Raw genomic sequence first — 112,636 nt, 5'->3', positions numbered from 1 at the left:
TTGGCCCTCAGGCCGCGGCGCTGCGACCCTTCGCGGCGGGGTCTGACTTGAAGATGCGGAACGTGTTGCGCCCTGCCGCCTTGGCGGCATAGAGCGCGGTATCGGCCTGCATGAACAGGTCGCACGGTGCGCCAGCCTGGGCGAAGGCGATGCCGACCGAGGCCCCGAGCCTGAGCGACTGGCCGCAAGCGCTGACCGGCTTGCCCATCGCCTCGATGATGCCGCGCGCCAGGCCGGAGACCGCGCCGCGGTCGAGATGCGGGCCGAGCAAGACCGCGAACTCGTCGCCGCCGACGCGCGCCACCAGATCCGCCTCGCCGCAGCTGCCGGCAAGCCGCTCAGCCGCCGCCTTCAGGCATTCGTCGCCGACGACATGGCCGAACGTGTCGTTGACGGCCTTGAAGCCGTCGAGATCGATCAGCAGCAGCGCGCCGAGCGGGCGGCCCTCGTCCGTATGCGCAAGCCGCGCCTGGAACCGGCCGCGATTAGCCAGCCCCGTCATGACGTCATATTCGGCCAGATAGCGCATCCGGTCAGACAGGATCTTTTCCTCGGTGATGTCCTGCTTCATGCCGAAGATCCGCACCGGAACGCCGTCCTCACACTCGACCGTCGCAGTGATGCGGATCCAGCGGCTGCGGCCGGCAAGGGTGGTGATCTCGGCATCTAGGGTGAAGCCGTTGCGCTCGGCGATCGCCCGGCCGCGCAGGCTGTCCAACGCCTTGCGCGACTCCGCCGGGTAGCACTTGATGATCTCCGAGCGATCGAGCGCTGAGCCGCGCGGCAGGTCGAACAGGTCATAGACCACGTCGGTCCAGGTAAGCCGCTCGTCGGGCAGGCTGCATTCCCACACGCCGAGGCGCGCGGCTGCCGAGGCGCGGTCAAAGATTTTGCGGCTGTGGGCCAGTGAAAGCTGTTGCTTGGCAATCAGTTCGGCCTGCGCCGCGATTTCCGCCTTGAGCCGGGCGATCGTGGCGGCTTCTCGGCGGCGTTCGTCCGAGCGGCTGTCGTGCCTTGCCCCCCTGCTGGGCTGCGAGACATCGGTTCGCGCCAGGCCTTTCGGGGTGTAGGGCGTATCGGGCATGGCGGAGCTCTGCTGTCCTGGCGAGCGACCACCATGACGCGCAAGCGATTAACACTTCACTGACGGGTGGCCGGACTTCGCCGGAATTTTGCCGCGAAAATCCCACCCACGGGCGCCGGCAATTTTTCCCTTGAACAAGCTCTGGATGTAGCCTAGCCTTACTTGAGAAAAGGTTTTTCCAAAAGTTTTGACCGAGTTGGCCGCAAGGTTGGCTCTTTCTCTGGACTGTAAGGGAAAACCTTTTCCCAACTAAGGATTTTGGCGCGATGGCATCGGAGCCTGTCCCGGTCTTTTCCAAGCCAGTCACCTTGCGTGACGTGGCGGCGCAGGCCGGCGTCAGCGTCGCCACCGCTTCCAAGGCGCTCAACGACCAGGGGCGCATGACCGCCGAGACGCGCGAGCGCATTCGCGAGACGGCGAGGCGTCTCGGCTTCCGGCCCAACAGCCTGGCGCAGAGCCTGCTCAGGCGGCGCAGCTTCACCGTCGGCCTGCTCACCAACGATACCTATGGCCGCTTTTCGCTGCCGCTGATGTCGGGCATTTCGGACGCGCTGGTCGACAATGGCGTCTCGGTGTTCCTGTGCAATGTCGAGGAGGATCCGCGCCTCGGCCAGATGCATGTCGACGCCATGCTCGACAAGCGCGTCGACGGCATCATCGCCACCGGCAAGCGCATCGACCGCCATCTGCCGGTCGACCTCAGCAATCTGCGCGTCCCGGTGATCTATGCCTTCACGCAGCCCGATCCCGACGCCATCGCCTTCGTCTCGGATGATGCCGGCGGCGCGCGGCTGGCCGTCGAGCATCTGTGCCGGCTCGGCCGCCAGCGCATCGCCCACGTGACGGGGCCGGCGAGCTTCGCCGTGGTGCATGCGCGGGCGCAGGCTTACCGCGACGTGCTGGCCGAGAACGGCTTGCCGGTCACCGAGCCGCTGCTCGGCGCCTGGTCAGAAGGCTGGGGTCACGAGGCGGTGGCGCAGCTGTTCGACAGCAGGAATGAAAGGCCGGACGCCGTCTTTTGCGGCAACGACCAGATCGCACGCGGTGTCATCGATGCCTTGCGCGAACGCGGCCTCAACGTTCCCGGCGATGTCGGCGTCATCGGCTTCGACAATTGGGAGATCGTGGCCGAAGCGACGCGCCCGCCGCTGACCTCCGTCGACATGAACCTGGTCGCCCTCGGGCGCGAGGCGGGGCTGACCCTGCTGTCGCTGGTCGGCGGCCAGCCCGCCGCGCCGGGCATTCGAAAACTGCCGTGCCGGCTGGTGGTGCGGCAGTCATGCGGCCATCCGCTGGATGGCTGAAAACCACGCGCCGCGCGATCGGCGCCAAGCCGCGGACCGCGGCGAACCCTGGAGGAGGAGAACATGAGGAACCTGATTGCCAAACTGGCCCTGGCCGCTGCCGTACTGGGTGGCGGCATCAGTGCCGCGGCCGCCGAGACGGCCAACATCTGGGTGCGTGCCGACGGCTCGAATTTCATGCCGAGGATCGTCGACGCCTATAACAAGGCGCACACCAACCAGATCAAGCTGGACATCATCCCCAATGCCGAGATTATCCCGAAATATGGTGCGGCGGCCGCCGGCGGCACGGCGCCCGACGCGCTGTCGCTCGACCTGATCTACACCCCGTCCTTCGCCGCCGCCGGCCAGCTCGAGGACATCACCGACTGGGCGAAGTCGCTGCCCTACTTCTCCAGCCTGTCGCCCGCGCATGTGAAGACCGGCACCTACAAGGACCACATCTACGGCCTGCCCTTCTCGGCCGACGCCTCGGTGCTGATCTGGAACAAGAAGCTGTTCAAGCAGGCCGGCCTCGACCCTGAAAAAGGTCCGACCAACTGGGCCGAGATCGCCGCCGACGCCGAGAAGGTCAACGCGCTCGGCGGCAACATCAAGGGCTTCTACTTCTCCGGCAATTGCGGCGGCTGCAACATCTTCACCTTCACGCCGCTGATCTGGGCGTCGGGCGGCGACATCCTGAGCGAGGACGGCTCGAAGGCGACGCTGGACAGCCCGCAGCTGCGCGGCGCCATCGATCTCTACCGCTCGATGGTCAAGAAGGATCTGGTGCCGGCAGGCGCGCAGACCGATACCGGTGCCAACTTCTTTGCCGCGTTCGCCGCCGGCAATATCGGCATCTCGCCGTCCGGCGCCTTCGCCATCGGCGCGCTCAACACCCAGTATCCCGATGTCGACTACGGCGTCACCTTCCTGCCGGGCAAGGACAGCGGCTGGTCGTCCTTTGCCGGCGGTGACAATTTCGTCGTCACCAAGAGCACCCCGAAACTCGCCGTGGTGAAGGAGTTCCTCGATTTCGCCTATTCGCTCGAGGGCCAGACCATCCTGGCCAAATACGGCAGCCTGCCGGTGCGCGGCGACATCGCCAAGGAAGCGCTGAAGGATCTCGATCCGCGCTACCAGATTGCCGCCGAGGCCATGGCCAAGGGCCGCACCCCCTATTCCGTGGTGTTCAACGATTTGATCAACTCCGCCAACGGTCCGTGGACGCAGATGATCAACGAGGTCTTCTTCGGCGACGATGTCGACGGCGCCATCGCGAATGCACAGGAGACCATGCAGTCGATCATCGACCAGGCGCCGCAGAAGTAGCGGACGCCTCCCGGCCGCCCGCCTGTCTCCCTAGGCGGGTGGCCGGCGCGCCGCTCCTTACCCTCCCCTTTTGTGGGAAGGGTCTCTGCGAAGCAGCGGGGTGGGGGGCGGCGCCGGCCCACAACCCGGACCTGCGGTCCAACCTCCCACAAGGGGGAGGTAGGGCGGCGCGCCGGATGCAACGGAAGAGCAAGCATGACCTCCATCACAGCAGCAACCCCTGCCCCACCACGCGCCCGAAAGCTCACCGGCGCCGGCCGCCGGCAGTGGATCGGCCTGCTCTATGTCGCGCCGGCCGTCGCGCTGGTCGTCGTCTTCTTCCTCATCCCGCTCGGCATGACGGCGTGGATGTCGCTGCACAACTGGCCGCTGATGGGCGAGCGCAGCTATATCGGCCTCGGCAACTATGTCGCGATCCTGCACGACACCAGGTTCTGGAATGCGCTGCGCTTCACTGGCTGGTACACACTGGTCGTCACAGTCGCGATCTTCGCGGTGGCGTTTCCGCTGGCGCTGTTCGTCGAACGGCCGCGTCCGCTGACCAATCTCTATCGCACAATGTTCTTCATGCCGGCGGTCGTCGGCTTTGCTTCGGCCAGCCTGCTCTGGTCATGGCTCTTGAACGTCGATTCCGGCCTGTTCAGTCCCGCCGCCTATGATCTCGGCCTGATCGACAGGAAGTTCAACCTCTTGGCCACCTTCCAGCCGGCCTTCTGGTCGATCATCGCCATGGTCGTCTGGAAGGTCGCCGGCTTCACCATGATCATCCTGATGGCTGGCCTGCAATCGATCCCGCAGGACCTGCAGGAGGCGGCGGTCATCGACGGCGCCGGGCCGTTCGCCAGGTTCAGGGCGATCACCTTGCCGCTGATGCGCCGCACTTTGGCACTGGCGCTGATCCTGTCGGTCGCCGGCTCGATCCTCGCCTTCGACCAGTTCTACATCATCCTGCGCGGCGGCCCGCGCAACCAGACGCTGACCGCAGTCTACTGGATCTTCAACCAGTCCTTCGTGTCGTTCAAGCTCGGCTATGGCGCCGCGCTGTCCATGGTCCTGCTGGTCATCCTGGTGGCGCTCAGCCTCGTCCAGCTGTGGCTGCTGCGCAAGCCGGAGGGTCTCGACTGATGGCGCAGGCCACCTCCCATAACCGCAGGCTCGCCGCCCGCATCGCCGAGCATTCGACCGGCATCATCGCCTCGGTGCTGTTTGCGGCGCCGATCGTGTGGGCGGTGCTGTCGGCCTTCAAGCCGGCGCAGGAAGCGCGCCTGCCGCCCCTGCCGCCGTGGCCGACGTCGGGCGTCTCGCTGGAGAACTATGTCACGCTCAACAGCTTCGGTGACGGGCTCTGGACCTCGGCGCAGAACAGCATCTATGTCTCGGTGATGACCGTCGTGCTGTCGGTCGCCGTCAGCGTGCTGGCCGGCTATGGCTTTTCGCGGTTCCGGTTTCCGTTCAAGGACCTGTTCTTCGTCCTCATCCTGTCGACGATCATGATCCCGTTCCAGTCGATCCTGACGCCGATCTTCCTGGTGCTGACCAAGCTTGGCCTGCACAACACGCTGACCGGCCTGGTCGGCGTCTATGTGACGCTGCAGCTGCCGTTCTCGATCTTCATGATGCGCAACGCCTTCGACGCGGTGCCGCGCGAGATCGAGGAAGCCGCCCGCATGGACGGCGCCGGCAATCTCACCATGCTTGTAAAGGTGATGCTCCCGCTGGTCTGGCCGGGTGTCGTCACCATCGCGCTGTTTGCCTTCCTCGGCGCCTGGAACGAGTTCCTCGCCGCGCTGGTGCTGATGACCGACCAGTCCAAATTCACGCTGCCGGTGATGATGACAGCACTTCAGTCGGGCCGTTTCGGCGCCATCGACTGGGGCGCGGTGCAGGCGGGCGTCACCGTGATGATGGTGCCGTGCCTCATCCTGTTCCTGGTTCTGCAGCGCTTCTACATCCGCGGCCTGATGGCCGGAGCCGTCAAGTAATTCGACCGAATGGAGTAAGTTCATGACCGCATCGCCATCCACCCAAACCGTCGGAGCGGGCAAGACGGGCAAGCCCAAGCTCGCCTTCCGCCCGCTGCCGGTGCCGCAGGTCGACGTGCAGGGTTTCTGGGGCGACCGCGCCGACGCCGTCGCCAGCGCCACCGCCGGCATCCTTTACGACCGCTGTGTCGAGGCCCGCATGCTCGAGCAGATCGACCCGGACCGGCCCTCGCCCGGTGTCGTCATCCCCTTCCATGTCAGCGACGGCTTCACCGCCAGCACGGTGACGACGCAGATGTTCTGGGATTCCGACTGGGGGAAGACCATCGAGACCGCGGCCTATTCGCTCTACCGGCGCAAGAACCCCGATCTGGAGAAGAAGATCGATGCCGTCATCGACATGTATGAGAAGCTGCAGCAGCCGGACGGCTACCTCTCGAGCTGGTATCAGCGCATCCAGCCCGGCCTGCGCTGGACCAATCTGCGCGACTGCCATGAACTCTATTGTGCCGGCCACCTGATCGAAGGCGCGGTCGCCTATTACCAGGCCACCGGAAAACGCAAACTGCTCGATGTGATGTGCCGTTTCGCCGACCATATCGCCACTGTGCTGGGGCCGCGGTCCGGCCAGAAACACGGCTATTGCGGCCACGAGGAGATCGAGTTGGCGCTGGTCAAGCTGGCGCGGGTGACCGGCGAGCAGAAATACATGGAGCTGGCGAAATACTTCATCGACCAGCGCGGCCAGCAGCCACATTACTTCGACGAGGAGGCGCGCGCCCGCGGTGCCGATCCGAAGGATTTCCACTTCAAGACCTATGAGTACAACCAGTCGCACATTCCGGTGCGCGAGCAGGACAAGGTCGTCGGCCATGCGGTCAGGGCAATGTACCTCTATTCCGGCATGGCCGACATCGCCACCGAATATGGCGACGACACGCTGCGGGCGGCACTCGACCGGCTGTGGGACGATGTCACCACCAAGAGCCTCTACATCACCGGCGGACTGGGGCCGTCGGCGGACAATGAGGGTTTCACCAGCGATTACGACCTGCCCAACGAGAGCGCCTATGCCGAGACCTGCGCCGCGGTCGGGCTGGTGTTCTGGGCCAGTCGCATGCTCGGCATGGGGCCGAACGCCCGCTACGCCGACATCATGGAGCGCGCCCTCTACAATGGCTCGATCTCGGGCCTGTCGCTCGACGGCTCGCTGTTCTTCTACGAGAACCCGCTCGAAAGCCGGGGCAAGCATAACCGCTGGAAATGGCACCGTTGCCCCTGCTGCCCGCCCAATATCGGGCGCATGGTCGCCTCGATCGGCAGCTATTTCTACAGCCTGGCCGACGATGCTGTTGCCGTGCATCTCTATGGCGACTCGACCGCCCGCTTCGACATATCAGGCACCCCGGTGAGCCTGACGCAGGCGAGCCGTTATCCCTGGGACGGCGCCGTCGAGATCACGCTCGAACCGCAGGCACCGGTGGAGTTCACACTTCACCTGCGCATCCCGGCATGGAGCACCGTCGCCGAAATGACGGTGAACGGCGACCCGGTCGGCCTGGAGGATGTCACCAGCGACGGCTATGCCGCGATCCGGCGCACATGGAAAAAGGGCGACCGCGTCCTTCTCGGTCTCGAAATGCCGATCGAGCGACTCTATGCCAACCCGCAGGTGCGGCAGGATGCCGGCCTCGTCGCGCTGTCGCGCGGTCCGCTGATCTACTGCGTCGAGGCGACCGACAATGAAAGCCAGCTGCATCGCCTGACGCTGCCGAGGACGGCAAGCGTCGAGGCGCACCAGCGGCCGGAGCTTCTCGGCGGCGTGGTGACGCTTTCGGCCACCGCGCAAGCCGATGCCGGCGGCGGCTGGCAAAGCGGGCTCTACCGGCCCGCGCCGCCGGCCACCACTCAAACCCGCCTGACCGCCATTCCTTATTTCGCCTGGGACAACCGCGAGCCCGGCGAAATGCTGGTCTGGCTCAGGGACGGGTGAGACAGGCTGTGGAGTTTCCAGCCAGGCTCTGAGCGCTCAGCCGATCTTGTAGACCATGCTCAGCCGCCCGCCTGGCAATTGCTCGACCTTGGTCAGTTCCAGGTCGCGCCGCCGAGTCGTCGTCGAAAACAGCACCTTGCCCTCGCCGGCAATCAGCGGATAGAGGACGAGGCGCAGCTCATCGACCAGCCCAGCCTCGGTAAGACTGTCGACGATGGTCGAGCCGCCCATCAAGTAAATGTCCTTGCCGGGCTGGCGCTTCAGTGCCGCGACATCGTCGTTCGACCTGAGAAAACGCGTCATCGGCCAGTTGGCTGAATTCAGCGTGTTCGACAGCACATAGTGCGGCGTTTTGGCGGCAAAGCGTGCCCAGGGCAGCTCTTCCCGCGCCGCTGGCTTGCCGGTCATCGGCAGCGGCTCGTTGGGCGCGTTCTGGATCGCGGTCCAGTACTGCTCGTAGCCAGGATACATGCGGCCACCAAGCAGGCAGGCATCGACCTGATCCGTCAACCCATAATCCTCCGACCAGGCATGCACCCAGTCGGCGATGCCGGTCGGTCCCTCAGCCTTGCCGTCGACGGAAATCTTCATGGCGGCGATCAATTTACGCATGGCATTCTCCTTGGCGCACAAAGGCGCGGTTGTGCGGCCCGCGGGCCGGCGGTTCAAAAATTTCGGGAAATGTTGGGAAATGCCGCTGCGGGGCAGCGGTCGTCATGCGGGCAATCGCCCGCTCGTCAAGCATTGGTCAGGCAAGTCTCGAAGTGTCCGGCGCTATCGTCTCCTTTCCATTGGGTTTCGCGTTCTCCTGTTCAGGCCGGCAGGCGTCGGTCGTAGTCCAGCCTCAATCTCGCCCAGCCGTCCCAGAACGGCTCCGGCTGTTCTCCGCGCAGCCTCGCGGCGAGAATGTCGAGATGCATGTGCCAGCCGGGGGCGATGTTGAGCATCAGCGAGCGGTCACCCAGGCGGCGATGGACGATGGTAAGCAGCACATCCTTCCCTTGCGGGGTCAGTGCGAAAGTGACGCCGCCGGTGCTGCCCCAGGTGATGCCGAGCCGGCGCGGCGGATCGATCTCGGTGATCTCACCCGGCATGGTGTGCACAGCCGGAAATCCTGGCGGGCGCTCGCCGGCCGGCTCGGTCAGTTCGTCGTTGCGCCAGGTGAGTTCGAAGGGCGAGCCGGCCTCGCTTCCCATGGGGCCGGCGGCCAGCCATTGGCGGCGCAGTTCTGGGTCGGTGATGTAGCCCCAGATGCGCTCGGCCGGGCCGGGCAGCAGCCGTTCGATCGTCAACGTGGCCGGCTCGGTCAGCACGCCATAGCCATTCTCGGCATGTCGATCGGTCATATCTCGTCTCCCTTCTTCCCAGTCGAGGATTTGCGCGCGTCGTCTTCGCGCAGCAATCGTTCCAAAATGTCGAGCCGCCCCGTCCAGAAGCGCGAGTAGGCTCCAAGCCACTCATGCGCGCTGGCCAGCGGACCAGCCTCGAGGTGGCAGATATGCGTGCGGCCGAGCACTTCGCGACGGATCAGCCCGGCATTTTCCAGCACCTTGATGTGCTTGGAAGCAGCCGCCAGCGACATCGCGAACGGTTCGGCCAGCTGGCTCACCGTGCGCCCGCCACCGGCGAGTTCGCGCAGCATCTGCCGGCGCGTCGCGTCGCCAAGGGCGTGAAAGACCTGATCCATCTCGTATGTAAGTAATTCAACCATGTGGTTGAATATGCGCGTGAGGCTTTTGATTGTCAACCGTTTGGTTGAATATTATTTGGCGGCGCTGAAAATGGCTGGCCTTCGTGCCTTAGCCGGCGTCGGTGCGACCGATCTCCTCGGCCACCAGTTCCTGCAACTGCCACAGATTGCGGTCGCGGATGCCGCAAGCTTCGAGATGGCGGATCGTCTCGAACAGATATTCCGCACCCGAACCCCAGTGGCCGACGGCCCTGGCCAGGGTTGCCGCGATCGCCTGCTTGTCGAGTTTGCCGGCATAGCGCGGATTGGCGGGATCGACGACGAAACCGAGCGCGCGGCTCATGCCGCCTTCTGTCCTGACCTGCAGCCAGCGCGGCACGTTGACAGCCGGCAGGACGGTCATCTCGCGGCGCAGCAGCGCTTCCAGATTGGCTGCCACCGGCTCGGCGATCTCGAACACCATGCCTTGGCACTGGCCGCCGCGGTCGAGCGCCATCATCAGGCCTGGCTGCTCGACTGTGCCACGGAAGCGCTTGACCGTAAAACAGAACGAACGATGCCAGCCGGTCGCAACCGCACGCTCGCCGCCCCTCACCTCGCCGACCGGCTTCCACAGCAGCGAGCCATAGGCGAACAGTTTTACGGGTCCAGGCGGCGCGCCGGCCAGCACCTCATCGCGGATGCGCGCATAGTCGGCGTCGGTCATGTAGACCATGCCCGGCGTCGGCCCGGCATCTTCGACCGCACGCATCGTGCGGGCAACGAGCGCCTCGGTCAGCGTCATCGTCGCCTTGCGCGGCGATGCGGCAGAAATCGGCTTGTTCATTCTCGCGTCTCAGGCATGGCCGCCATGTTGCCCAAGGGCGAGCAGATTCTCAAGGCGCGGACTCAAAATCTGAACCGGCGCGCACAACCGTTTGAAAGGATTCGCAAGTATCGACTGCCCTAACGCGCCGGACGCGACGGCCCTGCCTGTATGCGTGCATGCACAAGCTCGCGACCGCACCCAGAAGCTCCTCGGCGTCGTCGCATGCAACGACCTAGTGCGGCGGATGATCCGGCCGGTCGTTGCAGCCGTCGACATAGGGATGGACCGACCATTTGGAGCCGGGTCGTGCCTGCTCACTTTTGGTGAGCGGATCCTGGGATTGCGCGTAGCCATCCTGGTAGCCGCGAATGATCCCGTCGATATCGGGGGGCCAGTCACCGTCCCACGGCCCTCCCAGGATCTGCGCCTGTTGGACCGGATGCAGTTCGTTGTGGCCTTCATGAAAGCTGTCGTGGATATGTCCGGCGTCATAGACCCATCGGCCGGTCACACCCAGGATTGTCGCTCCGGTTCCATCGCCCTTGTTGACCTCGATGCTGGGCAGGCCGGCATCGCTCGGGCTGGCCGTGTCCGAACTGCTGAAGGCCGCGCCAAGCAGCGCGGCAAGCAAGGCGAGAAGCGCCAGGATGTAGGCAACGACCACGCCGACGCCCGACATGCAGAGTGCTAGCGCCGTCAGGGCTGCGATCAGCGCGAGGATGTTGACGGTCTGCAGGTCGTGGATCGACGCGCCCTCGAACTCCACGTGCAGTGCCTCTGATTTTACCCCGGTCGCCTTGTCCTCCGCCGGATTCCCGGTGAACAGCAAGCCGTGCGAGGAGGTGGTGGCGGTTTCAGCCATCAGATAGCCGAACGGAACGCTGGCGCCGGCAACAGCCTGGCTGACGCCCACCGGGTTGTTCGGCAGCAAAAGGTTGAGGCTGTAGTCGGAGTCCAGGCTTCCGGGCCATGTCTTCTCCGACGGCGGCTCGATGCTGATGACCATGCCGACGACGCTGACCGGGCTCTTGTCGCCGAGACAAACCAGCCGGTTGTTGAGCCACCAGTCGCAATAGGCGAGAATCCAGACAATCCCGGTCACCACAAGCGCAATCGGCAAGCACCACGGTTCGCCCATCGCAATCAGCACCACAGCCATGACGGCCGCGAATATGCCGCTGGTGATCGCCGCGCTGATGTACTGGTTGACCGAGATCACCTTGTCCGCGGTCGTGCACGTGGTCCAGGATTTGTCGTCGGTGGCCATCACGGCTCCAGGCTGCTGAGGACGGTCAAGGTGACGCCGCCACTGGCGTGCTCACCCTCGTCGAACGCATTCAAATTGAGGGCTTGCCGGCCGGTCCAGCCGTTCGGCGGGGTGGCGACCGCTGTGATCGTCACCTGTTCGCCCGGCGCCAGCGACGGCTGGTCAGGCGAAATCTCGACTTTCCATCCAGGCGGCAGCGGATGAACCGCCGGCAAATGTGCTGCCAGCCGGCGCTTTTGCTCGGCCTTGACGGACTCCTCGGTCGGTTGCCGGTCGTCACGACAGGGGTTGAGCGGCGGAATGGTGTAGGCATCGACGGTGAAGCGATACCGGTGCGGCCGGCGGGTGGCGTTGCGCAGCTCGAATTGAAATGTCGCCGGCGACTGCGCCAGCCCGACATCGGTGTTTTTCTGCCCGAGATTGTTGGCGAAGTTGGCATCGTCGGCCGGGTCGAGCAAGGCCTGCAGGCAATAGTGACCTGCTTCCCGGGGCGTATGCCAGTCGAAGGAGACGAACCCGGGCTGGCCGGCGGATCCGATCACCCCCACCGAGACCGGCCTGGTGTCTATCGGGTTCGACACGGTTCCGATGCCGAACGACATATAGGACAGGTGAACCGGCATCTTGACGACAACGGCATCCTTGGAGGCGTTCCAGACGCGGACGCGCACCTCGTAGTCGGTGTCAGCCTGCAACTTGCCGGCGGGAACGGGCACCCCACCCTGGCGCACCTCGATATCGGGATTGTCCCAGGTCACCGCGAGGCCAAGGCCGATCAGATAGTACTGATCGTAGATCAGCGGATCGGGCCGGCAGAATGCGGGATGGTCGATCGGCACGCAATGTGCCCGGGACCCCTTCTGGTCGACCCGACGGTCACCCCCCAGCCGCCACCGGCGACAGAAGCGGTGAGCCATCTCGATCAGCGCCGGAATCCAGGCGGAGAACAGTGCTCGCAGGATTGCCGCTATTCCACGCATCGACTCCCTTTCTGAAGCTAACGCAGGGCAACGCCTGATTAGCGACGGGATTCGCGCGGCAACAGCGCTTTGGACTGGTTGGACGACTGGTGCCGCTTGTAACTCTGGTCAGACGAATAAAGCGGAACTTGAACGGTACGCTGGCTATTTGCGCGCGAAGAAGCCGCGCGCGAACTGCACGATGCGCTTGTGGAAGACAAGCGCCAATATTGCGACAACGGCAAGTATGTAGAGAGCTTCGGTCGATCCGTCGCCGCCGTCAGGTGAAATACCTAACCACCTCTCGATGAAATCCATGTACAGATTCCCCCGTGCGAACTTTTGAGTGTGATCCAGCATAGCTCTTCATCTTGGCCCAGTGTCAAGCCATGAATCATTGCCGTCCCGGATGAATCCGACAAAGAACCATTTGCCAGCATGAACTGCGGCAATCGACAATCTTGTCTAAAGATTGCCTAAAAACTGCGCCGGCTTATTGATGTACGCCTGAAGGAAATCTTTGTATCTCAATCATTTCAGGGTCGTTTTTCCAAATTGTGGACCACCCGCACGACGAGACCGGGCATCAGTACCTCAAGCCCTTAGATCAGCGCGTCGCGAAACAGCGCGCGATGGGTCGGCCTGGCTCGTTGTCCTTCTGGTCGACTGGATCGGCGGGCCAAAATGAGCGCCTGGGAACCATGTTGCCGGCAAAGTGTTCTAGTCCTTGCCGGAGGATGTCATGAACGATGCGTCGGCAAAACCCACGGGCCTGGTCCTTTCATCGACGGAGCGCGTGAACACGCTGTCGCATTTTCACCGCGCCGAGATCGCCCGCATGGCGGGATGGCGCGACCGGCTCGACCGGACAACGAACTGGGCGATCACGGTGGTGGCGGCGCTGCTTTCGGTGTCGCTGTCCACGGCCAGTGCGCACCACGGCGTGCTGCTGTTCGCCATGCTGCTGATCCTGCTTTTGCTGTGGATCGAGGCGCGCCGCTATCGGTTCTTCGACTTCTACCGGGCTCGCGTGCGGCAGTTCGAGCGTCATTATTTCGCGCAGATCTTCTCCCCGCAGCCCGACTTTGCCTCTGATTGGCTGCTCATCGTAGGCGAAGGCCTGCGCGCGCCGAAGTTCCTGCTGTCGCAGCGCGCTGCACTGGCGCGCCGCTTGCGGCGAAACTACATCTACCTGTTCCTGATCCTGCTGTTGGCCTGGGTGGTCAAGATATCGACCCCCAGCCTTCAGACGGTGGGCCTCAAGACCGGGTTTGTCGGTTCGCTTCGTGAGGCCGTCGAAAGCGCCGCCCTTGGCCCCATTCCCGGTGTGGTGATCGTGGTCGTCGTGGCGGCATTCTATGCCTGGCTGCTTGCTATCGTCTTTTTCGCGGCCGGCGACGACGGCGAACTTTCCTTCGGCGACGTCCACGTCTGACGTCGAACTCTGGCGACCGGCGGCTGCAGAACAAATGCCGGTCCGCGCGCTGTTCTGGTCAGTTCGCTGAGGCGTTTGAGGGCGCCAAGCCGGGCAGCGGCAAGCCCGCTAGATGCCGAAGAACTGCCTGCCGATCATGTAGCCCAGCGCCGCCGCGACCAGCGGAAACAGCGTCGGCGCGACCTTGCCAAGAAGGGAAACCTGCTGGGCCTTCGCCGGGGTGTGGCGTGCATTGCCGAGATTCTTGGTCATTGCTTGCCCTAGGTTTGAATAATTCATTAGCAAACGCTGATTAACAGCATGGCCGCGTTAACGGCTTGCAAAGAAATTAGATCAAATAGCCGACCATTCCTGCCCCCGATCCTGCCGGCGGCGGGCACATCGGCGCCGCCGAGACGGCGGTGGCGTCACCGCTGCGTTTGCCCCCGGATTTAGTTCAAGCGCGCATTTCTCAATCGCGAGCCGTCGCACGCGGTCGAGGGCGGGCGTTCCGCTCTCGACCCATGATTACAATGTTCGCGACGAAAAGAAGCCGCTCGTCGAGATTGCCGACAGAGACGTGATGCACTGCTGATTACGCCACATCTTCTGCGGTGAACCAATCGTTGACCTCCCGCAATTCCGCACGGGCCTCTTCGAACCGACCCTGTGACCGCAACAGCTTCGCCAGACTGTTGGTCGCCTGCAACTCCCAACTCCTGGCGTTCTGCTGCCTGGCAAAGCCAATCGCCTCGCGGAAAGAAGCCTCCGCCGCTCTGTCTCCTGCTCCATTTGCAAGTTCGATCTCACCGCGAATGCGAAGCAAGGCGGCTGTAAAGTAATGCTCGCCAATCTTTTCGGCTTCGCGCAGACCTTTCTCAACGGTCACTGCCGCTATACTGAATTGCCCGGAGCTCATGAAAGCTTTGGCCAGTAAGCCTAAATAACACGATTTGTCGACCTCCTCATCTTCAAGATCACTCTCGGTCAATGCCATCATGTGGCTACCCACCAGACTGTCATCGAGGCTCGACGCAGCCAGGCCGCCAAAAAAGCGCGCCACCCTTGCCCAGAGATTGAAACCGTTTTCCTGCGCCAGTGGCAGGAGTTCATCCGCCAGTCGAGCGATCGAACTGCTCTCCTCGCGGAAGGCGAACAACACGCACCCGTTTCCCAGGCAGGCGGCCAGACGATAGGCGGACTGCTGCCGAACGGTCGCCTCCGCCTCGAGGTAGAGTTTCAGCGCTTGGCTGCGATATCCCAGAATATGCAAGGTCCAGGAAAGGTAGATCATGGCCATGCTCGGAAAGTCGCTGCCGACCTTGTCTGCGCTGTCCTTGTGGCTGAGAGCGCGCTCAAGATATTGCCGGGCCGCCACCAACTCGCCCTGAGAGAACAGACTCATCCCCTTGAACTGCAGACCTATGACGAGCGCGTTTAGGTAACCGCCCTCCTCGCCGACCCGAATTAACTCATCACTGGCCGCGAGGGCCTTACCGAACTGACCTGAGTTGAAATGGGTGCCGAAAAGCCCGTCGAGCGCCCTGATCGTCGATTCCGGCTCGCCAAGCTTCCCGCTCAGTTCTATGGCCCTCTGATATGCGGCACTGCCCTCGCCCGTCACGTAGCCTAGCGCAGCGTAGAGCACGTCGCCCAGCTCCAGCTCGAAGCGAAGCAGCCTGCGGCTACGATCGTCGGATTCGGGCAAGAGTTTCGCGGCTTCAAGCCCCTTCCTGAAGGTACGCACCGCGTCGACTTTTGCCCAAGTCTTGGCCGCCTTCAGCCCTGCCAGCAGCCAGTAGTCAGCGGCGCGGTCGAACAGACCTGCGTCTGCGAAATGCTCAGCGAGCACTTCGGGATAGGCAAAAGCCGCGTTGTGGTCGCGCAGTTCGATACATTCGGCAATCAATCGGTGAATCTGCTGCGCGCGCTCGTGCAGCATCGTGCCTCTGGCGGCCTGCTGCAGGAGCACGTGGGTGAACGAAAAGCCCGCGCCGGCTGTCCCCCGTTCGGCGACGATCAGCCCCGTGCGCATCAGGTCGCCAACTGCGGCGCGCAACTCCGCTTCGGGCCAATCGCAGATCTCGCGCAATATGTCGAAATCGAATTCGCGGCCGATCGCCGCTGCGATCTGCGCAATTTCCTTAGCGGGCCCCAGCCTGTCGAGGCGGGCAAGCAGCGAGAACTGCAGGGAGTTCGGAATGTTGGTCGTAGGTGACAGACGTTTCGGCTGCGATACGTCCAGCCGCAATCCTGTTTCGACCACGCTCCGCGTAAGCTCCTCGATATAGAGAGGGACGCCTTCACTGCGGTCGAGCACCACCGAAACATCAGCAGCGAGCGCATTCGGACTGATGTCATGGACAATCGCTTCGGCATCCTCGCGGCCGAGCGCTTCAAGCCTTATGTGATGCACGTCCGGCCCGTCGACCCACGGAACGCTTGAGTGGTTCCTGCTCGACACAAGCAACAGCGCAGGAGTCGAAGCCAGGCTGGCGACGATCTTGTGGAGAAGGTCGCGCGAGGTCGCGTCGGCCCATTGTTCATCTTCGAACAAGATCAGGATCGGGGTAGCACGCGCCAGATAACTGACCAAATCGATGAACGCTTGCTCGGCAATGTTGCGCTGTCGTTCGGCGCTTATCCCTTCAAGCCTGTCCGGCATAGTCGTCGGTAAGCCGAGCAGGCTTGAGAAGATCGCCAGCGCGACGTCGCTGGACACAGAACCTATGGACAATCCGTTGCTGAGCTTTCGCAGCTTTTCTTCCGTCGAGTCACCGTCCTCGATCGTTGCGATCCTCTGCAACTCCGCGAGGAATGGATAAAGGGTGCTGTTCTCAAAGGTCGGAGAACATTGCATGGTCAGCTGCGGAAAGCTGCGTAGGCGCTGCTGGATCTCGTTGAGCAACCGGGATTTACCGATTCCCGACTCCCCCGAGACCAACACCGCATTGCCGCGCCTGTCGCGCACGACGGTCTCCCAGCGCTCCATCAGCAGTCGCAATTCGGTATTGCGGCCGCACAGCTTGGTCATGCGCGCACGCTTTGCAAAGCGAGTCGGCACCATGCGCGCCMGTTGCACCTGCCAAACCTGGACTGGCTCGGCGAATCCCTTCAGCTCATGTTTGCCGAACGTGGTGAAATCAATCGCGCCGCTCGCGGCCTCGAAGGTCGCCGCGTCGACAAGGATCGTGTTCGGCTTGGTCAGGACCTGCAGCCGTGCCGCTAGATGCGCGACGTGGCCGAAGGCGACGGTGGACACGCCGCTCGGCGCACCGACGAACTCACCCACCACGACCTGGCCGCTCGCGATACCCACCCTCACTTGCAACGGATATCCCAGACTTGCCGAGATAGTGCCAACAGCATCGACGATCTCGAGTGCCGCGAGCACGGCGAACTCGCTGTCGTCCTCGCCAGCTATTGGATAACCGAAATAGGCCTGGACGGCGTCGCCGATATAGCTGGCCGTCACACCCTTGCGGCGGCGGATGACGCTGCTGCAGGTCTGCAGAAAGCTCTCGATCAGGCGTTGGAAGTCCTCGGGATCCAGGCGGTCGGCATATTCGGTTGACCCCACCATGTCGCAAAACAGAATGGTGAGATAACGCCGCTCTGCAACAGACTTCCCTGGGCTGCCGGGCAAAATCGGGCTAGCCAATGGAACCGGTGTGGTCACGGCTCTGGGACCCTCCTTGGTGCGGCGACCATGTAGCACCAGTCATGTTATCGCAAATCCCGGCGCTCATCAGCCGCTTTCGATCGCGTCAAGTGGATCATCGCAGCTCGTCACACTGAACGTCAGCGTAGATCAAATGGTCTGCCGCGCTAAATGCCGCTTCGCTCTGGTCGAAGCAGAACCGTTTGGGCACCAAGCGTATCAAGGTGCGTCGGTTGCACTCACCAGGCAGATCGACTTGGAAAGTGCGCGGCGACATCGACGGCGTCGGATCGCTCCACTTCGTGTGACCGGCAAACGAAACGTTCTCAACCAACAAGCTGGAACCGGCTGCGCTGACCGAACCGGAGATGGCCTCGGCGTTGGTACCCTTTGCCTGTTCGATGCTCGGATAGTCGCCACTTTGTGGCGGTTCCCCATTTGCCGGAATCGCGTCCGTCCTGACGGCCACATTGATCCTGATATCGTCGCGCTCCGGAACACCACCGTAGCTGTTGCGAAAGGTCCAGCTTACGCGAAGGACACGCGTCTTCGCCTCCTCTCCGGGCGGCCGAGGCAACAGCTGAAGCGTGGCATCGGCGAGCGAAGAGCCTTCATCCTCCGCCTCTGGCGCCGGGCAGCTAGTGTAGAGTGGGCGGTAGCCACATTCGGAGCCACCGGCTCCCCATAGACAGTCGCTCAGCTTCCGCCAGTCCTCTGAGCTCAGGCTCGGCGCACGGGAGGACAGGTCATTGCCGGACCCCGGCAACATCCAGGGATGGATGCCACCGCTGCCGGCCGCCCAGTCCGTCCGGTGTGCGGCGATCCCTGCGTAGATGATCTCTTCCTCGCGCAGCTCGAGCAATTGGACCCAGGTTGGCGACGTGACCGTCGGCTCATGCCCCACTGCGTCCGCGGCAAAACGGCGGCCCGTGATTTGTGTGGTAAGCGTGTGGCAGCTTGTGCAGTTGCCCGTTGGATCGTCGACCGTCCTGGCATGGCGAAGTTCATTGGGGTAGATGCTGGTGTAGCCGGAGCCGACCACGCGGAACGGCGCGCCCGGCAACCGCGGCCGATGCGGTAGAAAATCTCCCAGGCTGAAGGCGGTCGATTTGGGATCGTCGGCTGAACGGAACCCTACCCTGCTCTGTGCAATGTGCGGATCGATCACATAGGGGCTTTTGTTGTCATGGCATGCATGGCACGAGATCTTGAACGTCGAATCATAGATTTTCTCCGCCGCAGCCCTTTCGACGTTATCGGAATAGTTGCGCCCGCCTGGCGGAACGAAGGGCTTTGACCAGTCGAACACGCTCTGGTCCTTGCGGCCGTCGAAGAAGATAATTTCTCCGGATTTCCGATTGAACCCGATGGTGCCGAAGACGGAAAATCTCGGATCCGACCGCGTCCAGTAGGGATCGGTGCTGACCTCCTGGCTGATATTGGATTTTCTGCAGAGGAACAGCCATTCAACGTTGCCGCGCACGACCCTTACGACACGTGAGTTCAGCCCACAGTAGGTCGTGCTGCCAGTCAGCGAAGGCTTGTCGCATTTGGGCAATGTCGCCGTCCATTTCACCACCTCTCCGTTTTCGTTCCTGTGCTCGAATTCCAGCGGAGAACCTGGTTTTGTCGGATTGGGCTTGAGGTCGACGACATTGCCATCAACTTCCAGTGGGATGACCTTCATTTGTGGGCTGTCGCAATCGCCGTCGGGAATAGGACCGAACACCGCCCGCGCTTCATCGCCAGACCTGGTTATGACGTCGGTGCTCTTTGAGGCTGGCGCCCAAAAGATGTCAGGGTTCCATCGCGTAACGGCTTCGGCAAACGACTTCCCATCGAGTTCAGCCGGAGCGAAATCGACGCCGCGAGGTCGCAGCAGCTTGACAGCGGAACCGCGCGGCAATTGTGACACCGCGCAGCCGCTCCCCTTGCTGCAAACCACGTCGGCCTGATCGGAGCCTTGCCTCTCGCCGGCTCGCGGCGTCGATACAAAAGCTGCATGTCGAAACTCGATAGTCCCGGACAGGAAGAGAAACGCAATGCCGAGGACAGCAGCAATCAGCGTTGCGGCACGCATCTCAGCTCACTAGAGCGTGCCAGTGAACCCGCAGCCGATCTTCGGGCTTCATCGCTTCTTGGCAGCGACATCAGGATAGTCGGCGTGGATGGTGAGCGATTGAAATCGCCATATGTTGTCGTCGCCCTTTACGAAAGTCGCGCGAGCATCCGCCGAATAGTCAAGGCTCGGTGTCGAAGAGTGGGCATCCTGCACAGTGACCAGGACTATCGATTTGGTGTTCACCGTCTTGCCTTTGTCGTCAACCATATCGAACAAGGTGTTGGTCACAAGATGTCGGGTCTGGAGTTTTTCTTCCTTCAGTTGCCGAGCTATTATTGCCATCTGCGTAAGAAGATCGTATGGCGACTCCGGTTTCAAGCCGAGCGTCAGCTTGAAGATTGAACCACCGGTATTGCACATCTCATAGTAAGACGATCCCGGTTGGGCGAAGAGTTCAGCAAATATTTCTGGTTTTTTTTCGTCGATATCTCTTTCATCGATCATCCAGAGATAGCGAAATAAAAGATCCTGAATTGCTTGACGATCTTCGGCCGGAGGATTCTTGATCCTCCAACCGTTGGTAGCAACTGTTCCGCAGTCATCAGCTAAAGCAATGCCACTGAAAGCAAAGCAGAATCCGCTAACGAGTGCAAAATACCTCAAAATAGCGCGGTTAGTTGTCATGCCTTTCCAACGTTCGCTCATGATGGCCCCCTCGGATGGAGCTTGATGGGAAAGTACCCGTGCATCTTATACCACCCCAAAAAAGGCGCCAGTCGAAATCTATGTCAATCGAAGCCCCGGACATATTTCGTGTTCCTGGATTTTTGAATTTGCGGTAAGTTACAATCCTCGCCCTGCAGCAATTTCATCCCTGATTGCCAGGTAGGCAGCGGGCGAACCTGGCGCGTTACGGCAAACTAAAACTCACGCATACACAATAATCAAGTTTAACTCGTGGTTATATGGGAGCGTAGGATGCCACACATTGTTCGAATTTCTGTACTTTCACTTCTATCTTTTTTGAGTATTATTCCATTCGCATTTGCCCAACAGGGACGAGAAATTGAGATCGTCCTTCAATCGCGCCTATCTTCTTATGGAAATGATACTCCCATCATTATTGACTTTACGCTCACGAACCGATCCGGCGGCTCGATCCGAGTGCTCAGGTGGAGCACGCCACTCAAGGGCGTCTCCGGCGACATATTTTTGGTGACGAGAGGGTCGCAGCCAATTCAGTATGTAGGCCGTTTGGTGAAGCGAGGAGAGCCCACTGAAGCTGACTTCATCACTATCGAACCCGGACAATCGATTACGGTGCCGGTCGATCTGTCATTGTACTACGCCATCTATGAAGCGGGGAACTACACCGTAACCTATGAGACAGAGGAAATGGGTCTGCTGATTGGCGGTCCGGATGCCGTGACACGCGCGCCAGTTGTGAGCAACGCTGCCACGTTTAGGCTTCTATCTGGTCGAATTCCTCCGGAACGCGTACCGCTGTCGGCGCCCAAATTCGACCAGTGTGACAGCTCTCAGCAGGATGATCTTGGCCCTGCACTGGCAGAAGCAAGCAACATAGCGTCGAATGCCCTGCAGGCGCTGCAGAACACGCCCTCGGCCCAGCAACCCAATTCCCAAAGATATCTGACGTGGTTTGGGGTACATACCACAGGGTTTTACGCAAATGTCAGTGGAAACTTCTCGAAAATCTCGGATGCTCTTGCAAACAAGGCAATATCATTTGGATGCAACGGCAACGATTGCGAGCCAATCGATTATGCGTATGTATACGCGAACCACCCTTACAAAATTTTTGTCTGTAGCAAGTTCTGGTCTGCCCCTCTGAAGGGAACAGACTCGAGATCCGGAACGATCATACACGAAGTGAGTCACTTTGGCGTCGTTGCCGCGACAAAGGACTTTGCATATGGTCAAACTAACGCCAAGAAACTCGCAATTGTCAACCGACCTCAAGCTACATTCAATGCTGATAATCACGAATACTTTGCTGAGAATAACCCGGACCTTCCGATGTGAGGAACACCAGACGCTACTGATCTAGGCCGTGAACCCATAAACCGGGAAATGATCGAGATTGGTGGATTTGTGGATTGTCGGCTATCGGCCCGCGGGTTGGACGAAAGCGATTTCGCCGCCACGCGTTGATGATCGCCGCGTGCTGAATGGAATTTTCTGGGTGCTGCGCTACGGCGCGCCGCGGCGCGACCTGCCGCTCTGGTCTTGATCAATGCGCCACGCCGTCGGATGCGTGCAGGAGTCTCCAGGTCAAGCCGATGCGGCCGTCGAACTGGGATGCAAAATGTTCGGCGGCGTCGCCTTCCAGGCCGTCATCGACAAGAGCTTCGATGCTTCGTCGCAGCAGCGCGAGTTGCATCTCGCGGGCGTGTGCCAGGTCTGCCTCTCTCATGATTTCCGTGACGTGGTAGGCGACAACGGGCTGGCCGAGGCAGGACGTGAGCGCGCTCGCTTCCGACGTCACTGCCGTAACTGCATCTTCGATTTTCATTCTGGCGCTCCTCATCAAACAAGATGCTGGCGCCTCCCTATGAGACGACGGTGTTCCGTCGTTCCTTTTCAATTTCGACTGTCGCGAGTGGCAGGTGTGCGCGAAAGGAGAATTACCTCTTGTTTCAGTCTCCCTGAGTAGCCTCGCTACCCAAATCAGTATGCTGCAAAATTGAATTAAAGGCGACCGGATAGTTAATCGATGGTTAATGGCGGCGCTCGCATCTCAGGCGTTCGCGCATGAAACATCGGGCAGGTCCGCCTTGCGCCTCTTTTCGGACATTGAGACCAGCGTCGCTGTGCGCTCAGAAACGGACTCTCGCGATCCAGAACCGCAGCTGGATGGCCAGCAAGCGCGCCGACGAGCAGCCGAGCCGAGCAGCAGACGCGCTCGGCGGAAGAGTCTAACACCTGGGTCCCAAGCCAATTTCCGCTTGCTGCGCTCCACGTTATTGCAAGACGTTCAAATTTGAGCTTTCGCACTCATGCTTTGTCGAGAGTATCTCCTGTAGTCATTTAAACCTTCTGCGCCGTAAGGAGAACGCAATGACTCGCAATCACGTTGAACGTCTTGGAGAGTTCAGGGAAATCCTGGTCGCGACTCGACGCGAAGGAGTCCGTAACGTGCACCATACCCGCGACGCAATGCGGGCAAGTGGCTTTCAGATCGGGGACAGCGACGGCTCCAGCTACGGAGCCGAGTTGAAGGCGCTCCAAGAGGAAATTGAGGCAGTCGACCGCGCCATCGAAGACGAGAAGCGGTTGGCCTCGGCCCTCGAGAGCGCGGCTCAATCCCGCCGACCGACTAAACCGAGAATCGTGAAGGCAACATAGAGTCGGGTACGGCCCTCGGCGCCCGTCGCGTCGATCGCCTGCGGCATGGTGTCGGGCTCGTTGCTAAGCGACAGCAGCGAGACGCTTGTCCAATTATCCCCCCGCCAGCCTCGGCAGCAGGAAAATCTCCGATCCCTTTGGCAATTCCTTCGACCAGGTGTCGCGATAGATCGTCCCGTCGATGGCGACGGCGATGCCGCGGTCGATCAAGGGCTCGATGCCGGGATACTGTTCAGCCAGTTTCCTGAACAGCTCCCTTATGTCCTTGGCCTCGATCTCGACCTTGTTCTTGCCTCCGGCGGCCGCGCCAAGCGATCCCCAGAGCGTCACTTCGACCATCAGCCTGCCCGTTCCGCCTCGATCGCCGCCAGGATGCGCGGTGGCGACATCGGAATATGTGCCATCCGCACGCCGGCTGCATTCGACACCGCATTGGCGATCGCCGCCAGCGGCGGCACGATCGAGGTTTCGCCGACGCCGCGCACCCCGTAGGGGTGGTTGGGGTTGGGGATCTCGAGGATCTGCGTGTCGATCATCGGCAGGTCAGAGCAGACCGGGATGCGGTAGTCGAGGAAGCCGGGGTTCTGCAGCCGCCCGTCCTTGCCGTAGATATACTCCTCGTTGAGCGCCCAGCCGATGCCTTGCGCGGCACCGCCCTGATACTGTCCCTCCACATAGGTCGGGTGCACCGCCTTGCCGGCATCTTGCACCACCGTGTAGCGCAACACTCTCGTGGCGCCGGTCTCGGGGTCGACCTCGATATCGCAGATGTGGGTGGCGAAGGAGACGCCGGCGCCGTCGGCGACGAGTTCGCTGTGGCCGGCGATCGGTCCGCCGGTCGTGCCCGACGCGGCGGCAATCTCCTTCAGCGACAGCTTGCCGAGATTGCCGTGCTTCTCGCCCTTGGCAACCGCGTGGCCCTGTTCCCAGACCACGTCGTCGACGGCAATGTCCCACATCTGCGCGGCGCGTTCGCGCAGGATCTTGATCGCATTGCGGGCGGCCGAGATGGTCGCCATGGAGGACGAGAACGTGCCCCGGCTGCCGTCGGTCATGTCGTTGTAGCCGAGGCTGGACGTGTCGGCGACGATCGCCTTGACTTGGGTGTAGTCGATGCCGAGCTCCTCCGCCGCCACCAGCGACAGCGACGCGCGGGAACCACCCACATCGACCGTTCCGACGGCAAGCGAGACCGAGCCGTCCATGCCGATGTTGAGGTCGGTGCAGGTCTGGCCGCCGAAGTTGAACCAGAAGCCGCAGGCCATGCCCCTGCCCTGGTTCTTTCCGAGCGGCGCCTTCATGTGCGGATGGTTCTTCACCGCCTCCAGCGTCGGGCCGATGCCGATCGGGCCATAGACCGGGCCGTAGGACGACCTGGTGCCTTCCTGCGCGGCGTTCTTTATGCGGAAGTCGACCGGGTCCATGCCGATCTCTTTGGCCAGTTCGTCGACCGCGCTTTCCACCGCGAACGCCGCCATGGGTGCGGAGGGCGCGCGATAGGCCGCCGTCTTCGGCCGGTTGACCAGCACTTCGTAGCCGACCGTCTTGACGTTCTCGAGCCTGTAGCAGGCGAACGCCGTCATGGCGCCGATCTCGGCCCAGGAGCCCGGATACGGGCCACAGGAATAGCGCAGCGTCGCTTCGGCGGCGGTGATGGTGCCGTCCTTGCGGGCGCCGATCTTCACGTCGATCGAGGTGGCGCTGGTCGGGCCCGAGGCGCGGAACACCTCGTCGCGGGTCATCACCAGCTTGACCGGGCGCCCCGCCTTGCGCGACAGCGCCAGCGCCACCGGCTCGGCCCAGACATGGGTCTTGCCGCCGAAGCCGCCGCCGATCTCCGAGGAGGTGACGCGCAGCTTCGAGGCTTCCATGCCAAGCAGTTGGGCGCAGTGTTGGCGATAGACGAAATGCCCCTGCGTGCAGACCCAGAGGTCGGCGGTGCCGTCGGAGCTGACGCTCGCCACGCAGGCATGCGGCTCGATATAGCCCTGGTGCGTCTGCTCGGTCTTGAACGAGCGCTCGACGATGAAATCGGCGTGCCCGAAACCCTGATGGACATCGCCATGGCCAAACTGGCTGCGCTTGGTGACGTTGGACGGCTTTACCGGCTTTTCCTCGAGGCCCTCGGTGAAGATGGCATCGTTGATGAGCGGTGCGGAGTGCTTCATCGCCTCGTCGACATCGGTGACATGCGGCAATAGCTCGTAGTCGACCTCGATCAGCTTGAGCGCCTGCCTCGCCGTGCGGGCGTCGACGGCTGCCACCGCGGCCACCGCATGGCCGTCATAGAGCGCCTTGGTGCGCGCCATGCAATTGTCGAGGATGTCGTACATGGCGGCATCGCCATCGGTGAGGTCTGGCAGGTCGGCCGCGGTGATCACCGCCTTCACGCCAGGGAGCTTCTCCGCCTTCGACGTGTCGATCTTCCTGATCGTGGCGTGGGCGTGGGGGCTTCTGAGGACGCGCCCGACCAACTGGCCGGCCATGTTGAAATCCGCGCCGTAGCGCGCGCGGCCCGTCACCTTGTCGACGCCGTCGGGGCGGATAGGACGTGTGCCGACGGAGGCGAAGTTGCGATTGGAGTAACGCGGATCGAAATTCATCGTCATGCTCCCTTCATCACGTTTGCCGCGTCCTGAACGGCACGCACGATCTTGTCGTAGCCGGTGCAGCGGCAGAGGTTCCCGGCGAGGCCGAAGCGGATTTCCTCCTCGGTCGGATCGGGGTTCTTGGCCAGCAGGTCCTTGGCCGCGATCAGGAAGCCAGGCGTGCAGATGCCGCATTGAAGTGCTGCATGCTCCAGGAATTTTTGCTGCAGCGGGTGCAGGCTGTCGCCATGCGCCATACCCTCGACGGTCTCGACGCGGCGGCCCTCGGCTTCCGCGCCGAGCACCAGGCACGAACACACCAGCCGGTCATCGAGGATGATGCTGCAGGCGCCGCAGTCGCCGGTGCCGCAGCCTTCCTTGACGCCCGTCAGGCCCAGGCGATCGCGCAAGACGTCGAGCAGCGTCTCGTCCGGCTGGCAAAGGTACTCGACGCTGTCGCCGTTGATTGTGGTTGAGACTGCTACACCAGCCATCATTTGCCTCCTGCACGAGCATAGGCGGTCGTGGCGGCCCGCTTGGCCAGCACACCCGCAACTTTCCTTCTGAATTCGATGGTGCCCCGCTTGTCGTCGATGGGGCGGCAGGCGCCAAAGCAGACCTTGGCGAGCCTTTCAAGCGCGGCTTCGTCCAGCGTCCTGCCGATAATGGCCTCGGCCGCCTCGTCCACCAGCAGCACCGTGGGTGCCGCGGCGCCCAGCGCCACACGGGCCGCTGTGACGACGCCCCGTTCGTCGAGCGTCAGGTTCACGCCGGCGCTGACCACCGCAATATCCATCTCCGTGCGGGGAATGAAGCGCAGATAGGCATCGCCCGAGCGCGCTGCGCGCTTGTCGAGCAGGATCGCCTCGATGATCTCGCCTTTGGCCAGCGACGTCTTGCCCGGCGCGGTCGGCACGCTCCCCACGGGAATCGTTCGCCTGCCCCCCGGGCCGACTACCGATGCCCTGGCGCCGGCCGCGACCAGCGCCGGCACGCTGTCTGCAGCCGGCGAGGCGTTGCAGAGATTGCCGACGATCGTGCAGCGTCCCTGCACTTGCTTCGAGCCGATCAGCTTGGCCGCTTCGACGACGCCGGGCCATGCCTTCTTCAGGGCAGAGCTCTCGCCGAGGACGGCGCAGGGAACAGCGGCACCGATGCTGAAGCCGTCGGCCGTTTCCCTGATTTCACTCAAAGCCTCAATCGCCTTGATGTCGACGATCAGGTCGGGTTCGACAAAGCCGCCCTTCATCCTCACCAGTAGGTCGCTGCCCCCGGCAAGAATTGCGGCCGTACCTGTCGACCCGGCCAGCAGGCCAACGGCATCTTCGATTGAAAGCGGACGTATGTAGCGCATCGTCTCCCCTTGGTCTTCGCGATCTCAGCGAACCGTTATAAACAGTCTCCTCATAATGGCTATCCGGTTCCGCATTTGCGTCGATTAGGCCAGGCGCCGCAAAATCGAGTCCCACATCAACCTGAACCGGGGTACGCCAGGCCGTGCGCAGCCGGACAGGCTTGCGGCCAGGCCCTCAAAAATCCGAGAGCGTGTGTCGGACTGGCCAAGTCTCGTTCGTCCTAGGAACATCGAACAGCCATCGTGAAAGGATAATAGGATATGCCCGGCACCGTACGTTTGCATCGAGTTCTGACGACCAGCCCGGAGAAGGTCTATCGCGCCTTCGTTGAAGCGGACGCGCTGGCGAAGTGGCTTCCGCCGAACGGCTTCACCTGCACTGTCCATCACTTCGAGGCAAAGGTCGGCGGCACGTTCAAGATGTCCTTCCGCAACTTCACGACCGGCAACAGCCATTCCTTCGGCGGCGAGTATCTCGAACTCGTTCCGGCCGAACGCCTGCGCTACACTGACAGGTTCGACGATCCCAACCTGCCCGGCGAGATCCAGGTGACCGTAATCTTGAAAAAAGTGTCGGTCGGCACCGAAGTTGACATCACCCAGGCAGGCATTCCGGACGTCATTCCGGTCGAGGCCTGCTATCTCGGCTGGCAGGAGTCGCTCAGGAACCTGGCAAGGCTCGTCGAACCCGAGATCAATCAATGAAGCAATTCCAGGACAACTGCACTGCGCAATTGCGTAAGAAATAAATAGCTGCTGCGGTAGATGCGGCGGCCGGAGACCGGCCGTCGATCAACGTCAACGCCAGCTCTCCTCTCGTTCTTGTCTTCGGCGCTAATCCGCTCGAATGTCGCGCACGCCGTGTCCCAGGCGTTGGCCGAGCACCGGAACCGCAGGAACGATGTAGCGCTATCTCACCTTGATGACGACCTTGCCCTTCGCACGCCCGCTTTCGACGTAAGCCAGAGCCTCATTGGTCGCTTCGAATGGAAAGACCCGATCGACAACCGGGCGGATGGTTCCGGATTCGATGAGGGCGGTGATCTTGCCCAGATGATCGCCCTGCGCCCACATGAAAAGGAACGAAAACGTCACCCCACGGCGCCTGGCCTTGGTCCGAATACCGCGACTCAACAGGCGCAGTATCAATCTCAGCATCAAGTTCAGACCCTTTTCCCTGGCAAATTCGGGATCCGGTGGGCCGGAGATGGAGATGAGCTTCCCACCCGGTTTCAGCACATTCAGGGATTTTTCAAGCGTATTGGCGTCCTGGCTGTTCAAGACGACGTCGTAGCCCGACAGGGCTTTCTCAAAATCGTCTTTCCTGTAATCGACGACGACATCGGCGCCGAGACCCCTGACCAGATCGGCACTCGCCGCACCAGCGGTTGTGGCAATCGTCGCGCTGAGATGCTTCGCCAGCTGTATGGCGAATGTTCCTACGCCGCCGGAGCCAGCTTGAATGAAGACCTTTTGCCCCTTCTTCAAACCAGCCCTTTCAACAAGCACCTGCCAGGCGGTCAGACCGACCAGGGGGATCGAGGCCGCCTCTTCCATGCTGAGATTCTCGGGCTTCAAGGCCACGTCGGCTTGGTTGATGGCGATGAACTCGGCGAATGTCCCGATCCGGCCATCGCGCGGCCGCGCGTAGATCTCGTCGCCGGGTTTGAACTTGCGGATCTTTGATCCCACACGGTTCACCTTCCCGGCCACGTCGTGGCCCAGGATGAACGGAGGGCGGTACGGCAGGATGGGTTTGAACTCCCCAGTTTTGATCTTGGCATCCAGGAGGTTCACCCCTGCGGCGTGGACCTCGACCAGGACATCGTTGTCCCCGAGCTCCGGCTCGGGCATCTCGGCCAGCCGTAGAATGCCCTTCTTGTTATATTTATCGACGACGAATGCCTTCATGGCAGTGACTTTCTGAAAGGGATTTTGGTGTTTCTCATGGGCGTGAAATCTCTTGCCCCGCTGATGTTCAGACCGGCAGGCGGAACTGCTTGCGCAAGCTCTTGTCGAATATCGCCGCGGGCGCAAAACGGCGCAGGATGCTGACCTGCCGCGCAGCCCTGCCGGCGGTGTAGCGGCGTCGCGGGCGAGCATCGGTCGCGGCCCTGACGACCACCTCCGCCACCACTTCCGGCCGATCGGCCCTTGGCATCACATCACGAAGCAGAGCGTCGACCCCGGCCCGAGCCAGATCGTATTCTTTCAACAAGGAATCCGGCTCAATTCCGTTCTGGTCAAAGACGGTGCGCACGAATGCCGGCTCGATGAYCGAGACGCGAATATTGAAGGCACGAACCTCGTGATCTAGCGATTCCGAATAGCCTTCGAGCGCGTGCTTGGCCGCCGAATAGTGCGCGGCATACGGTGCCGGTACGAGGCCCAGCACCGAGCCGATGTTGATGATGCGGCCCTCGCCGCGCCCCCGCATCGACGGCAACACCGCATTGGTCGCGCGCATGACGCCGAACAGATTGACGTCGAACAGGGATTGCACCTGTGCGACCGAGGATTCCTCCGCGCCGCCAAGCAGGCCGACACCGGCATTGTTGACCAGGAGATCGATCCGGCCGGTCTGTGACAGCACAGTCGAAACGAGCGCAGCGATGGCCTCACCGTCGGTCACGTCGCAAACCAGCATGGTCACGCCGTCCGGGCCGTTGCTGGCTTTGCGGCGGCTCGTGCCGAAGACGGTGAACCCTGCCCGCGCCAAGGCCTTGGCGGTGGCGCGGCCAATGCCCGAGGAGGCTCCCGTCACGACAGCGGTTTTTCCGGAGTTCATATTCATTTCGTGCTCCAAACTCATGAGGGCTAGCTTTGTCGCGCCAGTTGAATTACACTCATAATATCAAATTATAGTCATAATGCAATAGCAGAAAGGAATCGCAGCCATGCGCTACGAAAAGGGCCGAAAGGACGCGTCACGGGGCCGGATCATGGAGGTTGCCGCCGACCGTTTTCGCGGTGACGGCATAGCCGCGTCCGGGCTGGCAACCATCATGAGCGACGCCGGGCTGACCAACGGCGCCTTCTATCCGCACTTTCAATCAAAGGCGGAGCTTGTGCGCGAAAGCGTGGCGGCAGCTATGGAGATCCAGTCGCAGCAGCTGGCGGAAGCACTGGCCTCCGGCGGCCCGGAGATGGGCATAGAGGCATATCTGTCCGCCGAGCACCGGGACAATCCGGGAAAGGGCTGCGCGTCCGCCGCGCTGCTGCCGGAACTCGGGCGTCAGCCACCTGAAACGCGCAAAGTCTATACCGACCACTTACTGACCTTGGTGCGCCAGTTGGCTGCAGCACTGCCGCAGGCCAAGGACCCGGAAGGCACCGCACTGGGTGTCTTTGCAACGCTCATCGGCGCGCTGCAACTGGCCCGCGCGGTGGAAGGAACCGAATTGTCGGATCGCATTCTTGCGGCGGGCAAAGATGTGGCGCGGACGCTGACCCAACAGAGCTAGGGCGGCGCGCCAAGTCCTCGGCTGCCACACCTTGACGATCTCGCCGAAGCCCGGCGCCTTGGGTTGCTCTAAACATCGAGAGTGACGATCATGCCGCGGACTTCGGCCATCTCCAGGAGCAGGTCCTGCAGGTTTTCGTCCAGCACGGCACCGGTCAGCACCAAAAGCTCGGCAATGCACTCTCTCATCGATATGACGGCGGCGCCGGTTTTCTCGGAAAGCAGCCGCCCGATGGCCGTGCGGATCAGGTCGTCCCGATCAGACATCGTGTCATCTCGCAATGCAGCCTCCCTCATGCTCCCCATGCCTCACCCGCGCTTTCAACGACAGGGCGTGGTTTCTCTTACGGTATGATTTTTTGACGCCACATCCGCGGCTGTGCTCACGCGGACGGCAGCAACGGCTCGTTGCCGGGCTGGATGGCTTCGACGGCGGTGGCGCACGGGGTGGGTTTGTATCCCGCAAGCCCAGGAATGCGCTGTAGGGAAGCGCAGAAAACGCCTTCAGATGACCGCCGGAATAGAGTTTCCAAACAGGCGCTGAGCGGCTTATTTGCCGCAATGATGATCGTTGATCTTGTTCAGCGCATTCGCGTCGGGCCCAACGCGGTCGTAGGAGCACGGTCCGGCCGCCGTGGTGACCAACAGCTGGTCATAATAACGCGGGCCGCCGAAAAGGAAGTTGATGAGGTTGTCATCGGCGGGGACGTAGCGTTCGGATTGGGCCTGGTGGTGATGCCGGTCACCGGCGAACGCCGAACCGCAAAGGCCTGAGCCTATCGCGATAGCGAGAGCCAAGATCGCAAAGCATTTCGTGGTCATCGGCAACACCCTCCTGGCTATTCTGAATCACACCATACATCCAAAATCGCCAGCCGGACAAAAGTTCCAAACGGCGCGGTTGGGCAAGCCCAGCCGGACGCCGAGCCGCAGGAATACCAAATGCCGACGAAGACCCATCGCGATTGGCTCTTGCCGAAGCCGGCGGCCTCGCTCATCCATGGGATTGCAACGACAGCTTGGAACCAGTGATGACCGATGCCAGCCTTTATCTAGTCGAAGCGACGATCGAGCAATTGCGCCGCGCGCTCGATGGCGGCGCTGTCACCAGCGTCGAACTGGTCGGGGCATATCTCAGGCGCATCGCGCATTTCGACCGCCACGGCATTACCCTCAACGCGGTCCCGGTGCTCAATCCAGCGATGTTCGAGGAGGCCGCCGCCTCCGACCAGCGCCGCCGCAACAGTGCCACGCTCGGACCGCTCGACGGCATCCCCTACACCGCCAAGGACAGCTACAAGGTCGCCGGTCTGACCGTGGCCGCCGGCTCGCCGGCCTTCGAGCATCTCATCGCCAACGAGGATGCTTTCACCATCGCCCGGCTGCGCGCCGGCGGCGCCGTGCTGATCGGCCTCACCAACATGCCGCCGATGGCCAATGGCGGCATGCAGCGCGGCGTCTATGGCCGCGCGGAAAGCCCGTACAATGCCGACTTCCTGACCGCCGCCTTCGCGTCGGGGTCGTCCAACGGCTCCGGCACGGCGACATCAGCCAGCTTCTGCGCCTTCGGGCTGGGCGAGGAAACCTGGTCGTCCGGGCGGGCGCCGGCCACCAACAACGCGCTGGTCGCCTACACGCCGTCGCGCGGCATCATTTCGGTGCGCGGCAACTGGCCGCTGGTGCCAACCATGGATGTCGTGGTGCCGCATACGCGCAGCCTGCCAGACATGCTCGAACTGCTCGAAATCATCGTTGCCGACGATCCCGAGACGCGAGGGGATTTCTGGCGCGCGCAGCCTTGGGTCAAGTTGCCGAAGAGCTCCGATGTGCGGCCGCGACGCTATACTGATCTGGCGCTTGCGGGGTCGCTGAAAGGCATGCGCCTCGGCGTGCCCAAAATGTATATCGGCCGCGACAGCGGGGCGGATCGGCCGATCGAGACCCGCGCCTCGGTGCTTGCGCTGTGGGAACAGGCGGCGGCGGATCTCACGCGGCTAGGCGCCGAGGTGATTGAGGTCGATTTTCCCGTCGTCTCCAACTATGAGCGCGACCGCCCCGGCGCGCGCACCATGGCCGAGCGCGGCCTGGTGCCAGAAGAATTCGCCAACCGCGAAATCTGGGATCTCTGCATCTGGGGCTGGGACGATTTTCTGCGCGCCAATGCCGACCCGGCACTGCCCGATCTCGTCTCGGTCGACGGCGCAAAGATCTTTCCACAGCCGCCGGGCACACTGCCCGACCGCTATGAGGGCGGCTTTGACTTGGCGGAGTACGTTGAGCGGGCGCGATCCGGTGTCACGCCCGCAGTGGACATTCCGACACTCGAGGACGGTCTGAAGGGACTAGAAACGACAAGGCGGATCGATTTCGAGGACTGGCTGGACCTCCACGGCATCGATGCCGTGGTGCTGCCCGCCGCCGCCGATGTCGGGTCGGCCGATGCCGATGTCAACGAGGCGTCGGCCGCGCTTGCCTGGCGCAATGGCACCTGGGTCGCCAACGGCAATCTGGTCTGGCGCCATTTCGGCATTCCGACCGTCACCGTACCGATGGGAACGATGGCCGACATCGGCATGCCGGTCGGCATCACTTTTGCCGGCAAGGCCTATGATGACGAAAAGCTGCTGCGCATGGCCGGCGATTTCGAGCGCTCCAGTCAGCGCCGCACCCGTCCTCCGCGCACGCCCGAATTGGCCGACGATGTCTTTCCAAGCCGTCCCGGCCAAGCCCCGAACAGCAAGGCGCCCCCGCTCGCCATCACGCTTGCCGCCGAGACGCGGGCTTCGGGTGATCGCGACGAGATTGTCATCACGCTCGACCTGCCTGGCGAAGCGACCGATACGGCCAGCATCCAGCTGCACGTCAACGGAAAGGCCGTCGCGCTGCAGCGAAGCGGCGCGCGCTTCAGCGGGAGTGCGCTTGTCCCGGCCGCCGAGCATCACCGCTTCCACAGTGTCTGGCGCGGCTCGTATGGCTCGATCGTGACAGCGGTGGTGCGGCTGGAGGATGGCCGCACCGCCGGCGCCTACGCGGTCACGGGTGGTATCGAGTGACTGCGGCCTTTCGGATCGCGCGGCGTCCAGTTTCGAAACTCGCTCCCGCGAGTCATATGCTGGCGTTTTCGAGAACCGGAGCGAAGGGTACTTTGAGTACGTCAGCACCGGAAGCGCAGAAAGTGCCGCCAGATGACTCGCGGGAGTAGAGTTTCCAGACGGTCTCTCAGTCCGTCCTGATCCAGACGCCCTTGGTATTGAGATATTCGTCGAGATGCTCGGCCCCGCCCTCGCGCCCGTAGCCGCTCATCTTGTAGCCGCCGAAGGGCACCGCGGGGTCGATGGCGTGATAGGTGTTGACCCAGACGGAGCCGGCGCGCAGGCGGTTTGCCAGCTGGTGCGCCTTGCCGATGTCGCGGGTGAACACGCCGGCACCCAGCCCATAAGGCGTGTCGTTGCCGCGCCGCACCACCTCGTCCAGCGTGTCGAAGGGCAGCGCCGAGATGACCGGGCCGAAGATCTCTTCGCGGGCAATGCGCATGTCATCGGTAACGCCTGAGAACACACTGGGCGCCATGAAATTGCCAGCACCGAGCCCGCCTTCAGTGATGCGGTTGCCGCCGGTGACCAGCCGGGCACCTTGCCTCGTGCCGTCCTCGATGAAGCCGGCGACGCGTTCGAGCTGCTTGGGCGAAATCAGCGGCCCGATCTCGGTTTCAGGGTCGGCGCCGTCGCCGATCCTGAGTTTTGCCGCATAGGCCGAGACCCGCTCGACGAATTCCTCGTAGATCGGCCGTTCGACGAACAGCCGCGACCCGGCGATGCAGATCTGGCCGGAATTGGCGAACACAGACATTGCCGCTACAGGCACGGCGCGCTCGAGATCGGCATCGGCGCAGACGATGACCGGCGACTTGCCGCCGAGTTCCAGCGAGACGCGCTTCATGTTGCCGGCCGAGGCGCGCAGGATGCTCTGGCCGGTCACTGTGGAGCCGGTGAAGACGATCTTGTCGACGTCCATATGGGCGGCGAGCGGCGCGCCGGCTTCCGCGCCGGTGCCGGTGACGACGTTGACAACGCCGGGAGGCGCGCCGGCCTCCATCATCAGCGCGCCAATCAGCAGCGGCGTCAGCGGCGCTTCCTCGGAAGGCTTCAGCACGATGGTGCAGCCGGCCGCCAGCGCTGGGCCGATCTTCCAGATCGACGCTGCGGTCGGCGCATTCCAGGGAATGATCGCGCCGACCACGCCAACCGGCTCCTTGCGCGTGTAGGAGACGATCTCGCCCGGCAGCGAATTACCGATCGTGTGGCCATGGATCGACGTCGCCATGCCGGCGTAGAAGCGCAGCATGCCGAGCACGCGGTTCTTGTTGGCGAGCGTGCGCACGATGGGCATGCCCATGTCCGTCGTGTCGGAAAGCGCGATCTCCTCCCAATGCCGCTCCATCAGGTCGGCAATCCTGAGCAGCAGCAGCTGGCGCTCATAGGGCTTGAACCGGCTCCATGGTCCGTCGAAGGCGCGCCGCGCCGCCGCCACCGCGAGGTCGATATCGCCTGAATCGGAGAGCGGCACGGTGCCGATCACGGCGCCGGTGGCGGGATTGCGCGTCTCGAAGCTGCGGCCACCGAGCGCGTCGCACCAGAGGCCATCGATCAGCATCTTGCGGTGCCGGCCATCGATAGGCGTGTGCAGGGGCAGGTCTTTAACCGATACCGTCAAGATCCCGTCCTCCCTTCCGAAACCAACCTAGCGGGCGGCCCAGACAAGGCCGCGCTCGACGATCAAGGCCATTTCCGGGACCGCGAACTCGCCGGCATTGTGTCCCAGCGCGCTGTAGAAGACCTTCCCAGCCCCATAGCGACGCTTCCAGACCACCGGCATCACGATGCCGCCTATTCCCGGAAAATGCTGGTCAGTGAAGGTGGTTGTGGCCAGCACTTCGTTGCCCGGATCGACATGCATGTAATACTGCTCCGATCGGTAGGCGAAATCACTGACGCCGGTTGTGATCGGATCATCCGGCTTGGTGACGGCGACCGTATAGTCGATGATGTCGCCGGGATGCGCGACCCACTGGCCGCCGGTCATGAACTGATAATCGGTTTCGCTGCGGAAGCTGTCGCACATCGTGCCGTGAAAGCCGCCAAGGCCACTGCCCTGGCGAACCGCGAGAACCAGGTTCTGAAGTTCGGCCTTTTCGATTGTCGACATGGTGATCACGGGCACGATGAGATCGAATGCGCTGAGCTTCGGATCGGCGAACATCGCGGTGCCCTCGCCAAGCGTAACGTCGAAACCGTTGCGTTCGAGCAGATCGCGCACGATTTTCGCACTCTGCTCCGGCGTATGCCCTTGCCAACCTCCCCAGGCGATCAAGGCTTTCTTCGGCATGTTGTCCTCCTTGTAGCAATCCGCCTTGATCGATCGGTGTCAGCGCCAGCCCAGCGCCGGAGCGACATGGGTCAGGATCGCCTCGATGACATGGGCATTGTAGTCGACGCCGAGCTGGTTGGGCACGGTGAGCAGCAGTGTGTCGGCCTCGGCGATCGCCTCGTCCTGCGCCAATTCCTTGATGAGCACATCCGGTTCGGCGGCGTAGCTGCGCCCGAAGATCGCCTTGGTGTTCTCCTCGATGAAGCCGATCTGGTCGCTGCTCTGGTTGCCGCGCCCGAAATAGGCGCGGTCGCGATCGTCGACCAGCGCGAAGATGCTGCGGCTGACCGACACGCGCGGCTCGCGCTGATGGCCGGCCGCCTTCCAGGCCTCGCGGTAGACCCGGATCTGCTCGGCCTGCTGGATGTGGAACGACTTGCCACTCTCGTCGAATTTGAGCGTCGAACTCTGTAGGTTCATGCCCAGTTTCGCCGCCCATTCCGAAGTGGCGTTGGTGGCCGCACCCCACCAGATCCGCTCGCGCAAGCCTTCAGAATGCGGCTCGAGCCGCAGCAGGCCGGGCGGGTTGGGGAACATCGGCCGTGGATTGGGCTGGGCGAACCCCTCGCCCCGCAGCGTATCGAGGAAGACCTCGGCGTGATGCCGCGCCATCTCGGCGTCGCTCTGTCCCTCCGCCGGGGCGTAGCCGAAGTAGCGCCAGCCGTCGATCACCTGCTCCGGCGAGCCGCGGCTGATGCCAAGCTGCAGGCGGCCGCCGGCGATGATGTCGGCAGCACCGGCGTCCTCGGCCATGTAGAGCGGATTTTCGTAGCGCATGTCGATGACCGCGGTGCCGATCTCGATGCGGCTGGTCTTCGCGCCGACGGCTGCCAGCAGCGGGAACGGCGACGCAAGCTGACGAGCGAAATGATGGACGCGGAAATAGGCGCCGTCGGCGCCCAGTTGCTCGGCGGCGACGGCGAGGTCGATGGACTGCAGCAGCGCGTCCGATGCCGACCGCGTCTGTGATTGCGATGAGGACGTCCAGTGCCCGAATGACAGGAAACCGATTTTTTTCATGCCTTGCGATATATGGAAGTGGCGGATGGAATGCAAAGCCGTTGCTCGCCGATCTCGGCGTCGGCCGGCTGCCCTGATGGCATCAAATAATGCTGATCCGCGCGTGGCACGATGGCGCTGCCATTGCGAAACCCGCTAGAAGTGGTAGCTACCATTGCGTATAATTAAATCAACTTGATTTGTTTTCTGCGGAAGGTTCGTTGGTAACGCGCACATGCCCCCTAGAAAAGCCATCGCTGGCACCAATCTCGAACAGGCCAAGTCACACAATCGCCGCGTGGTGATCGAAGCGATCAGGACCAACGGTGCCTTGTCGCGGGCGGCAATCGCGCGCCTGACGGCACTGAGCACGCAGACTATCTCCAACATCGTCGAGGAACTCGAGCGGGAACAGCTGCTTCGCGCGCAAGCCACGCTGAAGGGCGCACGCGGCCAGCCGGCGGTCCCCTACTCGATCAATCCCGACGGCGGCTATTCGATCGGTCTGCAGCTCGACCACCAGCTGGCGGTCGGCGTCATCACCGATCTGTCCGGCACGGTTCGCGCCCGCATCGAGCGCCCGGTCGACCGGCCGACACCGGCGCAGGCGATGCCTTTGCTGGCCGCGATAGCCGGCGACCTGATGCGCAAGTTTCGTTTCGACCGCGCCCGCCTGCTTGGCATCGGCATGGCGATGCCGGGTCCGTTCGACGTCGAGGGCATGACCTCGGTCGGGCCGACCGCGCTGCCCGGCTGGCAGGATTTCCCCGTCGCCGAAGAGCTGCAGCGGCTGACCGGCATTCCGGTAACGGTCGAGAACGATGCCACCGCCGCCGCCATCGGCGAGCGGCTCTATGGCGTTGCCCGCAACCTCGGCAGCTTCGTCTATTTGTTCATTGGTACCGGACTTGGCGCCGGCCTGTTCCTGGACGGCCATCTCTACAAGGGCAGCCGCCACAATGCCGGCGAGATCGGCCACATGATCGTCAAGCCCGGCGGCCTCGAATGCGGCTGCGGCAAGCGCGGCTGTCTCGAACGCTATGTCTCGTTGCGCGCCGCCTATGAGTGCCTTGAAATCCCCGACCCCGATCATGCCTCGCCGGAATTGCTCCAGGCATTGCTGGCCAATGGCGACAGTCTGGAAGCGTGGGTAGTCCAGGCAATCGATCCGCTGCGCCAGGCGATCAACATGCTCGAACTCGCGCTCGATCCCGAAACCGTGGTCCTCGGCGGTTTCATGCCGGTCGGCGTCATCGAGCTCCTGGCCAGTCGGCTCGACCCCTTGTACCTGTCGGTCAGCTCGACCAGCGCCCGCACCGTGCCGCGTGTCCTTGTCGGCGCCGCCGGCAAGGACACTTCGGTTCTTGGTGCCGCCGCGCTGCCGATCTTCTCCGAGACCAACCCGCAGTTCGACGTCCTGCAAAAGCCGCACGCCGGCTAGGCGAACGGGAGGTTCCTAGGTCGCCCCGTAGAGCACCGGCATCAGCCCGGCGAGCGCCTTGAACCGTTCCCAGGACTTTCTCTCCGGCTGCGTCCAGCCTGTTTCCGCCAGCGCCGAGATGCGGGGAAACACCAGCCGGTCGAAGACGGCGCGGTCGGTCATCGGCTCCGACCAGATGCAGGCCTGCACGCCGAGCAGTTTCGTCTTTTGCGCGTCCGTCCAGCCCTCGACAGGATCGAAGCCATACAGCTTTTCCGGATCGGACCAGCCGGCCCAGGCCGCACCCGGTTCCGACCACGCCGGGCTGTTGGCCATGTCGAGGTAGTAGACCTGGCCGGGGCACACCACCATCGCGTAGCTCTCGCCGGCAAGTGCGGCTGAGGCTTCGACCGTTCGCCAGCCGCAGAGGTAGCTTTTCTGCTTGTCGATGACATTGCCGTGCGCCGCCTCTTGCCAGCCGCCGGTGACGCAGCCGCGAGACGCAAGGAACGATTGTATCCGCTTGAGAAACTCGGCCTGCAGTACCGCCGCGCCCGAGCCGTCGATCTCATCGGCGCCGTGCGTGTTGGTGACCACGTTGAGGCGCTTGGCATGCGCGGCCGCCAGCCCCTCGCCGCCAACCTCGGTGAGCCGCGCCAGCGCTTGCGGCGAACCGGACCAGGCGCCCAGCGGCACCTCGTCGGCGCCGACATGGATGGTCTTGAACGGAAACAGCTCGATCAGTTCATCGAGGATTTTCTCCAGCACAACGTAGGTCTCAGGCCGCGCCGGATTGATGCAATTGTTGGGAAACCCCTGCACCGAGAAATACTCGCCGCTCTCGCCGGGATCGCGCAGCTCCGGGATCGCCTGCAGCATCGCATAGCAATGCCCCGGTACGTCGATCTCCGGCACGACCTCGATGCCGAATTGGCCGGCCAGTTGAACGACCTCGCGCACGGCAGCCTTGGTGTAGTAGCCACCGCTCGGCTCGGGGCCCGAGCCCAGCAAGGGCGGCACCGGCAACCCATGGCCGCGCCACGCGCCGACCTTCGTCAGCTCCGGATAGGCCGATATCTCGACCCGCCACGCCTCGTCGTCGGACAGATGCCAGTGGAACCGGTTCAGCTTGTTCCAGGCAAGGATACGCAGGAAGGTCTTGATCTCGGCCGTTGCGTAGAACTGCCGGGCGACGTCGAGATGCGTGCCGCGCCAGCCCAGCGCCGGCTCATCGCGGATTTCGCCTTCGGCCGGGAAGAGAAACGTCTCGGGGTGCGATCGCGCCCCGCGCAGGATCTGGCCGAGCGTGACCAGCCCATAGAACAATCCGGTTCGCGTTCCCGCCGAAATCGCGACCCCATCGGCTGAAAACCGGATCGCATAGGCTTCCGGGCCAAATCCGTCCGCGATGCCGAGATCGACCGGCAAGCCGCCTTCGGCCTCGTTGCGCACAATGCCCTCGACAGCAAACAGGCCGTCGACAAGGTCACCGAACGCGCCGGCGGCATCGGCAGCTGCCGTTCCCTTCGGCCGAAGTGCCAGACCTTGCGGAACAGCGCGTCGGCCGGAGACCGCAACGGTGCGCGGCCACGGTATGATCGAAACCGGCACGGGCGCCTGCGCGGGCACCGGATAGATTTCGGCACCGCGCTTCAGCACCGCATTGTCGCCGATCGCCTTGGTCGGACCCAACGCGACAGGAGTCACGGTGCCATCGGCAAGCACGAGGTAGGCAGCGGTGGCGCCGTCGGTCCAGTGCCGCAGCGGATAGCTCAGCCCATGCGCGGTGACGGTCCATGTCTCACGCGGTTGCAGCACCAAACCGTCCGGCGGCGCGAATTCGGAATGGTTGGACAGCCGTTCCGAAAGCCTGCCGCCTTCGACGGTGACGGCCGGATCGATGCGGGCCGGGCCGCTGACGCACAGCCGAAAACCTTCGATGGCCTTCGACGACAAATTGGTGACCGTCAGCGAATAGGCGAGCTTGTCGGTGGCGGTGGCCGGTGCCCAGGTCGTTTCCAGACGGAATGCGGATTTGGATTGAAGCGTCATGACAAGCTTTCGAACGAGAGATCAGGGATGGGTGTTGAGCAGGCCGGCATAGACCCCGGGTTCGGAGTCCGGGATCTGCGTCGCGCCGACGGTGCGCTCGTAGAATTCGGACGGACCGACATCGCCGATGATGGCGTAGCCATAGCCCATGACGCGCATGTCGAGCAGCGTTGCCAGCAGCAGCGCGTGGCCGATGCCGGCGCCGCGCGCGGCCTCGCCGACGCCGGTCGGGCCGAAGAAGCCACGCGCGATCGAATCATAGACGGCAAAGCCGACCAGCTCGGCGTCGCGTGTCGCCAGGAAGCACGAGGCCGGCTGGCGCGAAAATGCCACCGTCGCCTCGCTCGACCAGCCGGCGTTGAAGGTTTGCCGCACCCAGCCAGTCACCAGTTCGAGTTCCGGCGCCAACGCCCGGCGAATGGTGACGGCGGCACGGCGGACACGCGCATCGAGTTCAGGATCGGGCGAAAGCAGCGAAAGATTGACCAGATAATCCATGGAGACCCTATGGTGTTGATTTCAGGACACCGCGCCCAGCGCGCGCACGAAATGGTTGGGACCGACCTGATTGACCACAGTCGAGGGCGGCCGGCTCAGGCGTCGCACCTCCTCGGCGTGACCGAGAAAGCGGGCGCTGTCACCAGCCACGAACGGCCGATCGGGATCCGGCACCGCCGAAAGCAGCAACTGCGTGTAGGGATGTCGGGCATCGCCGATCACCGAGAGTGTATCACCCCACTCGACCATCTGGCCGGCGAACATCACGATCACCTCTTCGGCGACATGGGCGGCGGTGGCGATGTCATGCGTGATGTAGAGCAGCGCCAGTTGCCGTTCCTGTTTGATCCGCGCCAGGAGTTCGAGGATGCCGAGGCGGATCGAGACATCGAGCATCGAGGTCGGCTCGTCGGCGACCAGCACGTCGGGCTGCACGGCGAGCGCTCGCGCGATGTTGACGCGCTGGCGCTGGCCTCCCGACAGTTCATGCGGAAACTTGTGGGCGGTCAACGCCGGCTCCAGCCCGACCCAATTGAGGAGATCGGCGACGCCCTTCACCTGCTCCGCTTTGCTCCTGGCGTGGCCGTGCAGCGCCAGCGGGCGGGCCAGATGATGCTGTACCGAAAACACCGGGTTGAGCGAGGCGAACGGATCCTGGAACACCATCTGCACGGCGCGGCGGTAGGCCCTTTCCTCGGCGGCCGTGCCGGTCCGCGTGATGTTGCGGCCGCGGTAGAGCATCTCGCCGCCGGTCGGGGTGTCCATGCGCGCGATGATGCGAGCACAGGTGGTCTTGCCGCAGCCGGATTCGCCAACCAGCGCCAGCGCGCGACCGCCCTTCAGCGACAGCGAGACACCGCGCAACGCCTGCACCAGGCCGAAGCTGCGCTCGATGCCGTCCAGCCTGACGATCGGCTCGGCCGCGATGGCTGCTGGGGGAACAGTCATCACGGCGTTCATGCGATCGCGTCCTTCACGGGGGGATGGCCGGGCAGTTGCGGGATCGCGCCCCAGAGTTTTCTCGTGTAGTCGTGCGCCGGCGCGCGGCTGACCTGCCTGACGTCGCCGACCTCGACCAGTTCGCCCTTCAGCATGACCCCGATACGGTGGCAGAGCTGCGCCATGAGGTGTAGATCGTGGGTGATGAACAGCACCGAGAAACCGTAGCCGCGTTGCAGGTCGATGACCTGTTCGAGGATCTCGCGCTGCACGACCACGTCGAGCGCGGTCGTCGGTTCGTCCATGATGATCAGTTCCGGCTTCAGCGCCAGGCAGATGGCGATGACGATGCGCTGGCGCATGCCACCTGAGAACTGGTGCGGATAGTCGGTCAGCCGGCTGGCCGGGATGCCGACCAGCTTGAACATCTCTTCGGCGCGCGCCCGCGATCTTTCGCGCGACGAGCCGGTATGCCGGCGCAGCACGTCGTGGAACTGCGCCTCGACCCGCATAAGCGGATTGAGCGAATTCATCGCGCTCTGGAACACCATGCCGATCCGTCGCCAGCGCACCTCCTGCAGGCGGCTTTCCGGCAACTTCAGAAGATCCTGGCCGTCGAGCAGGATCTCGCCACCCGCCACCCAGGCCGGCGCCTTGGCCAGCCGGGTGATGGCGTAGGCGATCGTGCTCTTGCCGCAGCCGGATTCGCCGGCGAGCCCAAACAGTTCGCCGCGGCCGATGTCGAAGGACACGTTCTTGACCGCGCGGAAGGCACCCTTGTCCAAGAGATAGTCGACACTGAGATCGTGGATTTGCAGCAGCGCCTCGTTCACCGTGCCGCCTCCAGGTCGCGCTTGCGCAGCCGGCTGAGGCGCAGCCAGCGGCTGAGCGCCGGACCGGAGCGCAGCTGCGGATTGGCGATCTCGTCGAAGGTGAAGTTCAACAGCGCCAGGCCCAGCCCGACCAGCGCGATGCCGGCGGCCGGCGCGCTGATGTCCCACCAGGCACCGACGATGATGGCGGAGGAATTCTGCGCATTGTAGAGCATCGTGCCCCAGGTGACGTTGAGCGGATCGCCGAAGCCGAGATATTCGAGCGTTGTCTGCGCGACGATGGCGTAGATGATCGAGCCGACGATGTTGATGCCGATCAGCGGCACCAGATTGGGCAGGATCTCGACGAAGATGATGCGCCAGGAAGGCTCGCCGACCATGCGCGCCGCGGTCACGAACTCGCGGTTGCGAAGCGCCATCGTCTGCGACCGCGTCATGCGCGCCCCCCACGGCCATGAGGTCAGCGCGATGATCATCATGATGGCGACCGGCCCGACCGTGCCGGCGAAGGAAGCAAGCAGGATCAAGAGCGGGATGTTTGGGATGACCAGCACCGCATTGGTGATCAGATCCAGAGTCGCATCGGTGCGGCCGCCGAAATAACCAGCGACCAGCCCGATGATGGTGCCAAGTGCGGTGATGAACAACCCGGTGGCAAAACCGACCGCCAACGATGGGCGCGCGCCCCAAACGAATTGCGCATAGACGTCGCGGCCCATCTTGGTGGTGCCGAAATAATGCTCGACAGTCGGCGGCTGGTGCGAGCGGCCGACCCGCTCGCCCGGATCGGTCGGCGCCAGGATGGGTGCGAAGAGCGCCATCAGGCAGAGCGAGGCGACGATGATCAGGCCGGCGACGGCCTTCTTCTGCCGCCACAGAAGTTGCCAACCGAAATTCATGCCCGTTCCTCCCGGATGCGCGGATCGACGACACCGTAGAGGATGTCGACCAGCAGATTGGCGCCGAGCGTCGCCATCGTCATCAGCAGCAGCTGGCCCTGGATGACCGGATAGTCGCGCGCGACACTGGCGGTGAACAGCGTCAGCCCGAGACCGGGATAGTTGAAGACGATCTCGGTGACGATCGAGCCGCCGAACACCGCGCCCAGCATCAACGCCAGATTGGTCAGCACCGGCAGCATCGCGTTTCGCGCCGCATAGGAAAACATCACCGCGGTCTCGCCGAGCCCCTTGGCGCGGCCCATGGTGACATAGTCCTCGCCGAGCACCGATATCATCGAGGAGCGCATCGTCGTCTGGAATTCACCGATCAGATAGGGCGACAGCGTCAGCACCGGCATCACCGCGTGCCAGAAGACGCTGCCGAAAAAAGTGAAGTTCAGGCCCGGATCGAGGTCGGGATTGTAGGCATAGCCGACCGGGAACCAGCGCAGCGTCACGCCAAAGGTGAACAGGGTCGCCAGTCCGATGATGACCGGCGGGATTGCGATCAGCACGACAGAAAACGGCGAGACGAACGCATCGAAGCGTCCGCCTCGCCGCCAGGCTGCCACTGCGCCGAGGGAGACTCCGACGCAGAGGGAAAAGATGATCGCCGTGGTGACCAGGAACGCGGTCCAGCCGGCCGAACGGGCGAGGACCTGGGTGACGGTCTGCGGGTAGTATTTGACCGACACGCCGAGATCGAGCCGGGCGAGGCCGGTGATGTAGTCGACGAATTGTCCCAGGATCGGCTGTTCGACGGCACCGAAGCGGGCCTTGATCGCCTCGATCGCCGCCGGTGTCGCGCGCGGTCCGAGCTGCGCGATCATGCCGTCGACCGGGCTTCCCGGCATCAGACGGGGAACGGTGAAATTCATCACGATGGCAAACAGGAAGGCGACGAAATAGACCCCAAGCCGTCGAAGAGGAATCCGCATCGGCTGTTCCTTGTGCTCGATTGCCTTCTCCGTTTGGCGGAGAAGCTGTCGCTGGAAGCGACGGACGAAGAAGCGGCTGCAGGCATCTTACCATGTCCGGCATCCGGCCTCGCGGCGACCGCCGCCGAAGCCAGGATTTTGCGACACGGACCCCTCTCCCCTCATGAGGGGAGAAGGGCGTTACTTCAGACCTATTGTACCGGCTTCAGGCGCAGCAGATGCATCAACCGCATGCGGTTGTTGTCGTGGTTCTCCGGGTTCATCACCGGTTCGTCCTTGGTCACCCAGCCGGTGAAGCGCTTGGTCGAATACTGATACCAGGTCGGTCCGTTGAACACCGGCACCACCGGGAAATTGTCGGCGATGATCACCTGCACCTGGTCGAACAGCTTCTTGCGGTCTTCGTCGGTGGTCGCCTTGCGGTAGGCGTCGAATACCTTGTCCAGTTCCGGATCGGAGTAGCGCGACGGCGCACTGGTGATGCGCCCGGCAAAGGCCGTCGACAGCGACTGGTAGTAGCCGCGGAACGGCGTCGGTCCGTCGGCGCGGGAGTTCATGACCGCATCGAACGAGCCGTCGAGAATCTGCTTTTGCCACTGTTCGTATTCCGGTGTCGCCACCGAGGCGTTGATGCCCGCCTTGCGCAGGCCTTCTGTGGCGATCTGCACAGCGTCGATCCAGTCGGTCCAGCCATTGGGAACGATGATCGCGAAGGCGATCGGCTGGCCCTTCGGCGTGGTGCGCATGCCGTCGGCGCCCTTCTTGTAGCCGGCGTCGTCAAGCACTTTGTTGGCCTTGTCGACGTCGTAGGTCATCCACACATCCTTGTCGCCTTCGGCCGCCTTGTTGCGCCAGGCGTCGAAGCGCGGCGGCAGGCCGCTGGCGTGCAGGTTGACCACCGGATAGCCAAAGCCGGCAATGTCCACCATCGCCGTGCGGTCCATGACCAGGCTGAAAGCGTGACGGAAATTGATGTCGTTGAAGGCCTCGGCCAGCGCCGGATTGGCGGTCTTGAAGTTCACCTGGAAGGCGATGGTTTCCGCCGGCGGCTGCCAGTAGCCATTGTGGTCCTTGTCGAGCGCGACATAGGTCTTGTCGATCTCGGGCAGGAACGAGCCGATCCAGTCCATCGATCCTTCCGGCAGCAATGCCAGCATCTGGTCGTTGCCGGAGATCTGCGGCAGCTTCAGGCAGTCGACATGCAGCGAGGCGGCGTCCCAGTAATTCGGGTTGCGGCACTGCTCGTAGACCTGCGGCGTGAAGCGGCGGATCTCGGTCATCGGGCCGGAGCCGATCGGCTTCTCGTTCTTGAAGGCGAGCGGATCGGCGACATCCTTCCAGATGTGCTCGGGCACGACAGGGAAATCGGCCATCGATTCCGGGAAATGCGTGTCGACGTCCTTCAGCGTGATCTTCACTTCGGTCGGCGAAGGCGCTTCGACCAAGGCGACGCTGCCGCCGACGCCGACAATGTCGACCGCCGGGTTCTTCAGCATCAGCTCGAGCGTGAATTTCATGTCGGCCGAGGTCAATGGCTGACCATCCGACCATTTGACGCCGTCGCGCAGCGTGTAGGTGATCGATTTCAGATCGTCGGAGAATTTGTAGCCCGTTGCCAGCCGGAAGATCGGCTTGCCGCTGTCATAGTCGTTGAAGATGACGAGCGGCTCGTAGACGAAATCCATCGTGCTCTGGCGGCGCCCGCCAAGGTCGAAGGGGTTGAAGTTCTGCACCCAGCTCGTCTGCTCCTCGATGTGCATGGCGAGCACCGATTCGGCGGACGCCGGTCGCGCGCCGAAGGAGAAAGTCGTGGCGATGGTCGCGGCGACGAAGGCCGTGCCGATCAACAACCGCCGGCGTGAAACAGCCGTCGACGGGTCTTGCAGGGAACGCATATGCGGGTCTGGCAGCCTGTCAGTCATACTTCATCTCCCATTGTTGATCGGCATTTCCGCCTCTTCGGGCGAGTAACGTAAATCAATTTGATTTAATCCTAGGAGGTAAAGGGGGCCAGCGTCAACGGCTCTGTTCGGCCATCCCCATGAAGCCTGTCGAAACGTGCGGCAACGATGGAAGGGGTTCGTCGGCGGAAAGACCTGGATCGCGATGCTGACGGATCGCGTCGAGCCCTATCCCGGGCTCCACGCATAGGTGTCACAGGGCGATCATTGTGACGGGATGGTTTCCCTCTCCGCCGCCGGCGGAGAAGCATCAAAGCTCACACATCGCTATTTTCGAAGGCACCGATGCCTTGTGCGATGAGGTTGGTCGCCATGACCAGCGAGACGATTGCCGCAGAATTGAAGACGACGACCCACCATTTGCCGCCGGTCAGGAAGCCGTAGCCGTCGGCAACAGCCAGTCCCCAATCGGCGGACGGCGGCTGGATGCCGAGGCCGAGAAAGCTCAGCGTGGCGATCGAGAAGAACGCGTATCCGAGCCTGGTGACGAGCTCGATGAGGATCGTTTCCCGAACATTGGGCAGTATCTCCAGGAACATGATGGCGAGAGCACCCTCCCCGCCAAGCCGGGCGGCGCTGACATAATCGCGCTGCTTCTGCTCGCGCACGGCGGCCCGAACGGTCCGCGCCACCAGCGGCGCGTAGGCAATGGCGATCACCAGAACAACGGTCAGGTTCGATGGGCCGATCGCGACAAGCGTCATGGTGACGAGAACGATGAACGGAAATGCCATCAGCGTGTCGAGCAGCCGCGCCCCGATGGCATCGACCAAGCCATCGAAATAGCCGAGCACCAACCCGATGATGCTGCCGGCGGTGACACCGGCAAGCGTGGCCAGCGGCGCAACCAGCAGGATATCGCGCGATCCGACGACGATGCGGGACAGCACGTCGCGGCCGAGCTGGTCGGTGCCGAACCAATGCGCGGCATCGGGCGGCGTCAGCATCGCCAGAAAATCCTCGGCATAGGGATCGTAGGGAACGAAGAGATTGCCGAACAGCGCGCACGCGATCCAGAACAGCAACACCAGCGAACCGGCCACGACCGACGGAGGCAGTCCGGCAAAAGCGCTGCGGATCCTGCGCGTCGCCGCCAAGCCGACCACCGCGCCCCGCGGTGCTGGAAACTCCGCCAGGTCCGTCATGATGATACCCGGCGGCGTTGTCGCGGATCGAGCAAGGCCAGCACGAGGTCGCCTGCCGCCGCCGACAGCACGAATATTGCCGCCATCACCAGCACGCCGGCTTCAAGCATCGGGAAATCGCGTGCCTTGGCCGCGTTCAGAACCAGATTTCCAAGGCCCTGGATACCGAACAGCGCTTCGATCACCACCAGCCCGCCAAGCATGTAGCCGGTCTGGGTCGCAAGCACCGCGATGGTCGGCGTCAGCGCATTGCGCAGCACATGTCGAAAAATGATCTCGCGCCGCTCGAGCCCTTTCAGGACGGCGGTTCGTGTATAGTCAGCGGCCATAGCCTCGATCACGCCGGCCCGCGTCATCCGGGCGATATAGCCGGCAAGGTTCAGCGCCAGCGGCAGCGCCGGCAGGATCAAATAATAGCCATTCGTCCAGAAGCCTGCGCCATCGGGTGCGACGCCCGAGATCGGGAACCAGTTCAGCCACAGGCCGAAAACGATAAGCAGCATCAGACCGGACACAAAGTCTGGGACAATGCCGAAGGAAACGCCCGCCATCACGATCAGCCGGTCGATGAAGCGGCCCGCATTGAGACCGGCGATGACGCCGCCGCCGACCCCTAGCGGAACAAGGAAAATCAGGATGATGCCGGCAAGCGCCGCCGAGCGCTTGAGGCTTTCCAGCACGAACGGCGCCACCGGTCCGCCCATCGACAGCGAGGTGCCGAAATCGCCTGTGAGCGCGTTGCTGAACCAGCGCCAGTACTGGACGAGAACCGGCTGGTCGGCGCCAAGCCGCTTGTTCAGTTCCGCCACCGCTTGCGCATCGGCAAACGGTCCGAGCATGACGCGGCCGACATCGCCGGGCAAAACCTGCCCGGCAAAGAAGACCAGTATGCTGACCAGCCACAGCGTGAGCAGAAGCGTGCCCGCGCGCGCCGACACAGTGCGGCCACTCAGCATCGCGTCCTGCTGCCTCGCCTTGAACCAGTCCCATCCCGATGGAATCGGAATGGGACGCTATCTCCCCGCTCGAGCATCATGCCTGGACGAAGGTAACGCGGTCGAGCAGCAGGTGCGAAATCGCCGTGAAGCGCACGCCCTCGACCTTGGTGCTGGTGATCCGGCTGTACTGCGAGAAGTAGCTGATGATCGCCGGCGTTTCGTCAAGCAGGAGGGTCTGGATCTTGCCGGCGGCAAGGCGCTGGGCGTTGAGGTCGCGTGCCTTGGAGTAGTCGAGCAGCAGAGCATCGTAGGCCGGGTTGTTGAAATGCGCCGCGTTCCAGGCCCCAGAACTCTTCAGGGTCGCGTTGAGGAAGATGTCGGGCGTGCCGCGATGGCCGTAATCGGTGATGCCGAGAACCGAATCCAGCCAGGGCGAGCTGCCGAAGGTCGCCGAGCCGTAATAGGCGTCCTGCGGCAGGACATTGAGCTTGACGTCGATGCCAGCCTTCTTGGCGAAATTCTGGATGATCACCGCATAGTCGGGAATGTCATAAGCGCGCTCGGTGGTCAGCGTCACCTCGAAGCCATTCGGCACACCCGCCTCGCCCAGCAGCCGCTTGGCCTCGGCGATGTCTTGCTTGCGCTGCGGCACCGACGCGTCGGCGGAGGGGAAGATCGGCGCGAACGGGGTGTCGTTGCCGACGATGGCGCGGCCTTTCAGCAGCCCCTTCACGATCGCCTCGCGGTCGAGCGTCAGCGCCAACGCGCGACGGATGCGCTTGTCGGTGAACGGCGCCTGGTCGGTCCGCAGGTGCACCTGGTCATGCGAGCTTGCCTGCACGCTCAGCAGCTTGAAGTTGGGACTGCCCTCGATCGCCAGTTCCAGCCGCGTCGTGCTCGGGATGAGGTCGAGCTGGCCGGCCTGCAGCGCCAGAACCTGGGCCTGCTCATCGTCGAAGAACTTGATCTCGACGCGGTCGGGCAGCGCCTTGTCGCCCCAATAGTCTGGATTGCGCACGAAGCTCGCTCCCTGCTTGGGACGGAAGGATTCGAGCTTGAACGGGCCGGTGCCGTTGAAGGTCTTCTCGAAATCGCCGGCATAGTCGGCCGGCAGGATGACGGCATTGTAGACGTCGGAGGAGACATAGAAGGGGAAGTTGCTGTTGGGACCGTCGAGGTCGAAGGCGACGGTTTCGTCGTCCACCAGTTTGGCGCCGCCCTTGGACAGGATGCCCTTGTAGGCCGACAGCGCCGATGAGCCGCTGGCCGGATCGACAAGCCGCTCGAAGCTCGCCACCACGTCCTTGGCGGTGACCGCACGGCCGTCGTGGAATTTCACCCCTGGCCGCAATTTGAACGTCCAGCGGCTGGCGGTCTCGTCGGCCTCCCAGGACAAAGCGAGCTTCGGCTGCAGCCCATCCTTGGGATCGTCGAGGATCAAATATTCGCCGACCTGGCTGATCACCCCGATGCTGGCCGGATCGGTGACCGAGACGGGATCGATGGCCTTGGTCGGCTGGCCGAGGCCGACGCGGACAATGCCGCCGGCAGCGGCTGCGGCGCGCGCGCCTCCAAGTCCCTGCGAGCCGGCAAAACCGGTGAGGCCGAGCAGTGCGGCGTATTTCAGCAGATCGCGGCGCTTGAGAAAGCCGCCCTGATATTCGTCGACGGCGACATTCCAGATGTCCCCCGACAGATTGCGAAGTGCGTCGATATCTCTGTGTTTGGTCATGTTCTAAACCCCTGTCTGAAATGAAGATTGAAAAGCTGCTCTATGCGACGGGTTCGCCGTCGAGATGGATGCGATCCACGGCCTGCGGATAGAAGGCGACGAGGCCCTTGATCTTGGGCATCTCGGCGATCGGGTCGCGGTAGCTCCAGGCGATGTCCGGGCGCACCGAACCGTCGCTCAAGAGCCCGGACCAATAGGAAGCGATGCCCTTGTAAGGACATCGCGTCGTCGTGGCGGACGCCGTCAGCCGCTCCAGATTGATGTCATCCGGATGCAGGTAGAAGCGCGTCGGCAGATGCGTCTCGAACAGCAGCACCGGGCGGTGGCTGTCGGCGATCGGCTCACCGTCGAACCAGACCTGCACATGGCTCGTGCTTTGCAGCACATCGATGCGCGCATAGGGGTCGCGGGCATGGACGAAGACCTCTTCGTCCTCCTCGAACCACTGGTCGACGAGCTTCCAGCTGAAGGCGATGCGACCGGCGAGCGGCGACAGGTTTTCACCCGGCGGCGACACGAACGACCAGGCCGCGTTGGCGCTTCGTCTGTCGCCGGTGTCGATATCCCAGTAGGCCGTCTCGCCACCGACCGTGTGCGGCTCGCGATGCAGCGAGGGCTTCAGCACCGACGCGTCGACCGACGCCACCGGGAAGAGATAGATCGGCAGGAAGTGGTTGGAGCGCAGCACCAGCACGTTGCGGCTGTCGGCGATGGTGCGGCCGCCGAATTTGACGCGCACGCGCTTGGGGCTGTGCAGGACATTGACGAGATGCGGCGCGGTCGCTTCGCGCGGCTGAAGTCTGGGTGCGGCGGTCATCTTCGGTCTCTGGGGTCAGGACACGGCGCGCGCATTGTCGCGCTGCTCGGCGAAGCGGTTGGCTGGCCGCGCCAGGCCGAAACGGTCGCGCAGCGTTCCCGGCGCGTATTCGGTCGGGAACACGCCGCGGCGCTGCAGCTCCGGCACCACCTGCTCGGCGAAATTCACCCAGTCCTCGGGCAGCAGCGGGAACATCAGGTTGAAGCCGTCGGCGGCACCCGAGACGTACCAATCCTGCAGCTGGTCGGCGATCTGCGCCGGCGTGCCGGCCACGGTCGGCACCGAGCCGCTGTTGGCGAGCTTGCGGGCAATCTCGCGCAGGCTGAGATTCTGCTTCGACCACTGCCGGACCCGGTTGAGCGATGTGCGTCCACCATTGAAGGTGCTCTCGTCCGGCAGCGGCGGCAGCGGCCCGTCCGGCGGATAGGCGGAGAGATCGATACCGCTCCAGCTCGACAGAAGGTCGATGCCGACCTGGTCGGGAAGCAAGGTCTGCAGATACTCCTGCTTTTCCCGGCCTTCCGCCTTGGAGGCGGCAACGATCGGCAGGATGCCCGGCAGGATCTTGAAGCTCTCCGGCCGCCTGCCGTGACGGGCAAGACGCTCGTTGATGTCCCGGCGATAATTGATGCCGTCTTCCCTGGTGCTGAAGATGGCGAAATGCACATCGGCCTGGGCGGTGGCAAAGTTCTTGCCGTCCTCGGACGAGCCGGCCTGGACGATCAGCGGATGGCCCTGCGGTGGCCGCGAGACGTTGAGCGGTCCGCGCACCTTGAAGTGCTTTCCCTTGTGATCGATCGGGTGGACCTTGTCGGGGTCGGCGAAATAGCCCGACGCCTTGTCGATCAGTAATGCTTCGTCTTCCCAGCTGTCCCACAGCGCCTTGACGATATCGAGGAATTCGGCTGCGCGCTCATAGCGGAATGCATGTTCGATATTGCCGTCGCGGCCGAAATTGCGTGCCTCCTCGTCCATGGCCGAGGTGACGACGTTCCAGGACGCCCTGCCCTTGCTGATATGGTCGAGCGAGGYGAACATGCGCGCCACATTGTAGGGCTCGCTGTAGGAGCTCGAAGCCGTGGTGATCAGGCCGATATGCCTGGTCACGCCGGCCAGCGCCGACAGCAGCGTCAGCGGCTCGAGGCGGGCATTGGCATAGTGGGCGACGCCGCTCTTGACCGAATCCCAGATCGACACGTGGTCGGCGACGAAGATGGTGTCGATCTTTGCCCGCTCGGCCGCCTGCACGAGATCGCGGTAGAAGTCGAAGTCCAGCACCTCCCGGCCCGGTGCGCGCGGATGGCGCCAGGACATCCGGTGATCGCCCTGCGGGTTGAAGAAAAATGCGCTGAGGATCATGTGATCTCGAGCCATGCCGGCCTCCTTCCAAATCTGCTCTCCGGAGACCGTCGCGCTGCTTTGGCAGACGGCAACAATCTCTCGTGAGCGATGAAAGGTAGATTGCGCTCCGGCTTAATTCGAGTAATTTTATAGAGATTATGTATTGCCAAAGCGGAAGCGATTGCCCTCGATCGCCGCGCTGGAAGAAAGTGGTTTCAAGCTCCCAATGTCCTCCTCGGTTCTCAACGTCGACCAGCTTTCCATCGCCTATGACGGACGCAACGGATCGCATCCCGCCGTCAGCGGCATGTCGCTGCACATAGGCCAAGGCGAAGCACTTGGCCTGGTCGGCGAGTCGGGATCGGGCAAAAGCTCGGTGGCGCTCGCCATCCTGCGCTATCTGCCAAAAAATGCCCGCATCGCGGCATCGGCGCTTGAATTCCAGGGCCGAGAAATCCGCGACCTCTCCGCCGAGCAGCTTCGCCAGTTGCGGGGCAACCACATCGCGGCCGTCTATCAACACCCGGGCGCCGCCCTCAATCCAAGCATGACGATCGGCCGCCAGATCACCGAGACGATCATGCGGCATCGCCCAGTTCGCCACGACGAGGCCCGCGCGCGCGCTGCCGAACTGTTAGACCGCGTTCGGGTGAGCCGCCCGGACCGGGTGCTGGATCTCTATCCGCACGAATTGTCCGGCGGCATGCAGCAGCGCGCCAACATCGCCATCGCGATCGCGCTCGACCCGTCGCTGCTGGTGCTGGACGAGCCGACGACGGCGCTCGACGCCAGCGTGCAGTCGGAGATCATCGCCATCCTGCACGACCTGCGCAAGGATCACAAAACCAGCGTGCTCCTGATCAGCCACGACATCAACATGATCCGCCGCTCCTGCGACCGGGTGGCGGTGATGCAGTCGGGAACGGTGGTCGAAAGCGGCGTCGCCACTGATGTCTTCGACAACCCTCGCCACGCCTACACAAAGGCGCTCATCGCCTCGATCCCGGCCCTCAACTACACCAAGCGGGACGGCAGACTGGCGGAGACGGACGGACCCGGTCTGGCAGCGCACCCGACAGCCAACGATGAAGACGCCGGCGCGCGGAAAGAACGCCAGATCGCGATCGCCTGCAAAGGCATCAGCCATGCCTTCGGCAGCCAGCCAGTACTCAGCGATATCGACCTCGACATAGGCCAGGGCGAGACGTTCGGGCTGATCGGCGAGTCCGGCTCTGGCAAGTCGACCTTGGCAAGGATCGTCACCGGCCTGCAGACGCCCGACGCCGGATCGGTCGAGCTGTTCGGCAGGACGGTCGCGCCACGCGTTGAGAAGAGAAAACTGGGCGACCGGCGCGATGTGCAGATGGTCTTCCAGTCGCCGGATCGCACACTGAACCCACGCCAGCGGATCGGCAGGATCCTCGGCCGTCCGCTGCGGCGGCTCGCCGGCCTGCGCCGCGGCGAGGTCAAAGCGCGCGTCAGCGAACTCTTGCAGTCGGTCCGCCTTGCCGGCGCGACGGCCGAGCAGAAATTGCGATCGCTGTCTGGCGGCCAGCGGCAACGGGCGGCCATCGCGCGGGCCTTCGCCGGCGTACCGAAGGTCGTCGTGCTCGACGAACCCACCTCGGCGCTCGACGTCTCCGTCCAGGCGACCGTTCTCAATCTGCTCAACGACCTGCAGCGCGACAAGGACACGACCTATCTGTTCATCAGCCACGACCTCAGGGTCGTGCGCTACATGGCCGACAGGATCGGCGTGCTCTATCGCGGCCGCCTGGTCGAAACCGGTTCATCCGACCAGATCTTCCAGGGCCCCAATCACCCCTACACGCAACTGCTCCTGGCCGCGTCCTCCGATGAGGCCGCGCAAAAGCTGTCCGCTCCGGTGGAGATCGAGGCAGCCGGCACGCAGACCAAGGGATGTTCCTTCGCCGACCGCTGCCCCCTGGTCGTGCCCGACTGCAGAAAGGCCGAACCGCCCGCCAGGCAGGTCGCACCCGGCCATCTGATCGCCTGCTGGCGGCAGGGTTCGTGAATGGATCCCCTGCAGCCCAACGGCTCGCAACGGCATCTTTCCGTTCAGGCTCAGTGCGCTGCCATCATTGTCGCAGGATTGGAATCCCGCTTGCAAATGCAGTCTGTTGAGGCCAGCCTAAAGGGATGATGGCACGCAGGTCGCCAAAACATGTCCTTGTCATGCTGCTCGCGGTGTTCTTGACCGCCGGGTTCAGCCTGTCTGCCGTCCAGGCGAGCGCCATGTCGGCGAAGATGATGACGACTGGCAGCGGCATGACCATGCCTGCCGATACCGGCATGGCCAAGATGGCCGACACCGCCATGAATGGCGACTGCAACGCGTGCATCAAAAGCGCCGGCGACACCGGCAAACCGATGCATTGTCCGCCGACCTGCATCGCACCGGTGCTTGCGGTGTTGCCTCCCGAGTTCGCGGCGATGACCCTGATCAGGGTACGGTTGCCGTCGGCGCTGCCGACACCGTTCCTTCATGGGCGAAGTTCCCTGCCTGACCCATTCCCTCCCAAATCCACCGATCTCGTCTGACGCCGTTTCAGCCATCTCGCGGCTGATTTCTGGCGTTTGATTGCCGCTGGCGCTTTGCGCCGGCGAGCACACTGCAATTCGACGTCGAGACTCGGCGTCGATCGAGATCACAAAGGGCTTGAGAGTGAGCATCCATTTCAATCATTCCATTTCACGCCGCAGGTTTGTCCTTGCAGCGGCTGCGGCCACCCTGGTGCGACCCGCATCGTCAATGGCATCCGCCGTCGATGAGCGCCGCATCAGGGTCTCGCCGGGCCAGGCCAGGTTCACCGGCTCCAGGGGCCCGCTTACGCCTGTCTGGGCCTATGACGGGATGGTCCCCGGCCCGATGCTGCGCTTACGCCAGGGCCAGCCCGCCCGCATCATCGTCGAGAACGGGCTGAGCGAGGACACCACGGTGCACTGGCATGGCATCCGCCTGCAAAACGCCATGGACGGCGTGCCCGGGCTGACACAGCCACCGATCAAGCCGGGGACAAGCTTCGTCTATGAATTCACGCCGCCGGACGCCGGAACCTTCTGGTATCACCCGCATGCCAACAGTCTCGTGCAGCTCGGCCGTGGCCTTGCCGGCGCCATCATCGTCGAGGAGGCCGAGCCCGTCGCCGTCGACCGCGACCTCATGTGGCTGCTTCAGGACTGGCGGCTTACAGCGGATGGGCAGATGGCGCCCGGCTTCGGCAGCGCGATGGATGCGGCGATGTCCGGCCGTGTCGGCAACGTCATCACCGTCAACGGCACGGTGCCGGCCGACCAGAGCGTAACGGCGGGCGAACGCGTCAGGCTACGGCTCGCCAATGCCTCGCTTGCCCGCATCATGGCGCTGCGCTTCGAGGGTCACCGCCCGGTCATCGTCGCAATAGACGGCCAACCCTGCGATCCGCATGAACCGGAAGATGGCCGTCTTGTGCTTGCCCCGGCCATGCGCATCGACGTCGTGGTCGACATGCAGGGCGACCCGGGCAAGCGCTACGCGGTGGTCGACGAGTTCTATGACGGTCTCGCCTACACGCTGACCACTCTAGCCTATGACACTGCAACACCGCTGCGTGCCCATCCGCTCGATGCGCTTGTCGGCCTGCCCCGCAATCCTTTGCCCGAACCCGATCTCGCGAGAGCCGAGCGCCAGGAGATCGTCCTGCAAGGCGGCATGATGGGTGGCGGCAAGCTCGCCGGCGTCGGCGGCATGATGGGCATGGCGACACCCGGCATGAACGGTGGCGCTGCCTGGGCGATCAACGGCATGTCGATGACCGGCGATGGCCATGCCGGCATGGCGCCACAATTCACCTTGCCGCGCGGCGCAACCTGTCATCTCACCATGCGCAATGAAACCGCCTGGCGGCATCCCATGCATATCCATGGCTTCAGCATGCTGGTGCTCGCGCGCAACGGTTCGCCGGTGCCGCACCCACAGTGGCAGGACACGGTGCTGCTCGCCCCCAAAGACACGATCGAATGCGCCTTCGTCGCCGACAATCCCGGCGACTGGATGCTGCACTGCCATGTCGCCGACCATCAGATGGCCGGCCTCATGACGGTGTTTCGAGTTGGCTGAAATTGAACGCTACCAAAAGGAGACTGCAATGAAACTGACCTACCGCCTCGCCGCCCTTGCCGTCCTGACCGCAACGCCGCTGCCCGCATTCGCGGCGACAATCAATGCTGTGATGTACAAGAACCCAAGCTGCAGCTGCTGCGAGACCTATGCCGCCTATCTCGAAAAGAACGGCTTCAAGGTCGAGCTCAAGCCGTCCAACGACCTGGACCAGATAAGCGCCGGCCTTGGCGTTCCCGAGAAATTGCAGGGCTGCCATTCCGTGGTGATCGGCGATTACGTGGTCGATGGCTTCGTGCCGGTCGACCTTATCAAGAAGATGCTGGCGGAACGTCCTGAAATCACAGGCATCGCTATGCCGGGCATGCCGATGGGTTCGCCGGGAATGGGCGGCGAGAAGACCGAGACCTGGACGATTTACGCCTTCACCAAGGATGGTAAGGCGCCAACCGTCTACGCGACCGAGTGACAGCGACATCGATCTGATTTTTCACTCAAGGAGAACTCAAATGAAACGGACTTATTCCCTCGCCGCCTTCGCAGTCGCGATCGCTATGCCGCTACCTGCCGTCGCAGCGACCATCACCGCTGTGATGTACAAGAACCCGCAATGCAGCTGCTGTGAATCCTACGCCAGGTATCTGGAGCACAACGGCTTCAAGGTCGACATCAAGCCGGTCAACAACCTGTCCCAGATCAGCAGCGATGCGGGTGTGCCGGCCGACCTCGAAGGCTGCCACACGCTGATGGTCGACGGCTATGTCGTCGACGGGCTGGTGCCGGTCGATATCGTCAAGAAACTGTTGACCGAACGGCCCGCCATCACCGGCATCACCTTGGCCGGCATGCCAACCGGCGCTCCCGGCATGGGTGGCGAGAAGGCTGGCCCTTTCATCGTCTACGCCTTCACCAAGGACGGCAAGGCGCCCACCGTGTACGCGACCGACTGAAGGGCAACCGCGATGCCTGCCGATATGTCGGATTGCCCTGCCAGAACCGGAAGCCCGGAGTTCCTGCCACCGTGCTGGGCTTGGGAGCTTCCTCGCATACACGTACATTCGTTTGTGCTAATACATTGTGGTCACGCACATTCGTTCGTGACCAATATGTGGGAGGACGCGATGAAAACCCTGAATCGCAGGTCTGCAATTGCTCTCGGTGTGACGGCTGCCGCGATAACGCCTCTGTTCACCCTGGTGGCGTCCGCGAAGACCAAGAAATACGGCCCGAAGGATGGCAAGGAGATTGCGCCCGGTGTCAGGGTGGTTGAGGTCGGCACCGGCAACTCCGACATTCCCGCCTACAAGAGCATTTCAATCGTCGACGTCGTGTTTCAGCCTGGAGCACACGCTCCCGCGATGATGATGGACAATGACATGGTCTGCACGATCACCGCTGGTGCATTCACGATCAAGAAACAGGACAAGGAATTCAAGCTCGAGGAAGGCGGCATATACACATGCACTAAGGGCAAGACCGACGAGGCCACGAATACAAGCAAAGTGGTCGGCATACATCGTATCGCCGTTTTGATACCTGCCTAGGAGACCACATACGGCCGGACGGAAGGTTGCATGCTGTCCGGCCGGCGCTTGCGCATCGCCGGCTGTTGGCCTCGGCTAACGCCTTCGGCAAGGTGGGCAGACCTCCACGACTTGCCAGGCGTCTGCTGGTGCTGCCCGGCCATGCATCGCGCCGTCTGCTTGCTTTCGTTCAGGCACAGTGTGATGCCGTCATTGGCTCTTGAACGGCCAAGCCGGACCCGCGTAACATCACTCCATCTGAACTGAGTCTTGCTCTATTCATCCGGGCTAATGCACGGATTGGGTTGGATATTTTCCTTTGAATACGCTAGCAATCGGCAGCGCGCCGGAGCGCGGCAAATCGTTCGCCCATGTGGCCGAAGCCTCTTGGGGCAAAGGCCTGAGCACCTTGCTCCGTATCGTGCGCATGACGCTGCGCCATCCCTGGCAGGTCGCCATCACACTCGTCTCGACCTTCATCGCCGCGACGCTGCAGCTCTTCATTCCACGCCTGCTGGGACGCGCCATCGACCAGGCGCAGGGCGTCATGACAGCCGGGGCCGGTGCCGCGGCGGAGCATGCGCTGTGGAACACCGCCTTGACGCTGCTCGTCGTCAGCATCCTGCGCGGTCTCTTCACCATGGCGCAGAACTATTACGGCGAGGCCGTCGGCCATCGAACCGGCTATGAGCTGCGCCTGGCTTTCTACGAGAAGATCCAGCGCCTGAGCTTCTCCTACCACGACCGGGTCCACACCGGCGATCTGATCACGCTCGGCCTGCTCGATCTCGACGGTGTGCGCATGTTCTTTTCCACCGGCATCCTGCGCGTCGTCCTGCTCGGCGTGTTGATCGGCGTCGGCGCCTACCTGCTGATCAGCACCGATCTGGTGCTCGGGCTGTTGAGCCTGAGCTTCGTGCCGTTCGTCGCCTGGCGCTCCTCGGTCACCCAGCTGGCGCTGCGAAGCACCTGGCTGACCTTGCAGCAGCGCCTGTCGGTGCTGAGCCGTGTGATGGACGAGAATCTCGGCGGCATCCGTGTCGTGCGTGCCTTTGCGGCGCAGCGGCATGAGCTCGAAAAATTCGACCGCGCCAAGCAGGATGCGCTGGACCTCGCCAACAAGCGCGTCGACATCCGTGTCGGCAACACCAGCGCCATGAACTTCTCGTTCCTCGCCGCCATGGGCCTGGTGCTTTGGTTTGGTGGGCAGAAGGTGATTGCGGGTCAAATCAGCGTCGGCACGCTGGCCCAATTCCTCACCTTCATGACCATCCTGCAGATGCCGGTGCGCCAGCTCGGCCTGATGGTCAACTCGTTCGCGCGCGCATCGACCTGCGGTACCAGGCTGTTCGAACTGCTCGATGCCGAACTGGACATCAAGGACGCGCCGGGCGCCAGGGACCTCGTCGTCACCGAGGGCGTGCTGCGCTTCGACAATGTCGGCTTCCGCTATGCGGGCGCGGGCGACCGGCCGACGCTGTCCGGCATTTCCTTCGAGGCGAGGTCCGGCGAGACCATCGGCATCGTCGGCCCGCCCGGCAGCGGCAAGTCGACCATCGCGCACCTGATCCCGCGCTTCTACGACGTCACCTCGGGCAGCATCACCATCGATGGCCAGGACATCAGCAAGGTCACGCTGCAATCGCTGCGCAAGGCCGTCGGCGTCGTGCAGCAGGATGCGTTCCTGTTCACCACCTCGATCGAGAACAACATCGCCTATGGCAATCCCTGGGCACGCGAGACCCGCATCGGGCAGGCAGCCGAGTTCGCCCAGTTGCACAACTACATCATCGGGCTTCCCGCCGGCTACACCACGGTCGTCGGCGAACGCGGCGCCTCGCTGTCCGGCGGCCAGCGACAGCGCCTGACCATCGCGCGCAGCCTGATGCTGCGGCCATCGGTGCTGGTCTTCGACGATTCCACCGCGGCCATCGACGCCGGCACCGAGCAGCGCATCCGGGCGGCGATGAAGCGCTTCGCGAAGGATCGCGTGACGCTGATTATTTCGCATCGGCTGAGTTCGCTGATGCATGCCGACCAGATCCTGTTCGTCGAGAATGGCCGCATCGTCGAGCGCGGCACGCATGAGGAGTTGCTGGCGCTCGGCGGGCGCTATCGCGCGCTCTACGACCTGCAGCTGCGGCCGGACGACGATCGGCCCACGACTCTGGGAGCCGCGTGATGTCGGCACAGAGCGACGACGAGAAGGAAGACACCAGCGGACGGCCGACAAAGGCAGTCGTCGGCTCGCACCGCGACGAGGAAGAGGTTTTCGGCAAGGCCTACGATCCGCGCATCGTGCGGCGTATCTGGAGCTTCGTGAAACCGTATCAGGGCCGGATTTTCATCTCGGTCGCCGCGGTGCTGGTGTTCACGCTGACGCAACTGGCGATCCCGCTGGTCATCCGCTACGCCATCGACCACGGCATGGCGACAGGCAGGCTCGACCAGTCAGTGATGATCTCTGCCATCGGCGCCTTCACGCTGATCATCCTCATCAACTATGCCGCCAGCCATGTGCAGGAAAGCGTCGTCGGCAAGGTTGCCGAGAACGTGCTATCGGACCTGCGCCGCGCCATGTTCAGCCACCTGCAGCGGGTCTCGCTGAGCTTCATGGACAAGACCGAGGTCGGCCGCCTGATGTCGCGCCTGCAGGGCGACGTCAATTCGATGCAGGAATTCCTCGAGACGTCGGTGATGTCGGTGGGCGATATCGTGCTCTTGTTCGGCATCGTCAGCGTCCTGTTGTGGCTGGATTTCCGGCTCGGCCTTTTGACGCTGTCGACCATGCCGGTGCTGTTCATCGTGCGCCTGTTCTGGCTGCCGCGCGCCAAGGTCGCCTTCATGGCCGCGCACGAGACCAACTCGATCGCCAACGGCGCGCTGGCGGAAGGCATCCATGGCGTGCGCACGGTGCAGAGCCTCGAACGCCAGCACGTCAATTTCGACCTCTACGACGAGAAGGTGCTGGCCAATCTCAATGCCCACCTGACGTCGGCGAAATATGCGCAGGTGATGGTGCCGATCGTCGACACGCTGACCGGCATCGCCATGGCGACCGTCATCGTTGTCGGCGGTTCGATGGTGCTCTCGCACAGCCTCGACGTCGGCGTCATGGTGGCGTTCCTGTTCTACATCCAGCGCTTCTTCGACCCGATCCGCTCGCTCACCATGCAGTACAGCGTCATGCAGCGCGCCATGGCTTCGGGCCAGCGTATCTCGGAAGTGCTCGATGTCCCGGTGGATGTCAGCGACAAGGATGGTGCCGTGGCGCTGTCGCGCGACATGGATGGCTCTGTCGAGTTCAGGAACGTCACCTTCGGCTACCGGCAGAACCTGCCGGTGCTGAAGAACATCTCCTTCCGCGTCAATCCGGGCGAGACCATCGCATTGGTCGGCCCGACCGGGTCGGGCAAGTCGAGCTCGATGGCGCTGGTGCACCGCTTCTACGATGTCTGGTCAGGCCAGGTCCTGGTCGGCGGCCACGACGTGCGTGACCTGACCCAGGATTCGCTCGGCGATCAGGTGGCCATGGTGCTGCAGGAACCGTTCCTGTTTTCCGGCTCGGTCCTGGAGAACATCCGCTATCACAAGACCTCCGCCAGCCGCGACGAGGTGGTCCGCGCCGCACAGGCCGTCGGCGCGCACGACTTCATCGGGAACTTGCCCGATGGCTACGACACCGAGCTCGAGCAGCGCGGCGGCAATCTCTCACTCGGCCAGCGCCAGTTGATCAGCTTTGCGCGGGCGCTGGTGGCCGACGCCAAGATCCTCGTCCTCGACGAGGCCACGGCCAGCATCGATTCCTACACCGAGATGCTGATCCAGAAAGCGCTGATAAAACTGCTGGAAGGCCGCACCGGACTGGTCATCGCACACCGGCTGGCCACCATTCGCAGCGCCGACCGCATCATCGTCCTGCAGAACGGCGAGATCGTCGAAAGCGGCAACCACGAACAGTTGATGGCACAAAAAGGGCTCTACGCCCGCCTCTACAACATGAACTACGCTTCCTTCGACGACATTTCGGAAGGCGAGCTGGAACTGGACGCGGCGGTCGGCAAGGCGACGTAACCAGGTTTGTCGACGATGACAGCCGATTTTTTCGGCTTCCGGCCTTAACTTTCACGGCGTGGTTTTTACATCTTAGGGGGCTGGAGACGATCGAGCTTGAGGAGGCTCCCGTGCAGCAACCAGAAGACATCGCCGCCCGCCGATTGGGCATTCTCATCGAGCAATATGTGGAAGCGCGCAAAAAGCGCTACGACTATGTGTCGACCGAGCAGGCCTATCTGGCCATACGGCAGATCCTCAAACCCGCCATTTCCGATCGCGAACTGGACGACATGGTCGCCTCGCTTGCCGTCAAGAACGGGCTGGCCGTCGTTTTCGATCGCCAAACCAAAGCGCCTTTCGACGACATTCCTCCACCGGCAAGGAGATAGATAGGCTGGCCCATCGGTGATTTTCAGGTGGCCAAGCGAATCCGCTTGCCACGAAGCCTCACTTAATAGCATGTTAAGTGAACCCTGAGATCACCATGAAAACCGCTGCGGATCACGCACTCAACGACAACGCCGCAACCGGCGCGGAAGCCCGCCGCTCCACGGTGTTGGGCGATCGCATCAAGGCCTATCGCACCGCACGACGCCTGACGCTGCGCCAGCTCGGCGACTTGATCGGCACCACCGCCAGTTTCCTGAGCCAACTCGAACGCGGTCTTTCGGGAGCCAACACCAGCACGCTTATGCTGATCGCCAATGCGCTTGGCATCGGCCTCGCCGATCTTTTCGACGAATGCGAAGTCTCGCCGCACACGGTGCTGACACGCGCCGAGCGACCGGCGCTGCCGACCAGCGAAGGCTATCGCAAGACGCTGCTGTCGCGCCGGCCAATCCGCGAGATGGAGGTCTATTGTGGCGAATTCGCCGTTGGCGGCTCGACCGGCGACCTGCCCTACACACATGGCAACGCGCAAGAAATGTTTCTCGTGCTGCGCGGCCGGCTGCAGCTGACGTTGGGCGACGAGAGCTTCATCCTCGAAGAGGGCGACAGCATCGAATATTCGACCTCGACGCCGCACAGGACCATCAATGTCGGCGACACGGTGGCCGAAGTGCTGTGGATCATCGCGCCGTCGACAAGCGGCGCCGTCGATCTCGACCAATATGTGGCCCGGAAATCACTCGCACCCGGACTGCGAAAATCAAACAGCGAGTCATCGGAGGGTTAAAAAAATGGGAAGCAGATCAATAGTGTCCGGGCTTGTCGGCGCCGCCGCACTGGCCTTGATTGCAGCCGCCGCGGCTCATGCGCAGAGCGCGCCGCCGGCCGGCACCGTGGTGGACGGTTCGCTGAAAGGAAAGACGCTGACCTTCGTCTCCTATGGCGGCATCTACCAGGACGGCCAGGTCGCCGCCCTCAAGGAATTCGTCGACAAGAGCGGCGTCAAGCTGCTGAACGATGGCCCGACCGAAATCGCCAAGCTTCAGGCGCAGGTCGAGTCCGGCAATGTGACCTGGGATGTCGTCGACACCGACGACTTTCCGCCATTCGTGCATTGCGGCAAGCTGTTTCAGAAGCTCGACCTGACCAAGCTCGACGTTTCGCACATCCCTGCCGGACAGGTCGGCGAGTGCAGCGTGCCGGCGATGAACTACGGCACCGTGCTGATGTACAAGAACTCGACCTACAAGGACAATCCGCCGAAGGACTGGAAGGATTTCTTTGACACCAAGAAATTCCCCGGCACGCGTGCCATCGATGGCAGCGGCAGCCCGATCGGCGGTCTGATCGAACAGGGCATTCTGGCCGACGGTGGCTCGGTCGACAACATGACGCCGGCCGACATCGACAAGGGCATTGCCAAGATCAAGGCCATCGGTCCGGACACGATCTTCTGGAAGACCGGCGCCGAGTCCCAGCAGCTGGCAGAATCCGGCGAAGCCGACATGATCATCATGTGGACGGGCCGCGCCATGACGGCGGTCAAGAACGGCGCTGCCTATACGCCGGTGTGGAAGGACTGGCTGGTCGTCATGGATCAGCTGACCATCCCGGTCGGGGCCAAGGACACCGACGCCTCCTATGCGCTGATCAACGCCTATCTCGGCAAGAAGTCGCAGGAGGTCCTGACCGAGCAGACATCCTACTCGCCGATCAACACCGAGGCGCAGCCCAAGGTGGATGCTTCGGTCGCCGCCTTCCTGACCAACACGCCGGAACACGCCAAGCAGGGCTACCAGCAGAACATCAAGTTCTGGGTCGCCAATTTCGCCACCGCGTCCGACAAGTGGACGGCGCTGATGGCCGGCAACTGAGCCGGTCGAGCGCCAAGGCGAAAAGCGTGAGCCAGACATCACATACGCTGGCGGCCGGGGGTGACAATCCCCGGCCGGCGGGTGGCGTGCAGGGGCCGCAACCGCGCCTGCGGCTCGCCGCCTTTCCTTCGCTGCTGGCGATGCCGGCGCTGTTCCTGCTCATCGCGGCGATGGGCTATCCGCTGCTGACCGTCACGCTGCGCAGTTTCTCGGACCCCGCCTGGGGACTGCAGAACTACGTCTGGTTCTTTTCCACGCCAGTGAACGTCACGGTTCTGTGGCGCACCTTTTCCATCGCCGCCTGGGTCACCATCGTCTGCGTTATCGCCGCCTACCCCTACGCCTACCTGATGACGGCGGTCGGGCCGCGCATGCGGCTCGTCCTTATCCTGTGCGTGTTGGTGCCGTTCTGGGTCAGCGGCGTGGTGCGCACATTGGCCTGGGTCATCCTGCTGCAGGATTCCGGCATCATCAATTCCGTCGTCAGGCTGTTCGGCCTTGACACCGTGAAGCTGATCCGCACCCAGACCGGCGTGGTGATCGGTATGGCGCAGGTGCTGCTGCCGTTCATGATCCTGCCGCTCTATTCGGTCATGCGCGGCATCGACCTGCGCCTCGTGCAAGCGGCGCGCAGCCTCGGCGCGCGGCCTTCGCTGGCTTTCCTGCAGATCTATCTGCCGCTGTCGCTGCCCGGCGTATTCGCCGGCGCCATCATCGTCTTCATCCTGTCACTCGGCTTCTACATCACCCCGGCCCTGCTCGGCGGCCCCCGCAGCACCATGCTGTCAACGCTGGTGCAGAGCCAGGTGCTCAGCCTGCTCAATTGGGGTCGCGGCGGCGCCATGGGTGTCGTGCTGCTGGTCGCGACCTTCGTGCTTCTGGCGCTCGCCGCGCCGCTGATGCGCCAGCGCCACAAACAGGCGTCCAGATCATGAGGCTGGCGCCGTTCCGCATTCTGCTCGGTCTGTTCTGCCTGCTTGTTGCCGTGTGGCTGGTGATGCCGACGCTGGTCATCATCCCGATGTCGTTCAACGAGAAGAAGTCGCTTGCGTTCCCGCCATCCGGCTTCTCATGGCAGTGGTACGAGAATTTCTTCACCAACCCCGACTGGCTGACCAGCTTCTTCAACTCGCTGAGGGTCGCGGGCCTCGTTGCCGTCGCCGCCACGCTGATCGGGACGCTGGCGGCGCTCGGCCTAAGCCGCATGAAGCATTCCGGCGCCGGCCTGCTGCGCGCCATCCTGATCACACCGATGATCGTGCCCGGCGTGGTGCTGGCGATCGGCATCTATGCCGTCTATCTCGACTACCAGCTCGTCGGCACCACCACCGGCTTCGTCATCGCGCACACGATGCTGGCGATCCCCTTCGTCATCATCGCCGTGTCGGCAAGCCTAGAAGTCTTCGACGTGCGGCTGGAGACGGCCGCGGCAAGCCTTGGCGCCGACCGCTACACCGCGTTCCGCACCGTGACCTTGCCGTTGATCGCGCCCGGCATCCTGTCCGGGCTCCTGTTTGCCTTCGTCACCTCCTTCGATGAAATCATCGTCGCGCTGTTCATCACCAGCCCCTATTTGAAGACCTTGCCCGTGCAGATCTTCACCAGCATCACCCGCGACGCCGACCCGACGGTGACGGCTGTCGGAACGATCATCTTCATTGCCACGACGCTGGTGATCAGTGCCGGGCTGATCATCAGCTCGAAATCGACGAGGAGTTGAGATGGCTGCGTCCAACAGCAAAGAACGTGGCGCGGCCATCGACATCAAGGCCGCAACCAAGCGTTACGGCAATTTCACGGCGCTCGACGACGTCAGCCTTCACATCGAGCCGGGCGAATTCATGACGCTGCTCGGCCCCAGCGGCTCGGGCAAGACCACCACGCTCAACGTCGTGGCCGGCTTTACCGACCTGACCTCTGGCGGCCTCGCCGTCGGCGGCAAAAGCATCGTCGCGCTGCCGGCGCACAAGCGCAACATCGGCGTCGTCTTCCAGCACTACGCGCTGTTTCCGCACATGACCGTCGGCAAGAACGTCGCCTATCCGCTCACCCTGCGCGGCATGGACAAGCAGGCGCGCGACCGCCACGTGGCGCGCGCCCTGGACATGGTCAAGATGGCCGACTTCGCGCATCGCTATCCCGCCGAGCTTTCCGGCGGCCAGCAGCAGCGCGTGGCGCTGGCCCGCGCCATCGTCTTCGATCCGCCGCTGCTACTCATGGACGAGCCGCTCGGCGCGCTCGACAAGAAACTGCGCGAATGGCTGCAGCTGGAAATCAAGCGCATCCACCGCGAACTTGGCACCACCTTCGTCTATGTGACGCACGATCAGGAAGAGGCGCTGGTTCTGTCCGACCGCATCGCCGTGTTCAACCAGGGACGCATCGAACAGGTCGGAACCGGGCGTCAGCTCTACGACGAACCGGCGACATTGTTCGTGGCGAAGTTCATCGGGGAATCGACCAGTTTGCGTGGCGATGCCCAGACGTCGGGCGGCGAGACCAGCCTGACGATCGCCGGCCAGACGGTCGTCGCCGGCGGCAAGCTCGCCGGCAGCCAGAAACCGGTGGTTCTGCTGCGCCCGGAAAAGCTTTCCCTTGCCAAACCGAACACGCCTGCAGCCGCCGGACAGAACAGCCTCAGCGGCCAGGTCAGCGAAGCGATCTATCTGGGCTCGGGTTCGAAATACCAGGTGACATTGGGCGATGGTTCCGTGGCCATCGTGCGCGCGACGCTCGAGGCCACGCCTTTCTCGATTGGTGACGCGGTCGATCTGCGTTGGTCGGTCGTCGATGCAAAACTTCTTGCCGACGACGACCGCGCCGACATGACGATGACCTGATCGCTCTTTCCCCCGCAGGATTTTTAGACATGGACGCCAAAGTCAACGGCAACATCTCGTTCTGGTATGCCGACATCGGCCTGCCAGCCTATCGTGCGCCGCTTCCGGGCGACCTCGAAGCCGATGTCTGCATCGTCGGCGCTGGCTACACCGGCCTGTGGACGGCCTACTACCTGAAGAAGGCCGATCCTTCGATCCGCATCGCCATGGTGGAAAGGGAATTCGCCGGCTTCGGCGCGTCCGGCCGCAATGGCGGCTGGCTGTCCGGCGGCTTCAGCTGGTCGCGCGAGAAATACCTGCAGACATCTACCCGTGGCGCCGTCATCGACATGGAAACCGCCATGCATGGCACGGTCGACGAAGTGATCGCGGTGACCGAGGCCGAAGGCATCGATGCCGACATTCGCCGCGTCGACAATCTGACGGTTGCGACCAACCCGCCGCAGCTGGAACGGATCAAGGCCGCCTATGCGGATGCAATCGGCTGGAGCGTGCCTCAGGACCGCGTCAGCCTGATCGGCCAGGCAGAGGCCAAGGCCCGCATCAACATCAGGAATGTGCTTGGCGGTTACATCCACCACGGCACTGCGCGCGTGCAGCCGGCCAAGCTGGTGCGTGGACTGTCCGAAGCCGTCGAGCGCCTCGGCGTGCCGATCTACGAACAGACGACCGTGACGGGTATTGAGAAGGGCAAGGTCACCACCGATCGCGGCACGGTGCGCGCGCCCATCATCATCCGCGCCACGGAGGGTTTCACGGCCGGCATATCAGGCAATGAGCGGCTCTGGCTGCCGCTCAACAGCGCGCAGATCATCACCGAGCCGCTGCCACAATCGCTGTGGGACGAGATCGGCTGGGACGGCCACGAGCTGCTGGGCGACGCGGCACACGCCTATTGCTATGCCCAGCGCACCCGCGAAGGCCGCATCACCATGGGCGGGCGCGGCGTGCCCTACCGCTACGGATCGCAGACGGATGTGCGCGGCCAGACACAGCAGGCGACCATCGAAAGCCTGCACGCGATCCTCACCCGCCTGCTGCCGCAGACCAGCAAGCTTCGCATCGACCACGCCTGGTGCGGCGTGCTTGGCGTGCCGCGCGACTGGTGCACGACGGCCGGCCTCGACCTTGAGACCGGCATCGGCTGGGCCGGCGGTTATGTCGGGCTTGGCGTGTCGAGCTCCAACCTTTCGGGCCGGACGCTGCGCGACCTCATCCTGCGCCGCGACACCGAACTGACCCGCCTGCCCTGGGTCAACCGCCAGGTCAGCAAGTGGGAACCGGAGCCGATGCGCTGGCTCGGCGTCCACTCGATGTATCAGCTCTATCGCGTCGCCGACGAGCGCGAGGAGGCCGGTCTCCAGCACACGTCGAAACTGGCCGCCATCGCCGACCGCATCACCGGGCATTGAGCCCTGCGACATTGCATATCGAGTTGAAAAATTCAGTGCCTGCCCGGAGACCGCCATGACCGACTTCCAGACCTTCGCCCATCTCGCCTCGATCGATCTCGGCGAGCCCGAGCCCAAGCCGACCTCGATCAGCGGCGATCAACTCGAAGCGTCGAGGACATTGTGGACCTCGCCGGACGGGACGCTGGAAGTCGGCGTCTGGGCATGCACGCCGGGCCGCTTCACCGCCTCGCGCGACACGAATTCCGAAACCTGTCACATCGTGTCGGGCCGGGTCTCGCTGCATGGTTCCGATGGCCACAGCAAGGAGGTTAGTGCCGGCGAAATGCTGGTGCTGCCGAAAGGCTGGAAAGGCGAGTGGACGATCCACGAACCGACGCGCAAGCTCTACATCCTGCACTTCGAAGCGGCGTGAGCTAAAGCAATTCCAGGAAAAGTGTGAAACGGTTTTCCCGGGAAAAGCGCGTAGCGCTTTCCCTGAGGGAATTGCGTCAAAACAAAGGGATAGAGCGGTTCGGCGTTTCCGTGAAACGGTGGACCGCTCTAGTCGTCGTCCGAACCGCTGGCGACCGGCTTGCCTTCGATTGCCTGCCGCAATGCGTCGTTGATCCTGTCCTGCCAGCCGGGGCCATCGGCTTGAAAATGGTCCAGCACGGTTCGATCGATCCTGATCGAAACAAGCTCCCTGACACCTGGAGCGGCCGAGGGCTCGCGAGGCGGAGCAACCGGCTTCTTGACTGGCTTGAAGGCGGCTTCGGCCGCCGTCATCGGATTTGTCGGTCGGCGCGGGGGATTTGCCATTGGGTGACCCTGACTGGAAGACGACTCACGCTCGCCGATGAGGCGGCGCGCTTGGCACCACCATAGCGCAACTAGCACCATCGCGCAGGCCAATTTGGCCAGGAACAGCTCTCGCCCCGCAGTGTGCGGTCCCCGCATCGCCTTCGCGGCACACGCTGGCACCGGTCACTCGGCGGCTTGAAGGATTTGTGCGGCGACGATGATCCTGATCTCGGCACGGCAAGAGCCGCAATTCGTGCCGGCATGCAGCGCCGCCCCGACCGCCTCGACGCTGGCGCAGCCGCTTCGCACCGCCTGCGCGATCTGGTTGGCGCCGACGCCGAAGCAGGAGCAGACGATGGCGCCGCGATCGACGTCGACCCCGCCCGGCCGCCCGGCCACGATCGCCAGCCTGGCGCGTCGATCGACATGATCGGCGGTCAATTGGTCCGCCGCCCAGCCGCGCGACACCGCTACCGGACCGGGCGCGACGAACAAGGCGCCTGACAAGTGATCGCCGTCGAAAGCCGCGATGCGGTGCTGGCCGGCATCGCGGTCATGATAAGCGAGGATTTCGCCGCCCGGGGTCGTGCCGAACAGGGACCCGGCGAAGCCGGCCCAGTCGATGCCATCGTCGACAAAGGCAAGCTCGACCCGCCAGCCGCCCTTGCATTTGGCCGCGGCCCAGTAGGTTGCGGTATCAGGTTCCGGCCTCTGCCGCATCACCGCGAAGCCGAAGGCCTTTGCGGCGAATTTCTCGATGCGGGCGGCGACATGCTTCAGCGCCGGCTGGCCGGACACCGGATCGGTAAGCGGCGCGGTCAGCGCGTCGAGCCGGCCCTTTGCCGAGAACTGATCCGTCCAGTGCATCGGCGCAAACAGGCTGCCCCGGCGCTGGCGTGCCGTCACCAGCGCGCGCACCAGCACGTCGCCGCGCGGGCTGGAAACGCGCACGATGTCGGCGTCGCCGATCCCGAAGCACTGCGCATCCGCCGGATGGATTTCAACGAAGGGCTCGGCAATGTGCTGGGACAGCCGCGGGCTTTTGCCGGTCCGCGTCATGGTGTGCCAGTGATCGCGGATGCGGCCGGTGTTGAGGATCAGCGGATAGTCTGGGCTGGTGCGGGTCTCGACGGCGGGACGAATGGCGATGAAGCGCGCCTTGCGGTCGGGTGTGTAGAAATTGCCGTCGGCGAAGAAGCGGGGGCTGGAAGAGCCACTTGCGGCCTGAGCGCGCTCCTCTGGCTGATGTCCAGCTTGAGCACCCCCCTCTGGCCTGCCGGCCATCTCCCCCGCAAGGGGGGAGATTGGCGGTTTCGGCGTCCCTGCTCTTTCTCCAACGTTGGCGATTGACGAAAGCCGGTGCGACATCCGATCTCCCCCCTTGCGGGGGAGATGGCCGGCAGGCCAGAGGGGGGTGGCTGGACTCGGCGCTGGCCACTGGAACGGGGCCAATTCCTCATACCCGTCCGCATCAATCCCGGCATACGCACCAATATCGAAATCCCGCGCGCCGTCATTCTCGAACCCCGACAGCGCGGCATGTTCGGCAAACACCTCCGATGGCGTCGCATAGGAAAATGCCTCGCCAAAACCCATTCTCTTGCCGACTTCGGCGACGATCTGCCAGTCGGGCCGCGCCTCGCCGGGCAGGTCCAGGAACGCGCGCTGGCGCGAGATGCGGCGCTCGGAGTTGGTGACGGTACCGTCCTTCTCGCCCCAGGCGGCGGCGGGCAGCCGGACATGGGCGTGGCGGACCGTGTCGGTTCTGGCCAGCACGTCCGACACCACGACGAACGGGCAGGCCTTGATCGCCGCTTCGACAGCGTCGGCATCCGGCATCGAATCGACCGGGTTGGTGGCCATGATCCACAGCGCCTTGATGCGCCCGTCGGCCACCGCCTGAAACATCTCGACCGCCTTCAGGCCGGGTTTTCCGGCGATGTCAGGCGCGTTCCAGAAGCGGCGTACGCGCTCCCGATGTTCGGGATTTTCGATCTCCATATGGGCGGCGAGCATATTGGCCATGCCGCCGACCTCGCGGCCGCCCATGGCGTTGGGCTGGCCGGTCACCGAAAACGGCCCGGCGCCGGGTCTGCCGATGCGGCCGGTGGCGAGATGGCAGTTGATGATGGCGTTGACCTTGTCGGTGCCCGAAGACGACTGGTTCACCCCCTGGCTGTAGACGGTCACGGTCTTGGAGGTCGCGGCGAACAGGCTGTAGAAACGGCCAAGCTCGTCCTCGCTCAGCCCCGTAGCGGCGGCGATGCCGGCAGGGTCGAGCTCCGATGCTGCGAAAAGCGCTTGCCCGAACCCGGTTGTGTGCGCCGTGATGTAGGCGCGGTCCAGCGCGTTGTGCTGGCCGAGATAGGCAAGCAGCCCGGTGAACAAAGCGACGTCGCCATCGGGCGCGATCGCCAGGTGCATGTCGGCGATGTCTGCGGTCATGGTACGGCGCGGATCGACCAGCACGATCTTCATCTCCGGCCGCTTTTCCCGGGCGGCTGCGATGCGCTGGTAGAGCACGGGATGGCACCAGGCGAGATTGGAGCCGACCAGCACGATGAGGTCGGCAAGCTCCAGATCCTCGTAATTTCCCGGCACGGTGTCGGAGCCAAAGGCGCGGCGGTGGCCGGCGACCGAAGAGGCCATGCACAGGCGCGAATTGGTGTCGATGTTGGCCGAGCCGACAAAACCCTTCATCAGCTTGTTGGCGACGTAGTAATCCTCGGTCAGCAACTGGCCGGAGACGTAGAAGGCGACGGCATCGGGACCGTGCTCGGCGATGGTTTGCGAGAAGGTCGAGGCGATGAGGTCGAGCGCCTCGTCCCAGCCGGCGCGACGGTCGTGGATTTCGGGATAAAGCAACCTGCCGTCGAGGTCGATGGTCTCGGCCAGTGCCGAGCCCTTGGAGCAGAGCCGGCCGAAATTCGCCGGATGGTCGGGGTCGCCGCGGACGGACACTTGCCCATCCGCGGCGACCTTCGCCAGCACGCCGCAGCCCACCCCGCAATAGGGGCAGGTGGTCCTCACCTCGCGCGCAGCGTCAATCTCCATGTGTCAGGCCGCTCGGCTGGCCAGCGCTTCCAGCGCAATGAACAGACGCTCGCCTTCGACCCGCACCGGGATGGTGCGCACCGCGCCCTCATCGGCGCCGAGCGCCCTGCCCGTCTCCAGCGAAATCACCCAATTGTGCAGGGGACAGGTCACCGCCGTGCTGTGCACGATGCCTTGGCTCAGCGGCCCGCCTTTGTGCGGACAGTGGTCTTCGATGGCGTAGACCTGATCGTCGGCAGTGCGGAAGACAGCGACCTTGCCATCCGGCGTGTCGACGCAGCGCGCGCCACGGCGGGGGATGTCCGAAAGGGAGCCTATTGCGATCCAGTTCATATTACCATCCTCGCCTTTGCTCGATCTGAAGGCGCCCAGCCACCCCCCTCTGGCCTGCCGGCCATCTCCCCCGCAAGGAGGGAGATCGGCAGTTGCACTGACAGCGCCCACTCCGCAACGTTGGAGATTGGCGAAAGCCGAAACAGCATCCGATCTCCCCCCTTGCGGGGTAGATGGCCGGCAGGCCAGAGGGGGGTGGGAAGAAACGCTTCCATCGGCCCTACTCCGCCGCCTGCGCAAAACCGACAGTCGCCATCGGCCGGAACTCGTGCTTGTCCTTGCCGGACACGCGTTCCGACCATGGGTCGACCTGGGCGAATTTCTGGCTGAAGACGAAGCGGTCGAAATAGGCCTTGCGCTTGGCATCGTCGTCCATGATCTGGCGCCTGATTTCGGGAATCCCGATGCGCTTGGCCCATTTGTAGATACGCTCGAGATAGCGGCCCTGCTCGCGATACATCTGCGTCAGCGCCACGATATGCTCCAGTGCCTCGTCCTCGGTCCTGACCAGGCCGAGCACTTCGGTGCCTTTGATGTCGAGGCCGGCCGCACCGGCGAAATGGATCTCGTAGCCACTGTCGACGCAGATGACGCCGACATCCTTGCAAGTCGCCTCGGCGCAGTTCCTCGGGCAACCCGACACCGCCATCTTGACCTTGGCCGGGGTCCACGAGCCCCACATGAATTTCTCGATGCGGATGCCCAAGCCCGTCGAATCCTGCGTGCCGAAGCGGCACCAGTCCGAGCCGACACAGGTCTTCACCGTGCGCAGGCCCTTGGCATAGGCGTGGCCGGAGACGAAGCCGGCCTGGCCAAGATCGGCCCACACCGCCGGCAGGTCCTCCTTGCGGATGCCGAGCATGTCGATGCGCTGTCCGCCGGTGACCTTGACCATCGGGATCTCGAACTTGTCGACGACATCGGCGATGGCGCGCAGTTCGGCCGCATTGGTGACGCCGCCCCACATGCGCGGCACCACCGAATAGGTGCCGTCCTTCTGGATGTTGGCGTGGACGCGCTCGTTGATGAAGCGCGACTGGTAGTCGTCGGCATAGTCGTCCGGCCAGTCGCAGACGAGATAGTAGTTGAGCGCCGGCCGGCATTTGGCGCAGCCGCAGGAGGTCGCCCATTCCAGTTCCTGCATGACGGCGGGAATGGTCTTCAGATGCTTGGCCTTGATCAGCCGGCGCACCTCGTCATGGCCGAGCGTGGTGCAGCCGCACATCGGCTGCACGGCCGCAGGGTTGTAGGTGTCGCCGAGCGTCAGCACCATCAGCTTCTCGACCAGCCCGGTGCAGGAGCCGCAGGAGGCCGACGCCTTGGTGTGCGCCCTGACATCGTCGAGCGAGGTCAGGCCCTTGCCCGTGATCGCGCCGGTGATCTTTCCCTTGCAAACGCCGTTGCAGCCGCAGATTTCCGCATCATCCGGCAAGGCTGCAACGGCTGCCATAGGGTCCAGCGGGGCACCCCCCTGGTATGACTGGCCGAAGATAAGCGTGTCGCGCATTGGCGAAATGTCGGTCTGCTTCTTCTTGAGGTCGTTGAACCAGGCGCCGTCGGCCGTCTCGCCATAGAGCACCGTGCCGATGATGCGGTCGTCCTTCAGCACCAGGCGCTTGTAGACGCCGGCGGCCGCGTCGCGCAGGACGATCTCCTGGCGGTCCTCGCCCTCGGCGAAGTCGCCGAGCGAGAACAGGTCGATACCGGTGACCTTGAGTTTGGTCGGCGTGTCCATGTGGACGAAGGCCGCCTTCTCGTTGCCGGCCAGCTGTTGGGCCGCAACGCGCGCCATCTCGTAGAGCGGTGCGACCAGCCCGTAGACCTGGCCGTTGACCTCTGCGCATTCGCCAAGCGCGTAGATGTCGGGATCGTTGCTGCGCATGCCTGCGTCGACGACGATGCCGCGATTGACGGCAATGCCGGCTTCCTTGGCCAGCGCCGAATTCGGCCTGATGCCGACCGCCATGACCACCAGCGTCGCCGGAATGATGGTGCCGTCGGCGAGTTCCACCTGCCCGACCTTGCCGTTGCCCGTGATTGCCTTTGTGTTGGCCTTGGTGATGACCTTGATGCCGCGTTGCTCGACGGCGCGCTGCAGGAGATAGCCGGCGGCCGGGTCGAGCTGGCGCTCCATCAATGTCGGCATGACATGCAGCACGGTGACGTCCATGCCTTGCGCGTTCAGCCCGGCCGCTGCCTCCAGCCCGAGCAGGCCGCCGCCGATGACCACGGCCTTCGCCCGCGACTGGGCGGCGAGCATCATCGCCTGCACGTCGTCGAGGTCGCGATAGGTCAGCACGCCCGGCAGATCATGGCCGGGCACCGGAATGATGAACGGCACCGAGCCGGTGGCGATGACGAGCTTGTCATAGGGCTCGGTGACGCCGTGATCGGAGGTGACGGTCTTCGCCGCCCGGTCGATGGCGATGATCTTGTGGCCCTTGTAGAGGGTGATGTTGTTGGCGATGTACCAGCCGTCGCCATGGATGATGATCTCCTCATAGGCCTTCTCGCCCGACAGCACCGGCGACAGCATGATGCGGTCGTAATTGACCCGCGGCTCGGCGTTGAAGATGGTGACCGTGTAGCGGCCCGGCGCCTGCTCCAGCAGGTGCTCCAGCATGCGCCCTGGGGCCATGCCGTTGCCGATGATGACGAGTTTTTCGCTCATGGCCCTACTCCGCGGCTTCGACGAAGCGGTGGCGTTCATAGAGGAACTTCAGCACCGCCTCGCGGCAGCGCAGGAAGGTCCGGTCGGAGGCGAGCTCGATGCGCCGGCGTGGGCGCGCCAGCGGCACCGCAAGCACCTCGCCGATGGTCGCCGCCGGGCCGTTGGTCATCATGACGATGCGGTCGGAGAGCAGCACCGCCTCGTCGACGTCATGGGTGATCATGATCGTCGTCGAGCCGAGCCGCGAATGGATGTCCATCACGGCGTCCTGCAGATGGGCGCGCGTCAGCGCATCGAGCGCGCCGAACGGCTCGTCGAGCAGCAGGATCTTCGGCTCCATGGCCAGCGCCCGGGCGATGCCGACGCGCTGCTTCATGCCGCCCGAGATTTCCGCCGGGCGCTTGTCCCTGGCATGCGCCATCTGCACGAGGTCGAGATTGCGCATGATCCAGTCATGCCGCTCGGCCTTGCTCTTCGAACGGCCGAAGACTTTCGACACCGCCAGATTGATGTTCTCATAGACGGTCAGCCACGGCAGCAGGCTGTGGTTCTGGAACACCACGGCGCGTTCGGGTCCGGGGCTGTCCACCTCCTTGTCCTCGAGCAGCACGGCGCCTGCGGACACTGTGGTCAGCCCGGCGATCAAATTGAGCAAGGTCGACTTGCCGCAGCCGGAATGGCCGATGATCGAGACGAATTCGCCCTTGTCGATGGTCAGCCTTATGTCCTTCAGCACCTCGCTGACCTGATTGCCGCGGGCAAAGGATTTGTCGATATGGTCGAGCTTCAGATAGGCCGTCATGGCGCTGTCCTCACTTTGCCGTTGTGCCGCGGGTGACGAAGGCGCCGACCGCCGCGACCAGGCGGTCGAGGCAGAAGCCGGTGACGCCGATATAGGCGAGCGCGACGATGATGTCGGGCAGCCGCGACGAATTCCATGCGTCCCAGATGAAGAAGCCGATGCCAACGCCGCCGGTCAGCATTTCGGCGGCGACGATGGCGAGCCAGGACAGGCCGATGCCGATCCTCAAGCCGGTGAAGATGTAGGGGGCGGCGGCCGGCACCATGATCTTCACGAAGAATTCGAACTGGTTGAGCCGCAGGATGCGCGCGACGTTGCGGTAGTCCTCGGGGATGTTGCGCACGCCGACGGCGGTGTTGATGATGATGGGCCAGATCGAGGTGATGAAGATGACGAACAGCGCCGACGGGCTGGAATCGCGGAACGCGGCCAGCGACAGCGGCAGCCAGGCCAGCGGCGGCACGGTGCGCAGGATCTGGAACACCGGATCGAGGCCGCGCATCGCCCAGATCGACTGGCCGACAAGCGCGCCGAGCGCCACGCCGACGATCGCCGCCAGGCCAAAGCCGATGGCGACCCGCTGCAGCGAAATCAGCACCCGCCAGGCAAGCCCGATATCCTGCGGGCCATTGTTGAAGAACGGATGCGCGATCAGGTCGTAGGCCTCGTTCCACACCTGGCTCGGCGGCGGCAGGCTGGCGGTCGGCGACGAGCAGGCGATCTGCCAGACGACCAGCATGAGGGCGATGACGATGGCCGGCGGCACCAGCGCGCTCGCCAGTTTGCCGGCGATCACCATCGGATCGAAACGGCGCCGCGCCTTGGCGGTGAAAGGGATGACCTCCGCTGGCTTGGCGGGGAACGCTTTCACCGTTGTGTCCTCGATTGTCTGGATCGACATGTCTGGGAAAAACTCCTTGGTCGGGATCTCCGCAACGGCGCAAGGCGCCGTTGCGACAAGCGACGCAAATGCGCCGTTTGCGCTCGTTATGCCGAGGCCTTGATCTTCAGGCTGTCGAGATAGGCGGACGGGTTGGCCGGATCGAAGACCTTGCCGTCGAAGAAGGTCTCGACGCCGCGCGACGAGGACGCCGGAATGTCGGCTGCCGCCACGCCAAGGTCCTTGGCCGCCTCGCGCCACAGGTCCTCGCGGTTGACCTGATCGACCAGCGCCTTGATGTCGGTGGTCGGCGCGAACTTGCCCCAGCGGATGTTCTCGGCGAGGAACCACGAGTCATGGCTCTTGAACGGATAGGACACGCCACCCTTCCAGAACTTCATGTAGAGATCGGTGCCGGTGGCGACGCGGCCATTGCCGTAGTTGATGTCGCCCTTGAGGCGGCCGATGATATCGGCGACAGGCACGTTCATCCACTGCCGCTTGCCGATGATGGCGGCCATCTCGTCCTTGTTCTCCTTGGCCTCGCACCATTGCTGGGCTTCCATGACGGCCATCAGGATCGCCTTGGTGGCGTTCGGGTATTTGTCGATGAATTCGGCGCGCAGGCCGAGCGCCTTTTCCGGATGGCCCTTCCACAATTCGCCCGTCGTGGCGGCGGTGAAGCCGACGCCCTGGTGGACGAGCTGCTCGTTCCACGGCTCGCCGACGCAGAACACATCCATGTTGCCGACCTTCATGTTCGCCACCATCTGCGGCGGCGGCACGACGATGGTCGAGACATCCTTGTCGGGATCGATACCGCCGGCGGCGAGCCAGTAGCGCAGCCACAAATCATGGGTGCCGCCCGGGAAGGTCATGGCGGCCTTGATGTCCTTGCCGGCCGCCTTCTTGGCGGCGAAGGCGTCTTTCAGCTTCGAGGCGTCGAGGCCGACACCGGTGCCGGCATATTCCTGGGCAACCGAAATGCCCTGGCAGTCGTAGTTGAGCCGCGCCACGATCGCCATCGGCATCGGCTGATTGTTCTGCGTCACCTTGCCGGTGTGCATCAAATAGGGCAGCGGCGTCAGGATATGGGCGCCGTCGATGCCGTTGGCCGCGCCGCCGAGCATCAGATTGTCGCGCGTCGCGCCCCAGGACGCCTGCTTGAGCACCTCGACATCGGGCATGCCGAACTTCTCGAAAAACCCCTTCTCCTTGGCGATCATCAGTGGTGCGGCATCGGTCAGCGCGATGAAGCCGAGCTTGGCGCCGGTGACTTCCGGCGAGGTCGTGGCCGCATAGGCGCCGGAGGGGAAAAGCTTGCGGGCGGCCATGAACAGCCCCGCCGTCATCGCACTGCTGACCAGAAAATCGCGGCGCGTCACATCCTTTGGCGATGTTCCAGTCCCGATCCATGTCTTCATCGTCTTCTTCATCGTCGTCTCCGGTTGAACGCGGTCCGCGCCGTCGATTGTTGGCCCAAAAACAAAAAAGCCGCCGGCCAGGCCTTCGCGTCCGGAAATCCGGATCGCGTCTTGACCTGAGCGGCAGCTTTGCCTGTGGGCGCCCGTCATTGGACGCCTATTCCGTGACCCCAAGGAGGCCTGGTTATATCAAAGCATGAACCATGCCAGTTTCGAGAGAAAGGAAAAATAACAATGAAATCAATGAAACGCCCCGTCCGCCTACGCACCAAGCGATATGGCGAGCAGGCCAAAGATTGTTCATTAGAGCAATCGCACGCACAATTTTTGTGCAATGCACAAGAATGGCGCGGAAATAATCAGGCTTCCGCGTGGGCCGATTTCTGGCCGGCTATGTAGCCTTCGATCTCGTCGGGATCGAAGATCTGGCCGTCGAAGAAGCCATCGGGGCCGAGCACCAGGCCGGCCCCTGTCGCGCCGACCGCGGTGGCCACCCGCAGCGCCCCCTCGACCTTCGAATTGGCGCCGGGCAGCGCGACGCCAAGCGGCTTCAGCGCCGAACGGTAGAGATCGGGACGGTAGCAGTCGCGGGCAATAGCGAGATTGCCAGGCGTGTGTTCGACATGCCCCCAGCGCACCATCTGCGTGTAGAACCACAGCGCATGGCTCTTCCACGGAAAGTTCGCTGCCTTGTCGAAGGGCAGGAAGAAGTCTTCGATATCCAGCGCCGCTCCGCCACCCAATTGGAGATGGCCGGTCAGGATCGGCATCTGGACCGCCGGCGGCAGGCCGAGGAAGCCGGGCTGCGCCATCACCCCGGCCAGTTCGCCATGGTTGGCCGGATCCTGGCACCAGCGCGCCGAGTGATGCAGCGCGCGCAGCAGCGCCGCCAAGGCGTCGGGGGACTGTTCGGCCCAGACCTTGCGCACGCCGATCACCTTCTCCGGGCTGTTGCGCCATATCTGCGCCTTGACGGTGACGATGTGGCCGGTGCCGGCGGCCACCGCGGCGCTGTTCCAGGGTTCGCCGACGCAGTAGCCGTCGATCCGCCCAGTGGCCAGCGCGTCGGCCATGAAGGGCGGCGGCACAATGACGATCTCGATCTCGCGCGTCGGATCGATTCCACAGGCGGCGAGCCAGTAGCGCAGCTCGTAATTATGCCCGGAATGCGGATGCACGACGGCGAAGCGCAGCGGGTCGCGCCCCGCAGCGGCGCGCTCGCGGATAAGCGCGCCAAGTGCGGCACCGGCGCGCGCCGGGTCGAGATCGGGTGCAGCACCATGCGCTGCCATGCCGGCCCAGACGGCATTGGAAATGGTGACGCAATTGCCGCCGAGACCGAGTGAGAACGGCACGATGGTCTCTGAAGCGAGCGGCGTCAGCCCGAGATTGCAGGCGAGCGGCATCGGTCCCAGCATATGCGCGAGATGGAAGTGGCCGATGGCGATGCGGTCGCGGATGTTGGCCCAGGACGTCTCGCGGTGCAGCGTGAGGTCGATGCCTTCGCGCGCGGCAAAGCCAAGCTCGCCGGCCGCGACCAGCACCGCGCTGTCGAACAGCGGCATGAAGCCGGCGGTGATCTGATGCTCGGCGCCCATGCTCATTCGTCCTCCGCCGGTCCCAGCAGCCCGGCGGCAGTCACCAGACTCTGGGCGATGTCGCCGATCTTGCGGTTCTGGTTCATCGCCGTCTTGCGCAGCAACGTGTAGGCGGCCTCTTCGCTGAGGCCGCGCGATTTCATCAGGATGCCCTTGGCGCGATCAATCACCTTGCGGCTCTCGAGCTCGCTGCGCGCCTCTTCCAGTTCGCGCGCCATGCGCGAAAAGGCGTTGAAACGGCTGACCGCCATGTCGAGGATCGGCTTGACGCGCTCCTGCCGCAGGCCGTCGACGACATAGGCCGAAACGCCGGCATCGACCGCCGCCTCGATCGCGGCCTGGTCGGAACGGTCGACGAACATGGCGATCGGCCGCTTCACCGCGCGCGACAGCTGGAACATGTTTTCAAGCATGTCGCGGTTCGGGTTTTCGAGATCGATGACGATGACGTCGGGTTCGATCTCGGCGATCCGCCGTGCAATGCCGGTCACATCATGGATGACGGTGACCCGCTCATGGCCGGCCTCGCGCAACCCCGCCTCGATGATCGCGGCGCGGATGCGGTTTTCATCGATCACCAGGACGGCGAGTGCGGTTCGGACCATGCCTGCATTGTGCCCAAGCGAAGGAATTGTGCAATGCGGGATAACCCGGCGAGCGCAACATTCGCTGCGCATGGCAAGCTGAAACGGCTGCACTGCCGCACCACCATGGCCCTGGCCTCGCATGATTTCTGTGTCATCAGAACGATAGCCGACCGGGTTATGCCTGCGCAGGGGCTTGTGGTGGAACAGGGGCCGACCAGGTCTTCCAGGACCCGCACCACGCCTGTGCCCAGCAACGCGCCGACCTGGAGCTTGATCCCGCAAAGCGAATCCGTTTCGGGGAAGATCATGCTCAAACCCAGAGATAGAGCCAAAGAGAGACGAGATGTGGCTGAGTGAATTCGAAATCGTCCTGCGCGACCGCGTCATTGCCAATGGCGCCATCCGGATCGAAAACGGCCGCATCGAAGAGGTCCGCGACGAGCCTGTCGAGAACGCCGATATCGTGGGTGGAGGCCGCCTGCTGCTGCCCGGTTTCATCGACATGCATGGCGACATGGTGGAGAGGGAAGTGGAGCCACGCCTCGGCGTGCATGTGCCGATGCCGATCGGCATTGCCGAGCTCGACAAGAAGCTGGCCTCCTGCGGCGTGACCACGGCCTATGCCGCGCTCTCCTTCATCGGCGCCAGCGTCACCAGCGGCGTGCTGCGTTCGGAAGAGCATACGTCTGATATCATCGAGACCATTGCCGGACTGAAGGACGACCTGTTGGTCGATCATCGCATCCATGCCCGGTTCGAGGTGACTTTCGCCGCGGCCATCGGCGTGCTGCAGAGACTGATGGACGCTGGCAAGCTGCACCTGATCTCGCTGATGGACCACACGCCCGGACAGGGGCAGTACCGCGACGTCGAACTCTACATCGCCCGCATCGCCAAGGAGCGCGGCATGTCCGTTGCCGAGGCATCCGAGATCGTCGGCCAGCGCATCGCCGGCCGAAACGGACATGGCGACGTCCTCAGCACGCTGCAGGCCCTGTCGGCATTTGCCCGCGCCCGCGGCATCGTGCTCGCCTCGCATGACGACGACACGCTGGAGAAAGTGGAATTCGTCCATGGCCTGGGTGCTGCGCTCAGCGAATTCCCGGTGACCCTGGAGGCGGCGCAAGAAGCCCGCAGGCTCGGAATGCACACCGTCATGGGCGCGCCCAATGCACTGCGCGGCAATTCCTATTCCGGCAATCTTTCCGCCCGGCAGGCCTACGAGGCCGGGCTGCTCGACATGCTGGCCAGCGACTACCATCCGGCCTCGATCCTGCCGGCTGTTCTCAGCCTGGCGGCGCTGGGTGACGGTGGCCTTGTGGCGGCGGCCGCGCTGACCAGCACCAACCCGGCCAAGGCATTGGGGCTTGACGACCGAGGCGCCATCGAGACGGGACTTCTGGCCGATCTCGTCGTCGCCGACCGCCACCCGGTAGCACGCGTCCGCGCCACCTTCCGCGCCGGCCGCATGATCTACAGCGACGGCACGCTGAGCCTGCGCCGGCATTGAACAAGAAAATGGTGTACTGTCCCCGTATTTCGTACAGGATGGATGTACAGCCCTGGATCGAGCGTTCCGTCTTTGAGCACCCTATATGTAAAATAGGGGTATGCGATGAAACCAAAAGTAAATGAGGTTGTTCGGTTGAAATTTGACATTGTATCTTCGTGCCTTCGCGCGGGCGATTTAGGTGTTGTGGTCGCTGAGCACAGACACCCTAGAGAGGCTTATGAGATTGAGTTTTCGGACGATCAAGGAAGGACTATCACTCAGGTTTCCCTACTTCGAGAGCAGTTTGAAATAGTTTCCGAACAGTAATATCAATCTAAATAAATCGATACGGAGCCGTCCGGTGGTCAAATCGTATTCAGAATCTGACCTGCGAATTACGGTGACAGTGCACTTTTTGAGATGTTCGCCCGACCACCATTGTGTGTAGACTGACCGCATGGCTCGCCTTGCCCGCATCGTCATTCCCGGACTGCCGCACCACGTGACGCAACGCGGCAACGGGCGCGCCAAGGTGTTTTTCACGCCGCAAGACTATGCGCTCTATAAGACCCTGCTGGTCGAGCATTGCCGCGCCGCCGACGTGGGAATTTGGGCGTGGTGCCTGATGCCCAACCATGTGCACCTGATCCTGACGCCGTCCGACTCGGATGGCCTGCGCCGCGCGCTTGCCAAGGTGCATCGCGCCTATGCGGGAACCATCCACGCGCGGCAGAGAAGAACTGGGAATTCCGGTGACAGTGCACTTTTTGCGATGTTCGCTCGACCACCATTGTGTGTAGACTGACCGAATGGCTCGCCTTGCCCGCATCGTCATTCCCGGTCTGCCTCACCACGTGACGCAACGCGGCAACGGGCGCGCCAAGGTGTTTTTCACGTCGCAAGACTATGCGCTCTACAAGACCCTGCTGGTCGAGCATTGCCGCGCCGCCGACGTGGGAATTTGGGCGTGGTGCCTGATGCCGAACCACGTGCATCTGATCCTGACGCCGGCAGACCCGGATGGCCTGCGCCGCGCACTCGCCAAGGTACACCGCGCCTATGCGGGAACCATCCACGCACGACAGAGAAGAACCGGGCATTTCTGGCAAGGTCGCTTCGGCGCCGTTGCCATGGACGAAGATCACCTCTTGTCGGCAGTGCGCTATGTCGGGCTGAATCCTGTGCGCGCAAGGCTGGTGAACCAGGCGCAGGATTGGCCTTGGTCAAGCGCCCGGGCGCACCTGACAGGCGAACCAGACGGTGTCACGGATCTGGAGCCGATGAAGGACCGGCTGCCATCACCGACGGGGCTGTTCGATTTGCTAGAGACGGATGTCGCGGCATTCAACGCACTGCGCAAGGCCGAGAGCATCGGTCGACCGGTAGGCAACGAAGCATTCCTGGACCGGCTTGCCGGACAAATCGGAAAAGCCGTCAAACCGGGTCAGCGAGGCAGACGGCGAAACGAAAATAGTGCACTGTCACCGTAATTCGTCATCGTAATTCGCTATCAGGGGCAGTGACATGCAAGCGGACGTTGAAGAGCGTGTGTTCTCCATCGTAGCACGCAAGAGCGGATTGAGCCGTGATAAGATGACTACCCAATCCCGACTGGTCCAAGACCTGTTGCTAGACGGAGATGACGCTATCGAGGTCTTGCTTGAGGTATCGAAAGAATTCTCGATGGATGTTTCTGGTTTCGATTCCTCAGAATATTTCCACTCTGAGCCGTCCATTGTATCGGTCTTGCGAAAACTGTTGCCCATGCGGAAAGCGCAAACGAGTACCAAAAAGGTCATGACGATTGGACAGTTGATAGACGCTGCTCGACGAGGGCGATTAGGCCCGGAGAGGACGACGGAAATACGGTGACAGTGCTGGGCTGCACCCCATAAGTGAGACACGGTAATTTCTGTGACAGGTTATCCTGGAGGATGGCCTCTGACGGCCAGGATGACGTTCAGAACGTTTCCGACGGCGTCGAAGTTGGCAACGATCAAGCGAATTACGGTGACAGTGCACTTTTTCTAAGTTCGCCGGTCGCCGTGTGCAGACTAATCGCCTACCCGCATAGTGGTCCCTGCCTGCCACAGCGTTGCGCTTGGGCACCGCTAGCCAACAAACCTGTGGCCAACCGCCCTTCCCCGCCTTCGCGAATATCCGCATCACACCGGCATTTGTAGTAGTCTCGCCCTGAGAAACCCGGGTTGAGAATCAGCCGGGGTGGCGGGCGGCTGGTCGTGGCGACACTCAACGCGCAGGTTCTGGATTTCTTCGACTGGTGGCTCGATGAGCTGCGAGGTGTCTGGTCGCGGGTCGCGCGCGGACAAAAGCAATCTTCCACAAGCGACTGGATCATCAGCCTGGCGGATGACGGCATCCGCGCCCGCGAGGCCAATGCGCCGGAGTTCCAGTCGATCCCGTTGGCGCTTACCGCGTCCTCGGATGAGATCTTGGCACTTCTCCAGGGCGGGCCCCGGCGCAAGCGGCCGAGCTTCGATATCCGCATCCAGCCCGGGCTGTTCCTGACCCGGCAACTGGCGGCGCGGCGGCTGCCGCTTCGGCAGGCGCGGGACATGGCCGAGCTCGACCTTCTGGCCTCGACGCCGATCGACCCGGCGCAAGTGCATGTGGTCTTCGCCAGTCAGGTAGGGCAGGACTGCGTCTACCATGTCGTCAAGGCGAAGACGCTTGCCGCGGTCCTTGACACGGTTCGCCGGGCCGGCGGGGCGATCCGGTGCCTGTCGCTGTCGCATCCGGAGGGCACGCTGCGGGCCGATCCGCTCAGCCTCGCCGCCATCTGGCCGCCGACCGCGCGCGACCGTCGCGCCAGGACCGTCTGGGTGACGGCCTGTTCGATGCTGGCCGCGGCAGCGCTGGTCACGCTCGCTCATGCGCATTGGCGCACCTGGCAGGCCGGCGCGGAACTGGACACAGAGATCGCCGATGCACAGGTGCTGGCCAAGGCGGCACGCACCGCGCTGCAGAAGCGCCAGACCGGCATCGAGCAAATCGAAAAGATCCGCACGGAAAAGAAGACGACGGCGTCGCTGGTGCGCGTCTGGGCCGAACTGACGCACCTGCTTCCCGACTCGGCCTGGCTGACCGATCTTTCGGCCAAGGGCGACGACCTGACCATCACTGGCTTTTCCGCTTCCGCCGCCGAGTTGATCAAGCCGATCGACGATTCGCCGCTGTTTTCGGCGCCCGAATTCGCATCGCCGGTGGTCAGGGTTCCCGGCCAGGACGGCGAACACTTCACCATTTCAGCAAAGATCGGAGCGCTCTGACCATGCTCTCCGCGATCCTCAACACCGGCCCGCTGGTCCGCCGCCTGATTGCGCTCGCCCTTGCGGCGGTGACGGCCTGTGTCCTGGCCTGGGCGGTGTTCGCGGGGCTCGACAGCGTCGCCTCGGCGCAAGCCGGGATCGAGGAAAAGCGCGAGCTTCTCGGCCAGTTGCAGAGCGTGGCGGCGCTGGCCAAGCGCCTCGACAGCGCCGCCAGCCCCGTGGCCGCGGCAAATCCCGAGTTTCTCACCGGCGAAAGCGAGGCGATCATTCGCGGCGGGCTGCAGACCCGGCTGAACGCGATTGCCGCCGCCAACGGGGTCAACGTGCTGTCGGCCGGCAATGCGCCGGTGCTGAGCGAAGCGGGCGTCGATTTCATCGGGCTGCGGGCCAACCTTTCGGGACCGCTGGAGGGCATTCACAACGCCGTTCTCGCCATCGAAACGTCGCTTCCGGTGCTTTTCATTCGCGAGGCCACTCTGCGCACGACCGACGTCGGGCCGGTCGCCGGGCGCACCGGCGACCCTGAGATCTTTGCCGAAATCCTGTTTTACGGCCCGCTGCAAACGCCGGTGGCGCCGGCGCCGGGCGGGGTCAAGCCATGATCCGGAAATTCGCCGGCCTTGCGATTGCGGCCATGATCGCGGGCCTCGTCCTGGTCAATGTCGCCCTCTACGACACCCCGGTCGACATCTCGCCGGTCGCCTCCGGCAAGGGGCATGACGGCGGCCTGGCCTCGGCGGCGGGAGCGCTGCAGTTTCCCGAGGCCGGCAATTTCAGCGAGACGTTCGAGCGGCCGCTGTTCACGCCGATGCGCCGGAAATTCGTCGCCCCGCCGGCCGGGCCGCCGCCAGTTGCGGTCGTCGCCGCCGCCGTCGAACAGACGCCGCCACCGCCCGAGGCCGCGCCCGCCGCCGCGCCTGCGCTTTTGGGCATCAGCATTCACGGTGGGGCGGCGAAGGCCCTGATGCGCGTCGCCGGCAGCGAAACCGCGATCTGGTACGGCAGCGGCGAGACCGTCGACGGCTGGACGGTGTCGGCGATCGACAAGGATCAGGCCGTGCTGGAGCGCAATGGCAAGGTGGCGCGGGTCCCGCTCTATCCGCCATGGAAGAACGCCCCGCCGCCACCCCCAAATGCCCCGCCAGCGGCCCCGGATGTCCCGCTGCCAGCGCCGAACGAACCGCAACTATGAGCGACCGCCACGAAAGCCGGAACGCAGGGGGTGAAAGCGCGAGCAGCGGCTTTTCGCTGGTCGCCGTGCTGGTGTTCATGCTGATCGTCTCGGCCATCGTCGTCCCCTTTGCCGTGACGGCAAAAACGCGGCTGATGATCGCCAACAACGAGCTCGAGCAGGAACGCCTGTCGCTGCTTGCCGAAGGCCTGGGCAATGTGGTTGCGAGCGAATTGACCGGTGGCTCGGGGGCGAAAACATTGCCGCTGGATTCCACACCCGCAGCGTGCCGGGAGGGAGGCTTCAGCTTCGATGTCCGCGTCCAGGATCATGACGGGCTGATCGATCTCAATGCCGCGGACGACCAATTGCTGGCGCTTGGTTTCGCATCGCTCCGCTTCCAGCGGGAGATGGCGCAAGCCTTGGCCAAGGCCGCGATCCGGTTTCGTGACAATGCCACGCTGTTCGCTGGCCAGCCCAGAAGCCCTGTCGGGCCGCCCCAAGACAAGCAGGCGCCGTTCGAATCGGTGTCCGAACTGCAGGAGTTTTCGGCCCTTGCGTCTATGCCCTTGCAGACCCTCCACGCTGTTTTCACGGTCAACTCGAAACGCGGCACGATCAGCGCCGATCGCGCGCCGAACCGTCTTCGCGCTGCTCTTGCCGGCGCCAGCAGTGCATCGGTCACCGAAGCGCCGGCCGACGCATCGGCTTACACGGTCGACGTGGTCGTGAGGCGGGACGGATCCGGGATCACGGCCGAAGCCGGGTTCATCATCGAGAGGTCCCCGCTCAGCCCGACGGCATTCCAGCGCGTTGCCCGAAGCCCGGTCCCTGCAGCCTCCGCACTGCCGCCAGTCGTCGGCGCAGCCGGCTGCGAGGTGCTTTTCGGCGCCGAGGCGGCGCGGATCCTGCGCGGGTGGAGCTCATGAACGCGTCTTCGCAGCCCGTTGGCCAGATCCAAGGCCAGATCCAGGGGATCGAGGCGTTCCTTGCCTTTCTCGAGGGCGAGAAGGTGCTGACCGCGCACGCCGCCCAGCGCGCATTGGGGGCATCGCGAACATCTGGACACCCGTTCGATACGGTGATGACCGAACTCGGCCTGATCGGCGAGCAGGACCTTGCCAACAGCCTCAGCCGCTACCTGAACGCACCGACGCCGGTCGAGATTCCCGAACAGGTCAGCCCCGAAATGCTGGCAGGCGTGCCGCTGGCCTATCTGCGTGAAAATGCGATCCTGCCGTTGCAGATGGACGCCGAGCGGCTGGTCGTCGCCGTGGCCGATCCGTTCTCGTCGGCAACCATCGACGCGCTCGCCTTTCACTATGAGCGKACGCTGGCGCTGCGCATATTGCCAAGGCGCATCATCGCCGAATGCATCGACCGCATCGAGCAATCGGCCATGGCGGCCGTTGCAAATGGCGGCAACGGTGGCGAAACCCTGGATTTCGGCCCCGACGACCTCGAACGGTTGAAGGATTTTGCGCGCGAGGCGCCGATCGTTCGCTTCGTCGCCGAGACCATCCACAAGGCAGTCGATGCGAGAGCCACCGACATCCATATCGAGCCGCTCGAGGATCACGTCCGCATCCGCTTCAGGCATGACGGCATGCTGTCCACCGTCGACACTGCGTCCATTGCGATGCTGTCCGGCATCTCCACCCGCATCAAGATCCTGTCGCGGCTCAACATTGCCGAACGGCGCTTGCCGCAGGACGGACGCATGCGCATCGCCGTGCGCGGCCGCGACGTCGACCTGCGCGTCTCGGTCATTCCGTCCATTCACGGCGAAGCCATCGTGCTTCGAATCCTCGACCGCGCGGGCGTCGAATTGAAGTTGGAGAAGCTGGGGTTCGACGGCGCCGCGCAAGCCAAAATCCGCACCATGTCGCAAGCCGCCAACGGCATCGTGCTGATCACCGGGCCGACCGGCAGCGGCAAGACGACGACGCTCTATTCCATCCTCGCGGAACGTTCGCGGCCGGACGTCAAGATTTTCACCGTCGAGGACCCGGTCGAATACCGGATGGCCGGCATCACGCAGCTGCAGGTCAATCCGGCGATCGACCTCGACTTTGCCGCCGCCCTGCGTTCGATCCTGCGGCAGGATCCCGATATCATCCTGCTCGGTGAAATTCGCGATCGCGAGACGGCGCAAGTCGCGGTCCAGGCGGCCCTGACTGGCCATCTGGTGTTTTCAACGCTCCACACCAACAGTGCCGCGGGCGCACTCACGCGCCTTCGCGACATGGGCATCGACGGCTATCTGCTCGGCGCGACGATCAGAGGCGTCATCGCACAGAGGCTGTTGCGACGTATCTGCCCGACCTGCCATGGCGCCGACCAAATCGGTCCGGCCTGCCGCACCTGCAACGGCTCCGGTTACAGCGGGCGCACGGTGACCTACGAAATGCTGCAGGTGTCGCCGCGCATCGCCGAACTTATCGACCAGGGTGCCGGCGAAATGGAGATCGCGAAAATCGCGGCCGAAGACGACCTCGTGCCGATGTCGGTGCACGCAACCGCACTTGCCCGATCGCAGGTCACCACGATGGATGAAGTCCGGCGCGTCATCGATCTCGCAGGAGGTGATTGATGCCGGCCTTTGCCTATCGCGCCTATCTCGTCGACGGCAGCACCGAGACCGGCGTCCTCGATGCATCGACCAAGCAGGATGCCGCCCGCAAACTGGCGCAGCAGGGCCGCCGCTCCTACCATCTTGCCGCGGTGAACGGCGAAAGGCAGCAGCTTCGCCTGCCGGGGCGCAGCGCGCTGACGTTCACCCGCAGGGTCGATCTCAGCCGGCTGTTTTCCGAGCTTTCAGTGCTTCTGAACGCCGGCTTCACGGTCGACCGTGCCTTGAACGCGGTTATCTCGGGCGAGGCCAACCGCCAGCGGCGGCAACAGCTGCAATCGGTGCTCGATCTCACGACAGGCGGCCGGCCGATCGCCGAAGCATTTGCCGGCCTGCCGGGCATCACATCCGACGTTGCCGCCTTGCTCGCCAGCGGTGAGCGCAGCGGCAAGATGGCCTATATATGCCAGCGGCTGGCCGATACGTTCGAGGCAACGGCCAAGCGCCGCGCGGCAATCGTCGAGGCGCTTGCGTATCCGGCTTTCCTGCTACTGGTCATGAGCGGCGCACTGGTCATTCTAGCGACGGTGCTGGTGCCGGCGCTGGAACCGATCTTCGAAGGCTCATCCGCCCCCAAGCCGTTCACCATGACCGTGCTTTCGGCGCTCGGCACGGTGTTCAGGGACTATCCCTTCGTCTTCCCGCTGGCGGCGGTGCTGGGCCTGCTTTCCTATCTTTTCCTGTCCCGGTCCACAGGCGCCAGAAAACAGTTCTCGCATTGGCTGTTGAAGGTCCCGTTGATCGGCGCGCTGGTCAGGGATGCCGTGGTCGCGCGCTATCTGGAAACGCTTGCGCTGCTGCTCGGCAATGGCGTGGCGATGACCGAGGCGCTTGGCTTGGCCGCCAACGTTTCCAGGCAGAGTTCACTGGCGGCAAGCTTTGCTTCGATCGAAGAAACCGTCGCCAATGGCGCCCGCCTGCATGGCGCGATCGTCAAGGCAGGGATTTTCGACAACGCGACGATGTCGCTGGTCTCGCTCGGCGAAGAGGCGAATGCGCTTCCGGTGGTGCTGGATCGCGCCGCGAAAATGCTTCAGCTGACGCTGACGCGGCGGATCGACACGGTGCTGAAGCTGTTGACGCCGGCCTTGACGATTTCGCTCGGTTTTCTCGTCGGCAGCCTGGTCATTTCGGTGATGACCACGATCCTAAGCATCAACGATCTGGCGCTGCAATGACGGCCGCGCCGGAAGCCAGCGCATCGACGGACGCAACGGCTGGATTTACCCTGGTCGAAATGCTGGTCGTGCTGGCGATCATGGCCCTCGTCGCGGCGATCGCCGCGCCGGGGCTCGTCAGCAATTACCGCACCAAGAACCTGGAGACGCTGGCCGGCGAAATCACCATGCGGCTGCGCCTGTCACGCACATCGGCAATCGCCACCGCCAGGCCGAAGCAGGTCGTTGTCGATCTCGGCACCCGCATCATCCGTTTTGGCGAACGAGACATCGTCGCCCTGCCGGACGATGTCAAAATGACCGTGGTCACCGGCCAGGAGACCGTCGTCGCCGACCGGCAGACGGTCCTCACCTTCCTTCCCGACGGCAGCGCTTCCGGCATGGATATCTCGCTGCAGCAAAAAGGCCGGACCGCGCGCATCGCGGTCAACTGGCTGACCGGGCTTCCGACGTGGCGCGCGCTGCCATGACCGGCTCATCGTCGCAGCCCTCCCCCGAAGACGGATTCTCGATCCTCGAGATGATCGTCGCCATGACCATCCTGGCGCTTGTGCTTGGCATTGCTAGCCAATCGATCGTGCTGGCGAGCCGCAGCATCGCCGTGGCCAAGCGCCAGGCCGAAGCGGCCAGGACCGTACGGGTGATGCTGGCCGACTACGAAGCCCAAATCCGAACCACGGCGCAATCCGGCTGGACCCTGAAGACCCGCACGATAGACGTGTCGAAGGCAAAGGTAACCGCTGTTGTCATCGAGAACAGCGGCGGTGCGTTTCCAGGCGGGCCGTTTCTGACCTTCGTGCCCGTGCGGGATCCGGCCATCCCATGAGCGGCCCGTTTTTCCGCGCTCTTTCCAAGGTCCGAGCCGGCAGGCTGCGCGAACGTCTTCCAGGCGCCCGTCGGCCTGGCCGTAAATCGCTGCCAGGCCCATCGGCATCAGTCGAGGGGTTTGCGCTTATCGACGTGCTGGTCGGGCTGGCCCTGATCGGTGTGATTACGTCGCTGATGATGGTCTTCCTCGGCCAGGCCCGAACGATGGTGCGCATCGAAAAGGCAACCGAATTCCAGATGGAGGTCGACGCAGCATCGCGGTTTCTGGAAACGGCGATCAGCCATGCCGAGCCGTTGCCCTTGTCCAAGTCGTCGCCGGACATGGTGCTTTATCTCAACGGCAACGGTGGCCGGATCGAATTCAGCGCCGTTCAGGCAATCGGTTTCAAATCCTCCGCGCTGCGCGAAATTGCTGTTTCGCTTGGCCAGGCCGGAGGCGCGCTGGCCATTGTTCAGAAAACACGGCGCGGCAGCGAATCCGGCACATCGACACCGGGCGAACCGGTGCGGTTGATCGGCGGCGTGATCGCCATGAACTTCGAATATCTCGACGGTGTGGCGGCGGCCTCGTCGTGGTCGCCGAGCTGGGCCGTACCACGGCGCCTGCCCGCCGCCGTGCGCTTCACCATCTCGGTTATGCGGGATGGTGCGGCCTATTCAGCGAGAGGTTTTGCACGACTCGACCTGGCAAATGCCCAGGTGATGCCGCGCACGAAGTGACTCCCGGGCCCTATCAGTTGCTGACGTCCTGGTCTTCGCCGGTTCCGTCCGGCTTGCCGTCCTTGCCCAGGCTGCGGATGACCACGCCGCTCGCATCGGCCTTCACTTCGTAGGAATAAGGCCTCCCCCACGGATCCTTCAGGCCGGTTGTTCCCTTGAGATAGGGCCCGTTCCAGCGCGCTTCGCCGGCAGGCGCGGCGACCAGGGCCGAGAGCCCCTCCTCCGCGGTCGGGTATTTCGCGTTGTCGACATAGTAGAGCTCGAGCGCGCTTTCGATGTTGCGAATTTGCGCCTTGGCGGCGTTGGTCCTGGCCGAGCCGAGATAGCGCAGGACCTGCGGCGCGGCCAGTGTCGCGATCAACGCGATGATGGCGAGCACGACCAGGAGCTCGACCAGGGTGAAGCCGCCTTCGCGGTGGTCGCTTTCACCGACAGATTTTCTGGCGCCGACAGATTTTCTGGCGCCGACAGATTTTCTGGCGCGGCCGGATTTTTCGGAAGGTTGAGTGAAGCGCTGAGTGATCATCAGAGCAGTCCCATGTTCAAACCTGCAAATTGCTCCAGCGCCCAGCTGCAGCCGAGGCCGATGGCGATAAACGGACCGAAGGCAACACGAGCCCGCGCCGCTGCGGGCCCTGTCGCAAGCACGTGCCCGCCGACGAACAGCAGGGCGCTGGCGCTGGCGATGAACAGCAGCACCGGCAAAAGCAGCGGGCTGATCCAGCATGCGGCGGCGGCCAGCATCTTGACGTCGCCGAGGCCGAGACCGATCCTGCCGGTCATCAGGAAATGACCGCGCCGGATCAGCCACGCAGCGGCAAAAGTCATGGCTGCGAACAAGAGCCGCAGCGGCAGGCCGTCCGCCTCGGTCGTTATCTGATAGCCAAGGCCGAGGGCGGCCAGAACCAGGTTGAGCCCGTCCGGGATGATCTGCCTGCGGAAATCGGCGATCGAAATCGCGGCCAGAACCGCAACCAGGGCGACCGTGGCAGCCAGCACGAGAGATGGGTGCGTGGCCATCGTCAATACGCCAATCTCTTCAGGTCCTGTTGCAGCTTGGTGCCGCCGCGCCGCTTCTGGATCGGCGTCTGCAGGCTGATCTTGCCGCGGAATTCGTCCGTCACTTCGCGGGCTTCGTTGATGTCGCGGACAACATGCGGCCGGATGAAGATGATCAGTTCGGTGCGTCCGATACTATCCGTCTTCTGCTTGAACGCGTTGCCGATAATCGGGATATCGCCAAGGATCGGCACTTGCGTGCGGTCGACATTGTTGCGCGACTGGATGAGGCCGCCCAGCGCCAGGCTCTCGCCATCATTGACCAGAACGCGGGTCTGGATCTTGCGCTGCTGGATGGTCGGTGAATCGATCCCGGAGCTCGTGGTCTTCGTCACATTGCTGACCTCCTGCTCGATGTCGAGCATGACCCTGCCGGCATTGTTGATGCGAGGCGTCACCGTCAGGATGACGCCGGTGTCCTTCATCTCGACCGAGACGACCGGCGCGCTGCCGAACGACTGGTCCACCACCTGTCTTGTGGCGATCGGTACCTGGTCGCCGACCTGCAAGATCGCTTTCTGGTTGTTCAGGGCCATGATGGTTGGCGCCGAGATGACATTGACGTCGGTGATGCTGGACAGTGCGTTCAGCGTCACCTGGATGTTGTCGGTTGCGTAACTCCAGTTGAAGCCCGGCAGTGCCGCCGCGGCGGCTCCCTTCGCCACGTCGGACAGCGAGATCTTCATGCCGCCATTCTCGAAGAACCAGCGCAGGCCGTATTTCAGCTCGTCGTTGAGCGTGACTTCGGCGATGACGGCTTCCAGCATGACTTGCGTCGGCAGCACGTCGACCTTGGCCAGGATCTGCTCGATGCGTTCGTAATCGCGCGCCGTGGTCTGGATCAGCAGCGCATTGTTTTCGATATCGGCGACAACCGTGGCGTGGGCGGGCGGCTGTCCGTCCTGCGGGGGCAGCGAAGGCGACGGCCCTGTCAGTGGCACCGGCGTGACGCCATCCGATTGCATGGCGATTGGGGTCTGGTCGGGCGACACGTTCGAGCCGCCAGAGTCTCCTTCGGTCTTGACGGTGGTGCCGAGAACGGAGCTCAGCACCGCGGCCAGTTCCTTGGCCGGGCGGTTCTGGATCTGGTAGACGAAAAGCTGGCTTTCATTGGTCTCGGCCAGCCTGTCGAGCTTGTTGATCCAGCTCGCCGCACGGGCGAGATAGGCCGGGCGCGAGGTGATCACCAGCACCGAATTCAGCCTGTCGTTGGGGATGAACTGGATGAGCTTGGCGCCTGGCCCATCCTTGGTGCCGAAAATCGAATCGAGTTCGGCGGCAACCGCTTCCGGTTTGGAGGTCTTCAGCGGATGCAGCGCGACCGACATGCCGCGCATCCAGTCGACGTCGAACACCGAAACCGCTTCGCGAATGGCATTGAGGTCGCTGTCGTTGCCAGCGACGGTGATCAGGTTGCGGGTGGAATCGACCCGCAGCACCGAGCCCTGGCGGGTGATCGGTTCGAGAATGGTCTTCATCTCGTCGGCCGCGATGAATTGCAGCTGCAGCACCTGCACCTTGACGCCGGGGCCGGACGGTGACGTCGACGGCACGCTGACCGGCGGCGTGCTGGACATGATTTCGGAAAGCGGCACAACCTGGTAGGTGCCGGCGCGGTTGGTGATGCCGGCGCCATTCACCGCAAGCGCCGATTGCAGGATGTCGACCAGCGCATCCTTCGACACCGGCTGCGATGTCTGCAGCGTCACCGTGCCTTGCACGCGCGGGTCGACGATGTAGTTGAGGTGAAGCGCATCGCCAAGCACTGCCTTCGCCGCCTCGGCAATCGGTGCGTTGACCAGATTGAGCTCGAACTGGCCAGAGCCATCGGTCGTCACCTTGGTGACGGGGGCTCCGGAGGAGACGAACTGACCCGAGCCCTGGTATTGCGCGCCGTTGAAGCGCTGCGCCTGGCCGGCGGCCGACGTGACGGCGCCGGTCCCGGTATATCCCGCCCGCAAGGGCGAGTTCTTGGCATGCAGGCTGTCGATGGTCTCGGTGAAGAAGTCCTTGCCCGGCGCGGAGGTGCAGCCGGCAATCGCCAGCAGCGTGCACAACACGACGCGACTACTCGGCTTGCTCGACATCCACCCGATTCCCCTAGATTCCCAGTCTAGGGCTTCTTGCAAGCGGATGTTTGGAATGATGGGCGTATTTGGGGTCTATCCACAGGGTAGGTGGTGCAGAGCAACGCGTGCAACGGGTGCCCAAAATGCCGTCGACTGTGACCCGAAACACCAAATACGATCCGGCAACCAGAACGCTCTCCGTCTGGTTTGTCCCAAGCGGCGACAGCTATGACTACGAAGATGTTGCCCCGGCAACCTACGCCGTCTTCAGCTTGACCCAAACCGGTCAGGTGGGGATCGTATCGAGGTCCGGACAGGTGACGATCCTCACCTCAAACCGGCCAACTCAGTACATGATCCTTTGCCTCAGCCATGCAAAGAATCCGTTTCCTCCAAGCGTTGTGCGAACCCGCGCGGCAGCCCAATGCGCCTTCATGGTTGCGCCGACATGACAATCGCAGACGATTTCGTGCAGTTGCCAGTCGCTCAATTTGAAGAACCGCCTGGCCTCGCCATACGTGTCATCCTTCAGGCCGCATGCGCGCAACACCGGATCGTCGAAGGCAACGGCAAGTGCTGATCCGTCCCCCCGCACGCTGGCACGTTCCTCCATGTGCAGATATTCGGTACCTGTAAACGCGGCAAGGCATCGCTCGGGATGTTGCTCCAGAAGTTCCGCCCAGCGTTCGATGCGCTGGTTGCGTGTCATTTCCGAATATGCGGCCGAAGTTTCAATCTTGGCGACCGCATGCAGTTGATCGAGTGTCTGATGTTTCATGGCAGTCTCCTGTCGAGAGGGAGAAGCGCCCACGCCTTCAAGGGAATTATCGCGCGGGGATGCTTCGACAAGAGCCGGAAACCGCTGGGAAGGAATCAATCTTTGGTACCGCCAGGCCGGGCCGGTCGAGACTATGAGAGTCTACTCGGTGTTCCACCTTCCGGGTTGGCCATGAAGCCAATTGCCGATTTCGCACCGACCGGCACCGGCGGCTGGCTGAGCCCGTGGAAATCGATCAATCGCGAGCGTCGAAAAGCACGGCCAGTCCCAATTCCCTTGCCAGGTCGACGATCTCCTCCGTCAACTCGTCATCTGTATCCTGCAGATAAGGCGCGTCTCTGCGAGTTGCCTTGATTGCCGCTTTGACCGAGACGATATCACCGTATCGCGAACTTGCCAGCTCTACCGCCAGAAAGTCCCTGGCAGTGCCGACAGGTCCTGTTGTCCGTCTGGCGATGCTCATGCGGCTCCTTCCCCATGATCACCTCCGGCTCATTTTGATCTCGTCCAAGATGCAGATCAATCGATAGTACGATTCCGTACCAATTGGCGGTTGACGCCAGTTGCGGCGTCGTTGGAGTGGCCGGGTGATGCCAGGCCAACCCTTCTTGTGATTGAGCGGACGAGTTTGTCCGCCCCGCCAATCAGATATCTTTCGCCAAGCGAAGTGCGTCGTAAATCGCAGCGTGGGTGTTTCGAGCTGAAACGGCGTCGCCGATGCGGAAGAGTTGGAACTGGCCCTGCGCATTGCGTACCACCGACTGCGGTTGTCCGGTGATGAGTTCATCGTGCGAAATCTCGCCGTGGTTGGTCGATTTCGGTTTCAGTTCGAAATAGATGTCGTCGAGCGGAATGGTGCCATGATTGACGACGACCTGATCCACGATGCGCTGTTTGGACACGCCGCCATAATCACTACCGACATGGGCAATGAGCTGGTTGCCGTTCTTTTCAACAGACTCCAGCCGATACGTGACCGTGAAGGTCACATCGAGTTTTTGAAGCGACCTCATGTACGGCACGAGGTTCATTGCCATGACCTCGGGTGAAAAGGACCGGTCCGGCGTCATGATTTCAACCTTCGCTCCGGCGCCCGCGAGAAATTCCGCGGCCTGGAGGGCCGCATGGTCACCCGCGTCGTCGTAGATGAGGACATTGGTTCCCGGCTTCACGTCTCCGGAGATGATGTCCCACGAAGACACCACCAACTCGTTGCCCTTCGAAAGGACGTCGGTGTGCGCCACCCCGCCCGTGGCAATGATGACGACGTCCGGGTTTTCAGCCTCGATGGTTTCGGCTTCCGCCCAGCTATTGAACTGGATGCTCACCCCGTGTTTTTCGCACTGGGCCATGCGCCAGTCGATGATGCTCATCATCTCCTTGCGGCGTGGGCTCAGTGCTGTCAGGCGGATTTGTCCTCCCGGTCCGCTCGCGGCTTCGAAGACCACGACCTGGTGTCCCCGCTCACCCGCCACGCGGGCGGCCTCGAGGCCGGCCGGACCTGCACCGACGACGACGATCTTCTTACGGGTCTCGGCCTTGGCGACAATGTGCGGCATGGTCAGCTCGCGACCAGTGGCGGGGTTGTGAATGCAGTATGCCGCCCCGCCCTGATAGATGCGGTCAAGGCAATAGTTGGCGCCGACGCAGGGCCTGATTTCGTCTTCGCGCTTTTCGATGATCTTCCGCACGATGTGTGGGTCGGTCATGTGAGCGCGCGTCATGCCGATCATGTCGACCTTGCCCGACGCGATCGCGTGGCGCGCAGTCGCCACATCCGGAATTTTCGCCGCATGGAAGGTTGGGAAGTTGGTCGCGGCACGGATCTCGCCCGCAAAATCAAGGTGTGGGGCGTTCGCCATTCCCTGAATCGGAATGACGTCCGTCAGGCCCGCGTCGGTGTCGATGTGGCCGCGGATCACGTTGAGGTAATCGATAAGTCCGCTTTCCTTGAGGCGTTTGGAGATTTCAAGGCCTTCCGACTTGCCAGTGCCGCCGGGGAGACATTCATCCGCGGTATATCGCACGCCCAGGATGAAGTCCTCGCCCACCCGTGACCGGATCGCCTTCAAGACATCCATGCAGAAGCGCATGCGATTATCGAGCGAACCGCCATAAGGACCGTCAAGTTCGTTCGTGAGGGGAGACGTGAACTGTTCGAGCAGGTGGCCGTAGGCCTCGAGCTCGACGCCATCCATGCCGCCTGCCTTCATCCGTTCGGCGGCGTCCGCGAAGTCCTTGATGATGCGCTCGATATCCCAGTCTTCAATTTTCTTGGGAAACGCTCGGTGTGAGGCTTCACGATGATGGGACGGAGCCACAACGGGCAGCCAATCGCCTTTGTCCCAGCGGGTGCGCCGTCCGAGATGGGTCAGCTGGATCATGATGGCGGCGCCCTCTTCGTGCACAGCATCGGTCATTTGCTTGATCCACGGTACGATCTCGTCCTTGTAGGCGAGCAGGTTGTTGAAAACCGGGGGGCTGTCCTTCGAGACCGCCGCCGACCCAGCCGTCATCGTCATCGCCACACCACCTTTCGCCCGCTCCACCGTGTAGGCAAGATAGCGCTCCTTCGGCATCCCATCCTCCGGATAGGCCGGCTCGTGGGACGTCACGATGATGCGGTTACGAAGGGTCAAATGCTTGAGTTTGTACGGCTGCAAAAGGGGATCGTTCGACATCTGACGGACTCCGGGCTGGGATGGCAGGCGCAAACGCTATTTGAAAATGTACAGTTATGTCAAGTTTGAGTTCTCTTAGGTCGATCAAATCGACACAGGTGTACATTTTTCTGGTTTTCACTTTTTCATTTTGTTAGGTTGGTCGCCCATGGAGCAGATTTCGAACGACAGCGGATGGCGCGGATCGCCAGAGGGGTGGCTTGAAGCCGCCTACGACTTGCTTCTCGAATCCGGCGTCGACACGGTGAGAATTTCGCCCTTGGCCAAGAAGTTGGGCCTGTCCCGCACGAGCTTCTATTGGTTCTTCAAGGATCGAGAAGAGTTGCTGGCTGCCCTCGTGGCCCGCTGGCGGGACAAGAATACCGGCAACCTCGTCAAGCAGGCTGGGGCCTATGCCGAGACGGTGGCCGAAGCGATGCTGAACGTTTTCGACTGCTGGCTCGACAAGACCTTGTTCGACTCCCAGTTCGAGTTCGCAGTCAGAAGCTGGGCGCTTCAATCTCCCGAGATCCTGGCGGAGGTACAGACAGCCGATCAGACGCGCCTCGACGCGATGAGCCAGATGTTCGTCCGCTTCGGTTATGAGGAGAGCTCAGCCGACGTTCGGGCGCGCACCATCTACCTCGTGCAGATCGGTTACATCTCAATGCAGACCAAGGAAGATCTCGCGGTCCGCATGAAGCGCATTCCCGGCTACGTTGAGATTTTTACGGGCGAGGCCCCACAGAAGCGGGAGCTGGATCGGTTCTTCGCCAGACATGGCCATTCGGCGGGTTGAGGAAGAGTTTCGACAATGGGCGAACCCTTGAGCATCGGAGTAATTGGTGGAGGTGGCTGGCTTGGACGGGCCATCGCAGAGGCCATCATCGATGCACAGATAGTCGCCGCCGAGCACCTCACGCTTTCCTACAGAAGTGGGCAACCCGGCTTTCTGCCAAACGCTGCATGGACCAGGGACAATCAGGAACTGGCGGATCGATCCGATGTCATCATCGTATCGGTCCGCCCCCAGGACTGGCCTGCCATCGACATCTCTGCTTGTGGCAAGCTCGCCATGTCGGTCATGGCCGGAGTGCCTCTCGACCAACTGGCTCGACGTCTCAAGACCGAACGCGTCGTGCGCACGCTTCCGAATGCTGCGGCTGAGGTGCGCAATTCCTATACTCCCTGGATAGGCTCTCGGGGTGTCACTGCGGATGACCGCGATGTCGCCCGTCGGATTCTGGAGGCCTGTGGTGCCGCCGATGAAGTCAAAAGTGAAGCAGATATCGACTATCTGACTGGCCTCACCGGATCCGGCCCGGCTTTTCCGGCCCTCCTGGCCGCAGCGATGATGGACGATGCCGTCGGTCGAGGAATAAGCCCGGACATTGCCCGAAGGAGCGTCAGCGCGGTGCTGATTGGAACGGGAAAACTCCTCGAGGCTCGCGCAGACAATCCCAAAGACATCGTCCAGACCTTCCTCGACTACCGCGGCACCACCGCAGCAGCAATCGAGGCCATGCGCGCAGCCGGGTTTGAAGCGGCCGTGGCAGGCGGCCTTGCTGCAGCGCTTCAGAAATCCGTGAGTATGGGACAAGCCTCCTGATTGCCACACGAGGCGGTTTGCCGTCCTCCGACCCGCAGGTGATGTACAATGTCAAAACTCTTTCCGCATCTGTTTTCACCCGCAAAGCTGGGCAGTCGCACCCTGCGAAACCGGATCGTGTTCGGGGCTCACACCGCCAACATGGCCGAAAATGGCGTGCCGACCGAACGACACGTTGCCTACTATGCCGAACGAGCGATTGGCGGGGCCGGCATGATTGTTGTCGAACCCATGCCCGTCCATCAGGCCGCCGTGCTGACACGCGGCAATTTCCGGCCTGGCGACGATAGCGTCATTCCTCATTTCCAGCAGGTCACGCGGGCGATCAAGGACCACGGGGCGATCGCCATCCAGCAGCTCTACCACGTCGGTGCGCATGGCGATTCGGACAACTCATTTCATGCGCATTGGTCGCCCTCGGGCCTTCCAAGCTATCACGACAGCGACGGCTCCCACGCTATGTCGCAGGATGAGATCTGGGAGACCATCGACGGCTTTGTTCAGGCCGCGCGCCGCTGCCGGGACGCCGGTTTCGATGGTGTCGAAGTCTGGGCTGCCTATGTCGGACTGATCGATCAATTCTGGACACCCTGGACAAACCAACGCGAAGACCAATGGGGAGGCTCGCTCGAAAACCGCACACGGATCTCCCGCGAGATCCTGACCCGCATCCGGGAAACATGCGGCCGAGATTTTATCGTTGGGCTCTCGGTCAGCGATGAGCCCGACTACACAGTCGCGCTCAGTCGGCAGGAACTGGCGGAGATCATTCGGTTGCATGATGAGCAGGGGCTGATCGACTACGTGACCTGCGGAACCGGCAGCTACCTCGATTTCTACAAGATAATGCCGACTTTTCTCTACCCGGAGAAACTTGGCGCCGATCTTGCGGCGACCCTCAAGGGCGTGGTCAAGACGGCCCTCGTGGTGGCCGAAAGCCATATCAGGACGCCTGAAAATGCCGAAACGGTGCTCGGCGAAAAGGCTGCGGACCTGGTCTCGATCGTGCGGGGCCAGATCGCCGACCCGCATCTGGCACGCAAGGCCGCGGCAGACCGGCCGGACGATGTGCGCGGGTGCATTTCCTGCAACCAGATGTGCTGGGGCCGCCGTTCACGCGACTACTGGATCAGCTGCCTTATCAATCCCTCGGCAGGCCGCGAGTTTGAATGGGGTGGTGACCGGTTCACCGCGGCCGCCATCAAAAAACGGGTGCTTGTCATCGGCGGCGGTCCCGCTGGCCTCGAGACGGCACGCGTTGCCGCCGAACGGGGTCACGACGTGGTGCTGGCCGAAGCCTCCAGCAGACTGGGCGGGAACTTTCTGCTCGCCGGGCTGCAGCCGCGCCGGGGGCAAATCCTCGACCTTCTTGGCTGGTATGAGCGCCAGCTCAGCAAGCTGAACGTCGACGTGCGGCTGAACACCTATGTTGAGGCGTCGGAAATCCCCTCATTCCAAGCTGATACCGTCATCCTGGCCACGGGGTCGGTGTCTCCCGAAACCGGATTTCAGAAGGCGCTGCCGGCAATGCCGAGCCTGCCAGGCATCGAAAAGGGCAATGTCTTCTCGATCGAATCCGTGATGGCCCGCCATGCGCGACCCGGCAAGCGCGTGCTTTTGCTCGACGAGGGCGGAGGCTGGCGCGGCGGTGGCACAGCCTGGAAACTTGCCGAGGATGGCCATCAAGTGACCATTCTCACGCCCGATCCGCTGGTCGGCAAGGAACTGCAAAGGACAGCTGCCGATTTCCCGCTGCGACGGACATTGCGCCAGCTTGGCGTCAAATGGTTCGTGGAGGTCAGCGTTCTGGAATGGCACGGGGACGGCGTGACCGTCGTCGACCACAACACCCGTGAAGAAAGTTTCGTACCGGGCGATTGCCTTGTTCTCGCAACCACCAACGTGGCGGCGGATTGGCTGGCGAAAGAGTTGAAAGGCACATCGCAACCTTTCACGGAGGTCGGCGATGCCGCCGCTCCACGCCAGGCGCCCTACGCATTCCACGAAGGGAGGAAGGTCGCCTTGCGGCTGTGATAGGGCGCACTAGACGGGCCGGATCGATCCAGACAAGCGAAAGACGACGATAGTTACTATGATTAACGATCTCTCCGAAGCCGGTCTGTCGCTATTTGATGATGCCAATCTTCTTGCGATCGATGGTGACGAATACGGCGCAAACGAGAACCGTCCCCTTGACGATATTCTGGAGGTACGGATCGACACCCGTCATGTTCATGCCGTTCGACAGAAGCGTGATGATCAGAACGCCCAGCGCAGTACCGACAACGCTGCCCACACCTCCGGTCAGAGGCGTTCCGCCGACAACGACGGCTGCAATGACATCCAGTTCAAGCCCTTCCCCGAGCTGCGCTGTGGCGGCCATGGCGCGCGCGCCCTGCAGCAATCCCGCGATGCCGCACAGGGCCCCGAGCAGCATATACATGTAGATTTTCACGCGGGCTGCCGGTCAAGATGGCGACGCGTTCCCCACCGCCGATGGCGCGGACCTCGCGTCCGAACACCGTCCTGTTGATGATGCCATAGGCAAGGACCATCAGCACCAGGCCAATGATCACCGAATTGGGAATGCCCAAAGTACGTTCGGCATAGGCGTTGAGGAATTGCTCGTCGTCTATCGACACTGGAGCGCCGCGGGTGAACAGAAGCACGATGCCGCGATAAACCACCATCGCCCCCATGGTGGCTATGAAGGAAGGAACCTTGCCCTTGGCGAGGAGCACGCCATTGATCAAACCGGCAACCGCACCAACAGCAATGGCCGGAATGATTGCCGCGGCGCCGAGACGATCAGCAGTCAAGGCCGTTGCCAATGCCGCGAGGGCGACGATTGAACCGACCGAAAGATCGATCGAGCCCGCCATGATGACGAAGGTCATGCCCAGCGCCGCGACCAGCAGCACAGTGCCCTGCTGAAGCACGATGAGAAAGTTGCCAAAGGTGAGAAAGCGCGGCGACGACAGAGAGAATATGAAGACGAGCAGAACGAGCATCGCGAGCGGAAAAGTGCGCTTGAGGAGTTCGAAGCTGTTCGCGCTGCGGATTTTTTCGCCGCTTGCGCTCGGCGTCATGGCGGTGCTCGCGGTCTCGTTTGTGTCCATGGTCAGGCCATATGTCCAATGATGTCGTGTTCGGTGGCATCGGCTGCAGTCTCGATGCGATGCGTGACATGTCCTTGCCGGAGAACCAGCAAGCGGTCCGACATACCGATCAGTTCAGGCATGTCTTCCGAAGAAAGGATCACGGCGAGGCCTTCCGCCGCCTTCTGCCGTATGATTCGATAGATCTCCGTGCGGGCGCCGATGTCGACGCCGCGCGTTGGGTTGTTGAGCAGGAGCAGGCGTGGCTGTACGGCCAAGCATTTGCCAATCACCACCTTTTGCAGATTGCCTCCCGAGAGAGAACGGCAGGACGCGTCGATGCTCTGCGTCTTGATTCCGATCCGAGTGATGAGATCGGCCGCAATGGCGATGGCAGCGGGGCGGTCGAAGAATGGCCCATGCCGGGGCGGGCGGACCATCACCAGATTGTCGAGGACACTGAACTCAGCGATCAGCCCTTCATTGTGACGGTCGCCGGGCAGATGGGCTACGCCCTGCCGCCAAGCATCAGTCGGGCTCGATGGCGCGAATGGAACATCCGCAAGCCTCATCGTGCCGTGGCCTAAAGGCAGGTCGCCGCAAATGGCTGCGAACAGCGCTTCGGCGCCAGCGCCTTTCAATCCGGCAAGGCCGAGGATTTCGCCGGCATGAACATCCAGGCTGACGCCGTTGAGTTCGCGCCCAACGGCCACGTCGCAGGCTTGGAAGACAACAGGGCCCCGCGCGGGCTTGCTTGGGTCTGCCGTCAGACGAGACGGATAGATACCTTTCGCGAGGTCGCGTCCCACCATGCGGCGATGAATTTCATTGGGCTCGATCTCGGCCGTACGATATGTTCCGACATATTGCCCATCCTTCAGGATCGTCAGTCCATCGGCGACGGCAAGCACCTCGTCGAGATGATGAGAAACGAAAGCTACGGTCATCCCCTGAACCTTGAGTTCGTTGATGACGCCAAGGACCGCCTGAACCTCGCGGTGATCCAGATAGGCGGTGGATTCGTCGAGGAGGAGAATTTTCGGATTTGTAGACAGAGCTCGGGCGATCTCGATGCATTTCAGCTCGCCGAGATTGAGGCGGCCCGTGTCTGCAGAGACTGGTATTTGCGCGCCGATCCGCTCGAGGATCGCTTGCGCCGCCGATTCCATACGTCTGCGATCGATGAGACCGAGGCGACCGGCAAACCTTCGCAGGCGATCGATAAAGATGTTTTCAGCAACCGACAACGACCGGTTGATCGTGATTTCCTGGTAAACAAGCGACACACCAAGGGCCGCCGCACCGCTGACACTCTGTGGGGCATATCGTGCTTCGTCCAGCGTCATCACGCCGCTGTCAGGCCGTTCGGCACCGGCGAGCATCCGCAGGGTCGTCGATTTGCCGGCTCCGTTTTCGCCGACGATGGCGTGAACCATACCAGGCAGAAGCACCACCGACACGCCATCCACGGCACGTGTCTGGCCGTAACTCTTGCGCAGATCGCTCGCGGTAAGCGTCATGGATCGAATACGTCCAATGCCAGGGAGAAGCCTGCCGGCAACCGTGCGGTTGCAGGCAGGCCGAACCTTGCGTTCAGTTGCTGTATTGCATCTCGAAAACGGCTGGCTTGGCGTCCTTGTTGTAGAAGCGGGAGTGCTGTCGGAAATCATAGGTGGGCACTCCGCCCGGAAAGTCCTTTTCAAACAGCGCAACGCGATCCTTGGTCAACGGCAGCAGCTTCAGCTTGACATTGTCAGCGCCCGCGGGAACCGGAACGCCCTTGATCTGGTCGAAGAGGGCGACAAGGGCGAAGCCGCCCTGAAGCCAATGACCGCCGATGTCGAAGAGCAGATCGCCGGACTTTACCGCTTCGACATTCTCAGGGTTGAGATCCATTCCGACGACCATGACGTCCTTCCCCGGCGTTTTCCCGTGGTTCTTGAGAGCGGCCATCACGCCGGTCGCAGTGCCGCCGTTCGCAGCCCAGACGCCGGTGATCTCCGGATTCCCCTGGAAGAGCGATTCAAATGCCGTCTGCGAAGTATCACGGACGAAATTGCCATCGACCTCACCAGCGACACGCACATCGGGAGCTTCCTTGAGAGCGTCTTCCAGACCCTTGCGACGATCAATGGCGACCGAGGTGCCGGCGGTGCCGTTGACCACGCCGATCACTTTTTTACCGTCCGGCCCGGGCTTGATCGCAGCGAACAGCGCCTTGGCCATTTGGTATCCGGCGTCTTCATCGCTCGGCCCGATAAAGGCGATGTAGTTTGGGAAACGCTCGGTTTGAGGCGAAAAATCCGGGTAGCTGTCAGTGAGGATGACCGGTATGTCGGCTTCCTTCGCCAAGGTAAGTCCACGAGCGGCAGTGGCCCAATAGGGCGTGAAGATTATGCCGTCGACCTTCTGGGCCACCAGATCCTCGAGCGACTTGACCATCTGGTCGGGCTTGTTGTCGGCGTTGAGCACGACGAGATTCACGCCGAGTTCATCCGCTCCCTTTTTCATAAAGGCGACATAGCTGTTCCAGAATTGCGCATCCAGGGTCGGCACGACAACGCCGACCGTGGGGCCGTCGGCAGCGACAGCCGCCGTTGACAAGAAGGCCGCAGCAGCGAAGCCGATGACGGCCGATTTCAGCCTAGACAAGAAAAACATGGTTCCTCCAACCCGGTTCGCAATGGAGCCCACTGGCCCTTTGCATTGCTGATTCATTTAGACTTTTTGACCAGAACTGCTCGTTCTCCAACCACCAGATGACGACGATTGACGACACTTGATTACCATATGCGGTCAAAATCAGTCAAAATAATTCTAAGTCAGCCAAAAACGATAGCAATTCGCCCACCAAGGTGACAAATCATTGGGCTCGCCTGAGGGATTCGTGATATTCGCGATGCAGAGCGCTGTGATTCAGGCGAGCGCGTTGCGACACCATGCGGAGATGCGAACGTGGCAAGGAATGTTCGAAAATCAGCGGCGGAGGACATGGCGCCTGTCGTGTCCGGCGGGTCATGGGAAGACGACGGCGGGCGCGGACGGGTCGATCTGATTCCGGCCAAGCGTCACGCCTTCATTCTCGAATGCCTGAAACGAGAAGGAGCCGTCGGCGTCCAGGAACTCATCGATCTCATCGGCGCGTCGCCTTCGACGATCCGTCGCGATCTCGAGACGCTTGAAAGGCAAGGAGCGTTGGAGCGAACGCATGGCGGGGCGATGCTTCAACGCACGGAACTGGCCACCTTCGAGCCGGATCTCGCCACTGCAGCGCATTTCGCCAGGGCCGAGAAAGAGGCCATAGGCGCTGCCATGATGTCGGAACTTCGAGCCGGCCAGAGCGTCATTTTCGACGCAAGCACGACCGTTCTGGAAGTCGCCCGCGCCATCGCTGCGGCGCCTATCCCGCTTACGGCCGTGACCAACAGCCTTGCGATCGCGCAGATCCTTGCACCTGTGCCGGAAGTACGCCTGGTCATGCCTGGAGGCACCTGCAAGCCTGGTTCGCTGACCCTTATCGGCCAGCCTGGCGAGAATTTCCTGCGAACCATTCACGCCGACATAGCCATTCTGGGGACGCATGCCATCACCGGCGACATGCTCACGGAGACCTCCCTGGAGGTTGCGGCAATGAAGCAGGCGATGATCGCCGCGGCGCGCCGCGTCGTCGTGCTTGCCGACCATTCGAAGTTCACCGCGCCCAATTTTTGCACCATCTGCCGTCTGGCCGACATCCACCAGATCATTACCGACGAGGGCATCGATCAGGCTCACCTCACCAATCTTCGAACGCTCGATGTGGACGTCAGGGTCGTGCGCGTCAGCCGTTCGGGTTCTTCAGTTGAGCGCTCTTGAGGCTATGGATATCCGGGTCGTCGCCGACGACCTGACCGGGGCCCTGGACAGCGCGGTTTCCTTCGCATCGCCTGGGAATGGCATTGGGGTCAGCTGGCAGCTGGACCGTACGTTTGCGGGGCGTATGGCTATCGATGCCGCCACCCGGGAGGGGCCAGTGGCGACGGCCGTCGAGCGACACCGGACGCTTGCGCCATGGCTTGCCGCCGGACACCTGAGTTTCAAGAAGATCGACAGCCTCTTGCGCGGCCACGTCATCGCCGAAATCGAGGCCTGCATCCTCAACGGGGCGTACCAGCGCGTTGTTCTGGCACCTGCGTTCCCATTTCAGGGACGTGTTACGCGCCTTGGGCGCCAATGGCGACTCGATCAACCCGAAATGGTAGGTCCCGACCTTGTCGCCGGTCTAGGCCAGCGCTTTCCGGCTGGGCGTTCAACACCAGGGTCACGCCCAGTTGATTTCATCACACTCTATGACGCCGAAACGGATGCGGACCTGGACAAGATCGTCGCGACGGCGCCGAAGGGCGCGACGTTGTGGGTCGGTACTGGCGGCTTGGCGGCGGCACTTGCACGGCACATGAATGCGCCGCACAAGCCTGTTCCTGCGTTTTCCGCTCCATTCCTGGCCCTTGTCGGCACAAATCATGAGGTCACGGCGGGACAGGTAGCCCTCTTTGCCGCCAGGCATGCAGATGCGCATATCGTCGTGGAACACGACGTCGACAAAGCGAAAATGCGTTTGGCGAAACGGATGATGCGCGGGGAGCCGTCGGCTGTCAGCGTCGTTGCATCGGGCGATCGCCACGTCGTGGCAGATCATATCGGCAAGGTGTTTGCCTCGCTTCTCGCGGGCTTGCCAAAGCCCGGCACCTTGCTCGTCACTGGCGGCGAAACATTGCGATCGGTGTGCGACAGCCTGGGTGCCGTCGAACTCACGGTCGAATGCGAGATTGAGCCAGGGCTTCCGGTTTCCAGAGTCAAAGGCGGCGTTTTCGAGGGGCTAGCCACAATTTCGAAATCTGGCGCATTCGGCGACAGTGCCCTGCTCTGCAGGCTCGCGGCTCTCGCGCGTCGCTGATCAAGACAATCGCCGGCCAAAAGCACCGGCGGGTCCATCCCCGCCGGTCAAATGGCGTCAAACGATGTCTCAGCAGCCGAATACACCGGGATCACACCCACGGAGAGGCAGGCAAACAGCCGGATTTTCACCATTCAGGTGATTACGAATGACTGAAAAAGAAAACTATTGCGCATTCATGGTTAGAAGGATTAGAAGATGATCACAATTGACCGATTAGGGGCGTTTATGTCTGGTCCAAGACTCGGCATCACAATGGGTGATCCTGCGGGCATCGGCCCTGAGATCATCGCAAAGGCATGCGCACGGCTGAAACCGCGCCTTGCCGAAGGATCGTTGTCGCTTCTCGTTATCGGCAGCGTCACCGCGATGCGTGCAATGGAGTCGATTTCCGGGCGCATCGAGGAGGAAGATCCGTCGGCTTCCGCCGGTGGGATTTTTCCGCCTGTAGCCCTTCTCGAAGCCGGCCCCGAACGGACACCCATTGAAACGGGCGTCATGTCGGCCGAAGGCGGGCGCCTCGCCTATCTGGCGATCGAAAAAGCCGTTCGCCTGGCACAGGCCGGTTCAATTGCAGGCATCGTCACGGCTCCCCTCAACAAGGAAGCGCTCAATCTGGCCGGCTATCACTATGCCGGTCACACCGACATGCTGGCAGACCTGACAGGCGCCCGCGATTCCGTGATGATGCTGGCCCATGGCGATTTTCGCGTCAGCCATGTCTCGACCCATGTAGCGCTCGCACAGGTTCCGTCGAAACTGACCGAACCTCGGTTGCGGCGGGTAATCCAGTTGACGGTCGAGGCGTTGCACGGCCTTGGCATTGCCCATCCCCGCATTGCGATTGCCGCGCTCAATCCGCACGCCGGCGAAGGCGGCATTTTCGGTCGTGAGGATATCGACATCACGACCCCCGTCGTCGCTTCCTACACGCCCGCCGATTTTACGGTGTTTGGGCCTGTTCCGGGCGATACGGTTTTCGTCAAGTTGCGCGCCCGCCAGTATGACGCGGTGGTCGCTATGTATCACGATCAGGGCCATGTCCCGGTGAAACTGCTCGGCTTCAACGTCGATCCCGCGACCGGTCAGTGGAAGGCGCTCTCCGGTGTCAATGTCACGCTCGGCCTTCCGATCATCCGCACCTCCGTCGATCACGGCACGGCCTTCGACATCGCCGGCAAGGGCATCGCCAACGAGGACAGTCTTATCGAAGCGATCGAGTTCGCGGTCCAAATGGCCGCGGCAAAATCCAACCCTTAGGCGTCGGCACGCCTGCAACGCACGCAGAAGCGGATTGAACCATGGCAGTAGAAGACAAGAAATCCCATCACATGTTGATCGACGGGAAGTTTGTCTCCGGCGAAGCCGGCACGCGCCCGGTGATCAATCCGGCCAACGGCAAGGCCTTTGTCGACGTGCCCGAGGCAAGCCCAGGTCAGGCTCGCCAGGCGATAGAAGCCGCCCGCAAGGCGCAGAAGGCTTGGGGGCTCAAATCACCTCTCGCCCGTGCGGCGATCATGAAGCGGATCGCGGTCTTGATCCGGCAGAACGCCCGACATCTGGCCGAGGTGGTGGTCAGGGAACAAGGCAAACCGATTAATGAAGCAATAGGTGAAGTCGGCGGCGCGGCCGAGTTCTTCGACTACTACGCCGAGTTTGCCCGTCGCATTCAAGGTGAGATCCTGCCATCCGACTATGCGGGAGAGCAGGTCTGGATCCAGCGCGTGCCTGGCGTCGTCGCCGCCATTATTCCGTGGAATTACCCGAGCGCCCTGGTCAGCCGAAAGGTGGCGCCCGCCATGATCGCCGGCGACACCATCGTCCTCAAGCCGCACGAAGACACGCCGCTATCGGCACTCGAAATGGGTCGCATCTTCGTCGAAGCGGGCGTGCCGGCCGGCGTGGTCAACATCATAACGGGACGTGGTGAAACCATAGGCGAAGTGCTCTGCACGGAACCCGGAATCGACCTCATCACCATGACGGGAAGCGTGCCGACCGGCAAGCGCATCATGGCCAACGCTTCACGCAATCTGACACCGGTTTCGCTGGAGCTCGGCGGCAAGGCGCCATTCATCGTCCTGGCCGATGCCGATCTCGACCTGGCGGTGCGTTCGGCAGCCACCTCACGCTACATGAATTGCGGACAAGTCTGCATCTGCAACGAACGCACGCTCGTCCATCGTTCGATTTACGATCAGTTCGTCACGCGCTTCGTGGAATTCTCCAAGTCGCTCGTCGTCGGTGATCCGATGCAGGCAAACACCGATATCGGCCCCAAGGTCAGCCGTGAGGAGTTGGAAAAGGTCGAGGCGGTTCTTGCCGAAGCCGTCGCAGGTGGCGCCAGGCTCGCTCTCGCCGGTGGCCGCCCGACCAAGGCGCCGATCGATGGCGGCTACTGGCTCAATCCGACCGTATTGACCGATGTGACGCCCGACATGCCGATCATGACGCGCGAAATCTTCGGCCCGGTCGTGCCGATCATGCCCTTCGACACCTTCGAGGAAGCGGTCAGCATCACCAATGCCAGTCGCTATGGCCTGTCGGCCTATCTTTTCACCAATGATCTGAGCCGCGTCATGAACGCCGTCAACGAGGTTTCGTTCGGTGAGATCTACGTCAACCGGATTGGACCGGAAATGCTGCAGGGTTTCCATGTCGGCTTCCGCGAAAGCGGACTGGGCGGTGACGACGGCGTGCATGGGCTCGAGAGCTACATGCGCAAGAAGACGGTCTACGTGAATTACTCGGGTGCCGCCACGGCGGCATTGATGCCTTACGGGCGCTGAACACCGCCCAACCAGTACGACCAGCCAGGTCGCCACCCGGCCGATACGGCCGTTTCATATGATCGGGAGGAATGAAATGCACTATCGTGGGTTTATGGCGGCCGCTTTGGCCGTGGCGCTGTCAGGAATGGCCGCATCCTCGGCGATCGCCGATGACACCATTCCACCTGAGGCAAAGGCCTTGCTCGAGCCGCTGCCCCTGTCGCCGAGGGGCCAACCCGTCCCGGGCTTCCCGGACGGCCCGCCGGCAGTGTCGCCAGATGTGCTAAAATTTTCGGCCGACGACCTTGCCAAGCTCAAGGCCGGAAAGTTCACCGCAGGACTGGTGATGCATACCATGGATGCCGGCTGGCCCCAGTTGCAGGTCGCCGGAATCACCAACACACTCAAGGACTTTGGCATCGAGATTGTCGGAACCACCGACGCCAAGTTCCAGCCCGGCCAGCAAATCAGCGATCTCGAGCAGATGATTGCCCGTAAGCCGGATGTGATCTTCTCGATCCCGATCGATCCGAAGTCTGAATCCGAAGCTTACAAGAAGGCGGCAGCCGCCGGCATCAAGCTGGTTTTCATGGACAATGTCCCGGTCGATATGGCGCCGGGCAAGGACTATGTGTCCGTTGTCGCCTCCGACAATGAGAAGAACGCCTATTTCGCAGCGCAGGAACTTGTAAGTGCGATTGGCGGCAAGGGCGAGGTCGGCGTCATCACGCTGGTTTATGACTATTACTACTCCGTTGCGGCCCGCAAGGTCGGCGCACTGAAGGCCTTCGGCGAACATCCCGACATCAAGGTCGCGGATGTCGGCACCTTCACCGCGCCGGAGAAGGCCTACGAGGTCGCCACCGCCATGTTGACGGCGCATCCCGACATGAAGGGCATTTTCGTTGCCTGGGACACGCCCGCCCAGCAAGTCGTGGCCGCGGCCAAGACACTTGGGCGCGATATCGTCGTCACCACGAATGACATCGCCGCGGACAGCGCGCTGAACGTTGCACGTGGCGAATTTCTGGCCGTAGGCGCGCAGCGTCCCTACGACCAGGGCGTCGCCGAGGCCAAGGCGGCCGCGCTTGCGTTGCTTGGACATGAGGTCCCGCCATACATTTCGGTGCCGACATTGCGCGTCAAGAAGCTCGACCTCCTCAGTGCCCTCAAGCAGGTCACAAAGGAAGATGCGCCGGCTTCGGTGGTGAAAATCTGCAACGGCGAGTGCTTCTAGCTCCTTCTTTCGCCGGCGGGCCGCAGCAGTCCGCCGGCGCTCCCCGAGCGATCGAGAAATCGTCATGCCCGAAGCGACAACTTCAACGTCCAAGAACGCTATCGTAACGATGCAACGCATCGGCAAGTCGTTTGGCGCAAACCGCGTGCTTTCGGACATTTCGTTCGATGTCATGGCTGGTGAAACGCATGCACTGCTCGGCGAAAACGGCGCGGGCAAGTCGACGTGTTGATTTCCACCGAGAACTGACCCGGCATTTCCACCGAGAAGTGACCCGCCTCTCATGTATGTTTCGGTTCGGTGTTGACGGTCAAGGTTCTGGCTTTCTCCTTCGCTTTTTTAGGCTCGTGTGCGGAGCTGTTTTTGAACCGGAAGCTGTCGTTCCCGGTTTCCAGGATGTGGCAATGGTGGGTCAGTCGGTCGAGAAGCGCGGTCGTCATCTTGGCATCGCCGAAGACACTGGCCCACTCACTG

General features: G+C 62.9%; 108 protein-coding genes and 1 pseudogene. 54 read left to right on the top strand and 55 right to left on the bottom strand.

What is annotated here, in order from left to right; translation table 11 throughout:
* Positions 1–7 precede the first annotated feature (7 nt).
* Entirely contained in the window at positions 8–1,084 is a 1,077-nt protein-coding gene (locus tag AC1DZP_RS07775) for a diguanylate cyclase domain-containing protein (protein ID WP_477301347.1), read from the bottom strand.
* Positions 1,085–1,350: 266 nt separating this feature from the next.
* On the opposite strand from AC1DZP_RS07775, the gene AC1DZP_RS07770 reads away from it, so the two are divergent.
* From AC1DZP_RS07770 to AC1DZP_RS07750, 5 genes are all read left to right on the top strand, one after another.
* Positions 1,351–2,388: a LacI family DNA-binding transcriptional regulator gene (locus AC1DZP_RS07770; RefSeq protein ID WP_477301345.1), complete on the top strand. Its 1,038-nt coding sequence runs from the start codon at positions 1,351–1,353 to the stop codon at positions 2,386–2,388.
* Between the two features lie 63 nt (positions 2,389–2,451).
* The gene (locus AC1DZP_RS07765) at positions 2,452–3,699 is read left to right on the top strand and encodes an ABC transporter substrate-binding protein (RefSeq protein WP_477301343.1); all 1,248 of its coding nucleotides are present in this window, start codon (positions 2,452–2,454) and stop codon (positions 3,697–3,699) included.
* A 195-nt stretch (positions 3,700–3,894) separates the two neighbouring features.
* Entirely contained in the window at positions 3,895–4,824 is a 930-nt protein-coding gene (locus AC1DZP_RS07760; protein WP_477301341.1) for a carbohydrate ABC transporter permease, read from the top strand.
* Entirely contained in the window at positions 4,824–5,681 is an 858-nt protein-coding gene (locus AC1DZP_RS07755; RefSeq protein ID WP_477301339.1) for a carbohydrate ABC transporter permease, read from the top strand. Before AC1DZP_RS07760 ends, AC1DZP_RS07755 begins: the two co-directional genes overlap by 1 nt.
* Positions 5,682–5,703: 22 nt before the next feature.
* The gene (locus AC1DZP_RS07750) at positions 5,704–7,674 is read left to right on the top strand and encodes a glycoside hydrolase family 127 protein (RefSeq protein ID WP_477301337.1); all 1,971 of its coding nucleotides are present in this window, start codon (positions 5,704–5,706) and stop codon (positions 7,672–7,674) included.
* A 36-nt stretch (positions 7,675–7,710) separates the two neighbouring features.
* On the opposite strand, the gene AC1DZP_RS07745 is transcribed toward AC1DZP_RS07750, so the two are convergent.
* The 7 genes from AC1DZP_RS07745 to AC1DZP_RS07715 all read right to left on the bottom strand — a co-directional run bounded on the left by AC1DZP_RS07745 (position 7,711) and on the right by AC1DZP_RS07715 (position 12,716).
* Positions 7,711–8,286 carry a dihydrofolate reductase family protein gene (locus tag AC1DZP_RS07745; RefSeq protein ID WP_477301335.1) on the bottom strand — a complete coding sequence of 192 codons (576 nt, stop codon included), beginning with the start codon at positions 8,284–8,286 and terminating at the stop codon, positions 7,711–7,713.
* 200 nt (positions 8,287–8,486) lie between these two features.
* Positions 8,487–9,020, bottom strand: a complete 534-nt coding sequence (locus AC1DZP_RS07740) for an SRPBCC family protein (RefSeq protein WP_477301333.1) — start codon at positions 9,018–9,020, stop codon at positions 8,487–8,489.
* Positions 9,017–9,385, bottom strand: a complete 369-nt coding sequence (locus AC1DZP_RS07735) for an ArsR/SmtB family transcription factor (protein ID WP_477301331.1) — start codon at positions 9,383–9,385, stop codon at positions 9,017–9,019. The genes AC1DZP_RS07740 and AC1DZP_RS07735 overlap by 4 nt, the downstream gene beginning before the upstream one ends.
* Positions 9,386–9,473: 88 nt before the next feature.
* Complete coding sequence (locus AC1DZP_RS07730) at positions 9,474–10,190, bottom strand: gamma-glutamylcyclotransferase (protein ID WP_477301329.1); 717 nt, start codon at positions 10,188–10,190, stop codon at positions 9,474–9,476.
* Positions 10,191–10,404: 214 nt separating this feature from the next.
* Complete coding sequence (locus AC1DZP_RS07725) at positions 10,405–11,439, bottom strand: hypothetical protein (RefSeq protein WP_477226651.1); 1,035 nt, start codon at positions 11,437–11,439, stop codon at positions 10,405–10,407.
* Positions 11,439–12,419, bottom strand: a complete 981-nt coding sequence (locus AC1DZP_RS07720; RefSeq protein WP_477301327.1) for a hypothetical protein — start codon at positions 12,417–12,419, stop codon at positions 11,439–11,441. Before AC1DZP_RS07720 ends, AC1DZP_RS07725 begins: the two co-directional genes overlap by 1 nt.
* A gap of 144 nt (positions 12,420–12,563) precedes the next feature.
* Positions 12,564–12,716 (bottom strand): hypothetical protein, encoded by a 153-nt coding sequence (locus AC1DZP_RS07715; protein ID WP_167392362.1) that lies wholly within the window; start codon positions 12,714–12,716, stop codon positions 12,564–12,566.
* A gap of 424 nt (positions 12,717–13,140) precedes the next feature.
* On the opposite strand from AC1DZP_RS07715, the gene AC1DZP_RS07710 reads away from it, so the two are divergent.
* Entirely contained in the window at positions 13,141–13,833 is a 693-nt protein-coding gene (locus AC1DZP_RS07710; protein ID WP_477301325.1) for a DUF2270 domain-containing protein, read from the top strand.
* 108 nt (positions 13,834–13,941) lie between these two features.
* Here the strand turns inward: AC1DZP_RS07710 and AC1DZP_RS07705 are convergent, their stop codons facing one another.
* The 4 genes from AC1DZP_RS07705 to AC1DZP_RS07690 form a co-directional block, all read right to left on the bottom strand.
* Complete coding sequence (locus AC1DZP_RS07705; protein ID WP_095091124.1) at positions 13,942–14,085, bottom strand: hypothetical protein; 144 nt, start codon at positions 14,083–14,085, stop codon at positions 13,942–13,944.
* Between the two features lie 322 nt (positions 14,086–14,407).
* Entirely contained in the window at positions 14,408–17,491 is a 3,084-nt protein-coding gene (locus tag AC1DZP_RS07700; RefSeq protein WP_477301324.1) for an ATP-binding protein, read from the bottom strand.
* A gap of 97 nt (positions 17,492–17,588) precedes the next feature.
* Positions 17,589–19,553, bottom strand: coding sequence for a hypothetical protein (locus AC1DZP_RS07695; RefSeq protein ID WP_477301322.1), 1,965 nt, complete (start codon positions 19,551–19,553; stop codon positions 17,589–17,591).
* A gap of 48 nt (positions 19,554–19,601) precedes the next feature.
* Entirely contained in the window at positions 19,602–20,240 is a 639-nt protein-coding gene (locus AC1DZP_RS07690; RefSeq protein WP_477301320.1) for a nuclear transport factor 2 family protein, read from the bottom strand.
* Between the two features lie 273 nt (positions 20,241–20,513).
* On the opposite strand from AC1DZP_RS07690, the gene AC1DZP_RS07685 reads away from it, so the two are divergent.
* A complete protein-coding gene (locus tag AC1DZP_RS07685; protein WP_477301317.1) occupies positions 20,514–21,578 on the top strand; it encodes a M35 family metallo-endopeptidase in 1,065 nt (354 codons plus the stop codon).
* 58 nt (positions 21,579–21,636) lie between these two features.
* Positions 21,637–21,786, top strand: coding sequence for a hypothetical protein (locus tag AC1DZP_RS07680; RefSeq protein WP_477302229.1), 150 nt, complete (start codon positions 21,637–21,639; stop codon positions 21,784–21,786).
* Here AC1DZP_RS07680 and AC1DZP_RS07675 read toward each other — a convergent pair whose 3' ends face one another.
* A complete protein-coding gene (locus tag AC1DZP_RS07675) occupies positions 21,787–22,068 on the bottom strand; it encodes a hypothetical protein (protein ID WP_477301315.1) in 282 nt (93 codons plus the stop codon). It lies immediately after the preceding gene.
* A gap of 545 nt (positions 22,069–22,613) precedes the next feature.
* Between AC1DZP_RS07675 and AC1DZP_RS07670 the strand changes: the two genes are divergently transcribed.
* The gene (locus tag AC1DZP_RS07670) at positions 22,614–22,901 is read left to right on the top strand and encodes a hypothetical protein (protein WP_477301313.1); all 288 of its coding nucleotides are present in this window, start codon (positions 22,614–22,616) and stop codon (positions 22,899–22,901) included.
* Positions 22,902–22,994: 93 nt separating this feature from the next.
* Here AC1DZP_RS07670 and AC1DZP_RS07665 read toward each other — a convergent pair whose 3' ends face one another.
* The 4 genes from AC1DZP_RS07665 to AC1DZP_RS07650 are packed head-to-tail and all read right to left on the bottom strand — an operon-like array spanning position 22,995 to position 26,843.
* The gene (locus AC1DZP_RS07665; RefSeq protein ID WP_095091116.1) at positions 22,995–23,240 is read right to left on the bottom strand and encodes a MoaD/ThiS family protein; all 246 of its coding nucleotides are present in this window, start codon (positions 23,238–23,240) and stop codon (positions 22,995–22,997) included.
* Positions 23,240–25,504: a xanthine dehydrogenase family protein molybdopterin-binding subunit gene (locus AC1DZP_RS07660; protein WP_477302189.1), complete on the bottom strand. Its 2,265-nt coding sequence runs from the start codon at positions 25,502–25,504 to the stop codon at positions 23,240–23,242. Before AC1DZP_RS07660 ends, AC1DZP_RS07665 begins: the two co-directional genes overlap by 1 nt.
* A gap of 2 nt (positions 25,505–25,506) precedes the next feature.
* Entirely contained in the window at positions 25,507–25,983 is a 477-nt protein-coding gene (locus AC1DZP_RS07655) for a (2Fe-2S)-binding protein (protein ID WP_095091114.1), read from the bottom strand.
* Positions 25,983–26,843: an FAD binding domain-containing protein gene (locus tag AC1DZP_RS07650; RefSeq protein ID WP_477301312.1), complete on the bottom strand. Its 861-nt coding sequence runs from the start codon at positions 26,841–26,843 to the stop codon at positions 25,983–25,985. Before AC1DZP_RS07650 ends, AC1DZP_RS07655 begins: the two co-directional genes overlap by 1 nt.
* A gap of 261 nt (positions 26,844–27,104) precedes the next feature.
* Between AC1DZP_RS07650 and AC1DZP_RS07645 the strand changes: the two genes are divergently transcribed.
* Complete coding sequence (locus tag AC1DZP_RS07645; protein ID WP_457155191.1) at positions 27,105–27,548, top strand: SRPBCC family protein; 444 nt, start codon at positions 27,105–27,107, stop codon at positions 27,546–27,548.
* Positions 27,549–27,752: 204 nt separating this feature from the next.
* Here the strand turns inward: AC1DZP_RS07645 and AC1DZP_RS07640 are convergent, their stop codons facing one another.
* Together AC1DZP_RS07640 and AC1DZP_RS07635 are read right to left on the bottom strand one after the other, a co-directional pair.
* On the bottom strand, positions 27,753–28,754 hold the full coding sequence (locus tag AC1DZP_RS07640) for an NADP-dependent oxidoreductase (RefSeq protein ID WP_477301310.1): 1,002 nt from the start codon (positions 28,752–28,754) through the stop codon (positions 27,753–27,755).
* Positions 28,755–28,821: 67 nt separating this feature from the next.
* On the bottom strand, positions 28,822–29,637 hold the full coding sequence (locus AC1DZP_RS07635) for an oxidoreductase (protein WP_477301308.1): 816 nt from the start codon (positions 29,635–29,637) through the stop codon (positions 28,822–28,824).
* Between the two features lie 103 nt (positions 29,638–29,740).
* On the opposite strand from AC1DZP_RS07635, the gene AC1DZP_RS07630 reads away from it, so the two are divergent.
* Positions 29,741–30,307 (top strand): TetR/AcrR family transcriptional regulator, encoded by a 567-nt coding sequence (locus AC1DZP_RS07630; protein ID WP_477301306.1) that lies wholly within the window; start codon positions 29,741–29,743, stop codon positions 30,305–30,307.
* A 68-nt stretch (positions 30,308–30,375) separates the two neighbouring features.
* Here the strand turns inward: AC1DZP_RS07630 and AC1DZP_RS07625 are convergent, their stop codons facing one another.
* Both AC1DZP_RS07625 and AC1DZP_RS07620 read right to left on the bottom strand, forming a co-directional pair.
* Positions 30,376–30,573 carry a hypothetical protein gene (locus AC1DZP_RS07625; protein WP_477301304.1) on the bottom strand — a complete coding sequence of 66 codons (198 nt, stop codon included), beginning with the start codon at positions 30,571–30,573 and terminating at the stop codon, positions 30,376–30,378.
* Between the two features lie 282 nt (positions 30,574–30,855).
* Entirely contained in the window at positions 30,856–31,128 is a 273-nt protein-coding gene (locus tag AC1DZP_RS07620; protein ID WP_477302187.1) for a hypothetical protein, read from the bottom strand.
* Positions 31,129–31,337: 209 nt separating this feature from the next.
* Between AC1DZP_RS07620 and AC1DZP_RS07615 the strand changes: the two genes are divergently transcribed.
* Positions 31,338–33,359: an amidase gene (locus AC1DZP_RS07615; protein ID WP_477301302.1), complete on the top strand. Its 2,022-nt coding sequence runs from the start codon at positions 31,338–31,340 to the stop codon at positions 33,357–33,359.
* 166 nt (positions 33,360–33,525) lie between these two features.
* Here AC1DZP_RS07615 and AC1DZP_RS07610 read toward each other — a convergent pair whose 3' ends face one another.
* The 3 genes from AC1DZP_RS07610 to AC1DZP_RS07600 form a co-directional block, all read right to left on the bottom strand.
* Positions 33,526–34,959 (bottom strand): aldehyde dehydrogenase family protein, encoded by a 1,434-nt coding sequence (locus tag AC1DZP_RS07610; RefSeq protein WP_477302185.1) that lies wholly within the window; start codon positions 34,957–34,959, stop codon positions 33,526–33,528.
* Between the two features lie 87 nt (positions 34,960–35,046).
* The gene (locus AC1DZP_RS07605) at positions 35,047–35,691 is read right to left on the bottom strand and encodes a ThuA domain-containing protein (RefSeq protein WP_477301300.1); all 645 of its coding nucleotides are present in this window, start codon (positions 35,689–35,691) and stop codon (positions 35,047–35,049) included.
* A gap of 39 nt (positions 35,692–35,730) precedes the next feature.
* On the bottom strand, positions 35,731–36,753 hold the full coding sequence (locus AC1DZP_RS07600) for an LLM class flavin-dependent oxidoreductase (protein WP_477301298.1): 1,023 nt from the start codon (positions 36,751–36,753) through the stop codon (positions 35,731–35,733).
* A 214-nt stretch (positions 36,754–36,967) separates the two neighbouring features.
* Here AC1DZP_RS07600 and AC1DZP_RS07595 point away from each other — a divergent pair, with 214 nt between their 5' ends.
* Entirely contained in the window at positions 36,968–38,173 is a 1,206-nt protein-coding gene (locus AC1DZP_RS07595) for an ROK family transcriptional regulator (RefSeq protein ID WP_477301296.1), read from the top strand.
* A gap of 15 nt (positions 38,174–38,188) precedes the next feature.
* On the opposite strand, the gene AC1DZP_RS07590 is transcribed toward AC1DZP_RS07595, so the two are convergent.
* From AC1DZP_RS07590 to AC1DZP_RS07535, 12 genes are all read right to left on the bottom strand, one after another.
* Entirely contained in the window at positions 38,189–40,204 is a 2,016-nt protein-coding gene (locus tag AC1DZP_RS07590) for a beta-N-acetylhexosaminidase (RefSeq protein ID WP_477301294.1), read from the bottom strand.
* 21 nt (positions 40,205–40,225) lie between these two features.
* The gene (locus AC1DZP_RS07585; RefSeq protein ID WP_477301293.1) at positions 40,226–40,702 is read right to left on the bottom strand and encodes a GNAT family N-acetyltransferase; all 477 of its coding nucleotides are present in this window, start codon (positions 40,700–40,702) and stop codon (positions 40,226–40,228) included.
* 21 nt (positions 40,703–40,723) lie between these two features.
* Positions 40,724–41,662: an ABC transporter ATP-binding protein gene (locus AC1DZP_RS07580; protein ID WP_477301291.1), complete on the bottom strand. Its 939-nt coding sequence runs from the start codon at positions 41,660–41,662 to the stop codon at positions 40,724–40,726.
* On the bottom strand, positions 41,659–42,474 hold the full coding sequence (locus tag AC1DZP_RS07575; RefSeq protein ID WP_477301289.1) for an ABC transporter ATP-binding protein: 816 nt from the start codon (positions 42,472–42,474) through the stop codon (positions 41,659–41,661). Before AC1DZP_RS07575 ends, AC1DZP_RS07580 begins: the two co-directional genes overlap by 4 nt.
* The gene (locus tag AC1DZP_RS07570) at positions 42,471–43,373 is read right to left on the bottom strand and encodes an ABC transporter permease (RefSeq protein WP_477301287.1); all 903 of its coding nucleotides are present in this window, start codon (positions 43,371–43,373) and stop codon (positions 42,471–42,473) included. Before AC1DZP_RS07570 ends, AC1DZP_RS07575 begins: the two co-directional genes overlap by 4 nt.
* On the bottom strand, positions 43,370–44,353 hold the full coding sequence (locus AC1DZP_RS07565) for an ABC transporter permease (protein WP_111543179.1): 984 nt from the start codon (positions 44,351–44,353) through the stop codon (positions 43,370–43,372). Before AC1DZP_RS07565 ends, AC1DZP_RS07570 begins: the two co-directional genes overlap by 4 nt.
* Positions 44,354–44,544: 191 nt before the next feature.
* The gene (locus tag AC1DZP_RS07560; protein ID WP_477301285.1) at positions 44,545–46,275 is read right to left on the bottom strand and encodes an ABC transporter substrate-binding protein; all 1,731 of its coding nucleotides are present in this window, start codon (positions 46,273–46,275) and stop codon (positions 44,545–44,547) included.
* 296 nt (positions 46,276–46,571) lie between these two features.
* Positions 46,572–47,459, bottom strand: coding sequence for an ABC transporter permease (locus AC1DZP_RS07555; RefSeq protein ID WP_477301283.1), 888 nt, complete (start codon positions 47,457–47,459; stop codon positions 46,572–46,574).
* Positions 47,456–48,415, bottom strand: coding sequence for an ABC transporter permease (locus AC1DZP_RS07550; RefSeq protein WP_477301281.1), 960 nt, complete (start codon positions 48,413–48,415; stop codon positions 47,456–47,458). The genes AC1DZP_RS07555 and AC1DZP_RS07550 overlap by 4 nt, the downstream gene beginning before the upstream one ends.
* Positions 48,416–48,491: 76 nt before the next feature.
* A complete protein-coding gene (locus AC1DZP_RS07545) occupies positions 48,492–50,129 on the bottom strand; it encodes an ABC transporter substrate-binding protein (RefSeq protein WP_477301279.1) in 1,638 nt (545 codons plus the stop codon).
* 40 nt (positions 50,130–50,169) lie between these two features.
* Entirely contained in the window at positions 50,170–50,946 is a 777-nt protein-coding gene (locus AC1DZP_RS07540; protein ID WP_477301277.1) for a DUF427 domain-containing protein, read from the bottom strand.
* Positions 50,947–50,961: 15 nt separating this feature from the next.
* On the bottom strand, positions 50,962–52,320 hold the full coding sequence (locus tag AC1DZP_RS07535; protein WP_477301275.1) for an LLM class flavin-dependent oxidoreductase: 1,359 nt from the start codon (positions 52,318–52,320) through the stop codon (positions 50,962–50,964).
* Between the two features lie 193 nt (positions 52,321–52,513).
* On the opposite strand from AC1DZP_RS07535, the gene AC1DZP_RS07530 reads away from it, so the two are divergent.
* The 16 genes from AC1DZP_RS07530 to AC1DZP_RS07455 all read left to right on the top strand — a co-directional run bounded on the left by AC1DZP_RS07530 (position 52,514) and on the right by AC1DZP_RS07455 (position 68,917).
* The gene (locus tag AC1DZP_RS07530) at positions 52,514–54,322 is read left to right on the top strand and encodes a dipeptide ABC transporter ATP-binding protein (RefSeq protein ID WP_477301273.1); all 1,809 of its coding nucleotides are present in this window, start codon (positions 52,514–52,516) and stop codon (positions 54,320–54,322) included.
* A 125-nt stretch (positions 54,323–54,447) separates the two neighbouring features.
* The gene (locus AC1DZP_RS07525; protein ID WP_457153851.1) at positions 54,448–54,849 is read left to right on the top strand and encodes a hypothetical protein; all 402 of its coding nucleotides are present in this window, start codon (positions 54,448–54,450) and stop codon (positions 54,847–54,849) included.
* A 211-nt stretch (positions 54,850–55,060) separates the two neighbouring features.
* Positions 55,061–56,407 (top strand): multicopper oxidase family protein, encoded by a 1,347-nt coding sequence (locus AC1DZP_RS07520; RefSeq protein ID WP_477301271.1) that lies wholly within the window; start codon positions 55,061–55,063, stop codon positions 56,405–56,407.
* 28 nt (positions 56,408–56,435) lie between these two features.
* Positions 56,436–56,876 (top strand): DUF411 domain-containing protein, encoded by a 441-nt coding sequence (locus AC1DZP_RS07515; protein ID WP_477301270.1) that lies wholly within the window; start codon positions 56,436–56,438, stop codon positions 56,874–56,876.
* 40 nt (positions 56,877–56,916) lie between these two features.
* The gene (locus tag AC1DZP_RS07510) at positions 56,917–57,357 is read left to right on the top strand and encodes a DUF411 domain-containing protein (RefSeq protein ID WP_457153854.1); all 441 of its coding nucleotides are present in this window, start codon (positions 56,917–56,919) and stop codon (positions 57,355–57,357) included.
* A gap of 171 nt (positions 57,358–57,528) precedes the next feature.
* Positions 57,529–57,951: a hypothetical protein gene (locus tag AC1DZP_RS07505; protein ID WP_457153855.1), complete on the top strand. Its 423-nt coding sequence runs from the start codon at positions 57,529–57,531 to the stop codon at positions 57,949–57,951.
* A gap of 298 nt (positions 57,952–58,249) precedes the next feature.
* The gene (locus tag AC1DZP_RS07500) at positions 58,250–60,112 is read left to right on the top strand and encodes an ABC transporter ATP-binding protein (protein ID WP_477301267.1); all 1,863 of its coding nucleotides are present in this window, start codon (positions 58,250–58,252) and stop codon (positions 60,110–60,112) included.
* Positions 60,112–62,004, top strand: coding sequence for an ABC transporter ATP-binding protein (locus AC1DZP_RS07495; protein ID WP_477301265.1), 1,893 nt, complete (start codon positions 60,112–60,114; stop codon positions 62,002–62,004). Before AC1DZP_RS07500 ends, AC1DZP_RS07495 begins: the two co-directional genes overlap by 1 nt.
* Positions 62,005–62,114: 110 nt before the next feature.
* Entirely contained in the window at positions 62,115–62,375 is a 261-nt protein-coding gene (locus AC1DZP_RS07490; protein WP_184874435.1) for a hypothetical protein, read from the top strand.
* Positions 62,376–62,470: 95 nt separating this feature from the next.
* Positions 62,471–63,163, top strand: coding sequence for a helix-turn-helix domain-containing protein (locus AC1DZP_RS07485; RefSeq protein WP_477301263.1), 693 nt, complete (start codon positions 62,471–62,473; stop codon positions 63,161–63,163).
* A 4-nt stretch (positions 63,164–63,167) separates the two neighbouring features.
* Positions 63,168–64,250 carry an extracellular solute-binding protein gene (locus tag AC1DZP_RS07480; RefSeq protein WP_457150707.1) on the top strand — a complete coding sequence of 361 codons (1,083 nt, stop codon included), beginning with the start codon at positions 63,168–63,170 and terminating at the stop codon, positions 64,248–64,250.
* Between the two features lie 26 nt (positions 64,251–64,276).
* Positions 64,277–65,185: an ABC transporter permease gene (locus tag AC1DZP_RS07475; RefSeq protein WP_477301261.1), complete on the top strand. Its 909-nt coding sequence runs from the start codon at positions 64,277–64,279 to the stop codon at positions 65,183–65,185.
* Positions 65,182–65,970 (top strand): ABC transporter permease, encoded by a 789-nt coding sequence (locus AC1DZP_RS07470; protein WP_477301259.1) that lies wholly within the window; start codon positions 65,182–65,184, stop codon positions 65,968–65,970. The genes AC1DZP_RS07475 and AC1DZP_RS07470 overlap by 4 nt, the downstream gene beginning before the upstream one ends.
* Before the next feature lies 1 nt (position 65,971).
* Positions 65,972–67,090, top strand: a complete 1,119-nt coding sequence (locus tag AC1DZP_RS07465) for an ABC transporter ATP-binding protein (RefSeq protein ID WP_477301257.1) — start codon at positions 65,972–65,974, stop codon at positions 67,088–67,090.
* Positions 67,091–67,119: 29 nt separating this feature from the next.
* Positions 67,120–68,502 carry an NAD(P)/FAD-dependent oxidoreductase gene (locus tag AC1DZP_RS07460; protein WP_477226613.1) on the top strand — a complete coding sequence of 461 codons (1,383 nt, stop codon included), beginning with the start codon at positions 67,120–67,122 and terminating at the stop codon, positions 68,500–68,502.
* Positions 68,503–68,557: 55 nt separating this feature from the next.
* A complete protein-coding gene (locus AC1DZP_RS07455; RefSeq protein WP_477301255.1) occupies positions 68,558–68,917 on the top strand; it encodes a cupin domain-containing protein in 360 nt (119 codons plus the stop codon).
* Positions 68,918–69,045: 128 nt separating this feature from the next.
* On the opposite strand, the gene AC1DZP_RS07450 is transcribed toward AC1DZP_RS07455, so the two are convergent.
* The 9 genes from AC1DZP_RS07450 to AC1DZP_RS07410 all read right to left on the bottom strand — a co-directional run bounded on the left by AC1DZP_RS07450 (position 69,046) and on the right by AC1DZP_RS07410 (position 80,652).
* Positions 69,046–69,303 (bottom strand): BrnA antitoxin family protein, encoded by a 258-nt coding sequence (locus AC1DZP_RS07450; protein WP_457150713.1) that lies wholly within the window; start codon positions 69,301–69,303, stop codon positions 69,046–69,048.
* Positions 69,304–69,468: 165 nt separating this feature from the next.
* Positions 69,469–72,339: a nitrate reductase gene (locus AC1DZP_RS07445; RefSeq protein WP_477301253.1), complete on the bottom strand. Its 2,871-nt coding sequence runs from the start codon at positions 72,337–72,339 to the stop codon at positions 69,469–69,471.
* Between the two features lie 3 nt (positions 72,340–72,342).
* Entirely contained in the window at positions 72,343–72,672 is a 330-nt protein-coding gene (gene nirD / locus AC1DZP_RS07440) for a nitrite reductase small subunit NirD (RefSeq protein WP_477301251.1), read from the bottom strand.
* Positions 72,673–72,892: 220 nt separating this feature from the next.
* Entirely contained in the window at positions 72,893–75,343 is a 2,451-nt protein-coding gene (gene nirB / locus AC1DZP_RS07435) for a nitrite reductase large subunit NirB (protein WP_477301249.1), read from the bottom strand.
* A gap of 4 nt (positions 75,344–75,347) precedes the next feature.
* Positions 75,348–76,145, bottom strand: coding sequence for an ABC transporter ATP-binding protein (locus AC1DZP_RS07430; protein ID WP_184874447.1), 798 nt, complete (start codon positions 76,143–76,145; stop codon positions 75,348–75,350).
* 10 nt (positions 76,146–76,155) lie between these two features.
* Positions 76,156–77,046, bottom strand: coding sequence for a nitrate ABC transporter permease (gene ntrB / locus AC1DZP_RS07425; protein ID WP_477301247.1), 891 nt, complete (start codon positions 77,044–77,046; stop codon positions 76,156–76,158).
* 86 nt (positions 77,047–77,132) lie between these two features.
* Positions 77,133–78,461, bottom strand: coding sequence for a CmpA/NrtA family ABC transporter substrate-binding protein (locus AC1DZP_RS07420; protein ID WP_477301245.1), 1,329 nt, complete (start codon positions 78,459–78,461; stop codon positions 77,133–77,135).
* A gap of 347 nt (positions 78,462–78,808) precedes the next feature.
* Positions 78,809–80,047, bottom strand: coding sequence for a CmpA/NrtA family ABC transporter substrate-binding protein (locus AC1DZP_RS07415; protein WP_477302183.1), 1,239 nt, complete (start codon positions 80,045–80,047; stop codon positions 78,809–78,811).
* Positions 80,048–80,049: 2 nt separating this feature from the next.
* Positions 80,050–80,652, bottom strand: a complete 603-nt coding sequence (locus AC1DZP_RS07410; protein ID WP_095091081.1) for an ANTAR domain-containing response regulator — start codon at positions 80,650–80,652, stop codon at positions 80,050–80,052.
* Between the two features lie 33 nt (positions 80,653–80,685).
* On the opposite strand from AC1DZP_RS07410, the gene AC1DZP_RS07405 reads away from it, so the two are divergent.
* The 15 genes from AC1DZP_RS07405 (at position 80,686) to AC1DZP_RS07335 (ending at position 91,945) form a co-directional block, all read left to right on the top strand.
* On the top strand, positions 80,686–80,991 hold the full coding sequence (locus AC1DZP_RS07405) for a hypothetical protein (RefSeq protein ID WP_095091080.1): 306 nt from the start codon (positions 80,686–80,688) through the stop codon (positions 80,989–80,991).
* The gene (locus tag AC1DZP_RS07400; RefSeq protein ID WP_477301242.1) at positions 80,978–82,144 is read left to right on the top strand and encodes an alpha-D-ribose 1-methylphosphonate 5-triphosphate diphosphatase; all 1,167 of its coding nucleotides are present in this window, start codon (positions 80,978–80,980) and stop codon (positions 82,142–82,144) included. The genes AC1DZP_RS07405 and AC1DZP_RS07400 overlap by 14 nt, the downstream gene beginning before the upstream one ends.
* 105 nt (positions 82,145–82,249) lie before the next feature.
* Positions 82,250–82,453 carry a DUF4926 domain-containing protein gene (locus AC1DZP_RS07395; protein WP_477301240.1) on the top strand — a complete coding sequence of 68 codons (204 nt, stop codon included), beginning with the start codon at positions 82,250–82,252 and terminating at the stop codon, positions 82,451–82,453.
* A gap of 130 nt (positions 82,454–82,583) precedes the next feature.
* A complete protein-coding gene (locus AC1DZP_RS07390) occupies positions 82,584–82,931 on the top strand; it encodes a transposase (protein WP_477301238.1) in 348 nt (115 codons plus the stop codon).
* Positions 82,932–82,935: 4 nt separating this feature from the next.
* Positions 82,936–83,616 carry a transposase gene (locus tag AC1DZP_RS07385; protein ID WP_477301236.1) on the top strand — a complete coding sequence of 227 codons (681 nt, stop codon included), beginning with the start codon at positions 82,936–82,938 and terminating at the stop codon, positions 83,614–83,616.
* A 34-nt stretch (positions 83,617–83,650) separates the two neighbouring features.
* Complete coding sequence (locus AC1DZP_RS07380; protein WP_477301234.1) at positions 83,651–83,998, top strand: DUF1493 family protein; 348 nt, start codon at positions 83,651–83,653, stop codon at positions 83,996–83,998.
* 335 nt (positions 83,999–84,333) lie between these two features.
* The gene (locus AC1DZP_RS07375; protein ID WP_477301232.1) at positions 84,334–85,416 is read left to right on the top strand and encodes a PilN domain-containing protein; all 1,083 of its coding nucleotides are present in this window, start codon (positions 84,334–84,336) and stop codon (positions 85,414–85,416) included.
* A gap of 2 nt (positions 85,417–85,418) precedes the next feature.
* A complete protein-coding gene (gspM, locus tag AC1DZP_RS07370) occupies positions 85,419–86,018 on the top strand; it encodes a type II secretion system protein GspM (RefSeq protein WP_477301230.1) in 600 nt (199 codons plus the stop codon).
* A complete protein-coding gene (locus AC1DZP_RS07365; RefSeq protein WP_477301228.1) occupies positions 86,015–86,608 on the top strand; it encodes a hypothetical protein in 594 nt (197 codons plus the stop codon). The genes gspM and AC1DZP_RS07365 overlap by 4 nt, the downstream gene beginning before the upstream one ends.
* Complete coding sequence (locus AC1DZP_RS07360; RefSeq protein ID WP_477301226.1) at positions 86,605–87,516, top strand: hypothetical protein; 912 nt, start codon at positions 86,605–86,607, stop codon at positions 87,514–87,516. The genes AC1DZP_RS07365 and AC1DZP_RS07360 overlap by 4 nt, the downstream gene beginning before the upstream one ends.
* Positions 87,513–89,180, top strand: coding sequence for a GspE/PulE family protein (locus AC1DZP_RS07355; RefSeq protein WP_477301224.1), 1,668 nt, complete (start codon positions 87,513–87,515; stop codon positions 89,178–89,180). The genes AC1DZP_RS07360 and AC1DZP_RS07355 overlap by 4 nt, the downstream gene beginning before the upstream one ends.
* Entirely contained in the window at positions 89,180–90,397 is a 1,218-nt protein-coding gene (locus AC1DZP_RS07350; RefSeq protein ID WP_477301222.1) for a type II secretion system F family protein, read from the top strand. The genes AC1DZP_RS07355 and AC1DZP_RS07350 overlap by 1 nt, the downstream gene beginning before the upstream one ends.
* Entirely contained in the window at positions 90,394–90,867 is a 474-nt protein-coding gene (locus AC1DZP_RS07345) for a GspH/FimT family pseudopilin (RefSeq protein WP_477301220.1), read from the top strand. Before AC1DZP_RS07350 ends, AC1DZP_RS07345 begins: the two co-directional genes overlap by 4 nt.
* Positions 90,864–91,223, top strand: a complete 360-nt coding sequence (locus AC1DZP_RS07340; protein ID WP_477301219.1) for a PulJ/GspJ family protein — start codon at positions 90,864–90,866, stop codon at positions 91,221–91,223. The genes AC1DZP_RS07345 and AC1DZP_RS07340 overlap by 4 nt, the downstream gene beginning before the upstream one ends.
* Positions 91,220–91,945 (top strand): hypothetical protein, encoded by a 726-nt coding sequence (locus tag AC1DZP_RS07335; RefSeq protein ID WP_477301217.1) that lies wholly within the window; start codon positions 91,220–91,222, stop codon positions 91,943–91,945. The genes AC1DZP_RS07340 and AC1DZP_RS07335 overlap by 4 nt, the downstream gene beginning before the upstream one ends.
* A 13-nt stretch (positions 91,946–91,958) precedes the next feature.
* On the opposite strand, the gene gspG is transcribed toward AC1DZP_RS07335, so the two are convergent.
* The 3 genes from gspG to gspD are packed head-to-tail and all read right to left on the bottom strand — an operon-like array spanning position 91,959 to position 95,091.
* A complete protein-coding gene (gspG, locus tag AC1DZP_RS07330; protein ID WP_477301215.1) occupies positions 91,959–92,471 on the bottom strand; it encodes a type II secretion system major pseudopilin GspG in 513 nt (170 codons plus the stop codon).
* A complete protein-coding gene (locus AC1DZP_RS07325) occupies positions 92,471–92,965 on the bottom strand; it encodes a prepilin peptidase (protein WP_477301213.1) in 495 nt (164 codons plus the stop codon). The genes gspG and AC1DZP_RS07325 overlap by 1 nt, the downstream gene beginning before the upstream one ends.
* Before the next feature lie 2 nt (positions 92,966–92,967).
* Positions 92,968–95,091: a type II secretion system secretin GspD gene (gspD, locus tag AC1DZP_RS07320; protein WP_477301211.1), complete on the bottom strand. Its 2,124-nt coding sequence runs from the start codon at positions 95,089–95,091 to the stop codon at positions 92,968–92,970.
* 125 nt (positions 95,092–95,216) lie between these two features.
* On the opposite strand from gspD, the gene AC1DZP_RS07315 reads away from it, so the two are divergent.
* A complete protein-coding gene (locus AC1DZP_RS07315; protein WP_245331348.1) occupies positions 95,217–95,525 on the top strand; it encodes a KTSC domain-containing protein in 309 nt (102 codons plus the stop codon).
* On the opposite strand, the gene AC1DZP_RS07310 is transcribed toward AC1DZP_RS07315, so the two are convergent.
* From AC1DZP_RS07310 to AC1DZP_RS07300, 3 genes are all read right to left on the bottom strand, one after another.
* Positions 95,420–95,851: a hypothetical protein gene (locus AC1DZP_RS07310; RefSeq protein WP_477282756.1), complete on the bottom strand. Its 432-nt coding sequence runs from the start codon at positions 95,849–95,851 to the stop codon at positions 95,420–95,422. The two genes, AC1DZP_RS07315 and AC1DZP_RS07310, sit on opposite strands and share 106 nt — an antisense overlap.
* 235 nt (positions 95,852–96,086) lie before the next feature.
* Positions 96,087–96,314 carry a hypothetical protein gene (locus AC1DZP_RS07305; protein ID WP_477301209.1) on the bottom strand — a complete coding sequence of 76 codons (228 nt, stop codon included), beginning with the start codon at positions 96,312–96,314 and terminating at the stop codon, positions 96,087–96,089.
* A gap of 181 nt (positions 96,315–96,495) precedes the next feature.
* Positions 96,496–98,532 (bottom strand): oxidoreductase, encoded by a 2,037-nt coding sequence (locus AC1DZP_RS07300; RefSeq protein WP_477226589.1) that lies wholly within the window; start codon positions 98,530–98,532, stop codon positions 96,496–96,498.
* 148 nt (positions 98,533–98,680) lie between these two features.
* Between AC1DZP_RS07300 and AC1DZP_RS07295 the strand changes: the two genes are divergently transcribed.
* From AC1DZP_RS07295 to AC1DZP_RS07285, 3 genes are read left to right on the top strand one after another with little or no spacing between them, the layout of a single operon-like run.
* Positions 98,681–99,310, top strand: a complete 630-nt coding sequence (locus AC1DZP_RS07295) for a TetR/AcrR family transcriptional regulator (RefSeq protein ID WP_477301207.1) — start codon at positions 98,681–98,683, stop codon at positions 99,308–99,310.
* Between the two features lie 15 nt (positions 99,311–99,325).
* On the top strand, positions 99,326–100,120 hold the full coding sequence (locus AC1DZP_RS07290) for a pyrroline-5-carboxylate reductase family protein (RefSeq protein WP_477301205.1): 795 nt from the start codon (positions 99,326–99,328) through the stop codon (positions 100,118–100,120).
* Positions 100,121–100,168: 48 nt separating this feature from the next.
* Positions 100,169–102,154, top strand: a complete 1,986-nt coding sequence (locus AC1DZP_RS07285) for an oxidoreductase (protein ID WP_477301203.1) — start codon at positions 100,169–100,171, stop codon at positions 102,152–102,154.
* Between the two features lie 91 nt (positions 102,155–102,245).
* Here AC1DZP_RS07285 and AC1DZP_RS07280 read toward each other — a convergent pair.
* The 3 genes and pseudogenes from AC1DZP_RS07280 to AC1DZP_RS07270 form a co-directional block, all read right to left on the bottom strand.
* Positions 102,246–103,017, bottom strand: a pseudogene (locus AC1DZP_RS07280) (ABC transporter permease).
* Positions 103,018–103,241: 224 nt separating this feature from the next.
* Positions 103,242–104,738: a sugar ABC transporter ATP-binding protein gene (locus AC1DZP_RS07275; RefSeq protein ID WP_477226586.1), complete on the bottom strand. Its 1,497-nt coding sequence runs from the start codon at positions 104,736–104,738 to the stop codon at positions 103,242–103,244.
* 73 nt (positions 104,739–104,811) lie between these two features.
* Entirely contained in the window at positions 104,812–105,879 is a 1,068-nt protein-coding gene (locus AC1DZP_RS07270; protein WP_477301201.1) for an ABC transporter substrate-binding protein, read from the bottom strand.
* Between the two features lie 330 nt (positions 105,880–106,209).
* On the opposite strand from AC1DZP_RS07270, the gene AC1DZP_RS07265 reads away from it, so the two are divergent.
* From AC1DZP_RS07265 to AC1DZP_RS07240, 6 genes are all read left to right on the top strand, one after another.
* A complete protein-coding gene (locus tag AC1DZP_RS07265) occupies positions 106,210–107,073 on the top strand; it encodes a DeoR/GlpR family DNA-binding transcription regulator (RefSeq protein WP_477301199.1) in 864 nt (287 codons plus the stop codon).
* Positions 107,060–108,154, top strand: coding sequence for a four-carbon acid sugar kinase family protein (locus AC1DZP_RS07260; protein WP_477301197.1), 1,095 nt, complete (start codon positions 107,060–107,062; stop codon positions 108,152–108,154). The genes AC1DZP_RS07265 and AC1DZP_RS07260 overlap by 14 nt, the downstream gene beginning before the upstream one ends.
* Before the next feature lie 228 nt (positions 108,155–108,382).
* Entirely contained in the window at positions 108,383–109,414 is a 1,032-nt protein-coding gene (gene pdxA, locus AC1DZP_RS07255) for a 4-hydroxythreonine-4-phosphate dehydrogenase PdxA (RefSeq protein WP_477301195.1), read from the top strand.
* 41 nt (positions 109,415–109,455) lie between these two features.
* On the top strand, positions 109,456–110,943 hold the full coding sequence (gene aldA / locus AC1DZP_RS07250; protein ID WP_477301193.1) for an aldehyde dehydrogenase: 1,488 nt from the start codon (positions 109,456–109,458) through the stop codon (positions 110,941–110,943).
* 76 nt (positions 110,944–111,019) lie between these two features.
* Entirely contained in the window at positions 111,020–112,162 is a 1,143-nt protein-coding gene (locus tag AC1DZP_RS07245; protein WP_457153648.1) for a substrate-binding domain-containing protein, read from the top strand.
* A gap of 64 nt (positions 112,163–112,226) precedes the next feature.
* Positions 112,227–112,394 (top strand): ATP-binding cassette domain-containing protein, encoded by a 168-nt coding sequence (locus tag AC1DZP_RS07240; protein WP_477301191.1) that lies wholly within the window; start codon positions 112,227–112,229, stop codon positions 112,392–112,394.
* Positions 112,395–112,443: 49 nt separating this feature from the next.
* On the opposite strand, the gene AC1DZP_RS07235 is transcribed toward AC1DZP_RS07240, so the two are convergent.
* Positions 112,444–112,636 (bottom strand): ATP-binding protein (locus AC1DZP_RS07235; RefSeq protein WP_477301189.1); only part of this gene is annotated, 193 nt, incomplete at its 5' end.

The organism is Mesorhizobium sp. P2_F8 (assembly GCF_056403655.1).
This window is presented reverse-complemented; position numbering and strand designations above follow the sequence as displayed.

Coding starts and splice junctions, on each gene's coding strand:
- AC1DZP_RS07775 (WP_477301347.1), bottom strand. CDS start 1,084: ATGCCCGATACGCCCTACACCCCGAAAGGCCTGGCGCGAACCGATGTC.
- AC1DZP_RS07770 (WP_477301345.1), top strand. CDS start 1,351: ATGGCATCGGAGCCTGTCCCGGTCTTTTCCAAGCCAGTCACCTTGCGT.
- AC1DZP_RS07765 (WP_477301343.1), top strand. CDS start 2,452: ATGAGGAACCTGATTGCCAAACTGGCCCTGGCCGCTGCCGTACTGGGT.
- AC1DZP_RS07760 (WP_477301341.1), top strand. CDS start 3,895: ATGACCTCCATCACAGCAGCAACCCCTGCCCCACCACGCGCCCGAAAG.
- AC1DZP_RS07755 (WP_477301339.1), top strand. CDS start 4,824: ATGGCGCAGGCCACCTCCCATAACCGCAGGCTCGCCGCCCGCATCGCC.
- AC1DZP_RS07750 (WP_477301337.1), top strand. CDS start 5,704: ATGACCGCATCGCCATCCACCCAAACCGTCGGAGCGGGCAAGACGGGC.
- AC1DZP_RS07745 (WP_477301335.1), bottom strand. CDS start 8,286: ATGCGTAAATTGATCGCCGCCATGAAGATTTCCGTCGACGGCAAGGCT.
- AC1DZP_RS07740 (WP_477301333.1), bottom strand. CDS start 9,020: ATGACCGATCGACATGCCGAGAATGGCTATGGCGTGCTGACCGAGCCG.
- AC1DZP_RS07735 (WP_477301331.1), bottom strand. CDS start 9,385: ATGGTTGAATTACTTACATACGAGATGGATCAGGTCTTTCACGCCCTT.
- AC1DZP_RS07730 (WP_477301329.1), bottom strand. CDS start 10,190: ATGAACAAGCCGATTTCTGCCGCATCGCCGCGCAAGGCGACGATGACG.
- AC1DZP_RS07725 (WP_477226651.1), bottom strand. CDS start 11,439: ATGGCCACCGACGACAAATCCTGGACCACGTGCACGACCGCGGACAAG.
- AC1DZP_RS07720 (WP_477301327.1), bottom strand. CDS start 12,419: ATGCGTGGAATAGCGGCAATCCTGCGAGCACTGTTCTCCGCCTGGATT.
- AC1DZP_RS07715 (WP_167392362.1), bottom strand. CDS start 12,716: ATGGATTTCATCGAGAGGTGGTTAGGTATTTCACCTGACGGCGGCGAC.
- AC1DZP_RS07710 (WP_477301325.1), top strand. CDS start 13,141: ATGAACGATGCGTCGGCAAAACCCACGGGCCTGGTCCTTTCATCGACG.
- AC1DZP_RS07705 (WP_095091124.1), bottom strand. CDS start 14,085: ATGACCAAGAATCTCGGCAATGCACGCCACACCCCGGCGAAGGCCCAG.
- AC1DZP_RS07695 (WP_477301322.1), bottom strand. CDS start 19,553: ATGCGTGCCGCAACGCTGATTGCTGCTGTCCTCGGCATTGCGTTTCTC.
- AC1DZP_RS07690 (WP_477301320.1), bottom strand. CDS start 20,240: ATGAGCGAACGTTGGAAAGGCATGACAACTAACCGCGCTATTTTGAGG.
- AC1DZP_RS07685 (WP_477301317.1), top strand. CDS start 20,514: ATGCCACACATTGTTCGAATTTCTGTACTTTCACTTCTATCTTTTTTG.
- AC1DZP_RS07675 (WP_477301315.1), bottom strand. CDS start 22,068: ATGAAAATCGAAGATGCAGTTACGGCAGTGACGTCGGAAGCGAGCGCG.
- AC1DZP_RS07670 (WP_477301313.1), top strand. CDS start 22,614: ATGACTCGCAATCACGTTGAACGTCTTGGAGAGTTCAGGGAAATCCTG.
- AC1DZP_RS07665 (WP_095091116.1), bottom strand. CDS start 23,240: ATGGTCGAAGTGACGCTCTGGGGATCGCTTGGCGCGGCCGCCGGAGGC.
- AC1DZP_RS07660 (WP_477302189.1), bottom strand. CDS start 25,504: ATGAATTTCGATCCGCGTTACTCCAATCGCAACTTCGCCTCCGTCGGC.
- AC1DZP_RS07655 (WP_095091114.1), bottom strand. CDS start 25,983: ATGGCTGGTGTAGCAGTCTCAACCACAATCAACGGCGACAGCGTCGAG.
- AC1DZP_RS07650 (WP_477301312.1), bottom strand. CDS start 26,843: ATGCGCTACATACGTCCGCTTTCAATCGAAGATGCCGTTGGCCTGCTG.
- AC1DZP_RS07645 (WP_457155191.1), top strand. CDS start 27,105: ATGCCCGGCACCGTACGTTTGCATCGAGTTCTGACGACCAGCCCGGAG.
- AC1DZP_RS07640 (WP_477301310.1), bottom strand. CDS start 28,754: ATGAAGGCATTCGTCGTCGATAAATATAACAAGAAGGGCATTCTACGG.
- AC1DZP_RS07630 (WP_477301306.1), top strand. CDS start 29,741: ATGCGCTACGAAAAGGGCCGAAAGGACGCGTCACGGGGCCGGATCATG.
- AC1DZP_RS07625 (WP_477301304.1), bottom strand. CDS start 30,573: ATGTCTGATCGGGACGACCTGATCCGCACGGCCATCGGGCGGCTGCTT.
- AC1DZP_RS07620 (WP_477302187.1), bottom strand. CDS start 31,128: ATGACCACGAAATGCTTTGCGATCTTGGCTCTCGCTATCGCGATAGGC.
- AC1DZP_RS07615 (WP_477301302.1), top strand. CDS start 31,338: ATGACCGATGCCAGCCTTTATCTAGTCGAAGCGACGATCGAGCAATTG.
- AC1DZP_RS07610 (WP_477302185.1), bottom strand. CDS start 34,959: ATGCTGATCGATGGCCTCTGGTGCGACGCGCTCGGTGGCCGCAGCTTC.
- AC1DZP_RS07605 (WP_477301300.1), bottom strand. CDS start 35,691: ATGCCGAAGAAAGCCTTGATCGCCTGGGGAGGTTGGCAAGGGCATACG.
- AC1DZP_RS07600 (WP_477301298.1), bottom strand. CDS start 36,753: ATGAAAAAAATCGGTTTCCTGTCATTCGGGCACTGGACGTCCTCATCG.
- AC1DZP_RS07595 (WP_477301296.1), top strand. CDS start 36,968: ATGCCCCCTAGAAAAGCCATCGCTGGCACCAATCTCGAACAGGCCAAG.
- AC1DZP_RS07590 (WP_477301294.1), bottom strand. CDS start 40,204: ATGACGCTTCAATCCAAATCCGCATTCCGTCTGGAAACGACCTGGGCA.
- AC1DZP_RS07585 (WP_477301293.1), bottom strand. CDS start 40,702: ATGGATTATCTGGTCAATCTTTCGCTGCTTTCGCCCGATCCTGAACTC.
- AC1DZP_RS07580 (WP_477301291.1), bottom strand. CDS start 41,662: ATGAACGCCGTGATGACTGTTCCCCCAGCAGCCATCGCGGCCGAGCCG.
- AC1DZP_RS07570 (WP_477301287.1), bottom strand. CDS start 43,373: ATGAATTTCGGTTGGCAACTTCTGTGGCGGCAGAAGAAGGCCGTCGCC.
- AC1DZP_RS07565 (WP_111543179.1), bottom strand. CDS start 44,353: ATGCGGATTCCTCTTCGACGGCTTGGGGTCTATTTCGTCGCCTTCCTG.
- AC1DZP_RS07560 (WP_477301285.1), bottom strand. CDS start 46,275: ATGACTGACAGGCTGCCAGACCCGCATATGCGTTCCCTGCAAGACCCG.
- AC1DZP_RS07555 (WP_477301283.1), bottom strand. CDS start 47,459: ATGACGGACCTGGCGGAGTTTCCAGCACCGCGGGGCGCGGTGGTCGGC.
- AC1DZP_RS07550 (WP_477301281.1), bottom strand. CDS start 48,415: ATGCTGAGTGGCCGCACTGTGTCGGCGCGCGCGGGCACGCTTCTGCTC.
- AC1DZP_RS07545 (WP_477301279.1), bottom strand. CDS start 50,129: ATGACCAAACACAGAGATATCGACGCACTTCGCAATCTGTCGGGGGAC.
- AC1DZP_RS07540 (WP_477301277.1), bottom strand. CDS start 50,946: ATGACCGCCGCACCCAGACTTCAGCCGCGCGAAGCGACCGCGCCGCAT.
- AC1DZP_RS07530 (WP_477301273.1), top strand. CDS start 52,514: ATGTCCTCCTCGGTTCTCAACGTCGACCAGCTTTCCATCGCCTATGAC.
- AC1DZP_RS07525 (WP_457153851.1), top strand. CDS start 54,448: ATGATGGCACGCAGGTCGCCAAAACATGTCCTTGTCATGCTGCTCGCG.
- AC1DZP_RS07520 (WP_477301271.1), top strand. CDS start 55,061: ATGGCATCCGCCGTCGATGAGCGCCGCATCAGGGTCTCGCCGGGCCAG.
- AC1DZP_RS07515 (WP_477301270.1), top strand. CDS start 56,436: ATGAAACTGACCTACCGCCTCGCCGCCCTTGCCGTCCTGACCGCAACG.
- AC1DZP_RS07510 (WP_457153854.1), top strand. CDS start 56,917: ATGAAACGGACTTATTCCCTCGCCGCCTTCGCAGTCGCGATCGCTATG.
- AC1DZP_RS07505 (WP_457153855.1), top strand. CDS start 57,529: ATGAAAACCCTGAATCGCAGGTCTGCAATTGCTCTCGGTGTGACGGCT.
- AC1DZP_RS07495 (WP_477301265.1), top strand. CDS start 60,112: ATGTCGGCACAGAGCGACGACGAGAAGGAAGACACCAGCGGACGGCCG.
- AC1DZP_RS07485 (WP_477301263.1), top strand. CDS start 62,471: ATGAAAACCGCTGCGGATCACGCACTCAACGACAACGCCGCAACCGGC.
- AC1DZP_RS07480 (WP_457150707.1), top strand. CDS start 63,168: ATGGGAAGCAGATCAATAGTGTCCGGGCTTGTCGGCGCCGCCGCACTG.
- AC1DZP_RS07470 (WP_477301259.1), top strand. CDS start 65,182: ATGAGGCTGGCGCCGTTCCGCATTCTGCTCGGTCTGTTCTGCCTGCTT.
- AC1DZP_RS07465 (WP_477301257.1), top strand. CDS start 65,972: ATGGCTGCGTCCAACAGCAAAGAACGTGGCGCGGCCATCGACATCAAG.
- AC1DZP_RS07460 (WP_477226613.1), top strand. CDS start 67,120: ATGGACGCCAAAGTCAACGGCAACATCTCGTTCTGGTATGCCGACATC.
- AC1DZP_RS07455 (WP_477301255.1), top strand. CDS start 68,558: ATGACCGACTTCCAGACCTTCGCCCATCTCGCCTCGATCGATCTCGGC.
- AC1DZP_RS07450 (WP_457150713.1), bottom strand. CDS start 69,303: ATGGCAAATCCCCCGCGCCGACCGACAAATCCGATGACGGCGGCCGAA.
- AC1DZP_RS07445 (WP_477301253.1), bottom strand. CDS start 72,339: ATGGAGATTGACGCTGCGCGCGAGGTGAGGACCACCTGCCCCTATTGC.
- nirD (WP_477301251.1), bottom strand. CDS start 72,672: ATGAACTGGATCGCAATAGGCTCCCTTTCGGACATCCCCCGCCGTGGC.
- nirB (WP_477301249.1), bottom strand. CDS start 75,343: ATGAGCGAAAAACTCGTCATCATCGGCAACGGCATGGCCCCAGGGCGC.
- AC1DZP_RS07430 (WP_184874447.1), bottom strand. CDS start 76,145: ATGACGGCCTATCTGAAGCTCGACCATATCGACAAATCCTTTGCCCGC.
- ntrB (WP_477301247.1), bottom strand. CDS start 77,046: ATGTCGATCCAGACAATCGAGGACACAACGGTGAAAGCGTTCCCCGCC.
- AC1DZP_RS07420 (WP_477301245.1), bottom strand. CDS start 78,461: ATGAAGAAGACGATGAAGACATGGATCGGGACTGGAACATCGCCAAAG.
- AC1DZP_RS07415 (WP_477302183.1), bottom strand. CDS start 80,047: ATGGGCGCCGAGCATCAGATCACCGCCGGCTTCATGCCGCTGTTCGAC.
- AC1DZP_RS07410 (WP_095091081.1), bottom strand. CDS start 80,652: ATGGTCCGAACCGCACTCGCCGTCCTGGTGATCGATGAAAACCGCATC.
- AC1DZP_RS07405 (WP_095091080.1), top strand. CDS start 80,686: ATGCGGGATAACCCGGCGAGCGCAACATTCGCTGCGCATGGCAAGCTG.
- AC1DZP_RS07400 (WP_477301242.1), top strand. CDS start 80,978: ATGTGGCTGAGTGAATTCGAAATCGTCCTGCGCGACCGCGTCATTGCC.
- AC1DZP_RS07395 (WP_477301240.1), top strand. CDS start 82,250: ATGAAACCAAAAGTAAATGAGGTTGTTCGGTTGAAATTTGACATTGTA.
- AC1DZP_RS07390 (WP_477301238.1), top strand. CDS start 82,584: ATGGCTCGCCTTGCCCGCATCGTCATTCCCGGACTGCCGCACCACGTG.
- AC1DZP_RS07385 (WP_477301236.1), top strand. CDS start 82,936: ATGGCTCGCCTTGCCCGCATCGTCATTCCCGGTCTGCCTCACCACGTG.
- AC1DZP_RS07380 (WP_477301234.1), top strand. CDS start 83,651: ATGCAAGCGGACGTTGAAGAGCGTGTGTTCTCCATCGTAGCACGCAAG.
- gspM (WP_477301230.1), top strand. CDS start 85,419: ATGCTCTCCGCGATCCTCAACACCGGCCCGCTGGTCCGCCGCCTGATT.
- AC1DZP_RS07365 (WP_477301228.1), top strand. CDS start 86,015: ATGATCCGGAAATTCGCCGGCCTTGCGATTGCGGCCATGATCGCGGGC.
- AC1DZP_RS07360 (WP_477301226.1), top strand. CDS start 86,605: ATGAGCGACCGCCACGAAAGCCGGAACGCAGGGGGTGAAAGCGCGAGC.
- AC1DZP_RS07350 (WP_477301222.1), top strand. CDS start 89,180: ATGCCGGCCTTTGCCTATCGCGCCTATCTCGTCGACGGCAGCACCGAG.
- AC1DZP_RS07345 (WP_477301220.1), top strand. CDS start 90,394: ATGACGGCCGCGCCGGAAGCCAGCGCATCGACGGACGCAACGGCTGGA.
- AC1DZP_RS07340 (WP_477301219.1), top strand. CDS start 90,864: ATGACCGGCTCATCGTCGCAGCCCTCCCCCGAAGACGGATTCTCGATC.
- AC1DZP_RS07335 (WP_477301217.1), top strand. CDS start 91,220: ATGAGCGGCCCGTTTTTCCGCGCTCTTTCCAAGGTCCGAGCCGGCAGG.
- gspG (WP_477301215.1), bottom strand. CDS start 92,471: ATGATCACTCAGCGCTTCACTCAACCTTCCGAAAAATCCGGCCGCGCC.
- AC1DZP_RS07325 (WP_477301213.1), bottom strand. CDS start 92,965: ATGGCCACGCACCCATCTCTCGTGCTGGCTGCCACGGTCGCCCTGGTT.
- gspD (WP_477301211.1), bottom strand. CDS start 95,091: ATGTCGAGCAAGCCGAGTAGTCGCGTCGTGTTGTGCACGCTGCTGGCG.
- AC1DZP_RS07315 (WP_245331348.1), top strand. CDS start 95,217: ATGCCGTCGACTGTGACCCGAAACACCAAATACGATCCGGCAACCAGA.
- AC1DZP_RS07310 (WP_477282756.1), bottom strand. CDS start 95,851: ATGAAACATCAGACACTCGATCAACTGCATGCGGTCGCCAAGATTGAA.
- AC1DZP_RS07305 (WP_477301209.1), bottom strand. CDS start 96,314: ATGAGCATCGCCAGACGGACAACAGGACCTGTCGGCACTGCCAGGGAC.
- AC1DZP_RS07300 (WP_477226589.1), bottom strand. CDS start 98,532: ATGTCGAACGATCCCCTTTTGCAGCCGTACAAACTCAAGCATTTGACC.
- AC1DZP_RS07295 (WP_477301207.1), top strand. CDS start 98,681: ATGGAGCAGATTTCGAACGACAGCGGATGGCGCGGATCGCCAGAGGGG.
- AC1DZP_RS07290 (WP_477301205.1), top strand. CDS start 99,326: ATGGGCGAACCCTTGAGCATCGGAGTAATTGGTGGAGGTGGCTGGCTT.
- AC1DZP_RS07285 (WP_477301203.1), top strand. CDS start 100,169: ATGTCAAAACTCTTTCCGCATCTGTTTTCACCCGCAAAGCTGGGCAGT.
- AC1DZP_RS07275 (WP_477226586.1), bottom strand. CDS start 104,738: ATGACGCTTACCGCGAGCGATCTGCGCAAGAGTTACGGCCAGACACGT.
- AC1DZP_RS07270 (WP_477301201.1), bottom strand. CDS start 105,879: ATGTTTTTCTTGTCTAGGCTGAAATCGGCCGTCATCGGCTTCGCTGCT.
- AC1DZP_RS07265 (WP_477301199.1), top strand. CDS start 106,210: ATGGCGCCTGTCGTGTCCGGCGGGTCATGGGAAGACGACGGCGGGCGC.
- pdxA (WP_477301195.1), top strand. CDS start 108,383: ATGTCTGGTCCAAGACTCGGCATCACAATGGGTGATCCTGCGGGCATC.
- aldA (WP_477301193.1), top strand. CDS start 109,456: ATGGCAGTAGAAGACAAGAAATCCCATCACATGTTGATCGACGGGAAG.
- AC1DZP_RS07245 (WP_457153648.1), top strand. CDS start 111,020: ATGCACTATCGTGGGTTTATGGCGGCCGCTTTGGCCGTGGCGCTGTCA.
- AC1DZP_RS07240 (WP_477301191.1), top strand. CDS start 112,227: ATGCCCGAAGCGACAACTTCAACGTCCAAGAACGCTATCGTAACGATG.